Source organism: Kosakonia sp. YIM B13588, assembly GCF_042788165.1.
Taxonomy (GTDB): Bacteria; Pseudomonadota; Gammaproteobacteria; order Enterobacterales; family Enterobacteriaceae; genus Kosakonia; species Kosakonia sacchari.
Map to the genome: position 1 here is coordinate 1 of NZ_JBHZPO010000008.1, position 115,343 is coordinate 115,343.

A 115,343-nucleotide genomic window follows, 5' to 3' on the forward strand; every position below is an offset into this window, starting at 1 on the left:
TGCTTGTTCTCAACGCGACTGGCAAAGCCGTCAGCTTCATTGCCCCACCAGTCGATCTCAGCCTGGAATTCCTCAAACTTCATCGGCCTGGTTTTGCTGTAATTCTTCACGCCATCCGGATAGGGATGTTCATAGAACCAGATCTGTTTGGTCGGCTGGCCTTTGGTGAAGAACAGGATATTGGTTTTAATAGTGGTGTAGGGGTTAAACACACCGTTTGGCAGACGCACGATGGTGTGCAGGTTGCACTCTTCGGTAAGCAGCTTTTTGATTTTTGTTTTAACGCCTTCGCCAAACAGTGTGCCATCCGGCAGTACCACCGCTGCGCGGCCTTTATCAGCCAGCACTTCAATGATCAGTTGTAGAAAGAGATCTGCTGTTTCGCGGGTCTGCGTCTCCGACGGGAAGTTTTTCTCAATACCATCCTCTTCCATGCCACCAAACGGCGGGTTGGTGACAATCACATCCAGCTGTTGATCCCAGGAAGAGAGCGGCTTGTTCAGCGTGTTGTCGTGGCGGATCTGCACTGGCACTTCAATACCGTGCAGCAGCATATTGGTAGTCGCCAGCAGGTGCGGTAGCTGCTTCTTCTCAATGCCATAGATCTGTTTTTGCAGCGTCTGGTGATCGGCCACGCTTTTTACGTACTTACTCTTTACATGATCAACCGAGCAGGCGAGAAAACCGCCAGTACCGCAGGCCGGATCCATAATCGATTCGCCGAGCTTCGGATCAACGCGATCGACCATAAAACGGGTCACTGCACGCGGGGTATAGAATTCCCCCGCGTTGCCTGCTGATTGCAGGTCTTTAAGGATTTGCTCGTAGATATCGCCAAACAGATGGCGCTCTTTCGAACTGGTAAAGTCAATTTCATTGAGCTTGTTGATCACCTGGCGCAGTTGGGTGCCATTTTTCATGTAGTTATAGGCATCGCTGAAAGCCTGTTTCACAACAAAACCTCGCGGGTTTTTATCGATCGGCGCAATCAGGTTTTTCAGTTTCGGGAAAAGATCGTCATTCACGAATGCCAGCAGCTCGTCCCCTGTGATGCCTTCTTTATTGGCTGCCCAGGTGCGCCAGAGATAGCGTCTGGGAAGGGGTAACTGGTAGTTGTCTTGTTCCAGTTCGAGCTGTTCTTCCTGGGCGTCGAAAATTTTCAGAAACAGCAGCCAGGATAACTGGCCGAGACGCTGGGCGTCGCCATCGACACCAGCGTCTTTGCGCATGATGTCCTGCAAGATTTTGATAACTGAACTGATTGACATGATCTGTTCCATTAAAAATAACGCCGCCTGCGGTCAGGTTAACCGCAGGCGGAAAATGAGAGTGTTGTTACGCGGAGCGCGGCGGTAGCTGGTAGATTTCGCTTTCCAGTTCGCTCACGGCTTGCAGGTAGGTCTGCTTGTCGCCAAAGCCGTTTTGGATGATTTCTAACGGCATGCCCATGCTGTCGAAGGGCTTAAGTTTTAGCACCTGAATGTTCTCGATCTCCTGCACCCCCGCGTCGGCATATTTATCCAACAGCGTATCCAGCACCGTCTGCGCAGCGGCAGAGTATTTGGTGAAATAGTTGCGCTTGCGCACGTTGTCGGCACGCTCTTTTCGGGTTAACGGCGGCTGACCATACACCACATGACAGAGCATGTCGAATGGGTCGAGATCCTTACCGACTTCCTCAGCCAGCACCTCCCAGATAATGCCTTGTTGTTCAAGCTCATCGATGATTGCCTGCTTTCGTTCAGTCTGATTCCAGGTGCGGACAAACTCATCCAGCGAGGCATACTCTTTGAGCAGCGTTTTACGGGTGTAGTCTTTAAAGGACTCTGTCACCAGCTTACCGTCAGCGTCGTAATACTGCACCCGTTTTGCAACCACGCCCACGGTGACACCGTTGACATGAAACTTACGGACACGATGTTCATCGTCTTCCGGGAGAGGACCAAAATCGCCCGCTTCGCCTGCGCTATAAGGCGCCGGGTCTTCATGCATACCGGAAGGCTCATCGTCGGTAAATACATCGGGTGTAGCTTCTTCTTCCAGTTTCTCTTCGAAGTCTGACAGCGGGTCGGCAATCTCTTCGCGGGTGGTTTCAAGTACTTTTTCGGGGATTCCATCGAAGCGTTCATCAGCAAACAGTTCGGTGGCCTTTTTAAAGTCGAGGATCGTGAACCACAGTTTGCCGTAACGCTCTTCGATACGCGTGCCGCGACCGATAATTTGCTTGAACTTTGTCATCGACTGGATGTTCTGATCCAGCACCACCAGTTTGCAGGTTTTGGCATCCACACCGGTGGTCATCAGTTCAGAGGTGGTGGCAATCACCGGATAGGTTTTCTTCGGGTTGATAAAGTTATCCAACTGATTTTTGCCTTCCTCATCGTCGCCGGTAATCTTCATCACATATTTATCTTTCTTCTTCACCTGCTCCGGATTGAGGTTCACCAGCGCACGGCGCATACGCTCGGCATGATCGATGTCATTACAGAAGACAATAGTTTTATCCATCGGGTTGGTACGCTTCAGATAATCGGTGATGGTTTGCGCCACCAGTTCGGTGCGCTCATCAATCACCATCGTGCGATCGAAATCTTTCTGGTTATAGATCCTGTCTTCTATCAATTCCCCATTTTTGTCGGACTGACCACGTGTTGGCCGCCAGCCCTGTAGATCGATGTCGAGATCAACGCGAATGACTTTATAAGGCGCAAGGAAGCCGTCTTCGATGCCTTCTTTTAAGGAATAAACGTAAACCGGGTCGCCAAAGTAATCCGTACTGGAGATTTCATGTGTTTCTTTGGGCGTTGCGGTCAGGCCAATCTGGGTGGCGGAACTGAAGTATTCGAGGATTTCTCGCCAGGTACTGTCTTCTGAGGCGCTACCGCGATGACATTCGTCGATAACGATCAAGTCGAAAAAGTCTGGAGCGACCTGTTTATAGGCTTTTTGATGCTCTTCATTTCCCGTGATGGCCTGATACAAGGCCAGATGGATTTCGTAAGCCGGATCGACAGTGCGCCCGGTTATCTTAGTCATGGCATTACCAAAGGGCTGAAAGTCGTTGTTTTTAGTTTGATCGACGAGGATATTGCGGTCGGCCAGAAACAGGATGCGTTTCTTATTTTTTGCTTTCCATAAGCGCCAGATAATCTGAAAAGCGGTGTAGGTTTTACCCGTGCCGGTTGCCATTACTAACAGGATACGGTTTGAGCCAGCGGAAACTGCTTCTACGGTTTTGTTAATGGCCTGGAGCTGGTAATAACGCGGCGATTTGCCGCTACCGTCGTCGTAATAGTCCTGAGTAATAACCGGTAGCTGTTCCTCGGTGTAGCCTTTCCAGGCACAGAGTTTTTGCCACAGTTCGGCAGGAGAGGGGAAATCTTCAAGGTTAATTTCACGCTCGATCTGATCGCTGGCGGTTTTGTCGTGGAAGATAAAGCCGTCGCCATTTGAGGCAAATGCGAAGGGGACATCGAGAAGCTGAGCATAACCGAGAGCCTGCTGCATCCCTTTGCCGATTTCATGTTTGTTGGCTTTGGCCTCAATCACCGCCAGAGGAATTCCGGGTTTGTGGTAGAGCACGATATCAGCGGATTTGACAGTCTTACGCGCGGCGACCTTACCACGCACAATCACCTTTCCGTCGCGGAGTTTAACCTCCTGCCTGATTTGTACCATGTCATCCCAACCCGCTTTTAAAACCGCAGGCAGAATGCGTTTGGTAATGATATCTGCTTCCGTCAGGTTACTCAGGTTTATGCCAGCCATAGCGTGCTCTCACTTAAAACAGGACGGTTCTGATTTTACACAAAAACGTAACGCGTGAATGGATTTACACTGAACTTTCCCGACCCCTGTTTAATCCATCAATTTTTCTTCGTGGTTTGCTGACTAAACTCTACTCTTTAAGGCATTGAGTGAGGAATATGTTCTTATTTCTCGCGTTATCGAATTCAGGTTGTATGTTTTTTTGATAAACAATATTGCAAAGCGCTTTTTTACTTACTAGATAGTCTGATAAACCTGTCGGTATATACGCGATAGAAAGTAATGCTATAGCCATTCCCACGAATACGATTATTGTAGAAATGAACGTATTATATTTTTGACGAAGATGATTAAATACAGGTTTTACGATCAGTCGACCGAGGAGATAAAAAATTAATAAACCAATAAAACCACCAAACCATAAATCAAAGCTGTTAATCGCTATATTAGTAGTGCCATTTTCTAATAATCTATTCAAAGCCATCCAGCTTAATATTAACGCCAGCAAACTAATGATCGACCAAGTCTGTATAACCTGAAGGAAGTAAACTTTATAAATTTTCCCTTCGCTTAAAAATGTAAGGATTGAGATAGTCGAGCCAAATGCAATTGTAGCAGTCATTGCATGAATAAAAAGTATCACTTGAAGAGCTAAAGGGTTAATAACTGAGTTAAAATCTGCAATTAAAGAATTATCGAGCATTAACCCTTTTATTAACGTTATTAATAAAAGCAAAGACATCAGCGATTTAAAAAGATTTGCGAGAGCATTTTGTAACGGTGTGTACTCATGTTCTCCATCATAAATTTCAGGGTGCCTAATAAATGTTGCCATGTCGTGATAAAAATCTTTTGCTGGTATAATCTCAACTGCTTTTTGTAATATTTCATTTTTTATCTTCATAATTACTCCGCTGTAACAGAGGGTGGGGTTACGTTTCTATTTATATCAGAACCCTCTGTATATACCCAACTTTACTTTCAGACCCGGTCATTTTTACTACCCTTATTACCCTAAGCGCTAAATAAGGAGACAAATATGGCTTACCAGACAGTGAATCCTTTTAACAACCAGCTCATTAAAGATTATGCGAACCACAGCGACGCCGATATTGAGGTCGCGCTGCGCAAGGCGGACGCGCTATACCACTCTTCCTGGTCAAAGGGAGATATCGAACAGCGGCTGCCGATACTGTACAGACTTGCTGACTTGCTGGAAAACCAGCAGGAAGAACTGGCGAAAATCGCCAGCCGGGAGATGGGGAAGTTGATTGAGCAAAGCCGCAGCGAAGTGAAGATCTGCGCGCAGATCGCCCGCTACTACGCGGATAACGCAAAACAATTCCTTGCGCCCGTGAAATATGAAACGGAGCTGGGAGAGGCGTGGGTTGAGCATCATCCAATCGGCGTGATCATGGCGGTGGAACCGTGGAATTTCCCTTACTACCAGTTGATGCGTGTACTGGCACCGAATCTCGCAGCCGGTAACCCGGTTATCTGTAAACATGCCAGCATTGTGCCGCAGTGCGCCGAAACCTTTGCGCAGCTGGTGCGCGAAGCGGGCGCGCCGGAAGGTGCGTGGACGAATCTGTTTATCTCTTCCGATCAAGTTTCCTCGATCATTGCCGATCCGCGCGTACAGGGGGCAGCGTTGACCGGATCGGAAAAAGCCGGTAGCGCGGTGGCGGCGCAAGCGGCGAAGCATATCAAGAAATCGACGCTGGAACTTGGCGGTAATGACGTATTTATCGTGCTGGACGATGCGGATCTGGAAAAAGCGGTTGAGACTGGTGTGCAAGCGCGTCTGGCGAATGCCGGGCAGGTTTGTACTGCCGCGAAACGTTTTATTATCCATCAGGATATTGCCGATCAGTTCCTGCGTAAGTTCACCGACGCATTCAAGCAAGTGAAGCTGGCCGATCCGCTGGATGAAAGCACCACGCTTGGCCCGCTCTCCTCGAAAGAAGCGCTTGATACGCTGAGCCAGCAGGTGAGTGAAGCGGTACAAAACGGAGCAAAACTGCACTTTGGCGGCAAACCGGCGAACAGCGAAGGCAACTTCTTCGAACCCACCATTTTGACGCACATTACACGCGACAACCCGGCCTATTTTGAAGAGTTCTTTGGCCCGGTGGCGCAAATTTATGTGGTGAATAATGATGACGAAGCGGTACGCCTGGCCAACGATTCACACTACGGCCTTGGCGGGGCGATCTTCAGCCGCAATATTCAGCGTGCTAAACAGATGGCGTCACGCATTGAAACCGGCATGGTCTATATCAACTGGCTGACGGATACCGCCGCAGAGTTGCCATTCGGCGGGGTGAAACGCTCCGGGTTTGGCCGCGAGCTGTCTGATTTAGGCATCAAAGAGTTTGTGAATCAAAAGCTGGTGGTGGTGCGCCAGTAATGTTTCATCTTTCTTCCCCCTCGCCGGAGGGGGAAGCTGCAGGCGTTACTTCTTCAAACCCGCAAACGCGGCTCTGATCTCATCTTCTGGTAGCTGTACGCCAATAAACACCAGCGTGCTGTGTGGCGCTTCGTCGCCCCACGGACGATCCCAGTCTGCGCTGTAAAGGCGCTGCACGCCCTGAAACAGCAGGCGGTTTGGCTCACCGTCAATCCACAACATGCCTTTATAACGCAGCAGTTTGTCGGCAAAACTCAACAACAGGTTTTCCATCACGCGGGAGACGTCGCTGATATCTACCGGGTAATCCAGCTCGACCACAAGCGAATTAATGTCGTTCTGTTTGTCGGCGATAAAATGGAAGCGCGGTTTTACCGCCACCACGTTCTCTTCCAGCATAAAACCATTGGTATTAAACAACTGCGCCAGCTCGATATCGCCGTGCGTCACGGTGTAAATCGGCGCGCGGGCGTTGATGCGGCTTAGGCGTTCGCGCAGTTTTTCGCACTCGCCTGCGACATCCGTTTTGGTCAGCAGAATACGGTCGGCGTAGCCCACTTGCGACTGTGCCAGCGTGAACTGATTCATCTGCTCATCTGCATGTACCGCATCAACCAGCGCAATGACGCCATCCAGCAGATAGCGCTGGCAGAGGATCTCATGGGCGAAAAAGGTCTGAATGATCGGCCCAGGATCAGCCATGCCGGTGCATTCAATCACCAGCCGATCAAAGGCGATATCGCCGCGATCGAGGCTGTCGAGCAGATCCAGCAAAGCATCTTCCAGCTCATTGGATCGGCTACAGCAGATACAGCCATTGGTCAGGGTTTTGATTTGCGTGGCGCGATCGCTAATCAGTTGATCATCGACAGAAACTTCGCCGAACTCATTTTCGATAACGGCAATTTTGTAGCCGTGTTGCTCATTAAGGATATGGCGTAAAAGGGTGGTTTTGCCGGCGCCGAGAAAGCCGGTCAACAGGGTTACTGCAATCGGGGTCATAGATTCTCCTTTAGCAACAGCGGACTCCGCCCTTGCCATCTCCGCCGTAACGCGCTTGCTGGCGTTCGCGGAAGAACTCTTCGTAAGTCATGTACGGCTTATCCGGATGGTTGGTTTTCATATGATCAACGTAGTTGTCATAGTCCGGGATGCCAATCAGCATCTTTGCCGCCTGACCGAGGTACTTTTTTGCTTCGCCTAAGTTACCAAACATTATGTGTCCCAGATATAGGTGGTTCCGGCGTTGCAGGCGATTTTGAACCTGGACCTACTACGCGCTGTACGCGCTCAAACTGACGCCTGTGAAACGGATGTAAACCACCCTCAGAGTGGTTTACATCATGATGTGTTGTATGCCGGATTGCGTAGCACTATCCGGCATCAGGTTTAATGGTGAGATGACGTTTTCACGCCGCCTTCCGGCACCGGCACATACGGCGTTTCTTTGTCGGTACGCACGGTGTTGTTGCGCACCTGCAGCCAGGTTTTGATGCCGTAGAAGATGATGCTGTACACCACCACCAGGAACAGAATGCTCAGCCCGGCGTTGGTGTAGTTGTTCACCACGATATGGTTCATATTGGCAATCTGCTGCGCGGTCAGATCACCGCCACCAGCGGCAATCTTCTCTTTGTACTGGTTAGCCATATACAGGAAACCTTCCAACTGAGGATTGGTGCTGAACAGTTTCAGACCCAGCGCCCAGGTGGTGCACAGCAGCAGCCACAGGGCAGGAACCACGGTGACCCAGATGTATTTGGTACGCTGCATTTTCACCAGCACCACGGTGCCCAGCATCAGCGCGACGGCTGCGAGCATCTGGTTAGAGATACCGAACAACGGCCACAGGCTTTTCACGCCACCCAGCGGATCAACCACGCCCTGGTACAACAGGTAACCCCACAGACCCACGCAGCCCGCGGTACCAATGACGCCGGCAACCAGCGAGTCGGTTTTCTTCAGGAATGGCACGAAGTTACCCAGCAAGTCTTGCAGCATAAAGCGGCCCGCACGCGTACCGGCATCCAGCGCGGTAAGGATAAACAGCGCTTCAAACAGAATACCGAAGTGGTACCAGAAGCCCATGTCCGCCATCGGGATAATTTTGTGGAACACGTGAGCAATACCGACAGCCAGTGTCGGCGCGCCACCGGCGCGGTTCAGTACGGACGGTTCGCCGATATCTTTCGCGGTTTGCAGGATCTGCTCCGGCGAAATCACAAAGCCCCAGGAACTGACGGTCGCCGCTGCGTGCGCGGTGACATCTTTCAGCTGCGCCAGAATCATCGGCGCGTTATCACCGCCCAGCTCATGCAGGTTCGGCATGGTAATACCCAGCCCTGCTGGCGGCGTGTTCATGGCGAAGTAGAGCCCCGGTTCGATAATGGACGCGGCAACCAGCGCCATCACCGCCACAAAGGACTCCATCAGCATTGCGCCGTAACCGATAAAGCGCGCATCGGTTTCGTTAGCCAGCAGCTTCGGCGTGGTGCCGGACGCGATCAGGGCGTGGAAACCAGAGACCGCACCGCAGGCGATGGTGATAAACAGGAACGGGAACAGCGCACCTTTCCACAGCGGCCCGGTACCGTCAATGTACTGCGTGACCGCAGGCATTTTCAGTTCCGGGTTGAGGATCACGATGCCCAGCGCCAGACCGACGATCACGCCGATTTTCAGGAAGGTTGCCAGGTAGTCGCGCGGAGCGAGGATCAGCCACACCGGCAGCAGCGCGGAGACAAAGGCGTAACCCACCAGTGCAAAGGTAATGGTGGTGTCTTTAAAGGTCAGCGCCGGTCCCCAGTAAGGATCGTGGGCGATAACGCCGCCAAACCAGATGGACGCCACCAGCAGCACAATACCGATAACTGACACTTCGCCTACGCGACCCGGTCGCAGGAAGCGCATATAAATACCCATAAACAGGGCAATCGGCACGGTGGAGCAGACAGTGAACACACCCCACGGGCTTTCCGCCAGCGCTTTCACCACAATCAGCGCCAGCACCGCGAGGATGATGATCATAATCAGGAAGCAGCCAAACAGCGCGATGGTGCCCGGCACGCGGCCCATCTCTTCTTTCACCATCTCACCAAGAGACGCGCCGTTACGGCGTGAAGAGATAAACAGCACCATAAAGTCCTGCACCGCACCGGCCAGCACCACGCCCGCCAGCAGCCACAGCGTGCCCGGCAGGTAGCCCATCTGTGCGGCCAGTACCGGGCCAACCAGCGGGCCAGCGCCAGCGATAGCGGCAAAGTGGTGACCAAACAGCACGTAGCGGTTGGTCGGCACATAGTTGAGGCCGTCGTTATTGATCACCGCCGGTGTGGAACGGGTGGGATCGAGTTTCATCACCTTCTGGGCGATGTAAAGGCTGTAGTAGCGGTAGGCCACAAGGTAAACGGAAACGGACGCAACCACGATCCACAGCGCGCTGACATGCTCGCCCCGACGTAATGCGACAACGGATAAACAAAAAGCACCGATTATCCCGAGAATTGCCCAAGGTATGTGCTTGAGTAGTTTTTTAGTATCCATATCAGACCTGGTTTTAGCAGAAATAGTGAATGGGATTTGAAATGTTGAATTGGCTGAAATGCTGGCATTTATGATGGCAAATTACGCGCGCGAATCGGCAGCGATTTGACTGAGTGGTTGGAAAAAGGTGGTGAGCGGTAACGGATGCGTCATAAGCGGTTTTCAGTGGGCGAAAGGGGACGGAAATCTGTGATGTTCGTCACGCTGAACCCTTGTCTGGTAAGGGATAGCGCGATTTTTGCCGCACTGTAATCAATGTGTAACTGGTGAAAAAATAGCACGTTAAACCATAAAGTTTTCCTATGCCAGGCCGAAAACCTGGTATCTGTTTATAGGGAAAGAGAAAACATGTTGACTCGTATTAAACTTGTGACCAGTTTGTTGCTGGTATTGGCTTTATTTGGCTTGTTACAACTCACTTCTGGCGGCTTGTTCTTCAACGCGCTGAAACAGGACAAAGAAAACTTCACCGTTTTACAAACCATTCGCCAGCAGCAATCCACGCTGAACGGTAGCTGGGTTGCGTTGCTGCAAACCCGTAACACCCTTAACCGCGCGGGTATCCGCTACATGATGGATCAGAGCAATATCGGCAGCGGCGCGACCGTGTCGGATCTGATGCAGATTGCCAGCACCTCGCTGAAACAGGCGGAAGCGAACTGGAACGCTTACCAGGCGCTGCCGCGCGATCCGCGCCAGAGCGAAGAAGCCGCAGCAGAGATCAAACGTAACTACGATATCTACCACAACGCGCTGGCGGAGCTGATCCAGTTGCTGGGCGCTGGCAAAATCAATGACTTCTTCGACCAGCCGACCCAGAGCTATCAGGATGGTTTTGAGAAACAATACGTTAACTACTTGCAGCAGAACGATCGCCTGTATGAACAAGCGGTTCACGATAGCGAAAGCTCCTACGGTTCTGCGGTGTGGGTGATTATCACCGTACTGCTCGTAGTACTGGCGGTGATTGTCTGTGTCTGGGTTGGCATCAAAGGGGCGCTGATTAAGCCGCTCAACCATTTGATCGACAACATTCGCCATATTGCCGGTGGCGATCTGGTGCAGCGCATTGAAGTGCAGGGTTCCAATGAAATGGGCGTGCTGGCTGAGAGCCTGCGCCATATGCAAAGCGAACTGGTGCGTACTGTTAGCGATGTTCGTAACGGCGCCAACGCCATTTACAGTGGTGCCAGCGAAATCTCTGTGGGTAACAACGACCTTTCTTCCCGTACGGAACAGCAGGCCGCTTCTCTGGAAGAGACCGCAGCCAGCATGGAAGAGCTGACCGCCACGGTGAAACAGAACGCCGAAAACGCTCGTCAGGCAAGCCATCTGGCGCTGAGCGCGTCTGAAACCGCGCAGAAAGGCGGTAAAGTGGTGGATAATGTGGTGCAGACAATGCGCGATATTACCGCCAGTTCGCAGAAAATCGCTGACATTATCAGCGTGATCGACGGTATTGCTTTCCAGACTAACATCCTGGCGCTTAACGCTGCTGTTGAAGCAGCACGTGCGGGTGAACAGGGTCGCGGCTTTGCCGTGGTTGCCGGTGAGGTGCGTAACCTTGCCCAGCGCAGCGCCCAGGCAGCCCGCGAAATTAAGAGCCTGATTGAAGACTCTGTTGGCCGCGTTGAAGTGGGTTCCACACTGGTGGAAAGCGCCGGTGAAACTATGGATGAGATCGTCAACGCCGTTACCCGCGTTACCGACATCATGGGCGAAATTGCCTCTGCCTCTGATGAGCAGAGCCGCGGCATTGACCAGGTTGGCCTGGCGGTTTCTGAAATGGACCGCGTTACCCAGCAGAACGCCTCGCTGGTGGAAGAGTCAGCCGCCGCTGCAGCCGCGCTGGAAGAACAAGCCAGCCGCCTGACGCAGGCCGTTTCTGTGTTCCGCATCATGCAGGACCAGCGTAAAAATGCTGGCGCAACGCCAACCAGTTTCGTTAAAGCGGAACCTGCAACCGCGCTGCCGCGTAAAGCTGCGACCGACGCGGGCGAGAACTGGGAAACCTTCTAATCGATATTCGCGCCCTGCCCGTCGGGGCGCATTTTCACCTGCTTCTCCGTGCTATGCTCATTGCATCATGTCGCGGAGAAGCCTTATGAACCTCGTCGCTGTTCCTGCCATCCACTATAGTTGCGAAGCGCTGACCACTATCACCGGTGCCTGTTTTGAAGGCTATCGCGTACCGTTTTCCCTGCCGCCCGATGTTTTTGCACAACGCTTTCTTGCCGAAGGGGTAAGCCTTGTCGATTCCTGCGTCTGGCTGGCGGGCGACACGCCTGCCGCTGTGGCGTTGATCGCCCGACGTGGCGACTGCGCCCGGCTGGCAGCCTTTGCGATTTGCCCGCAATTTCGCGGCCAGGGCGTGGGCAGACAAATATTGCCGCCGTTGATGGCGGCACTGCGAACTAAAGGTGTTCGCCAGATGTGGCTGGAAGTGATGAGCGATAACCATGCTGGTATCGCCTTGTATCATGCCCTGGGGTTTGCCACCGTTCAGCCGCTGTTTGGCTACCAGGGACGCGCCGATGTGGCTGAAGAGAACTGCACCTTACAGGAGCGCGATCCGCTGGAAGTGGTGCGCAGCGCCATCAGTGAATGCCATGACCGGCTGCCGTGGCAGGTGGATCCGCTCACTGCGGTATCGTTACCCGCGCGGGCGTTTGAGTACCGCAAACATGCTTATGCACTGGTTTCCACCCTCGGCGACAAGCCCCTGCTGCGGTTTATGTATGTGGAGTCAGAATACCGGCGCAAAGGATTTGCCTGCGAGTTGCTGCAGGCGTTGAATCAGCATTTTCCGGCGCTTGGCACCACCGTGGCGGTGCCAGAGCGTTTTTCATCTCTATTCCAGCGCGCGGGCTACGCCACCATGGCTATCAGCCAGTACGAAATGAAAGCGGAACTGTAGCGGTCAGCCCTCCCGGCTCACTACTTTGATTTCCACCAGACCGATACCCAGTTTGCGTGGCGAATGACCAAGGATATTGCCTTCGTTGGTCGATTGCGGCTCCGGCGGCACGATGACCAGCCGGTTGCTGTGCGACGGATTGCTAAAGTGCAGTGTGGTGGTGGTGAGCTCATTACCCAGCGTCAGCGTTTGTTGCTGATCGCCAACGCGCACTGGAATCGGCCGGTTAGCATTCGGGCCAAAGGCTTTGGCGGTGATCACCAACTCGAACTGTTCCGGCAGCGGTTGGTTATATTCGATCGCCACTTCTTCACCCAGATTGGCATTCGACCAGCGCCCCCAGCTTTCCGGGCGGGAGAGGCCGCTGAACTGTTTTATCTCATCCGGCGCGCCCGCCACGTTAAAGACAAAACTGTCGGCTTTGTAACGAATGCTATCGTCGAGGATCTTCAGGGTATCGACATTTTTCTGGTAGCGATCGCTACTGATCACTGTTTGTTTAAACGCCGTTTTCCCTTTCCACTGCGCGTTGTCGACACGCTGGACTTGCTGTTCGCCACCCAGTTGCCCCTGCGAGACGCACCAGTCGATAGAAAGCGCCAGTTCCGGTGACCATAAGCGCGCCATTTTGTAGCATTGGTCGATCCAGACGAAGTTATCGCGCGGGGCGAAATCCGCCAGCTGGAAGCGCAGCGGTGCGGAATATTCGCTTTCTGGCAGCGGCTCGACTTTATCTGACACCCGCACCAGCAGCGGCAAACGGAACTGGCTGCCAGAGAACGCCACCATCTGTTTATTCGTGTCGATGGTGAACTCTTTCATCTCTTTCGGGAAATTCCACAGCCGGATAATGTCCGGTTTCCACGCCAGCATTTTCGCTTTCATATTGAGGAAAATACCCGACAGCGACTGCCCGGAGAGGCTGCTGCGGCCAAGGCCGAGGAAATTATCGCCACCGAGAATATCCAGCACGGTTGCGCCGTTATCGAGGGTGCTGCGCTTAATACCGGAGATATCCTGCTGCGGTTCATCGCCGCGCAGCACAAAGAACAGGTTGCTGCGATCGTGCTTGTTGAGGTATTTCCACGCGGTGTTATTCATCGCCAGGTGATCTGACGACACCACGATCACCGTGTCTTTAAACCACGGCGACGCTTTAATTTTGTTGATAAGCGCGGCGATATTTTGCTGGCTACACGTTACCGCGCTAAAGGACTGGTTCGGCTTGCCATCGTAGGAGTAGCTTTTACGTTCGCAGCCGCGAGAGATAAAACCGTCCGGGTGGTGGGTATCCACCGTCAGCGCAAACAGCGAAAAGCGTTTACCGGAACGGGAGAGTTCCTCGTACTGTTTCCATACGGCGTCCAGCACCGTATCGTCATAAAAACCCCAGTCGTTACGGTAATGCGGGTCCGCGACCTGACTTTTCAGCTCTTCTGCACCGGTCAGGTAATCAAAGCCGTGGGATTTCAAAAACACATCTTTCCCGGCGAAACGCAGGTTAGCGCCCTGTACGAAATGGTTTTCGTAGCCAGAGTTTTTCAGGATGTCGCCAAGGCAAAGATTCTGCGGAAAGAAGCTGGAAACGGAGGCCGACGCGTTGCCTTCGAACGGCGCAAACAGCGGAATGCCGCACTGCGAAGAGACCATGCCGGCGATGGTGTAATCGGTGCCGGGTAGCTGTTCGGTATGGCTAAAATCAATACCTTCTTCTTTAAGCGCGCCCAGTTCTGGCGTCAGACCAGGAAACGCCTCCTCGTTAAAATAGGTGCGCTCAAGGCTTTCACCGTAGATGTAGACGAGGTTCAGTTTGGGGTTGGGGATCTGCTTTGCTGGAACTTTATAAAAAGTGGCGAAATCAGGATCACCTTCGCGGGTCTGGGATTTTACCAGCTCGGTAATCTGGCGGAACGCCGGGCTGGCGTCTACCGAACCGAGCGCCAGTGCGAGTGCAAGTAAGCTATAGCCGAAATGGTGCGGCAAATGGCGGCGACGGCGCAGCACCCAGCCGAGCGCGCAAAACACCGCCACCAGCGCTAACACTAACCCCGCGCCGGGAAGCATATATTTGCCGACCCCCGCGCCTGTCAGGCTGTTGGTCAGGGTGTATAACACCGCGTCGTTGATGCCGTCGCCGGTAAAATAATTGCTGGCGTAAAGCGTGATATTCAGGATGACAAACAGACCCAGCACCAGCAGGGTGGCGCTAAACCACCAGGTATTACGGCCCGCTTTCGAGGCATAGATAGCCACAGAGGCAAGAAACAGCGCGATAGAGAGCAACTCGGACAACCGTTATTCCTCATCAACGCCAGACATATTGCTGGCCATGAATTTTTGTAACAGGGCGTATAATTTAATGTTCATGTCACATATCTGCAATTGTAGTGTCACTTTTTAGCGGGCTTATTCAGAATTGGTTTAGAAAGGCGTAATAGTGATAGCCGTCGCACTGGCGGCGTTTCGGTAAAGCGGGGAAGGATAAGGCCGCGTTCTGGCTGAACGCGGCGGGATATCAGGAGAGGAAGTTAACGCCCTGCTTGAGGACGATATCGCAGGCTTTGGATTTCACTTTTTCCGCCAGCGGCGTACTACCGATGTTGCTCAAATTCAGCTGTTCACCGTTTTTAGTGTTCAGCATGCCCTGAATACCTTCCAGATAATTGGTGTCCTGTTTCTGCTGAGCGGCACCCAGACCCAGTTTATCCAGTACCTGGTTTTTCACATTTTCGGTGTTGGTCAGGCTGGAGAGCTTGTTTTTCGCACACCAGCTCATCACGCCCGCCGCATTGTTCATGGTGTCAGCGCTGAGCGCCTGGTTACCACCATTAAGCAGACCCGTCAGGGAGGAGAGTGAAAGGCCTCCTTGCTGGGATTGTGACGTAGTCGATTTCTGGCTGAGTTCGCTGGCGGCGCTGGAAAGCGTGTCCTGCCAGGAGGCGGCTTGCGCGAAGCCGGTGAGCAGCGCGCTACCAAGTGCGGCGCTGCAAAGCAGGCGTTGGGTGAATTTCATGTCGTGCGGATCCTGATGTCAACGAAGGCGGCCAGTATACACCCGGGCGCGGGCGCGCCACGGATGGGAAAACTCTCAATACTCTTTACCGGTGACGCGGCTGCGGTAACTCTCCCAGTTGAAGATCACCCACAGGCTGTTGCCGAGGCGCATCCTGTCCATCACGCGTTCGCCCAACAGCTTATTCATCTCTTCCAGGTTGCTGTTGGTCAGCATGCCTGTCGGGCGTTTGGACGAAGAGCGGCGATCGACAATCTGGTTGATAATCACTTTTTCGTAGCGGGATTCCGTCTGCATGCCGATTTCATCAATCACCAGCAGGTCAACGCTGCTTAAGTCATTGAGCAACTGCTCTTCGCTGTTTTCCTTGTTGCCAAAAGTCTCTTTCATGGCGGACATAATGTCGGCAACGGTAATGATCAGCACCGATTTACCGCGCAACAGCAGTTCATTACAGATAGCCGCAGCCAGATGGTTTTTGCCGGTTCCGGGTTTGCCAGAGAAGATAAAACTGGCGATGTTACCGTCGAACTCTTCCAAATATTGCCGTGCCTGGCTCAGCGCCCGCATTTGGCCTTCGGTCTCAACACGATAATTATCGAAAGAGCAGTTCTGGTGCAGGGGACGAATGCCGGAACGGTTGAAGGTGCGCTGCATTTTCATGGCGCGATTTTCGCGCTCCAGCGCCGCCGAACGGATTTCGCCTTGTTGCTTCTGCCAGGCCATCAACTCTTCGCCGGTTTTAAAAGCAGGCTCGGTGTTGGCAGGCATCATTTTTTGCAGTCGCTTCATCAATTCGCCGACGTTTTTCATCGTTATCCTCTAAAACCTGGTGGGATTTGATCATCCGGTTCGGACAGGGCGTTAATGTCCCGCTTTGCCGCGCCGTTCTGGCTGCTACGGCCTATTTGCAGGCTGCGTGCCAGTTTTTGCTGCCACTGGACGTGATGGAAAACTTTGCCTTCTGCCTGCCAGTAAGCGACGAACGAGGCCAGCTCTTCCGGCGTGGCGGGATGTGTCAGTGCAATGCCCCACATCGCCGCCAGGCGCTGAAAGTCAGCATCCGGCTGCCAGCCCGCGTACATGGCGAATTTGCCCATTGGCACATTTACCGGCGTAGCGGCTGGTTCTTCATAAAATTGTGCATCGAGCGAAATATCGCTCATTGGGCGTGACAGCTGCGCTTCTAGTGCCAGAAGCTGTTCAAGGCGCTGCGGCGTAATAGCGTAAAACGCGGGGCTATTATTGGCAAAAACGGCGATAGCGCCGCCTTCCGTGCGTGCCAGCACGCAGGCAGGATCGCGCATAAATTCATCAATGCCAATGACATTCGGCGTCAGGATTTTGGAAGACATAACGCGTTCTCAAACAGGATTACTACGGATACGGTGCACTGCGGTTTTTTCACACAGGCATAATCACACATAGTAACACAGTGAGCACAAAGGGCAGTACAGCATGAAAAAGCCGGGTTTCCCCGGCTTGTTACTTTCCGAAAACGTTGGCTTTTGTGCGTTACGCAATGATATTCAGCGTAACGTCGATGTTGCCGCGAGTAGCGTTGGAGTAAGGGCAAACAATATGCGCGGCATCGACCAGTTTTTTGGCTTCAGCGGCGTCCATTCCCGGCAGATGAATATTCAGTTTGGCTTCGATACCAAAGCCGGTCGGCAAAGGGCCGATACCCACTTCGCCTTCGATAAACGCATCTTTCGGCATGCTGATTTTGTCGCGACCGGCGACAAATTTCATCGCGCCGAGGAAGCACGCGGAGTAGCCCGCAGCAAACAGCTGTTCCGGGTTAGTGACTTCGCCACCAGCGCCACCCATCTCTTTCGGCACGCCCAGTTTGACATCCAGTACGCCGTCGGAAGAGATTGCGCGGCCATCACGGCCTCCGGTTGCTTTGGCTTTGGCTCTATAAACAACTTTTTCTAAAGACATGGCAGGTTCCTTATTATCTAGAGTGTTTGCTATAAAGTAGTGTGCTATTTTGTTGCTGGAAATAAACTCCCTGCAAAGGGAGTTTATGCCCGTTGAAACTGTTGGCGAAGCCGTTCCAGTTGCTGCTTGATATCGGCAAGCGTTGCGCTATCACAAGCCATTGCACAGCCGATTGCTTCCGGAATCGATGTCGCTTGCTGCTGTAGTTCACGCCCGCTTTCGCTTAAGGTGATCACCACCTGGCGTTCATCCTGGCGCGAACGTTGACGACGAATCAGGCCTGCGCTTTCCAGACGCTTCAGCAGCGGCGTTAGTGTGGCGGAGTCGAGATACAGGCGCTCGCCAATTTCCGATACCGTAATGTCATCTTTCTCCCACAGCACCAGCATCACCAGATATTGCGGGTAGGTGAGATTCATCGGTGCCAGTAGCTGCCGGTAGAGCTTATGCAGCGCCAGATTTGTTGAGTAAAGTGCAAAACAAAACTGGTTATCTAACGCGAGCTGCGCATTCGCGGTTGGAGTCGATGTCTTCTTCATGGGATTGAATATAGATAGTGCGCGATTTTATTGCAAGTTATTTTTTACGAAAAAGCATGCGCGCGAGAATTTGCCGTCGTTTCAGCATGGTAGTGGCGCTTCGTAACCAGAACCGGGGTTTTTGCAAAAAAGGTGCGAGGTAGCCTGGAGCATCGATCACGTGAAAACGAACATTACTCGTTGTGTTTGGTAAATCGCTGTTTTGGTAAAGAATTCTAGTTGCATCATGGAATTACGCAGCACGTTACGCAATAGCAGTAAGCCTCTTCGTCAACATTGCCGCCACGGAATTCCAGCTTTATTAGAGGTGGAGTTCTGTGGCGGTAGAAAACAGATCATACGCGGGGGCGTTTTCGATAAATCCACAGCCCAGGAATCGACAGGCCAATAGAGAGTGCACCGACTATCGACGATGCTTTCAGGAAGTTCGTTAACAGCAAAATCATCAGTTCTTCGCTGTAGCCAAAATGGCCGATCTTGACTGCCGAAATCATCGCGGTATAGGCGGAAATGCCCGGAAACATCGGGATCACCGCCGCCACGGTAAAGACTTTCGGGTGCGCCAGATACCAGCGTGACCAGTGAATGCCAATTGAGCCGACCAGCATTGAGGCGGCAAAAGTTGACCATTCGATGTTGAATCCCCAGTGCACCATGGCGAAGCGCGAACCATGACCAATCGCGCCAAGCAGTGCGCACCAGGGTAGAGCGCGATGCGGCACGTTGAATACCATGGCAAAGCCAACGGCAGGGATGGCCGCCAGTAACATATCCTGCGCCAGTGCCAGGATGAACAAAATCACATCCATCCGCGTAACCCCCACAGTGTCATTGCCATTACCACCCCAATACAGGTGGCAAGCGTTAATAAGCTGGCGATAGCCCAGCGCGCAAGCCCCGTATTGATATGCCCTTTAAACATATCGGCAACCGAATTAATCAACGGAAATCCAGGCACTAAAAGCAAAACGCTGGCAGCCATGGCAACAGTGGATGATTGCAGGAACGCAGGTAGCGTCAGCATTAAACCGGAAACCGTAGTGGCGACAAAAGCAGTGATACAAAAGTTGATTTGCGGATGTAAGTGGCGACCCGCCAGAACCAGGCGGACATACATTGCGACACTACTGGCGCAAAAAGTGATAAAAGCACCATCCCAGCCGCCATTATTGAGCTTGCAAAAGCAGGCGCAGGAGAGACCCACCATCAGCGTGACCAGCCAGCGCGGGTAGCGTAAGGGTTTGACCTGAGCGAAGCGCTTCTCGACGTCTTTGCAATCCAATAACTTATGTTCGGTGAGGATGACAATATGCTGAACTTCCGTCACCACGTGCATATTGATGCCGCGATCGCTATTTTTGCGGGTCGATGTCAGGCACATTCCATCTTTAATCGTGGTAAGGACAATGGCATTGGAAGAAATCGAGCTCTCAACACTGTCCATGCCCAGCGCCAGTCCCAGACGCGTTGAAAGCTCCTCAACCAGCGCGCTCTCTGCGCCGTGCTGTAACAAAAAAAGGCCACACTGAATACACAGCCGCGTAATGGCCCGCTGTGATGACTGGTCTGTTTGCATGATTACCCTGGTATTGTTGCACTGGCGCTCACGAAGGGTGGAGCGGAAAGCCTATTTTTAGCACAGGACAAGGGCGGGATGGCGCTAAGAAAGATCAAGAATTGTGCATTAAATCACGCTTGTTCGTGTTCAAAAGGAGATCTTCTCGCGTGTTAAGAATGAAGTAATAACGGAAAAGAAACAGCAGATTTTTTTCTGCTTAGCTGAGAATAATGATGAAGTTAGCGTTAATAAGATCTTATATATTATTTAAGATAATTTTTTTTCCCTTATCTCTATATGTTCGGGCTATTTTAAATTTCTTATTTTATTATTAATAATGAATCGGATGTTTTAATACGCATTGTGTAATGTTGACACGCTACTTGTGGATATTATAATTCAGTACATTATATTTATCGCCATTCATAAATTGTGCCAATTTTATGGTGGCTGCATCAAAACGGTGTTGCTACTTTACGCAATATGAGTATTAACTGAGTAAATACTTATAAATAAGGTTGATAGAACGCGCAAATGGAAGCGGAGGGTTTATGCTATCGAAAGACGGCAATCAGGGGATTATCATCAGCAAAACGCCGGTACTTAGGGTCGGGATTGGCGGCATTCTTGAGCGGCATTTCCCAGAATATGCACTCAATTATTATTCATCAGTGGAAGAGGTTGCACCGCTTAAATTAAAATGTGCCAGATTGATAATCACTGATTTATCGGGGGAACAGCGTTATGCCAGAAAAAGCTGTCAGCAATATTATTCACTGTTCCCTCAATGCGATAACGCACGCTGGCTATTCTTCGTCTCGCGCAGCCTCTATCCTGTGGCAGCTGAGCTTCTTATGCAGCCCAAAACGACATTGCTTGCGGATGTGGAACCGATCGAGGGTGTAATTGACGCCATTCGTAATGGGCATAAGGATGTTGAAAATATTAGCCAAACCTTATTGACTTCAGGATGGCATAAACACAACGACAATTCTTTTTCGAACGCAATGTTAACGTTGTCTGAGCGAAAAGTGTTACGTCTCCTCGGAAAAGGGTGGGGGATTAATCAAATCGCCACACTGCTTAAAAAAAGTAATAAGACAGTCAGTGCGCAAAAGAATAGCGCAATGCGGCGGTTATCACTACGTAGTAACGCAGATTTGTATACATGGATTAATAGCAGCCAGGGAATGAAACAGCTGGATTTTGGTACAGCGGACGGAGAACATAATGAATGGAAAATACCAGGAAGAAGGGAAATATTGCCATCATAGAAAAATGCATAATGAGCGGGGAGGGCCTACGACATTTATTTGATGAATCTGCTATTAATCACTATCGATTTTATTTTTTTAAAGACCATTCGGCGTTTCGGCAGGCGCTGAAACAGACTTCGTTTTTTTCCGTCATCTATTCCCTTTTTGGTCAGCGGAAAGAGCGGCTGGAATGCCTGATGTGTCTGCATTTACTCTCCCTTTCTCATCCAGGAATGCAACGCATAGTATTAGCGGGAGATAACCGTGAAGCACGGCTGGTTGGGCATCTTTCACCCTCACGGTTGCACGGGATATTGAGTAAATCATCGCCACTTGCTGTGCTACTGGAGGAGTTGGTCACGTTGTTTGGTGAAACGCGGCGCATTAACGAAAACATGATTAATCATTGGTATGTGAGCCAGTGTCGTATGCTCAGCCCGACAGAAAGGGAAATTCTGAACTATATGACGCGGGGTTTTTCTGTTGCCGAGATTGCATCGCAGCTGGATCGTAATGTGAAAACGATTCGGGCGCATAAATTCAACGCGATGGCAAAGCTGGGGGTCACATCAGATGTCGGTTTGCTTGATGCGGCGGATATTCTGACATGGAAGCCGCCCTGCGCGCGCGCTGCGTCTGAATTAATGTAAAAGGGGTTTTGGGAACTGGCGCCAGGTTCTGCCTGGCGCTTTGTTACGCAATTACAGACACACATCAATCCATTTCGCGCGGGTTAACTCTGCCATTCTGTCGGGAGAAATACGAATCGCGCTGTGAATCGCTCCCGCCGCCGGTAACACTTCCTGATAGCGTTTTAACGACACGTCACAATACACCTGTAATGGGTTTTCCAGACCAAACGGGCAGACACCACCAACTGGATGACCGGTAATGGTGACAACTTCGTCACTGCTTAGCATCCGGGCTTTCGCGCCAAAGGTATTTTTTAGTTTTTTATTATCAAGGCGAGCATCACCTTTCGCGACGACCAATATCACTTCGTTTTTTACTTTTAACGACAGCGTCTTTGCGATTTGCCCTGGTTCGACATTATGCGCGGCGGCGGCCAGTGCCACAGTCGCTGTGCTTTGGTTAAGTTCAATAATATCGATGTCGGGGGCGTTATCGGCAAAGAACTGCCGCACGGACTGCAAACTCATGATGTTCTCCAGCAAATGACCGCCATTAATCTGTCACAAGCCTGTTATGCATGTAAATAACCGGACATAACAAACATCTTACTGCCAGATTCTCGATCCTCTTCACAATCGCGGAAACCGGTTACAGTAACCGGTTGCAGTGTTAACAAGCCGGGTTAATACTCATTTTGTCATTTCCCTCTGTTCATAAAATTAAAAAGAGCCGTCTATGAAACCTACTCAACGTTGCTGTAATGCTGGTTCGAAAACCTGCATGGTTTCACGTCAAAAACATGGATCGCTGCACGGCAGAACGGTTGCTGATGCGCTTACTTTGTTAGCCTGATAGGAGATCTACTATGTCTGCCAACCATGCTGCGTTTAATCTTATTTTCCGGTTTATAGAAAATTATGTCAGTCCGGTAGCCGGACGCATCTCTTCCCAGCGTCATGTTATGGCGATTCGCGACGGTTTTATCTCTGCGATGCCGTTTATGATTGTGGGCTCATTCTTGCTGGTGTTTGCTTACCCTCCATTTTCGCCAGACACGACCTGGGGTTTTGCCCGTACATGGCTGGACCTGGCGAAGCAGTATGAAGGGCGGATCCTTACGCCTTTTGATATGACGATGGGCATTATGTCTATCTATATCTGTGCGGCGATTGCTTACAACCTCGGTAAACATTATGTGAAGTCGCATCAGCTGGATCCATTTATGTGCGCGATGCTGTCACTGATGGCGTTTTTACTGGTCGCCGCGCCGAAAACCAACGGCACATTACCGGTGGATAGCCTGGGCGGTACCGGTATTTTTACCGCGATCCTGGTGGCTATTTACTGCGTGGAAATGATGCGTTTTCTGAAAGCGCACAATATAGGTATCCGCTTGCCTGACCAGGTGCCGCCAATGATCAAAAACTCTTTTGATTTGCTGATCCCGGTTCTGGTCGTGGTGCTTACCCTTTATCCGCTGAGTCTGCTCATTCAGACGCAGTTCAATATGCTGATCCCGCAAGCCATTATGGCGCTGTTTAAACCACTGGTTGCGGCGGCGGACTCGTTGCCCGCGATTTTACTGGCGGTGCTCATCGGCCATTTGTTGTGGTTTGCCGGTATCCATGGCGCGGCGATTGTTTCCGGGATGCTGCAGATGTTCTGGTTAACAAACCTCGGGCTTAACCAGAGCGCGCTGGCGCAAGGTGCGCCGTTACCGCATATCTTTATGGAAGCGTTCTGGACTTTCTTTATTGTTATTGGCGGATCCGGGGCGACCATGGGGCTGGTGTTCTGCTACTTGCGTAGCCGCTCGGTGCATTTGCGTTCGATCGGGCGTTTGAGCGTAGTGCCGAGTTTGTTCAACATCAACGAGCCAGTTATTTTCGGTACTCCCATTGTAATGAACCCTGTGTTCTTTATCCCATTCCTGCTGGCTCCGACTCTTAATGCGATTATTGCCTGGGCGGCAATGAAACTGGATCTGATTGGTCGGGTCATTTCGGTCGTGCCCTGGACAGCGCCAGCGCCGATTGGCGGGGCATGGGCGTTAGGTTGGGATTTCCGCGCGGCGATTCTTGTCGTTCTGCTGGCCTGTGTGTCAGCGGTGATTTATTACCCGTTCTTCAAAGTGTATGAGAAACAGTTGCTGGAACAGGAAGCAGAAGAGGCACAACGCGCAGAGGAAGATAAGCAGGTTGCGTGATAGTGTCGAATAAAAACGAAGAGGGCGATTTATCGCCCTCTCCTTATTTCAGCGTACAGTCACCGCACTGCTGAACATCCGGCAGGCGATAGCGCTGGCAACAAGTACGACGTACCAGCGCGCCGTCGCGCAGAACAACTGTGCGCCACAAAGGGTTATCACTGCCGTCAGCGAGCTGCTTTTCGAAAAAGCAAAGCTGGCGAAGCGCGGCGACACGCGTTTCACCTAGTTTTGCGATGAGTTCCCCCAGGCACCAGTTAATCAGATAACCGGTATTGCTCCAGATAAGTTTACCGTTGATATCGCCGGTGGTTTCCAGCGCCTGCACAACCGGGAGCATCGCCTGTGTCGTTAATGCACAAATCCGCTGTGCATCGTTATATGACGACAACTTAGTATCCCGTTGCACATCAATCCAGAAACACGCGGCGCGGCCGGTTTCATGGAACTCGACATGAAAATGTTCCGGGGAGAGGTCAATGGCGTTTTTTTGCGTCAGCAACGTCAATAATAGTGGCGGCACCAGCAACCCGAGATACCACTGCGCCCATAGCGACAGCAACGGTTTGTTTTCACGCGGCTGCGTTAATTGGTTACGGTAAATATGATCGGAGTAGGTAGCGATAAGTGACTGCAATGCCGCAGGGCGTGACCACTCAGCCAGCGTCATTGCCGTATACGGCGCGGGTTCATTCAGTCGAATAAAATCGAGCAAATATTCGCGAGTGCTGGCGATAGTTCCCCGCATGGCATTCGCCAGCGAATCGCGCTCATCAGTGAGTCGGCTTCGCCAGATAATGTTTTCGGTGATCGATGCGGTGCGATAAGTCATAGCGCCAGCCGATAGGAAATCTAAATGATAATGATTGCCAATCCTAGCTAGAGGTAAAATCGATAGCAACAATTTTATCGTAAAGTTAGCGTCAACCACGCCTCAAGCGACTTGCAGCTCGCCACTCACGAGAATGTTGTTACGACCTAAATGTTTGGCTTCATATAACGCTTTATCGGCGAGCGAAAGCGCCGCATCAATATCGTGGTCGACAAGTGGCGCAATCCCGATGCTGATCGTGACGTTCGTGGCGACGCTTTCGTTAAACATATGTGGGATTTTTAAATCGTACACTTTCTGACGAATGCGCTCTCCGGTAAGGCGCGCCTGTTCGACATCGACATTATTTAGCAGGATCATAAATTCTTCGCCGCCAAACCGCGCGACGATATCACGGGAGCGTACAGCGTCGCGTAAAGCGGCAGAAACGCGGATAAGCGCCTGATCGCCCATCATATGGCCGTAGTGGTCGTTATAGGCTTTGAAGTGATCAATATCGAGCAGCAGGACGAAACGCGAGCTCTCATCGACGGCCAGCAAATTATTGAGTTTGTGTTGCAAACCACGACGGTTATACAGGCCGGTTAGCGGGTCAAGCATGCTTAGATCGTTGAGCGTTTTGCGCTCCTGCATCAGGCGGTTCATCAGCGCAAGAGCAAAACTATCATTACGTTTTTGGATCGCATGCTGGATAGAGATGCCCAGCACCGGTAACGCAAAGGTGTAAATAAGCCTGATTGCGCTTTCTCCTTCGTTCAACCACAGACATGTCACGAATACGGGCAAAGAGTGCAGCAAAAAGGCGACAATGTTATTTGAAAAAGCGATCGAGCCGATAAAAAGCACACTTAGCAAGGCAATAAGCAGGTAGGTGGAGGCGTTGTCATTGAGTAACCTGACTTTGGTTATCACATGCCATGCCCACAAGCAGCCAAATATAAGGGAGATGAATGTGATATTGATTTTTATTTTTGGATAACACTTTTGCCAGACGGGCAGCACAATGCTCGCCGCGAAGATAGCGCATACGGGAAACGTGAACGCGCGCTGATTGTAGAGCGGCAGAGCAATAGAGAACAAAGCTGAGATTGCGTTGAGCAGTAAAAAGAGTCGTAGGGACAATCGATATCTCTTATTACATAGAGATTGCCAGGTTTGTAATGTCATACCTAAAAATCGTTATTTATCCGCAATATACTACTGCGCTATGAGTCAAAAGAAAAAAGAAGTAACGCAATGAAACTGTCATTGCGAAAAATTAGTGATTTGGATTTAGATTTAAGCAGCGCTTAATTTATCACCTTCCTGAATGACTGTCATTAGATGATGAGTAATCTTCATACGACCGTATGGCCGCTGGCTGACAATTGAGAAAAGATATCATATGATATTGGTTATCATTATCGATTTGAGAGATGAAACCATGTTGCAGCGAGCGCTGGGAAGTGGCTGGGGAATTGTCTTGCCTGGAGTGATTGTTGCTGTGCTGATGTTGGCGGATTTATCAGTCAATGCGTGGCGAATGGTGATTTTTCTGGGCTTATTACTGACACCCGTCATGCTTTACCATAAGCGTTTACGCCATTTTATTTTATTGCCTTCAGGCGTTGCACTGGTTGGCGCAATGATGCTGATGAATTTAAAGATGATGGTGTAGCAGGGAGTGATTCAGGGAGAGAATAAGATATCTGGTGCGAGGGGGGGGACTTGAACCCCCACGTCCGTAAGGACACTAACACCTGAAGCTAGCGCGTCTACCAATTCCGCCACCTTCGCACAGTCATCTTACTTTTTGATATCGCCTCGTTGGTGCGAGGGGGGGGACTTGAACCCCCACGTCCGTAAGAACACTAACACCTGAAGCTAGCGCGTCTACCAATTCCGCCACCTTCGCACAGTGCGAGCAATATCAACGTGGTTTATGGTGCGAGGGGGGGGACTTGAACCCCCACGTCCGTAAGGACACTAACACCTGAAGCTAGCGCGTCTACCAATTCCGCCACCTTCGCATACCATCGATACTCTTGAAGTATCGTTACCACGGAGGCGCATTCTAGATGTTTTCAACTTTTCGTCAATAGTTAATTGCACAGACTGAGGCTGATCGCTGTAAAAATGGACGCGGCGTGGCGAGGTAGTGAAATTTGCCCGATGAATGATTCCACCGGGCCTGCGGGTTACTTTAACGCCTGGCGCGTCATTACCGTACGGTACACTTTGAATCGACCTGTCTGCGCGATGACTTCATGGAAACCAAACGTTTGATCCAGCACGTCCGGGTAAGGCAGGAAGGCGTTCGCAACAATGCGCAGCTCGCCGCCGCTGTTCAGATGGCGTACCGCACCGCGAATCAGTGTTTGCGCGGCTTCCTGGCTGGTTTGCAAACCATCATGGAATGGCGGATTGGAGATGATCATATCAAAGCGGCCCGTGACTTCGGAGAAGACGTTGCTGGCGAAAACATCACCTTCAAAACCGTTCGCCGCAAGCGTTGCGCGGCTGGCTTCTACCGCCGGGGCGGAAACATCGCACAGCGTCAGGCGCACTTTCGGCGAGTGGCTGGCCAGTACCGTTGCGAGCACACCCGCGCCACAGCCCACATCCAACACTTTCCCCTTGGTATGCGGCGTAAGCGTCGACAGCAGAAGTTGGCTACCGACATCCAGACCGTCGCGGCTAAATACGCCCGGCAGGGTTTTAATCGTCAGATTATCCAGCGTGTATTCGCCCCAGAAACTGTTCGGATCGAACGTCGGTTGCTTCTCCAGACGACCGTGATACAGCCCACAGCGGCGGGCGCTATCGACTTTATTCAGCGGACAAAACTCAGCCAGCATCTGCTCGGCACTGCGCACACCGCTACGGTTTTCACCTACCACAAAAATATCGGTGCCTACCGGCAGCAGCGACAGCAGGTTCATCAACTGAAACAGGGCTTCCGGTTTATTTTTCGGCCAGTAATAAATAAGCGTGTCGCTGTCGCCGACGGTCTCGCTATCGGCCACCAGGCTATAACGGGCGTGTTCAGCCATCTGCTGGCTTAAGGTCTGCCACTGATGGAATTGTTGCGTCCAGGCACGGCTTTCTGCGGTGTCCAGGCGAGCGGGCAGGTCATCCTGCAAATCGCCGGCAAATAAAATACGGCCTGGTTCGAAATCGTCACTGTGGCGCAGCAAGACTTCACTTGCCGGGGTATAAGCAGACATGAATGGTTCCTCTTTAAATTCAGGCGGCGATTATACACGTTATCCTTCAAACTGCCTCTTTGTTGGCTGCGTCTTCGTCCCCCAGTCACTTACTTATGTAAGCTCCTGGGGAGCCTCATTCTTGCCGCCTCGACGCAGTGTGAATGATTTTGTGTATACACGTTATCCTTCAAACTGCCTCTTTGTTGGCTGCGTCTTCGTCCCCCAGTCACTTACTTATGTAAGCTCCTGGGGAGCCTCATTCTTGCCGCCTCGACGCAGTGTGAATGATTTTGTGTATACACGTTATCCTTCAAACTGCCTCTTTGTTGGCTGCGTCTTCGTCCCCCAGTCACTTACTTATGTAAGCTCCTGGGGAGCCTCATTCTTGCCGCCTCGACGCAGTGTGAATGATTTTGTGTATACACGTTATCCTTCAAACTGCCTCTTTGTTGGCTGCGTCTTCGTCCCCAGTCACTTACTTATGAAAGCTCCTGGGGAGCCTCATTCTTGCCGCCGCGATGCAGTGTGAATGATTTTGTGTATGCCCGTTATCTTTCGCGCGGCCTCTTTACTGGCTGCGTGTTGATGGCGCAATTTCGTCGAGTTTGTTATATTTGCGCGCCTGATACAGGAGTGTTTCACGATGACTTCCCGACGCGACTGGCAATTACAGCAACTGGGCATTACCCAGTGGACCTTGCGACGCCCGGCTGCGCTGCAGGGCGAAATTGCTATTTCGCTGCCTGCGCATATCCGGTTGGTGATGGTTTCACCAACATTGCCGACGCTGAGCGATCCATTGGTCAGCGACGTGCTGCGCGCGCTAACCGTGACGGAAGATCAAGTTCTCCAGTTGACGCCCGATCGCGTCGCCATGTTACCGCCCGAAAGCCAGTGCAACAGCTGGTGGTTGGGTATTGAAGCGCAGCAGGCGCTGGCGGGCGCTCAGATAGCGACGCCGATGGTCGATGAGCTACGCACAAACCCTGCGGCTCGCGCCGCGTTATGGCAACAAATCTGCGAACATGAACACGATTTCTTCCCTCAGCACGGCTGATTTAGCCCGCGCATATCAAATAGAAACACAGGCGCATGCCTTCCCCTGGAGCGAAAAAACGCTGGCCAGCAATCAGGGAGAACGCTATCTCAACTATCGGCTGATGGTCGGAAATGAAATGGCTGCATTTGCCATTACCCAGGTGGTGCTCGACGAAGCCACGCTGTTTAACATCGCCGTTGATCCGGCCTGGCAGCGTAAAGGGCTGGGGCGCCAGTTGCTGGAACATCTGATTCATGAACTGGAAGTGCGCGACGTGCTGACGCTGTGGCTGGAAGTTCGCGCCTCTAATGTTGGCGCTATTGCACTGTACGAAAGTTTAGGTTTTAACGAAGCGACCATTCGCCGTAACTATTACCCCACTGCCAATGGGCGTGAAGACGCGATAGTGATGGCTTTAGCAATTTAAAAAGGTGATGTAATGAAATGGGACTGGATACTCTTTGATGCTGACGAAACGCTGTTTACCTTTGATGCGTTTGGTGGCTTACAACGGATGTTTCTTGACTATAGCGTGACATTCACCGATCAGGATTTTGCAGAATATCAATCGGTTAACAAACCGCTGTGGGTGGATTACCAGAACGGTGCCATCAGCGCATTGCAGTTGCAGACCCAGCGCTTTCAGAGCTGGTCTGAACGCCTGAACGTTCCCGCCGGTTCGCTTAACGACGCATTTCTGAATGCGATGGCCGAAATCTGCGCGCCGCTGCCCGGCGCTGTATCATTACTGAACAGCCTCAAAGGCCAGGCGAAACTCGGCATCATCACTAACGGTTTCACTGCCTTGCAGCAAATTCGCCTGGAGCGCACCGGCCTTCGCGACTTTTTTGATTTATTAGTGATTTCCGAAGAAGTCGGCGTGGCGAAGCCCGATGCGAAGATTTTTGATTACGCGCTGCAAAAAGCGGGTAACCCGGATCGTGCGCGCGTGCTGATGGTTGGCGATACGGCTGAATCCGACATTCTGGGCGGCATTAACGCCGGGCTTTCGACCTGCTGGCTGAATGCGCACGATCGCGCGCTGCCTGAAGGCATCAACCCGACCTGGACCGTCACGTCCCTGAACGAACTGGAGCAACTCCTGTGTAAACATTGATTGTCTGCACTCCGCCGTTGAGTACAATAGCCGCATTTTTCGTATTTCATCGCGAGGCCTCAGGCCGCGCAATTACACAGAAGATTTCATTATGACGTTGTCTCCTTATTTACAAGAGGTAGCAAAGCGCCGCACGTTCGCTATCATCTCGCACCCCGATGCCGGTAAAACCACCATCACTGAAAAGGTGCTGCTGTTCGGACAGGCGATTCAAACCGCCGGTACGGTAAAAGGCCGCGGCTCCAGCCAGCATGCAAAATCCGACTGGATGGAGATGGAAAAGCAGCGTGGTATCTCTATTACCACCTCCGTGATGCAGTTCCCGTATAAAACCAGCCTGGTCAATCTGCTGGATACCCCGGGGCACGAAGACTTCTCCGAAGATACTTACCGCACTCTGACGGCGGTGGACTGCTGCCTGATGGTTATCGATGCGGCAAAAGGGGTTGAAGATCGGACCCGTAAGCTGATGGAAGTTACTCGTCTGCGCGATACGCCGATCCTGACCTTTATGAACAAACTTGACCGTGACATCCGCGATCCGATGGAGCTGCTGGATGAAGTGGAAAACGAGCTGAAGATCGCCTGCGCGCCGATTACCTGGCCGATTGGCTGCGGTAAGTTGTTCAAGGGCGTTTATCACCTCTATAAAGATGAAACCTACCTGTACCAAACAGGGCAGGGTCACACTATCCAGGAAGTGCGCATCGTTAAAGGTCTGAACAACCCGGATCTGGATAACGCCGTGGGCGAAGACCTGGCGAAACAGCTGCGCGATGAGCTGGAGCTGGTGCAGGGCGCATCGAACGAGTTCGATAAAGAGCTGTTCCTGAGCGGCGAAATCACACCGGTCTTCTTTGGTACCGCGCTGGGTAACTTTGGTGTTGATCATATGCTGGATGGTCTGGTGGAATGGGCGCCTGCGCCAATGCCGCGGAAAACAGACACCCGTGAAGTGAAAGCAGATGATGATAAATTCACCGGCTTTGTCTTTAAAATTCAGGCCAACATGGACCCGAAACACCGCGACCGCGTGGCGTTTATGCGCGTGGTTTCTGGTCGTTATGAAAAGGGCATGAAGTTGCGCCAGGTGCGCACCGGCAAAGATGTGGTTATCTCTGACGCGCTGACCTTTATGGCTGGCGACCGTTCGCATGTAGAAGAAGCCTACCCGGGTGACATTATTGGTCTGCATAACCACGGTACGATCCAGATTGGTGACACCTTCACTCAGGGCGAGATGATGAAGTTCACCGGTATTCCGAACTTCGCACCAGAGCTGTTCCGCCGGATCCGTCTGCGTGACCCGCTGAAGCAAAAACAGCTGCTCAAAGGCCTGGTTCAGCTTTCAGAAGAGGGCGCGGTGCAGGTGTTCCGCCCCATCGCTAACAACGATCTGATTGTCGGCGCGGTGGGTGTGCTGCAGTTTGACGTGGTGGTTTCCCGTCTGAAGAGTGAATACAACGTGGAAGCGGTGTATGAGTCTGTGAACGTGGCGACAGCACGCTGGGTTGAAAGTACTGACGTGAAGAAATTCGAGGAATTCAAACGTAAGAACGAAATGCAGCTGGCGCTCGATGGCGGTGATAACCTGACCTACATCGCCCCAACGATGGTAAACCTGAATCTGACGCAGGAACGCTATCCGGAAGTCACTTTCCACAAAACTCGCGAGCATTAATCCTTCTGCAGAGCACGGTTTACGCCGTGCTCTGTCACTTCTCCTGTCTAATTAGCCCCTTGCGGATTGTTCTTAAAACCCGTCATTTCGCCTCCATTTGTTCGTTTTTCACCCACCTGACCATGATTTTTGTCGATTGTGATCTATATTTAACAAAGTGATGACAAATCGGGTGGGTAAAAGTCCTGTTCAATGCGTGAAGTAGAGTCTTTTATCCATTCATTTCTTCACAAAGGAATATTAACAACTGCTTTAGCGCGATGTGCGACGGGATTGTAAACGCGCCATCAGTTGCTGAATTGGGTGGTTTTCACCACAGCAGTAGAGCGGCACGCGTTGCTGCTTGTGGCCCAAATAGTGGGCAAACCAACAGGAAGAACATCGATGACTATGAAAAAACTGACTATTTCCAAAACTCTGCTGGCCGTAATGCTGGGCTCTGTTCTGGCAAGTGGTTCCGCATTCGCTGCGGAGACTACCACCGACAAAGCGCAAAATGCTGCTTCCAGTGCAGGGGAATCAATCGATAGCTCAATGAATAAAGTCGGTGGTTTCATGGATGACAGCACCATCACCGCGAAAGTCAAAGCGGCGCTGGTGGATCATGAAGACATTAAAAGCACTGATATCTCCGTGAAAACGGACAAAAAAGTGGTCACGCTGAGCGGCTTTGTTGAAAGCCAGGCGCAGGCAGAAAAAGCCGTCTCCGTCGCGAAAGGCGTCGAGGGCGTGGCTTCTGTGAGCGATAAGCTGCATGTGCGTGACGGCAAAAACAAGACCATGAAAGGTTATGCGGGTGATACCGCAACAACCAGTGAAATCAAAGCAAAACTGCTGGCCGACGATGTTGTCCCTTCCCGTAAGGTGAAGGTTGAAACCACCGATGGCGTGGTGCAGTTGTCCGGTACCGTAGATTCACAAGCACAAAGTGAACGCGCTGAAAGTATCGCCAAAGCAATCGACGGCGTTAAAAGCGTGAAGAACGATCTCAAAGTGAAGTAACTAATCCTGAAAACGTCACTACCCGGTGCAAACCGGGTATGACAAGCACGTACCAGGAAAAACATCGCCGGTGGGCATCCTGAGCGCTCACCTTAAGCGGTTGAAATTAACTATGGTAAAGGAGAGTTTTATGTTTCGTTGGGGCATTATATTTCTGGTTATCGCGTTAATTGCCGCCGCACTGGGCTTTGGTGGTCTTGCGGGTACGGCAGCAGGGGCCGCGAAAATTGTCTTTATCGTCGGTATTATCCTGTTCCTCGTCAGCCTGTTTATGGGTCGTCGGCGTCCATAGCGTATTACACGCTTAAATTTCGGTTACATTAAAGCCAGTCCTTGTGACTGGCTTTGCTGTTTCGGCTGCGGGAAAAGTGCGCTACTTTGAGATATTCAGCGCATCAATAAGGAAAGCAGAGTGGGCCAGCATATTCCCGTTACGCTCGGCAACATCGCGCCGCTGGCGTTAAAACCCTTTCGTCCGGGTCGTCTTGCACTCGTATGCGAGGGCGGTGGACAGCGAGGCATTTTTACCGCCGGGGTTCTGGACGAATTTATGCGTGCAGAATTTAATCCTTTCGATCTCTATTTCGGCAGTTCTGCCGGTGCGCAAAACCTTTCCGCTTATGTCTGCAATCAACCAGGCTACGCACGTAAAGTGATAATGCGCTACACCACGTCGCGGGAATTTTTCAATCCGGTGCGCTTTGTGCGCGGTGGCAACCTTATCGATCTCGACTGGCTGGTAGAATCAACCTCAAGCCAGATGCCGCTGGCAATGGACTACGCCGCGCGGGCTTTTGATGCGGGCAAAGCGTTTTATATGTGCGCCTGTCGGCAGGATGATTACTCCGCAGCCTATTTTTCCCCTACTCACCAGACATGGCTCGATTTGATTCGTGCTTCCAGTGCGATCCCCGGTTTTTATCGTCCGGGCGTGATGCTTGATGGCATTAATTATCTCGACGGCGGTGTCAGTGATGCCATTCCGGTGCAGGAGGCGGCAAAACGCGGTGCGAACACGATTGTGGTGATCCGTACCGTACCGTCACAAATGTACTACACGCCCCAGTGGTTCAAACGAATGGAACGCTGGCTGGGAGAGAGCAGCCTTCAATCCTTAATCAATCTGGTGCAGCACCATGAGAAAAGTTACCTGGCGATCCAACGCTTTATTGAAACGCCGCCGGGCAAACTGCGTATCTTTGAAATTTATCCACCTAAGTTGCTGAACAGTATGGCGCTGGGCAGTCGTTTACCGGCCCTACGCGAGGATTATAAAATCGGGCGTTTGTGCGGGCGCTATTTCCTGGCGACGGTGGGAAAATTGCTGGCGGAAACCCCGCCGCTGGTGCGCCATTCGCCGATTATTACGCCTGCGACGCGTGTTGTTCCACCGGCCGCGGTGGCCAACGACGCGCTGGATACGCCGCTGGTCAGCGTCGTGCAGGCCAACGATTTACCCATCAATAAAGAGGATACGGCGTGAGTTTCCGCTTTATCGACACCCACTGTCATTTCGATTTCCCGCCTTTTACCGGCGATGAGGCTGCGAGTATCGCCCGTGCGGGCGACGCTGGCGTGGAGCGCATTATTGTTCCGGCGATCGCCGCTCGTTATTTCGAGCGTGTTTGCCACTTAGCACGCCAGCATACCGCACTCTACGCCGCGCTCGGGCTACATCCGATAGTGATTGAAGAACACAGTGAGGAAAGCCTGCGACAGCTCGAACAGATACTCGCGGCGAAACCCGAGAAAGTGGTGGCGATAGGGGAGATTGGCCTTGATCTTTACCGCGACGATCCGCAGTTTGAGCGTCAACAGCAGATGTTAGACGCGCAACTAAAATTGGCAAAACGCTTTGAACTGCCGGTGATCCTCCATTCACGCCGTACGCATGACAAGCTGGCGATGCATTTAAAAAAACATGATTTACCCCGCCGTGGCGTGGTGCATGGTTTTGCCGGTAGCCTGCAACAGGCGCAGCGCTTTGTTGAGCTGGGTTATTGCATCGGCGTGGGCGGCACCATTACCTACCCGCGCGCCAGTAAAACCCGTGACGTAATGGCGCAGTTGCCGCTTTCTGCATTGCTGCTGGAAACGGATGCGCCGGATATGCCGCTCAATGGTTTTCAGGGCCAGCCCAATCGGCCTGAGCGGGCTGCGCAAGTGTTCGACATATTATGCGAGTTACGCCGCGAAGCGCCGGATGTCATCGCGCACGCGCTGCTGGAAAATACGCAGCGGCTCTTTGCGCTACAGATATAGCGCCGGGCGCAGCACGGTTTTCACGCCCCGATCCTGTAGCGCCTGCGCCAGCGGTTCCACATCTTCTGGCGTGGCGTTGCGCCATGTCTGCGCCTCGCCATACACGCCATGGGCATGAAAAGCGTTTAGGCGCACCGGCACCTCGCCGAGTTGATGAATAAAGGCTGTCAGCGCATCGATATGCGCCAGATAATCGCTCTGTTCCGGGATCACCAGCAGGCGCAACTCCGCTAATTTCTTCTCTGCCGCCAGTAGCCGCAGGCTGGCTTTCACCTGCACGTTATCCCGTCCGGTGAGAAAACGGTGCCGCGCGTTATCCCAGGCCTTGAGATCGATCATTGCGCCGTCGCAGACCGGCAACAGCTTACGCCAGCCGGTTTCACTGAGCAGGCCGTTACTGTCCACCAGACAATTCAAATGGCGCAGTTGCGCGTCATGGCGCAATGCACAGAACAGCGCATGCAGAAACGGTAGTTGTAGCGTTGCTTCGCCGCCGCTGACAGTGATGCCTTCAATAAATAGCGCCACTTTGCGGATCTGCGCCACAACCTGTTCAACCGTCATACTCTGCGCCATCGGCGTGGCGTGCTGCGGGCACATGCGCAGGCAAGTGTCGCACTGTTCGCAACGCGTTGCGTTCCATTGCACTTGCCCTCCATTGAAGGAGAGCGCGTGTTGTGGGCAACCCGCTACACAGTCGCCGCAGTGGTTGCAGCGCCCGATAGTCCACGGGTTATGGCAATTTTTACAGCGCATATTGCAGCCCTGTAAAAACAGCGCCAGTCGGCTGCCTGGTCCGTCCACGCAGGAGAACGGGAGGATTTTACTGACGAAAGCGCATCTGCTGTTCATGGCTGACCACGCGGGGTTGTCGTTCCAGAATATGCGTGTTACGCGCCGCCTCTTCACCCAGCCAGGTGGTATTGGTGCGTGAGCCTTCGGTGCGGAATTTCTTGAGATCCGACAGGCGCACCATATAACCGGTGACGCGAACCAGATCGTTACCGGCTACGTTAGCGGTGAATTCGCGCATGCCAGCTTTAAACGCGCCAAGGCAGAGCTGGACAAGCGCTTGTGGGTTGCGTTTCACCGTTTCATCGAGGGTCAAAATATCGCTGATCCCGGCTTGATACCACGCGTGATGCGGTGCGACGGTGAGCAGATGGGTAATCGGATCCGGTTCATCGCCATAAGGTAGCCGCGCGCCTGGCGTGGTATCGGTGTCGGAGCTGATGCCCGATTGCGCATGGAGCATGGCGCGCTGTCGCCAGCCGTGTTTTACCGGCGTGTTTGCCACAAAGCTCGCCAGTTGTTCACTGATGCGGTAACCGAGCGCGTTGGCCTGCTCATCATTGCCGTAGCGCCCGGCAATACCGGCTTTTTCGCACAGCGTATTGACCGCTTCTGCCAGCCCATACATACCAAACATGGGCACAAAACGGTCAGCAGAAATCAGCCCTTCCTGCACCAGGAAGCTATGCTCAAAGAAACCGGATTGTTGATACAGAAAATCGCAGCGGGCATCGATAATTGCTATTTGCTGCTGGCAATAGTGCGGTAACTGATGGGTGAAAAAGTCCTCCAGCGACGCGCTGCGTTCAGCGATCACTTTCAGATTGAGGCGTACCAGCGTACTGCCGCCACCGCCCAGCGGCAGAGAGTTATAGCAACTCACAATGCCGTAGCCACCTTTTGTGAAAATATTATCATGCACCGGACCGTTGGCGATGTGCGGTTTGCTGCACTCGCAGATATTACTCGCCACCTCCAGTAGCAGGTTGTCTGGCGTAATATCCGGGTCATAGATAAAGGTTAAGTTTGGCGCAACCTGCTTGAGTTCTGCATCCGCACGCAAAATGGCACGCGTGATGGGGGTATCGAATGGGCCAATATTGGCATGCATAAAGGCGTCTGGCAGCGTTCTGTCGAGGTAGCGCCAGAAACGTTTTATGCGGATATCGATCTCCTGTTGTGTTAGAATTCTAACATATGGTTGTAGCAGGGCATCAAGCTGGCCGAGATAGACAGGCATTGATGTTACTGATGGAACATGGTGGTAGAGGATCGTCAGCAACGAGAGAGCATCATCGAGATCTTTTGCCCCTTCCAACTCCAGCCAGGAAGAACCGTTAGCGAGAAACTTGGCGTAATCCGGCAGTACATAACGCGGTTTGTAGGGGGCGTGGCCCTCAAACATATCGCAAATGGCGCCCTCATCAAGTGCTGCGCGTGCCGCTTGTGGCAACGCCGGATAGGGAAGGGCGTTTTCCGCTTCCAGCGCCAGGAAGTGGCGCTTTTGTTCCGGTGTGAGCGTTGGACTGGTAACAATTTGCTGGCAGTGTGACAGCAATGAAGGATCAACAGACGGGGACATCATCGTTCCTCTTCTTTCCTTAAGTGATGGCGTTGAGTGTACGGAGCCTGTTGTTTGTCACTTTTGATCCTGTCCCCTGTCAGCGCAATCATTACTGATGTGAATTTAAAAGTTTGATCAATGTCCCATTATGGTTTTGCAAACGTGCATTTGGTTTTCATTAACTGTGATGGGTGTCGAAGTGTGAATATGGGTTGATGTTAAAATACTAACAAACCCGAACAGAAAACCGGCATTATGCCGTCGGAGAGAATATGAGTGATTTAACGACAAGCAGCCTGCGTGCGTTGAAACTGATGGACCTGACCACCCTGAATGATGATGACACCAACGAGAAAGTCATCGCCCTGTGTCATCAGGCAAAAACCCCGGTGGGCAACACCGCCGCCATCTGTATCTATCCGCGTTTTATCCCGATTGCGCGCAAAACCCTGAACGCGCAAGGTACGCCGGATGTGCGTATCGCAACCGTGACCAACTTCCCGCATGGTAACGACGATATCGACATCGCGCTGGCCGAAACGCGCGCCGCCATTGCTTATGGCGCGGACGAAGTTGATGTGGTGTTCCCGTACCGCGCGCTGATCGCCGGTAACGAGCAGGTGGGTTTTGAACTGGTGAAAGCCTGTAAAGAGGCTTGCGCGGCGGCGAACGTGCTGCTGAAAGTGATCATCGAAACCGGTGAGCTGAAAACAGAAGCGCTGATCCGTAAAGCGTCTGAAATCGCCATTAAAGCCGGTGCAGATTTCATTAAAACGTCGACCGGTAAAGTGCCGGTAAACGCGACCCCGGAAAGCGCGCGCATCATGCTGGAAGTGATTCGCGATATGGGCGTTGAGAAAACCGTTGGTTTTAAACCGGCAGGTGGCGTACGTAGCGCGGAAGATGCGCAGCAGTATCTCGCTATTGCCGACGACCTGTTTGGTGCCGATTGGGCCGATGCCCGTCACTACCGTTTTGGCGCTTCCAGCCTGCTGGCAAGCCTACTGAAAGCGTTGGGTCACGGCGACGGTAAGAGCGCAAGCAGCTATTAATTTGTCATTGCCGGGTAGCGTATTGTTACCCGGCCTCAATGGATTTTCCGGCTTTATTCCTCAGGGGGTTACCTTGTTTCTCGCTCAAGAAATTATTCGAAAAAAACGCGATGGTCTCGCGCTGAGTGATGAAGAAATCCGTTTCTTTATCAACGGAATACGCGATAACGCCGTCTCTGAAGGGCAGATTGCTGCTCTGGCAATGACCATTTTCTTCCACGATATGACGATGCCGGAGCGCGTTTCGCTAACTATGGCGATGCGGGATTCAGGCACCGTTCTGGACTGGAAACCGCTCGATCTAAACGGCCCGGTGGTGGATAAACACTCGACCGGCGGCGTGGGCGATGTTACCTCATTGATGCTCGGCCCGATGGTGGCGGCCTGCGGCGGCTACATTCCGATGATTTCCGGGCGCGGCCTTGGTCATACTGGCGGCACGCTCGACAAACTGGAAGCGATCCCGGGCTTTGATATCTTCCCGGAAGATAACCGTTTTCGCGAGATTATTAAGGATGTCGGTGTGGCGATTATCGGCCAGACCAATTCGCTGGCACCGGCGGATAAACGTTTCTATGCCACCCGCGATATCACCGCGACGGTGGACTCTATTCCGTTAATCACCGCTTCTATCCTCGCCAAAAAACTGGCGGAAGGCCTCGATGCGCTGGTGATGGACGTCAAAGTGGGTAGCGGCGCTTTTATGCCGACTTACGCCCTCTCTGAACAACTGGCGGAAGCGATTGTTGGCGTTGCCAACGGCGCTGGCGTGCGGACTACCGCGCTGCTGACCGATATGAATCAGGTGCTGGCTTCCAGTGCGGGCAACGCGGTAGAAGTACGCGAAGCGGTGCAGTTCCTGACCGGCGAATACCGCAATCCGCGCTTGTTTGACGTCACCATGGCGCTGTGCGTGGAGATGCTGATCTCCGGCAAACTGGCGAAAGATGACGCCGACGCGCGGACGAAGCTGCAAGCGGTGCTGGATAACGGTAAAGCGGCTGAGGTGTTTGGTCGTATGGTTGCGGCGCAAAAAGGGCCGCACGATTTCGTGGAAAACTACGCCAAATACCTGCCTACCGCGACGCTCAGCAAAGCGGTATATGCCGACGATGAAGGGTTTATCACGGCGATGGATACGCGCGCGCTGGGCATGGCGGTGGTGTCGATGGGCGGTGGTCGTCGCCAGGCGTCGGACACTATTGATTACAGTGTCGGCTTTACCGATATGGTGCGTCTGGGCGAACGCGTTGATGGTCAACGCCCGCTGGCGGTTATCCATGCCAAAGACGAAGCCAGCTGGCAAGAGGCTGCGCAGGCGGTGAAAGCGGCTATTTCGATGGGCGACAGCGCACCAAAAGAGACACCGACGGTCTATCGCCGCATTACTGAATAGCGGTATACTGATCTGATCGCTTTTTTACAAAGCACAAGGTACGGAGAACATATGAAACGTGCATTTATAATGGTGCTGGACTCTTTCGGCATCGGCGCGACCGAAGACGCGGAGCGCTTTGGCGACGTGGGTTCCGATACCCTCGGTCACATCGCTGAAGTTTGCGCGAAAGGTGAAGCCGACACCGGGCGCAAAGGCCCGCTGAATTTACCCAATCTGACCCGTCTGGGTCTGGCGAAGGCGCACGAAGGCGCAACAGGTTTTATTCCTGCCGGGATGGACGCCAAGGCGGAAATCACCGGTGCTTACGCATGGGCGCATGAGCTCTCTTCCGGGAAAGATACGCCGTCAGGCCACTGGGAAATCGCCGGGGTGCCGGTGCTGTTCGACTGGGGTTACTTTAGCGACACCGAGAATAGCTTCCCGCAGGAACTGCTGGATAAGCTGGTGAAGCGCGCTAATCTGCCGGGTTATCTTGGCAACTGCCACTCGTCCGGTACGGTGATCCTTGACCAGCTCGGCGAAGAGCACATGAAAACCGGCAAGCCGATTTTCTACACCTCTGCCGACTCGGTGTTCCAGATTGCCTGCCACGAAGAGACCTTTGGTCTGGACAAGCTGTATGAGCTGTGCGAAATCGCGCGTGAAGAGCTGACCGAAGGCGGCTACAACATTGGCCGCGTGATTGCGCGCCCATTTGTTGGCGATAAAGCTGGTAACTTCCAGCGTACCGGTAATCGCCATGATCTGGCCGTGGAACCACCGTCAGCCACCGTGCTGCAAAAACTGGTCGAAGAGAAAGATGGCCACGTGGTTTCGGTCGGTAAAATCGCCGATATCTATGCCAACTGCGGCATCACCAAAAAAGTGAAAGCCACCGGTCTGGATGCGCTGTTTGACGCCACCATCAAAGAGATGAAAGAAGCCGGTGATAAGACAATCGTCTTTACCAACTTCGTCGATTTTGACTCATCATGGGGTCATCGTCGCGATGTGGCCGGTTATGCAGGTGGTCTGGAGCTGTTCGATCGCCGTTTGCCAGAGTTGATGGAATTGGTTGGCGAAGACGACATTCTGATCCTTACCGCCGATCACGGCTGCGATCCGACCTGGAAAGGCACTGACCACACCCGCGAGCACATTCCTGTGCTGGTTTACGGCCCGAAAGTGAAACCGGGTTCGCTGGGTCACCGTGACACCTTTGCGGATATTGGTCAGACGATCGCCAGGTACTTTGGCGTTTCTGATATGGAATATGGCAAGGCCATGTTCTGATGATTTTGGGCGGGAGCTTCCCGCCCTTTCTGTTTCAACGACAATGACATAAAGGAATTGACGATGGCTACCCCACATATTAATGCAGAAATGGGCGATTTCGCTGACGTAGTGTTGATGCCGGGCGATCCGCTGCGTGCAAAACATATTGCGGAAACTTTCCTCGAAGACTACCGCGAAGTGAACAACGTGCGCGGCATGCTGGGTTACACCGGTACTTATAAAGGCCGCAAAATTTCTGTTATGGGCCACGGCATGGGGATCCCGTCCTGCTCCATTTACACCAAAGAGCTGATCACCGATTTTGGCGTGAAAAAAATCATCCGTGTCGGCTCCTGCGGCGCGGTACGTATGGACGTGCAACTGCGTGACATCGTTATTGGTATGGGGGCCTGCACCGATTCCAAAGTGAACCGTATGCGTTTCAAAGACCACGATTTCGCGGCGATTGCAGATTTCGACATGGTGCGTAACGCGGTTGATGCGGCAAAAGCGCTGGGCGTAGACGCGCGCGTGGGTAACCTGTTCTCCGCCGATCTGTTCTACTCCCCGGACGGTGAAATGTTCGACGTGATGGAAAAATACGGCATCCTAGGCGTGGAAATGGAAGCGGCGGGCATTTACGGCGTAGCGGCGGAGTTCGGTGCGAAAGCGCTGACCATCTGCACCGTTTCCGACCATATTCGTACGCACGAGCAGACCACTTCCGCTGAGCGTCAGACCACGTTCAACGACATGATCAAAATTGCGCTGGAATCTGTCCTGCTGGGCGATAAAGCGTAAGTATCTTTTCTAAGGGCAGGTTCTCTGCCCTTTTTTATCTATTCACTTCTAAATACATCGTTTCTTTTTTCCTTTCGATTCATAGATATAAAGCTAATGATTTTCCCTGAGTATCTATTCATGATGCGTATATCACTGAAGGATTTCGTCATATAGCACCTGACATGCGCGGTAAAGGAAGCTCCGGTGAAACGGATATTTTGTCGACGGGCGAATGTATTCAGGCCTGATTAGTATGACGGTATCAGGCCACCGGGAGGCTAACGCACCGCGCTGGCAATCCATGCGGAAAGTTCGCGAAGCTCTTGTTCCTGTTCCGGAAAATCGACTAACAGCGCATCACACTCCTGCGCCAGCATATCTGCACGGTAGAGGCAGCCCTGCAAACGTGCGGCCAGCGCTTCTAACGGCGCGGGGTTCAGACTGTCGGTAAACACCTGCGTACGGGTGATGTGGCCTTTTTCCACGTCAAAATGCAGTTCCACACCGCCCCAGGTAAAGCGCTCATCAAGCAGATGACTGAATGCCGGTGCCTGGCCGAAGTTCCACTCCCAGCTACTCTGGCGGGCGAAGGTTTCGGCGAAATTGGGTAAGTCCGGGGTTTTATCTGGCGAGATAACTTCCGCCGTGACCCGCTCGCCATAGTGAGCGAAGAAGGCTTCGGTGATCGCTTCACAGATTTGCTGATGGGTAATGCCCGGTAGCAGATCCACCAGATTCGCCACGCGCCCGCGCACCGACGTAATGCCTTTGGCTTGCAGCTTTTTCTTGTCCGGATTGAGGTAATTGGCCAGACGGCTGAGGTCGGCATTCAGCAATAACGTGCCGTGGTGGAAGCCGCGATCTTTGGTTTCCCTGTAGGCTGAACCAGACACTTTACGATCGCCTTCCGCCGTTTTCACCACCAGGTCGTTGCGCCCGGAGGCTTCTGCGGTAACGCCTAGTGAATTCAGGGCATTAAGCACAATCGCCGTGGAGATGGTTTTGTCGTACTCCGGCTTTCCCGCCATAAAGGTGAAACAAGTATTGCCGAGGTCATGGAATACCGCGCCGCCGCCGCTACTGCGCCTTGCCAGCCGCACGTTATCTTCTTCCATGCGGCGGGTATTGCACTCTTTCCACGGGTTTTGCGCCCGCCCAATGACCACCGTATCCGCGTTGCGCCATAAGAACAGTACGCGTTGCGTGGCGGGCATCTGGCGGAAAATGCACTCTTCCACCGCCAGGTTGAACCAGGGATCGTACGAGTCAGAGATAAGCAGACGAAGCGTCGACATAGCAGATTTCCTTTCTGTAACCTGTAATTTTTACCGGTAGCGGTCAGAGCTACTCTTTCTTTTGCTGCTCTTCTTCTTCCGGTACGGATTTGTTGGCCGTCAGCAAAAACGGCGACTGCTGCCAGCGCGTGCGTTTGCCCTGCAACAGGGTGCGCGTCAGCACGACGCCAATAGCCAGCGACAGCAGCAACATCAGGCGCAGAATATTGGTGGTGTTATCCACCTGCCTGGCTTCTGTCGCCAGCGTGTGCGTATCCAGCGTCAGGCGCAGGTAGCCCAGCGGGCCGCTTTTTCCCTGAATCGGCTCAACAATTTGCTGGTTGAAATAGCCGCCGGCTTTTTTGCCGTCCAGCGCCAGCCGGTCGCGCACATCAATACTTTCGCCGGAGCGCGCAATCAGATCGCCTTGCGCATCGTACACCCCGGCATCCAGAATGCGGCTCTCTTCGGTAAGCTGGCGCAGCACGACGTTGATCCGTTTTTCGTCCGGGGTTTCGGTGCGCATCAGTGGCGTGAGATTCAGCGTCACCTGGCGCGCCAGCGTTCTCGCCAGCTCTTCAAACTGCGGATTGCGCTGGCGCTGATGGTTTTGGCTGAACCAGGACGCGCCCTGCATCAGCGCGACCAGCAGTGCCAGACAGATGAGGACGATTACGGCGCGATGCAGCCGAAATTTAAGTTTTGCGCGAGCCATATTCCACCTGTTGAAAATTTGAGGCTTAATGTTGCCAGAAGCGCTGGTTACAAGGTAGCCTCATGCGTTATTTTCCCCTCCGATGCTTTCTGGCGCGAACGTTTTTACAGGAGCTTTAATGCTTAACAGTTTGACCTGGTGCGATCTGCCCGATGATGTTTCTCAGTGGCCGGGATTGCCGCTCTCTTTAAGTGGTGATGAGGTAATGCCTCTGGACTATCACGCTGGTCGCAGTGGCTGGCTGCTGTACGCACGTAATCTGGATAAGCAACGTCTGACGACCTATCAGCGCAAATTGGGTGCAGCAATGGTGATTGTTGCCGCGTGGAGCGTTGACGATTATCAGGTTCTTCGTCTGGCGGGTTCGTTGACGCCGCGCGCGACGCGCCTGGCGCACGACGAAGGTATGGACGTCGCCCCGCTGGGGAAAATCCCGCATCTGCGCTCGCCAGGGCTGCTGGTGATGGACATGGACTCCACCGCCATTCAAATCGAGTGCATTGATGAAATCGCTAAACTTGCCGGCACCGGCGAAATGGTGGCGGAAGTGACCGAACGGGCGATGCGCGGCGAACTCGATTTTGCCGCCAGCCTGCGCAGCCGTGTGGCGACGCTGAAAGGCGCTGACGCCAATATTCTGCTGCAAGTGCGGGAAAAACTGCCGTTAATGCCGGGGCTGGTGCAACTGGTGTTGAAGCTGGAAACATTAGGCTGGAAAGTGGCTATCGCCTCGGGCGGCTTTACTTTCTTTGCCGATTACTTGCGCGACAAGCTGCATTTGACGGCGGCAGTCGCCAACGAACTTGAGATCATGGACGGTAAATTCACCGGCCATGTATTGGGCGATATCGTGGATGCGCAGTTCAAAGCCAATACGCTGAAACAACTGGCTGAAAAATATGAAATTATTCCTGAGCAAACTGTAGCGATTGGCGACGGCGCGAACGATTTACCGATGATCAAAGCCGCCGGGCTCGGCATCGCGTTTCATGCCAAACCCAAAGTGAATGAGAAGGCGGAAGTCACCATTCGCCACGCCGATCTGATGGGCGTATTTTGTATTCTTTCCGGCAGTATTAATAAGAAGTAGAGGTTATTGTGGCGAAAGCTCCCAAACGCGCGTTTGTCTGTAATGAATGCGGTGCGGATTACCCGCGCTGGCAGGGGCAGTGCAGCGCCTGTCACGCATGGAACACCATTACGGAAGTGCGCGTTGCCGCTTCGCCCACCGTGGCGCGTAATGAGCGTCTTTCCGGTTATGCGGGTAGCGCTGGCGTATCAAAAGTGCAGAAGCTGGCAGATATCAGTCTCGAAGAGCTGCCGCGTTTTTCCACCGGTTTTAAAGAGTTTGATCGCGTGCTCGGTGGCGGTGTTGTGCCCGGTAGCGCGATTCTGATTGGCGGCAACCCCGGTGCGGGGAAATCCACGTTGTTGTTGCAGACGTTGTGTAAGCTCGCCGAGCAGATGAAAACGTTGTATGTCACCGGCGAAGAGTCATTGCAGCAGGTGGCGATGCGCGCGCATCGTCTCGGGCTGCCGACTGGCAACCTCAATATGCTGTCGGAAACCAGTATCGAGCAAATCTGTATGATCGCCGAAGAGGAGCAGCCGAAGCTGATGGTGATCGACTCGATTCAGGTGATGCACATGGCTGATATTCAGTCGTCACCCGGCAGCGTGGCGCAGGTGCGTGAAACAGCGGCTTATCTGACACGTTTTGCGAAAACGCGCGGCGTGGCGATTGTGATGGTCGGCCACGTCACCAAAGACGGCTCGCTGGCCGGACCGAAGGTGCTCGAACATTGTATTGACTGCTCGGTGTTGCTTGATGGCGATGCGGATTCGCGTTTTCGCACCTTGCGCAGCCATAAAAACCGTTTCGGCGCGGTCAACGAACTCGGCGTGTTCGCCATGACCGAGCAGGGGCTGCGTGAAGTCAGTAATCCGTCGGCGATTTTCTTAAGCCGCGGCGATGAAGTGACCTCCGGCAGTTCGGTGATGGTGGTATGGGAAGGGACGCGTCCGCTGTTAGTCGAAATTCAGGCGCTGGTCGATCACTCAATGATGTCTAACCCGCGCCGTGTGGCGGTGGGACTGGAGCAAAACCGTCTGGCGATTTTACTGGCTGTGCTGCATCGCCACGGCGGCTTACAGATGGCGGATCAGGACGTGTTCGTCAACGTGGTTGGCGGGGTCAAAGTGACCGAAACCAGCGCCGATTTGGCACTATTGCTGGCGATGGTTTCCAGCCTGCGCGACCGGCCGTTACCGCAGGATTTAGTGGTGTTTGGCGAAGTCGGGTTGGCGGGAGAAATCCGCCCGGTGCCCAGCGGCCAGGAGCGCATTTCGGAGGCTGCGAAGCATGGTTTCCGCCGCGCTATCGTCCCGGCAGCGAATGTGCCGAAAAAAGTGCCTGAAGGGATGCAAATCTTTGGCGTGAAGAAGCTCACGGATGCGCTAAACGTCTTTGACGACTTATAATTGGCTAATGTTTTTTTGCAGGAGGCAACAATGTCGTCATTCGACTACTTAAAAACCGCGATTCGCCAGAAAGGCTGCACGTTACAGCAGGTAGCCGATGCCAGCGGTATGACCAAAGGCTATTTGAGCCAGCTGCTGAATGCCAAAATTAAGAGCCCCAGTGCGCAAAAACTGGAGGCGCTGCACCGCTTTCTCGATCTTGAGTTTCCCCGTCGGCAGAAAAGCATTGGCGTGGTTTTCGGCAAGTTTTACCCGCTGCACACCGGCCATATCTATTTGATCCAGCGCGCCTGTAGCCAGGTGGATGAGCTGCATATCATCCTTGGTTATGACGAAACGCGCGATCGTGAGCTGTTCGAAGACAGCGCGATGTCCCAACAGCCGACAGTGAGTGACCGTTTGCGTTGGCTGCTGCAGACTTTTAAGTACCAAAAAAATATTCGTATTCACGCCTTTAACGAAGAGGGCATGGAACCGTATCCGCACGGTTGGGATGTCTGGAGTAAAGGCATCAAAGCGTTTATGACCGAAAAAGGCATCACGCCAAACTGGATTTACACCTCCGAAGAGGCCGATGCGCCGCAGTATAGGCAACATCTGGGAATTGAAGCGGTGCTGGTCGATCCAAAGCGCACCTTTATGAATATCAGCGGTTCGCAAATCCGCGAGAACCCGTTCCGTTACTGGGATTATATTCCGACGGAGGTGAAACCTTTTTTTGTGCGCACGGTGGCGATTCTGGGGGGAGAATCCAGTGGTAAGTCGACGCTGGTTAATAAACTCGCCAATATTTTCAATACCACCAGCGCATGGGAATATGGCCGCGATTACGTCTTTTCGCATCTTGGCGGTGACGAAATCGCGCTGCAATATTCTGATTATGACAAAATCGCCCTCGGGCACGCGCAATACATCGATTTTGCCGTGAAGTACGCCAATAAAGTGGCATTTATCGATACGGATTTTGTTACCACGCAGGCGTTCTGCAAAAAATATGAAGGCCGCGAACATCCTTTCGTTCAGGCATTGATTGATGAATATCGTTTTGATCTGGTGATCCTGCTGGAAAATAATACCCCGTGGGTGAATGATGGACTGAGAAGTCTTGGCAGTTCTGTCGATCGTAAGGAATTTCAGGATTTGCTGGTATCAATGCTGCGGGAAAATAATATCGAATATGTGCGCGTTGAAGCCGCAGATTATGACTCGCGATTTTTACAGTGCGTCGATCTGGTTAAACAGTTAATGGGGCCGTAGGCCGGAATAACAGGCCGGTCTGGTATATTCCACGGCCTGTATATCGGTTAATTTGCCGGTTGATTACGAAAATTTTCCCAGCGGTTATGGACCTGCGTCAGCGCGGCGATTGACGGCTGATTCACCTTTCTCAACATATTATATTTGTGTGTACTGACCGTTTTTATATCCAGCCCGCTGTGGGTTAACATGCTTTTCTTTTTCCCCGCGCTAATGATATGACTAAGCAGCATTCTCTCTTTTCTCGTTAGCGCTATTCTGCACTCCTGGCTTTGTTTATTTCGCCATGATTTATATTTTAACGTGCGGAATATTTCGGTTAGCTTTGTGTCTTTCTTGATTTTTAAAAATGAATGCAATAAGTAACATTCAAACGCATTGTCGTTTTTTATTATTCTGTTTAGTGTCGATAATGTTGTGATGATAATAAAGTTATTATCAAAATCTAAAATAACGTCGTTATTATCCAGTGTTATTTCTTTTTGCTTAATAAATGTCTGTAATCCGTTTTTAAGAAAAACATCTTCCGTAATGATATGCATTAATTATAACCATACGTTCATTTATTAACCGAGGTAATGAGTATCATGTTAGCGTCTGGTCTTTGCGTTAAGCAATCCAGGGACAAAAAGGCGAATGCTAAAAGCATTGGTCTATGAAAATGAGATTGCTGGATGTTTATTCTGTGGTGTGAGTTTTATTCGGGATTTTAGTTTTAGATTATTTCTGCAATGAATGCATCTGTCTCTGGATCGCGGCGAAGATAGTATGAAAACAAAAAAACTTATTTATGTGCTTATTGCAGAGGAATTCACTGAGCATTTGGGCGTGAAGCGAATGGGTTTCCCCATTCGCTTTTGTGTCGGCTTATTTGGCGATACGTTTGTACTTAATACGCTTCGGCTCCAGCGCATCTGCGCCCAGCGTGCGTTTCTTATACTCTTCGTATTCGGTGAAGTTACCTTCGAAGAACTCCACTTTGCCCTCGTCCTGGTAATCCAGAATGTGGGTGGCGATACGGTCAAGGAACCAACGGTCATGCGAAATAACCATCGCGCAGCCCGGGAATTCAAGCAGGGCGTTTTCCAGCGCACGCAGGGTCTCGATATCCAGGTCGTTGGTCGGTTCATCAAGCAGCAACATGTTGCCGCCAACCTGTAACAGTTTTGCCAGGTGCAGACGACCGCGCTCACCGCCGGACAATTCGCCCACGCGTTTACCCTGATCGGTGCCTTTAAAGTTGAAGCGGCCAACGTACGCGCGGCTCGGCATTTCGGTGTTACCGATACGCATAATGTCCAGCCCACCGGAAACTTCTTCCCACACGGTTTTGCTGTTATCCATCGCGTCGCGGAACTGATCAACCGAGGCCAGTTTGACGGTTTCACCCAGCGTAATGGTGCCGCCATCTGGCTGCTCCTGGCCGGACATCATGCGGAACAGCGTGGATTTACCCGCGCCGTTCGGGCCGATAATGCCGACAATCGCGCCTTTCGGCACGGAGAACGACAGGCCATCAATCAGCTGGCGATCGCCGTAGGACTTGCTGAGATTGCTGACTTCAACCACTTTATCGCCCAGGCGAGGTCCCGGTGGAATAAACAGTTCGTTGGTTTCGTTACGTTTCTGGTATTCAGTGCTGTTGAGTTCTTCAAAGCGCGCCAGACGGGCTTTGCCCTTAGATTGACGGCCTTTCGCGCCCTGACGCACCCATTCCAGCTCTTTCTCAATGGATTTACGACGAGCCGCTTCCTGAGAGGCTTCCTGTGCCAGACGCTGATCTTTCTGCTCCAGCCAGGAAGAGTAGTTGCCTTCCCATGGAATACCTTCACCGCGGTCAAGTTCGAGGATCCAACCGGCGACGTTATCGAGGAAGTAACGGTCGTGGGTAATCGCCACCACAGTACCTTCGAAATCGTGCAGGAAGCGTTCCAGCCAGGCAACGGACTCGGCGTCCAGGTGGTTGGTGGGTTCGTCGAGCAGCAGCATGTCCGGCTTTTCCAGCAGCAGACGGCACAGCGCGACGCGGCGGCGTTCACCACCGGAAAGATTGGCAATCTTTGCATCCCAGTCCGGCAGACGCAGCGCGTCGGCAGCGCGTTCCAGTTGCACATTCAGGTTATGACCGTCATGCGCCTGGATAATCTCTTCAAATTTACCTTGCTGCGCAGCCAGTTTGTCGAAGTCAGCATCCGGTTCAGCGTATTTGGCATAGACTTCGTCCAGGCCTTTCAGGGCGCTAACCACTTCAGCGACCGCTTCTTCAACCGATTCACGTACGGTTTGTTCCGGGTTCAACTGCGGTTCCTGCGGCAGGTAACCGATCTTAATGCCAGGCTGCGGGCGGGCTTCACCTTCGATGTCTGTATCGATGCCGGCCATGATGCGCAGCAGGGTAGACTTACCGGCACCGTTAAGACCCAGTACGCCGATTTTTGCGCCCGGGAAGAAGCTTAGCGAGATATTTTTCAGAATATGACGTTTCGGCGGGACAACTTTGCCGACACGATGCATGGTATATACGAATTGAGCCACGTTGGACTTCGCCTCTTTGTAATGAGAGTGGTATTCAACAGCGGAGTGTAGCCGTTTTCGCGGCTTAATCCCAGCCAGCCGCGACGGGTGTGTTAAATCACGCCAGAAAGGTAAAAAAGTGTGCGCAACGTGGCGCGTTACGAGTTGCCCGGTTAGCATTAACGCATTACGCGGCATGACGCTGCAAAAACGTGACAGATAAGAGGAAAGAGCTGTGCAGAGAGCTAAACATGCCGCCTGGCGATTCGCGGCGGCCTGCGTTTGTTTGCTGTCCCTCAGCAATGTGGCGCGGGCAGATTCACTGGATGAACAACGTAACCGTTACGCGCAGATTAAAACCGCGTGGGACAACAAACAGATGGACGTGGTGCAGCAACTGCTACCCACGCTACAAACGTATCCGCTTTACCCATACCTGCAATACCGTCAGATTACCGACGATCTGATGAATCAACCCGCGATTACGGTGACCAACTTTGTGCAGGCCAACCCGACGCTACCGGCGGCACGCACGCTGAAATCTCGCTTTGTTAATGAACTGGCCCGGCGGCAAGACTGGCGCGGGTTGCTGGCATTCAGCCCGGAGAAACCCGCTGCTACTGAAGCGCAATGTAACTACTACTTCGCGAAGTGGAATACCGGCCAGGCAGACGAAGCCTGGGCAGGCGCGAAAGAGCTGTGGTTAAGCGGCAAAAGCCAGCCCAACGCCTGCGATCAGCTGTTTGGCGCATGGCGCGCTTCCGGGAAACAGGATCCGCTGGCTTTTCTGGAGCGTATTCGCCTGGCGATGAAAGCGGGAAATACCAGGCTGGTCACGCTGCTGGCCGGGCAGATGCCGCCTGATTATCAAACCATTTCGGCGGCTATCATCAATCTTGCCAATAATCCATTGAGCGTAATGTCCTTTGCCACTACCACCGGGGCAACGGATTTTACCCGTCAGATGGCGGCGGAAGCCTTTGAAAGCGTTGCGCGTCAGGATGTGGAAAACGCCCGCCTGATGATCCCTTCGCTGGTGCAGGCGCAGCAGTTGAATGAGGAACAAACCCAGACGCTGCGCGATATTGTCGCATGGCGATTGATGGGCAATGACGTCACCAGCGATCAGGCGCGCTGGCGTGATGATGCGATCATGCGCTCGCAATCAGTCTCTTTGCTGGAGCGCCGGGTGCGTATGGCGATTGGCAACGGCGATCGTCGTGGGTTGAATACCTGGCTTTCTCGTTTACCGATGGACGCAAAAGAGAAAGACGAGTGGCGCTACTGGCAAGCGGATTTGTTGCTGGAGCGCGGACGCGAGGATGAAGCCAAAGAGATCCTCCACGCCCTGATGAAGCAGCGTGGTTTTTACCCGATGGCCGCTGCGCAGCGGCTGGGTGAAGAGTACTCGATGCAGATAGACAAAGCGCAGGGAAATGTCTCCGCAACGCTAACGCAGGGCGCAGAAATGGCGCGCGTTCGTGAGCTGATGTACTGGGGGCTGGATAACACCGCGCGCAGTGAGTGGGCGAATCTGGTGACCAGCCGAACCCAGCAAGAGCAGGCGCAACTGGCGCGTTATGCTTTTAATCAACACTGGTGGGATCTGAGTGTGCAGGCCACGATTGCCGGCAAGTTGTGGGATCAACTGGAAGAGCGTTTCCCGCTGGCGTATAGCGATCTTTATGCCCGCTACACCAGTGGCAAAGGCATTTCACAAAGCTACGCCATGGCGATATCTCGCCAGGAGAGTGCCTGGAACCCGACGGCGCGCTCCCCGGTTGGCGCGGCAGGTTTAATGCAGATTATGCCGGGTACCGCCACGCACACGGTGAAGATGTTTAACATTCCCGGCTACAGCAACTCCGGCCAACTCTTTGATCCGGAAACGAATATCAACATCGGCACCAGTTATCTGCAGTATGTTTATCAGCAGTTTGGCAATAACCGCATTTTCTCGTCGGCGGCTTATAACGCCGGGCCGGGAAGGGTGCGCAGCTGGTTGAACAACAGCGGCGGCAAACTTGATGCGGTGGCCTTTATTGAGAGTATCCCGTTCTCGGAAACACGAAGCTATGTGAAAAACGTGCTGGCTTACGATGCTTATTACCGCTATTTCCTGAGCGGAGATAAGCCGGTTGTCTTTAATGATGCTGAATGGCAGCGCCGTTATTGATTTCTGTGGTTTATGCTATGATGTGTACTCGCTAAAGAGTACACATCAGTAAACCTTTAACATGGCGGCAAATTATGACTCAGCAATCACCCTATTCAGCGGCGATGGCCGAACAGCGCGATCAGGAGTGGCAACGCTTCGTGGATCTGGTCCGGCAATCTTACGAAAAGGATCTGCACATTCCATTGCTTAATCTGATGCTTACGCCAGATGAGCGCGAGTCGTTGGGCACAAGAGTGCGGATCATTGAAGAACTGCTGCGCGGCGAGATGAGTCAGCGTGAACTGAAAAGCGAGCTGGGGGCAGGTATCGCGACCATTACTCGTGGATCAAACAGCCTGAAAGCTGCGCCTGCTGATTTACGTTTATGGCTGGAGCAGACGCTGCTGAATACTCAGCGATAAATCGCGTTGTGAAAGGGGCTGAGCGCCAGGATCACCGCCTGGTGGTAAACGCTTTCGCGAGTAAGTTTTCCTGCGGTGAAAACGCCAATGGCACCCTCTTTGCGGCCGATCTCATCAATTCCGCTATAACGCGACATTACTGGCCCGAGCGCTTCACCGGCGCGCACTTTCTGCAAAATGATCTCCGGTAGCGGCAGCGTTGCCGAGCGGGCTTCACCTTTCTGATGATTGCTTTCTATCACCACCCAACTAAACGTACTGCCTTCGTCGATCCCAGCTTCGATAGCCACCCAAAAATCCGCTTCGGGGTGTGCATGGCGGGCATTGACCACGCGATTTCGTGCGCCAGTACGCGTTTCTTCACTGCCAAACGGCTGTTCCGGTACGCCGCTATCGACGGAAACGGCGTCTATATGGCAGGATCCTTCGCCGAAGATCTCGTTAAAAGCGTGCAGAATCGCCCGAATTTTCGCGGGATTTGTGGTAGCTGAGACAACATGGTGCATAATTAATAACGGTATGTTCGGAATGAGACGCGTTCTTTTACCCCGGACAGAGACCTTCCTCAGATAATAAATTCATCGCAGTATAATGGATAAAAAAGCATGTTACAGGTATACCTTGTTCGCCACGGTGAAACGCAGTGGAACGCCGAGCGTCGTATTCAAGGCCAGTCAGACAGTCCGTTAACCGAGAAAGGGGAGAAGCAGGCGTGGCAGGTGGCTGAGCGCGCAAAAGCGCTGGGCATTACCCACGTTATTGCCAGCGACCTGGGGCGTACCCGCCGGACGGCTGAGATCATCGCTGAAGTCTGCGGTTGCGATATCACCTTTGAGCCGCGTTTGCGCGAGCTGGACATGGGCGTGCTGGAACGCCGTCATATCGATTCCCTGACCGAAGAAGAAGAGAGCTGGCGTCGCCAACTGGTGAATGGCACGGCCGATGGCCGCATTCCTGATGGCGAATCGATGCAGGAGTTAAGCGATCGGATGCATGCGGCGCTGGCAACCTGCCTGGATCTTCCCGAAGGAAGCCGACCGTTGCTGGTCAGTCACGGCATGGCGCTGGGCTGCCTGGTCAGCACAATCCTTGGGTTGCCAGCTTATGCTGAACGCCGCCTGCGCCTGCGCAACTGCTCTATTTCCCGCATTGACTATCAACAGAGCCCGTGGCTGGCTTCTGGCTGGGTGGTGGAAACCGCAGGAGACGTCTCGCACCTGGACGCTCCAGCGCTGGATGAGTTGCAGCGTTAACGGCGAATAGGCACCAAATATTCGCAGCGGATATGCGATGGCGGCTCGCCGTCTTCGCGCGGCTCTTCATGCTGCGGGTAAAAGTGCTCAATATCCTGGCCTTTACGGCGCGTGAGGTTAAGCATCGGCATGCACGTTCCGTAAACGGTCAGGATGAAATCCTGAAAACCGTGCGGTGAACCTTCATAGGCGAAGGAGATGTAGTCGCCGCCTTCCAGCAACACCGGCTGCGCGTTGCTCAGATAGCCGTTCGCCATCTCCGGCGTTAGCGCTGTGGTGTAAAACACTTCCTGTTCGTCATCCTTTTCCAGGCTTGGGCGCGGCTCATGCAGGCCATACATTTCCGGTGGAATTTTCGGTGAATTGCTCAAAAATTCCCGCCAGAACTGAATGCGCATTTGATTACGGAAATCGGAGATCTCCTCCAGCGCACAGGTGTAGCTCTGGGTGGTGCCAATAAGTTGCATTGGCGGCAGGGTGACAAAGTCATGTTTTGGCATGGTAAATTCGCCAAGACGCATCGGCGGGCGAATGCCAAACGCGCTCCAGTCTGGTGAACGGCGATAGAGCGCAGGGGTGACAGCAAACTGTTTTTTGAAAGCGCGGGTGAAGGTTTGTTGCGAATCAAAGCGGTATTGCAGGGCAATATCCAGAATGGGCCGGGCAGTAAGGCGCAGAGCAACAGCGGATTTTGACAGACGACGCGCACGAATATAAGCGCCGATGGCATGACCGGTCACGTCTTTGAACATCCTTTGCAGGTGCCACTTGGAATAGCCCGCTTTTGCCGCCACATTATCCAAAGCGAGTGGCTGATCCAGATGGCTTTCCAGCCAGGAAAGTAAGTCGCGAATGATCCCAGCCTGATCCATACAATATCCTCTTCCTTAAAACAGCATTAACGCCTGATATCAGGCAACGGATAATAACGGGTTTTTAGGTGTTTAGCATTCGGTGTTTTTTTTGTGCACAAATACGCATTGTGACTGATTTTCATCATAAATTTTGTAAATTAGTGATCTGCAAACAGTTTCTCATTTGAAAGCTGAATAGTTGCTCAACGTAATATTCAAAAATGGTAACAATATGAAATATACAAAGTTAATCCTTCCTGCAGTAATGTTGGTCGCGCTGGGCTCTGCCTATGCAGAACAAATTGGTTCCGTCGATACCGTGTTCAAAATGTTTGGTCCGGATCACAAAATTGTGGTCGAAGCGTTTGATGATCCTGATGTGAAAAATGTCACCTGTTACATCAGTCGGGCGAAAACCGGCGGTATCAAAGGCGGGCTGGGGCTGGCAGAAGATACGTCTGATGCGGCTATCTCTTGCCAGCAGGTTGGGCCGGTTGAGTTGAGCGATAAGATCAAAAACGGTAAGGCGCAGGGCGATGTGGTTTTCCAGAAAAGGACGTCGTTAGTCTTTAAGAAATTGCAGGTGGTGCGTTTCTATGACGCGAAGCGTAACACACTGGCATATTTAGCTTATTCCGATAAAGTGGTTGAAGGATCGCCGAAAAATGCCTTAAGCGCGGTCCCCATTATTCCCTGGAGTAAATAAGCCCAATGTCTACGCCGCAACCGCTGATCTGGCTGGTAGAGGATGAAACCAGCATCGCTGAAACGTTGATTTACATGTTGCAACAGGACGGTTTTGCCGTCACCGCGTTTGAGCGAGGTTTACCGGTGCTGGATGCGGCGCAGCAGCGTCTGCCTGAGCTGGCGATTCTGGACGTCGGCCTGCCGGATATCAGCGGTTTTGAACTGTGTCGTCGGCTACTGGCGCGTGCGCCCGCGTTGCCGGTGCTGTTTCTTACCGCGCGCAGCGATGAAGTCGACAAGTTGCTGGGGCTGGAGATGGGTGCGGATGATTACATTGCCAAGCCCTTTTCTCCGCGCGAAGTATGCGCCCGTGTGCGCACTGTGCTGCGCAGGTTGCAAAAGGCATCTTTTCACAACGAAATGCGGCGAATTGGCCAGTTTGAGCTGGACGAGGACGCCGCGATTATTCGCTGGTGCGGCGAAACGCTGCTGCTGACCCGCTACGAATTTCTGTTGTTGAAGACGTTACTGTTGGCACCGGGACGTGTTTTTTCTCGCCAGCAATTGATGGATCAGGTCTGGAGCGATGCTCAGGAGAGTTTTGACCGCACCGTCGATACTCATATCAAGACCTTGCGCGCCAAGCTACGCGCCATCAATGCCGAACTCACTCCTATCAATACGCATCGTGGTATGGGCTACAGCCTGGGGATCCGCTGATGCGCATTGGCATGCGCTTGTTGCTGGGCTATTTCCTGATCGTGGCAGTTGCCGCATGGTTCGTGCTGTCGATCTTTGTTCAGGAGATCAAACCCGGCGTACGCCGCGCCACCGAAGGGACACTTATTGATACCGCGACACTGTTGGCGGAGCTGGCTCGCGAAGATTTGCGTTCTGGGCATGCGCAGGATGGACGCCTGGCTCAGGCTTTCTCGACGTTAAATCATCAGCCAATCAATGCGCATATCAGCGGGATCCATAAAGTGCGCAATGAATATCACGTCTACATGACCGACAGCACCGGGCGCGTGGTGTTTGATTCATCTGGAAAGGCGTTGGGTGAGGATTACTCGCGCTGGAATGATGTCTGGCTGACGCTGCGCGGGAATTACGGCGCGCGTAGCTCGCTGGCGGATGCCAGTAACCCGCAGAGTACGGTGATGTATGTTGCCGCCCCAGTGACCGATCAAGGCCGCATTATCGGCGTAATCAGCGTGGGTAAGCCAAACAGCGCGATGGATCCGGTGATTAAACGCAGCGAGCGGCGGATCTTATGGGCTGGCGGCGCGCTGCTGGGCATTGCGTTGCTCATTGGTGCGGTCATGGTCTGGTGGATAAATCGCTCGATTGGCAAACTGGCGCGCTACGCTGATTCCGTTACCGAAAACCGTCCGGTTCCTTTACCTGATTTAGGCAGCAGCGAGCTGCGTAAACTGGCGCAGGCGCTGGAAAGTATGCGTGTGAAACTGGAAGGTAAAAATTATATCGAACAGTATGTTTACGCCTTGACGCACGAACTGAAAAGCCCGCTGGCGGCCATTCGCGGCGCGGCGGAGATCCTGCGCGAAGGGCCGCCGCCAGACGTTGTGACACGTTTTACCGACAATATTCTTACGCAAAATAGCCGCATGCAGAACCTGGTGGAAAAGCTGTTACACCAGGCGAAACTGGAAAACCGGCTGGAAATTGCGTTTGCGGCAGTGGATATCGGTATGCTTTTTCACCAGTTGCAGGAGCAGCGCAGTGTGGTGTTATCGGCGAAAGGGTTAACTCTGCATATTGGCGCTGCTGATGCGGTGGCCGCAGGGGATAGCGAACTGCTGGCTCAGGCATTGGGTAATTTACTGGATAACGCCATTGACTTTACACCGCCTGGCGGTGAGGTGGCGTTACGCGCCAGCCGGGAAGCTGACGCGCTGGTGTTAACGGTCAGCGACAGCGGTTCTGGTATCCCGGATTATGCTCTGCAGCGCGTTTTTGAACGCTTTTACTCGCTACCGCGTGCCGACGGGCAAAAAAGCAGTGGGCTGGGGCTGGCGTTTGTCCAGGAAGTCGCGCGGTTGCATCATGGTAATATTCGCGTCCTGAACCGCCCGCAAGGGGGCTGCGAAGCCCGGCTGACACTTCACCCACACTTCACATAACTTCAAATCCTTCACACATAGCCTCGCTACTCTGCACGCATCACTAAGGAGAAGGCTATGTTGAAATCCCCCCTGTTCTGGAAAATGGTAACGCTGTCAGGTTGTCTTTGTGTTCTGCTTATCCCGCTGACGCTGCTGAGTGGCTTAATTGGCGAACGCGCGAATTATCGTAACGATGTGACGGATACGCTGCGCCAGAGCAGCGCTGGCAGCCAAAAATTGATCGGGCCGTTGATCGCCATCCCGGTGACCGAAACGGTGGTTTCTCTGGAAAAAGCCAACGACAACGAGGCTCCCAAAGAGGTGCGGCGTAAACAGAGTTACCTTCGTTTTTGGTTACCGGAATCGCTGATGGTCAATGGTAAACAGCAGGTCGAAACCCGCAAGATCGGTATTTATGATGGGCAAATTTGGCACAACGACATCGAGATCAACGCGGAATTCGACCCAAAGCGGCTGGACATCAAAGCCGATGAGAATGTCTCTCTCGGCGAGCCATTTCTTGTTTTAGCGTTGAGTGATTCGCGCGGTATTGGCCAGTTGCGTACCACCAGGTTGAATGGCGAGACACTCAACGTTGAACCAGGAACCGGGCTGGCAAGCGATCTGCAGGGCGTGCATATGCCGTTGTCGACGGTGAATTTGCAGCAATCGCTGAAGCTGTCTATGGCGTTTAGTTTGAGCGGAACTGGATATTTTTCCGTGGTGCCGTTGGGACGAAATAGTGAGATGACACTGAATGGCGACTGGCCGCATCCGGGGTTTATGGGCGATTTTCTGCCGGAAAAACGCACCGTGAGCGCCAGTGGTTTTCAGGCTCACTGGCAAAGTAGCTGGTTTGCCAACAATCTGGACAGCAAAATGCGTGCTGCCGGGGCGCTGTCTGTCAACAAAAGTTGGGAGTTGCCTGCTTTCAGCGTCAACATCGCTACGCCCGCTGATCAGTACCAGTTGACCGACAGAGCCGTTAAGTATGCAATTTTGCTGATCGTACTGACTTATCTGGCGTTTTTCGTCTTCGAAAGTCTAACCGCGCGGCAAATGCATCCGATGCAATATTTGCTGGTGGGGTTATCGCTGGTGATGTTCTATCTGGTGTTACTGGCGCTTTCTGAACATACCGGATTCACCATTGCCTGGGGGGTTGCCAGCCTGCTCGGTGCACTGCTGAACGGTGTCTATTTGCAGGGCGTATTGAAAAGCTGGCGCGCGGGGTTGTCGTTTAGTATCGCGCTGTTAGTGCTTGATGCGGTGATGTGGAGTCTGTTGAACTCCGAAGATAATGCGCTGTTGCTCGGCACCGGTGTTCTGTTTATCGCCTTGAGCGTAGTGATGGTGTTGACGCGCAAGCTCGACTGGTACGCGCTTTCTGGTTCGGTGAAGAAAATACCGCAACCCGTGAGTGACGAAGAATTGCGGATCTGGAAATAAAAAAAAGCGGCGCTGAGCGCCGCTTTTTCATCATTATTCTGGCTTATTCCTGCAAATCACCGCAGAAACGGTAACCTTCACCGTGAATGGTGGCGATGATTTCCGGGGTATCCGGCGTTGATTCGAAATGTTTACGAATACGGCGGATAGTCACGTCGACCGTACGATCGTGTGGCTTCAGTTCACGACCGGTCATTTTTTTCAGCAACTCAGCACGAGACTGGATTTTGCCCGGGTTTTCGCAGAAGTGCAGCATCGCGCGGAATTCGCTGCGCGGCAGCTTATACTGCTCGCCGTTCGGGCTAATCAGTGAGCGGCTATTGATATCCAGTTCCCAACCGTTGAATTTGTAGCTGTCAACGCTGCGGCGTTCTTCGCTGACCGTGCCCAGATTCATGGTACGGGACAGCAGGTTGCGCGCGCGGATAGTCAGCTCGCGTGGGTTAAACGGTTTGGTGATATAGTCGTCAGCACCAATTTCAAGGCCCAGAATCTTATCGACTTCGTTATCACGACCCGTCAGAAACATCAGCGCGACATTCGCCTGCTCGCGTAATTCACGCGCCAGCAAAAGACCGTTTTTACCCGGCAGATTGATATCCATGATCACCAGGTTGATATCATTTTCAGAAAGGATCTGATGCATTTCAGCGCCATCTGTCGCTTCAAAGACATCGTAGCCTTCTGCTTCGAAAATGCTTTTTAACGTGTTGCGTGTTACCAACTCGTCTTCAACAATAAGAATGTGCGGGGTCTGCATGTTTGCTACCTAAATTGCCAACTAAATCGAAACAGGAAGTACAAAAGTCCCTGACCAGCCTGGTGCATGTCGAAAATTAACATGACGGCGTAACATGACTAAAGTACGTAATTGCGTTCTTGATGCACTTTCCATCAACGTCAACAACATCATTAGCTTGGTCGTGGGCACTTTCCCTCTGAACCCGACAGTGTCAAAAACGGCTGTCATCCTAACCATTTTAACAGCAACATAACAGGCTAAGACGTAAATGACACCCAATAAAACTACGCTTCGTTGACATATATCAAGTTCAATTGTAGCACGTTAACAGTTTAGAGAAATCTTGATAGCCAAATGCTAGCGTTTCTTACAATTTTTCAATAAACCAACTAGTTGCGCATATTAATTGATAAACAGGGCGAATCCAATACAAGTAGGAAATTCTGTATTAAAATGCCATGAATAAACATAGGGATAAGTCCCTTCTGTTAACATCTTAGCAGGTAATATCACTGATAAATAGTTTAGCTTTTTTTAACCGTAGACAAGGGCTAAATCAGTGATTTGTGTTACATAATTGTAAATTCGCACCGCGTAGTATGATGACAAAGGTCACATTTCCCCGTGGTCTCAGTAAGAAGAGAAAGTAAAATGCAATTGGCTGTTGTTCTTGTCTCCCCCGCGAGAGCGGAAAATGTCGGCGCCGCTGCCCGCGCCATGAAAACCATGGGGTTTAGTGATTTGCGTATTGTCGACAGCGACGCGCATTTGCAAGAAGGCGCGCGCCGCGTGGCGCACGGCTCCGGCGATATCCTTGATAATATTAAAACTTATGCAACCCTTACCGACGCGCTGGCGGATATTCCTTTTACCATCGCCACGACGGCGCGCAGCCGGGCGAAATTCCATTACTACGCGACACCTGCGGAACTGGTTCCCTTGTTACAAGAGAAAAGTACGTGGTTGAGTAGTGCTGCGCTGGTGTTTGGTCGTGAGGATTCCGGGCTGACCAACGAAGAGTTGGCCCTGGCGGATATTTTAACGGGTGTTCCGATGGTCGCGGAGTATCCTTCACTTAATCTCGGCCAGGCGGTGATGGTGTTCTGCTATCAATTAGCATCTTTAATGCAACATACCCCGAAAGAGGCAGCCCCGGTTGATGGCAATCAGTTACAGGCGTTGCGTTTGCGAACTCGCGGATTACTGGAAAAATTAGGCGTGGCGGATGATATAAAAATGGCCGACTGGCTCGATCAGCGTCTTGGTCTGCTGGAACAGCGCGACACTGCAATGTTGCATCGTTTGCTGCACGATATCGAAAAAAAACTCGCCGAGTAAATTGCTGTCATAACGTTTTTTTATAGTTAAAGTCACTGCGATACATGGCAGGAATGATCCTAATAGGTTGAAAGTGACGCCTGTTCCAGCGCAGCCGGGAATAACGGCAAAAGGGCGAAAAATAAAAATAAATTGACTTGAGCAGGCAGATACTTTAACCAATATAGGCATACAGCACAGACAGATAATGATTACAGAGCACACAACATCCATGAAACGCATCAGCACCATTACCACAATTACAACCATCACCATTACCACAGGTAACGGTGCGGGCTGACGCGTACAGGAAACACAGAAAAAAGCCCGCACCTGAACAGTGCGGGCTTTTTTTTCGACCAGAGATTAAGGGGTAAAACCATGCGAGTGTTGAAGTTCGGCGGTACATCAGTGGCAAATGCAGAGCGTTTTCTGCGTGTTGCCGATATCCTGGAAAGTAATGCCAGGCAGGGGCAGGTTGCCACCGTGCTTTCTGCCCCGGCGAAAATTACTAACCATCTGGTGGCAATGATCGAAAAAACGATCGGCGGCCAGGATGCGATTCCGAACATTAGCGACGCCGAGCGTATTTTCGCCGACCTGCTACAAGGGCTGGCAGATGCGCAACCGGGCTTTCCCCTCGTGCAATTGAAAGCGTTTGTTGAACAAGAGTTCGCGCAGATCAAACACGTTTTGCATGGTATCAGCCTGCTCGGCCAGTGTCCGGACAGCATCAACGCCGCGTTAATTTGCCGTGGTGAGAAACTCTCTATTGCCATCATGGCTGGGTTACTGGAAGCGCGCGGTCACAAAGTCAGCGTTATCGATCCGGTCGAAAAATTGCTCGCTGTCGGTCATTACCTGGAATCAACGGTCGATATTGCTGAATCTACTCGCCGTATCGCCGCCAGCCGTATTCCTGCGGATCATATGGTGCTGATGGCCGGTTTCACCGCCGGAAACGAGAAGGGCGAACTGGTGGTGCTTGGACGTAACGGCTCCGACTACTCTGCTGCCGTGCTCGCGGCCTGTCTGCGCGCAGATTGTTGTGAGATCTGGACCGATGTCGACGGCGTATATACCTGCGACCCGCGCCAGGTGCCAGACGCCAGGCTGCTGAAGTCGATGTCGTACCAGGAAGCCATGGAGCTTTCCTACTTCGGCGCCAAAGTTCTTCACCCTCGTACCATTACCCCCATCGCACAGTTCCAAATTCCTTGCCTGATCAAAAACACCGGAAACCCGCAAGCACCGGGCACGCTGATTGGCGCGACCTCTGATGAAGATGGTCTGCCGGTAAAAGGCATTTCGAATCTGAATAACATGGCGATGTTCAGCGTCTCCGGCCCGGGGATGAAAGGCATGGTTGGCATGGCGGCACGTGTCTTCGCCGCGATGTCGCGCAACGGCATTTCCGTCGTGTTAATCACCCAGTCGTCCTCGGAGTACAGCATCAGCTTCTGTGTGCCGCAATCCGATTGCGCCCGGGCCCAGCGCGCCATGAGCGAAGAGTTCTATCTCGAATTGAAAGAGGGCCTGCTGGAGCCGCTGGCGGTGATGGAGCGTCTGGCGATCATTTCAGTCGTCGGCGACGGTATGCGCACGCTGCGCGGAATTTCAGCGAAGTTTTTTGCGGCGCTGGCGCGAGCGAATATTAATATTGTAGCGATTGCTCAGGGCTCCTCCGAACGCTCGATCTCCGTGGTCGTTAGCAACGATGATGCCACCACCGGCGTACGCGTCACGCACCAGATGTTATTTAACACCGACCAGGTGATCGAAGTGTTTGTGATTGGTGTTGGCGGTGTCGGCAGCGCGTTGCTGGAACAGCTTAAGCGCCAGCAAACATGGCTCAAAAACAAACATATTGACCTGCGTGTTTGCGGTGTGGCGAACTCGAAAGCGCTGCTGACCAATGTTCATGGCCTGAATCTGGATAACTGGCAAGCGGAAATGGCACAAGCCAAAGAGCCGTTCAACCTGGGCCGCCTGATTCGCCTGGTGAAAGAGTATCACCTGCTGAACCCGGTAATCGTTGATTGTACTTCCAGCCAGGCAGTGGCCGACCAGTATGCGGATTTCCTGCGGGAAGGTTTCCACGTTGTGACGCCGAACAAAAAAGCCAACACTTCATCGCTGGATTATTACCACCAGTTGCGTCGCGCGGCGGAAAAGTCGCGGCGTAAATTCCTGTACGACACTAACGTTGGCGCGGGTTTGCCGGTGATTGAAAACCTGCAAAACCTGCTGAACGCCGGGGACGAGTTGCAGCATTTCTCCGGTATTCTTTCCGGTTCCTTGTCGTTTATTTTCGGCAAGCTGGATGAAGGCGTGAGCCTGTCGGCGGCAACGAATCTTGCCCGCGAAATGGGCTACACCGAGCCGGATCCGCGAGATGATCTCTCCGGTATGGATGTAGCGCGTAAGCTGCTGATTCTGGCGCGTGAAACCGGTCGTGAACTGGAGTTGTCGGATATCGTCATCGAACCGGTGCTGCCGGCGAGTTTTGACGATTCAGGCGATGTTGAGAGTTTTATGGCGCGTCTGCCTGGGCTGGATGATGATTTTGCCGCGCGAGTCGCAAAAGCGCGCGATGAAGGTAAAGTGCTGCGTTATGTTGGCAACATTGAAGAAGATGGCACCTGTCGGGTGAAAATTGCGGAGGTTGATGGCAACGATCCGCTATTCAAAGTGAAAAACGGCGAGAACGCGCTGGCGTTCTACAGCCACTATTACCAGCCGTTACCGCTGGTGCTGCGCGGGTATGGCGCGGGTAACGATGTGACGGCAGCGGGCGTGTTCGCCGACCTGCTGCGCACCCTGTCCTGGAAGTTAGGAGTCTGAGATGGTGAAGGTGTATGCTCCGGCCTCCAGTGCCAATATGAGCGTGGGTTTTGATGTGCTTGGCGCGGCGGTTACGCCCGTGGATGGCACGTTGTTGGGCGATAATGTCAGTGTGGAAGCGGCCGATCATTTCAGCCTGAAGAATGTGGGCCGCTTCGCCAGTAAATTACCGACTGAGCCGAAAGAAAATATCGTTTATCAGTGCTGGGAACTGTTCTGCCAGGAGATCGGTAAGCAGGTTCCCGTCGCGATGACGCTGGAAAAAAACATGCCGATCGGCTCCGGGCTCGGCTCCAGCGCCTGTTCCGTGGTCGCCGCGCTGGTCGCGATGAATGAGTTCTGCGGTAAGCCGCTGAACGAAACGCGTATGCTGGCGCTGATGGGCGAGCTGGAAGGGCGTATTTCCGGTAGCGTGCATTACGATAACGTCGCGCCTTGCTACCTCGGCGGCATGCAATTGATGATCGAGGAAAGCGGCATTATCAGCCAGCAGGTGCCAGGCTTTGATGAGTGGCTGTGGGTTTTGGCGTATCCAGGCATTAAAGTCTCGACAGCGGAAGCGCGCGCTATTCTGCCAGCGCAATATCGCCGTCAGGATTGCATTGCGCATGGTCGCCATCTGGCGGGCTTTATCCATGCTTGCTACAGCCGTCAGCCTGCGCTGGCAGCAAAATTAATGAAAGATGTGATTGCCGAACCGTACCGCATGAAGTTGCTGCCGGGGTTTGGGGAAGCACGTAAAGCAGTGGCGGATATTGGCGCGCTGGCCTGCGGGATCTCGGGTTCCGGGCCAACGCTGTTTGCCTTGTGCGACAAGCCGGATACCGCTCAGCGTGTTGCCGACTGGCTCGGCAAGCACTATCTGCAAAATCAGGAAGGCTTCGTTCATATTTGCCGGCTGGACACGGCGGGCGCTCGCGTAGTGGGATAACCAATGAAACTTTACAACTTAAAAGATCATAACGAACAGGTCAGCTTTGCGCAGGCCGTCACTCAGGGGCTTGGCAAAAATCAGGGGCTGTTCTTCCCGCACGATCTGCCGGAATTTAACCTGACCGAAGTCGATGAAATGCTGGAACAGGATTTTGTCACCCGCAGCGCGAAAATCCTTGCGGCGTTTATTGGCGATGAAATTCCTGAGGATGCGCTGGAAGCCCGCGTGCGCGCTGCGTTTGCTTTTCCTGCGCCGGTGAAACCGGTGGAGAGCGATATCGGCTGCCTGGAGCTTTTCCATGGGCCTACGCTGGCGTTCAAAGATTTCGGCGGGCGTTTTATGGCGCAGATGCTGAGTGCCATCAGCGGCGACAAACCGGTGACCATTCTGACGGCGACATCAGGCGATACGGGCGCCGCTGTGGCGCACGCCTTCTACGGAATGAAGAACGTGCGTGTGGTGATCCTCTATCCGCAGGGCAAAATCAGCCCGCTGCAGGAAAAACTGTTCTGTACGCTGGGCGGCAATATCGAAACCGTTGCAATCGACGCCGATTTCGATGCCTGCCAGGCGCTGGTAAAACAGGCATTTGATGATGAAGAGCTGAAAACGGCACTGGGCTTGAACTCGGCGAACTCGATCAACATCAGCCGCCTGCTGGCGCAGATTTGTTATTACTTTGAAGCGGTTGCACAACTGCCGCAGGAAGCACGCAATCAATTGGTGGTTTCCGTGCCGAGCGGTAACTTCGGCGATCTGACCGCCGGTTTGTTGGCGAAATCACTGGGGCTGCCGATCAAGCGTTTTATCGCCGCCACCAATGCCAATGACACGGTGCCGCGCTTCCTTAAAGAGGGGCAATGGCAGCCTAAAGCGACGCAGGCGACATTGTCGAACGCGATGGATGTCAGCCAGCCGAATAACTGGCCGCGCGTTGAAGAGCTGTTCCGTCGTAAGATCTGGCGCTTAAACGAGCTGGGTTATGCAGCGGTGGATGACGAAACCACCAAATCCACTATCCGCGAACTGAAAAGCAAGGGCTACATTTCTGAACCGCATGCCGCCATTGCTTACCGCGCATTGCGTGATCAACTGCAACCGGGCGAGTACGGTCTGTTCCTCGGCACCGCGCATCCGGCGAAGTTTAAAGAGAGTGTTGAAGCGATCCTCGGCGAAACCTTGCCGCTGCCGAAAGAGTTGGCCGATCGCGCCGATTTACCTCTGCTTTCGCATCAGTTGCCTGCGGATTTCTCCGCCCTGCGTCAGTTGATGATGAGCAAAGCGTAATGTCTTTGTTTCCCCTGCCAGCTGGCGGGGGAAACATAACGCTTACTGCTCGTGACGCTTAAACACCATTTCGTCCTGCGCGGATGCTTCTTCATCAAAGAAATACCCTTCGCTATCAAACCCGGCTAACTGCTCCGGTTTCGTCAAACGCTGCTCAATGATGTAGCGGCTCATCAACCCGCGTGCTTTTTTGGCGTAGAAGCTGATGACCTTAAACTTGCCGTTTTTCTCATCAAGGAACACCGGCTTGATTACCCTGGCTTTCAGTTTCTGGGTTTTGACCGAGCGGAAATACTCATCAGAGGCCAGGTTGATAACAATATCGTCGCCCTGGGCGGCAATGGTGTCGTTGAGTTTGTGGGTAATGGTCTCGCCCCAGAATTGGTACAGATCCTTACCTTTGGCGTTCTCCAGCCGGATGCCCATCTCCAGACGATACGGCTGCATCAGATCCAGCGGGCGCAGCACGCCGTATAACCCGGAAAGCATGCGCAGATGCTGTTGGGCAAAGTCGAAATCCGCTTCGCTGAAGGTTTCTGCTTGCAGACCGGTGTAGACATCGCCTTTAAATGCCAGAATCGCCTGGCGCGCATTTTCCGGGGTGAAATCAGGCTGCCAGTCGTGAAAGCGGGTTGCGTTAAGATCGGCAAGTTTATCGCTGATGCCCATCAGCGCTTTGATTTGCGGCGCAGAGAGCTTGCGGGCGGTCTTAATTAATTGCTGGGCGTGATCCAGCAGTTCCGGCTGGGTAAAGCGCGTGGTCGCCAGCGGGCTTTGGTAATCGAGCGTTTTAGCAGGTGAAATCAAAATCAGCATACTCAGTCCTTGCTGTGCGAGAAATTTCCGCTGACTTTAGCAAAAAAAACAACAGACTTGATCGATAGTTGCGATTAGCGCTACGAACGGGGAATGTCATCCCAGCTTCCCGGCGCCAGCTGGCGTTTGATCTCCGGGTAGCGCTTCGGATCAAAGACCGGCATGACGCCAAGTTTACGCTGGCGCTGATAATCTCGCGCCAGCAGTCTCACCACTGGCGAAAGTAGCAGGATCGCGGTCAGGTTGGTAATGGCCATCAGCGCCATCATCACATCGGCGATATGCCAAATTATCGGCAGGCTGAAAAACGAGCCCATCAGCACCATCAGCAAAACAGCCGTGCGCAGTAACCAGATATTCCTTGCGCTATTACGGCGCAAAAAGATCAGGTTGTTTTCCGCGTAGGTGTAGTTCGCCACAATCGACGTAAACGCAAACAGCGCCACGATGGCGGCAACGAACCCGGCGCCCCAATTTCCTGTCAGCGATACCATCGCCTGCTGCATCAATTGCGTTCCGCCGATTGCACCCGTAGCTGGCGCCGTTCCTGCAAGCAGCAGAATAAACGCGCTGGCGGTACAGACCAGAAAGGTATCGGTCACGACGCCGATCATTTGCACAAAACCTTGTGCGACAGGATGTGGAGGCCATGAGGCGGCAGTGGCGGCGGCGTTGGGGGACGATCCCATCCCTGCTTCATTAGCGAGCATGCTACGTTGAAAACCGCTGGTGATGGCCTGGCTCAGGGTGTAAGCCATGGTTCCGGTTGCCGCTTCCTGCCAGCCAAAAGCGCTTTTAACAATGTTCACAAGAACCGCGGGCAGCAGATTGGCATGCCACAGGCTGACGCCAAAACTGACGACAATCCAGGCCAGCGCCATTACCGGCACCACCCACTGCATCAAGCGTGCAACGTTGTTAAGCCCTTTGAGCATGAACAGGAAAGCACAGGTAGCAAGCACGCTCCCGCTAATAAAACCGGGTACGTTCCATGCATAACGCACGGCCTGTGCCATCGCTGTTGATTGAATAGTGTTAAACACCAGTCCGTAGGTGAGCAGCAAAAAGATGGAGAACAGCACGCCCATCCAGCGCATACCCAGCCCGCGTTCCATATACCAGGCGGGGCCGCCGCGCAGCTGCTGATTGGCGTCACGCTCTTTGTACAATTGCGCCAGCGAACATTCGGCAAAGCTAATGACCATGCCGATAATGGCGGAAATCCACATCCAGAAAATCGCCCCTGGGCCGCCGGTGGTCAGTGCAAACGCCACGCCCGCCAGATTGCCGCTGCCGAGCCTTGTCGCAAGGCTCAGACATAACGCCTGATACGACGAGAGCGCGCCAGGCTGTGCAACTCGGCTGCTTTTCAGACTTTGGCCAAAATCGCGAATGAAACGGAAGGGGACAAACCGGCTGCGGAACGCAAACCAGATACCTGCCGCCGCCAGCAGGTAGACCATCAATGAGCCCCAAAGTATTTCACTGATGAATGAGAAAAATTCAGGCATTAACATTCCTCTTGTTGATGCCGGGGTTGGCCTGGGGCGTGGCTTCAGGAGTGTTCGCATCACTTCGCAGGCAATTAATTGAGTGAGTTTACCATACAATTTTCAGAGCATTGTCTGCGGTTGCGCTGGCAAGGCGTCGTGTTATCATCATGGGTAGACCGGTTACATCCCCCTAACAAGTATACTCGTCATACTTCTCGTTCAGGTGCGCTGGCTGCGTTAATGCGCCAGGCGCAGCAACGCGTCGTCGGTCTTAGCGTGGAGTATTAGGGTATCGTTTAAAGAGAAATATTATCATGACGGATAAATTGACCTCCCTGCGTCAGTACACCACAGTCGTGGCTGATACCGGAGATATCGCGGCAATGAAGCTTTACCAGCCGCAGGATGCAACAACCAACCCTTCTCTGATTCTTGGGGCTGCCCAAATCCCGGAATACCGCAAACTGATTGACGACGCCGTAACCTGGGCGCGCAGCCAGAGCAGCGATCGTGCGCAGCAGGTTGTGGATGCAACAGACCGACTGGCCGTGAACATTGGTCTGGAAATCCTCAAACTGATCCCTGGCCGTATCTCCACCGAAGTGGATGCGCGTCTCTCTTATGACACCGACGCGTCCATCGCGAAAGCAAAACGCCTGATCAAAATGTACAACGATGCGGGTATCAGCAACGATCGTATCCTGATCAAACTGGCTTCTACCTGGCAGGGCATTCGTGCTGCGGAACAGCTGGAAAAAGAGGGCATCAACTGTAACCTGACACTGCTGTTTTCCTTTGCACAGGCGCGTGCATGTGCTGAAGCGGGCGTGTTCCTGATTTCTCCGTTCGTTGGCCGTATTCTCGACTGGTACAAAGCCAATACCGACAAGAAAGAGTACGCACCGGCAGAAGATCCGGGTGTGGTTTCCGTCACGGAAATCTATCAGTACTACAAACAGCACGGCTATGAAACCGTGGTGATGGGCGCAAGCTTCCGTAACACCGGCGAAATCATTGAGCTGGCGGGCTGCGACCGTTTGACCATCGCGCCGGCACTGCTGAAAGAGCTATCTGAAAGCGCGGGCGCTATTGAACGTAAACTCGCTTACACCGGCGAAGTGAAAGCGCGTCCTGAGCGCATCACAGAAGCGGAATTCCTGTGGCAGCACAACCAGGATCCGATGGCAGTAGATAAACTGGCGGACGGTATCCGTAAGTTTGCCGTTGACCAGGAAAAACTGGAAAAAATGATCGGCGATCTGCTGTAATCATCAGGCGTGGCCGGGTTCCCGGTCACGCTTCTTCTCTCTGCTCTGTTTGCCTTTCTCCTCAGCGTGTATCATTTCGTTAAATTGTTTTTTTGCACGGAATGAATATGGACACACTACGCATTGGTTTAGTTTCGGTTTCCGATCGCGCCTCCAGTGGCGTTTATCAGGACAAAGGTCTGCCCGCACTTGAAGCGTGGCTGGCGAGCGCCCTGACAACCCCTTTTCAGATTGAAACTCGCCTGATCCCGGATGAGCAAAGCATTATCGAACAAACCCTGTGCGAGCTGGTGGATGAAATGAGTTGCCATCTGGTGCTGACCACTGGCGGAACCGGGCCTGCGCGCCGAGATGTAACACCGGATGCGACGCTGGCGGTAGCCGATCGCGAAATGCCCGGGTTTGGCGAGCAGATGCGGCAAATCAGCCTCAATTTTGTGCCGACCGCGATCCTTTCCCGCCAGGTCGGCGTGATCCGCAAACAGGCGCTGATCTTGAATTTGCCCGGTCAGCCGAAATCGATAAAAGAGACGCTGGAAGGGCTTAAAGACCAGGATGGCACAGTGAAAGTGCCGGGTATTTTTGCCAGTGTACCGTATTGTGTACAGTTACTGGATGGGCCATACGTCGAGACGGATCCGCAGGTCGTAGCATCTTTCAGGCCTAAAAGCGCAAGGCGCGAAACATTATCCTAAAAAAGTTTCTTTTCTGAGATAAGCAGTGCCGTGTATGGAGTGTTGATTTATTTACGGTATAGTAATTTTTAATTTACATAATCCGTAATAATTAAATTAACACTTCCTCTTTACAAACGGTTTGCTATGTCAACTTATACACGCCCTCTGAACAGACAAGACTATAAAACGCTGACGCTGGCTGCGCTGGGTGGCGCGCTGGAGTTCTACGATTTCATCATTTTCGTCTTCTTTGCTGCCGTTGTCGGTGAACTCTTTTTCCCTGCTGATATCCCGGAATGGCTGCGCCAGGTGCAGACCTTTGGCATTTTTGCTGCGGGTTATTTGGCTCGCCCGCTCGGCGGCATTGTGATGGCGCACTTCGGCGATTTGGTCGGGCGCAAGAAGATGTTTACGCTCAGTATTCTGCTAATGGCGTTGCCTACGCTGGCGATTGGTTTACTGCCAACCTATGCCTCAATGGGCATTGTTGCGCCGTTGCTGTTGCTGTTAATGCGCGTGCTGCAAGGCGCGGCAATTGGTGGCGAAGTGCCTGGCGCCTGGGTTTTTGTCGCTGAACATGTTCCTGCTCGCCGCATTGGTATTGCCTGCGGGACGTTGACTGCGGGGCTGACGGTAGGCATTTTGCTCGGTTCTGTGGTCGCCACGCTGGTGAATACCAGCATGACGCAGCAGGCTATCCACGATGGCGGCTGGCGTATTCCGTTCCTGTTGGGCGGGGCGTTTGGTCTGGTGGCTATGTACTTGCGTCGTTGGTTGCAGGAAACGCCGATTTTTCTTGAGATGCAGCAGCGAAAGGCGCTGGCGCAGGAGTTGCCAGTTAAGTCCGTGGTACTGAAACATAAAAAAGCGGTGGTGGTTTCGATGCTGCTGACCTGGCTGTTGTCCGCCGGGATTGTGGTAGTGATCCTGATGTCGCCGGTTTGGCTACAAAAACAGTATGGCTTCGCGCCAGCGCTGACGCTGCAGGCGAACAGTATCGCCACCGTGATGCTCTGTTTTGGTTGTCTTGCGGCCGGGCTGCTGGTGGACAAATTTGGTGCCAGTCGTACCTTCATCGTTGGCAGCATTCTGCTGGCCTGTTCCAGTTGGTTTTTCTATCACCTGGTCGGCAGCCATCCTGAGCTACTGTTTATTTTGTATGGCGTGGTGGGCTTGTGCGTTGGCGTGGTGGGCGCGGTACCCTACGTAATGGTACGAGCTTTCCCGGCAGAAGTGCGTTTCACCGGTATTTCATTCTCTTATAATGTCTCGTACGCCATTTTCGGCGGGCTGACGCCGATTGCCGTTACCATGCTGATGGGCGTTTCGCCGATGGCTCCCGCATGGTACGTGCTGGCGCTATCGCTGCTTGGCCTGGGATTGGGGATTCTGCTGCGCCAGGATCTTCATCACCAGGATAACGTGGCTGAAAGCGCGGTACAGCAATCATAAAAAAACGGAGCCATTTGGCTCCGTTTCGTTTTAGCCGTGTACGGTGGAATTAGTGCTTCTCGCCAATTGGCAGCACGGTGCGTTCGAACTGTTCATTCAGCACTTCGCCCATCGCCAGATAGATTGCGCTGGCACCACATACCAGACCGATCCAGCCTGCAATGTGAACAATGCCTTCGTTATCGGCCAGGTGGCCAATTGCCAGCAGTGCGAACAGCACCGTCAGGCTCAGGAAGACGAATTGCAGCGCGCGTGCGCCTTTCAGAGTGCCAAAAAACATAAACAGTGTGAATACGCCCCAGATACCTAAATAAACGCCCAGGAAGTGTCCGTTTGTTGCTTCTGCCAGCCCCATTTTCGGGAACAGCAGAATCGCCACCAGCGTCAACCAGAAAGAGCCGTAGGAGGTGAACGCGGTCAAACCGAAGGTGTTGCCTTTTTTATACTCAAGCAGGCCGGCAAAAATTTGTGCGATACCACCATAGAAAATGCCCATCGCCAGGATAATGACATCCATCGGGAACAAACCAATATTGTGCAGGTTAAGCAGAATAGTGGTCATGCCGAAGCCCATTAAGCCCAGCGGAGCCGGATTAGCCAACTTAGTGTTGCCCATAATTCCTCAAAATAAATCAATATGAAAAGGGAAAATGAAAGCCCCGCGTCAGTATTGAGGAGGCGGGGCGCGGCATCATAAATAGCGCCATTGAACCTGTCTATGATCTGAACAGGTGTAAATTAAAAAATTTTTTACCGCTCCCCCTTGATGCGCGAGCTTGCGACCCCATCTTGTAGTCAACCGCAGTGTGTGAGCCTGAAAAAAAACAATACAGGGTAGTTGAAACCGCACGTTTCGCCCTTATTACAGGTTCACAACCACATGATGACGAATTTTTAGTGGAGACGTTTAGATGGGTAAAATTATTGGTATCGACCTTGGGACAACCAACTCTTGTGTAGCCATTATGGATGGCGCTCAGGCTCGTGTGCTGGAGAACGCCGAAGGCGATCGCACCACGCCTTCTATTATCGCTTATACACAGGATGGCGAAACTCTGGTAGGTCAGCCGGCTAAACGTCAGGCAGTGACGAACCCGCAAAACACCTTGTTTGCGATCAAACGCCTGATTGGCCGTCGCTTCCAGGACGAGGAAGTCCAGCGTGACGAATCTATCATGCCGTACAAAATCATCGCAGCCGACAACGGCGATGCGTGGATTGATGTAAAAGGCACCAAAATGGCGCCGCCGCAGATCTCTGCGGAAGTGCTGAAAAAAATGAAGAAAACCGCTGAAGATTACCTGGGTGAACCGGTAACTGAAGCTGTTATCACCGTTCCGGCTTACTTTAACGATGCGCAGCGTCAGGCAACCAAAGATGCCGGCCGTATCGCAGGCCTGGAAGTTAAACGTATTATCAACGAACCAACAGCGGCAGCGCTGGCTTACGGTCTGGATAAAGAAACCGGCAACCGTACTATCGCGGTATATGACCTGGGTGGCGGTACTTTCGATATCTCTATCATCGAAATCGATGAAGTTGATGGCGAAAAAACCTTCGAAGTTCTGGCAACCAACGGTGATACCCACCTGGGTGGTGAAGACTTCGACAGCCGTCTGATCAACTACCTGGTAGAAGAGTTCAAGAAAGATCAGGGTATCGATCTGCGTAACGATCCGCTGGCGATGCAGCGTCTGAAAGAAGCGGCAGAAAAAGCGAAAATTGAGCTTTCTTCCGCTCAGCAGACCGACGTGAACCTGCCGTACATCACTGCAGATGCGACCGGTCCGAAACACATGAACATCAAAGTGACTCGTGCGAAACTGGAAAGCCTGGTTGAAGACCTGGTTAACCGTTCCATCGAGCCGCTGAAAGTTGCGTTGCAGGATGCTGGCCTGTCCGTATCTGACATCAACGACGTGATCCTGGTCGGTGGCCAGACGCGTATGCCGATGGTGCAGAAAAAAGTGGCAGAGTTCTTCGGTAAAGAGCCGCGTAAAGACGTTAACCCGGACGAAGCCGTTGCTATCGGTGCTGCGGTGCAGGGTGGTGTGCTGACTGGTGAAGTGAAAGACGTTCTGCTGCTGGACGTTACCCCGCTGTCGCTGGGTATCGAAACCATGGGCGGCGTGATGACTGCGCTGATCAACAAAAACACCACTATCCCGACTAAGCACAGCCAGGTGTTCTCTACTGCGGAAGACAACCAGTCTGCGGTAACCATCCATGTGCTACAGGGTGAGCGTAAACGCGCGTCTGATAACAAATCGCTGGGCCAGTTCAATCTCGATGGCATCAACCCGTCTCCGCGCGGTATGCCGCAGATTGAAGTTACCTTCGATATCGACGCCGATGGTATTTTGCATGTGTCTGCAAAAGACAAAAATACCAACCGCGAGCAGAAGATCACCATTAAGGCTTCTTCTGGTCTGAACGAAGACGAAATCCAGAAAATGGTACGCGATGCTGAAGCAAACGCTGAAGCTGACCGTAAATTCGAAGAACTGGTGCAGACCCGTAACCAGGGCGATCATCTGCTGCACAGCACCCGTAAGCAGGTTGAAGAAGCCGGTGACAAACTGCCAGCTGAAGACAAAACTGCTATCGACGCTGCGTTGAGCGAGCTGGAAACTGCGCTGAAAGGCGAAGACAAGGCTGACATCGAAGCGAAAATGCAGGCGCTGGCGCAGGCTTCCCAGAAACTGCTGGAAATCGCACAGCAACAGCACGCGCAGCAGCAGGCGGGCGCTGATGCTTCTGCGAACAACGCGAAAGACGACGATGTTGTTGACGCCGAGTTTGAAGAAGTAAAAGACAAAAAATAATCGCCCTGATGCAGGGTAGATAACCAGCACGGGCGTCGGGGTTTTCTCCACGCCCGTGCTCGTATGTTAAGGGGCAGATAAACCGATGGCGAAGCAAGACTATTACGAGATTTTAGGCGTTCCGAAAACAGCGGAAGAGCGTGAAATCAAAAAGGCGTATAAACGCCTGGCCATGAAATATCACCCGGATCGCAATCAGGGCGATAAAGAGGCCGAAGCCAAATTCAAAGAAATTAAAGAAGCCTACGAAGTCCTGACCGATGCCCAAAAACGTGCGGCTTACGATCAGTACGGTCATGCGGCGTTTGAACAAGGCGGCATGGGCGGTGGTGGGTTCGGCGGCGGCGGTTTTGGCGGCGGCGCGGACTTCAGCGATATTTTCGGCGACGTGTTTGGCGATATCTTCGGCGGCGGTCGTGGTCGTCAGCGCGCGGCGCGCGGCGCGGATTTGCGCTACAACATGGATTTGACACTGGAAGAAGCGGTTCGTGGCGTCACGAAAGAGATCCGTATTCCTACGCTTGAAGAGTGCGACGTGTGCCACGGCAGTGGCGCGAAAGCGGGCACGCAGCCGCAGACCTGTCCGACCTGTCACGGTTCCGGCCAGGTGCAAATGCGCCAGGGCTTTTTTGCTGTGCAGCAGACCTGTCCGCACTGTCAGGGCCGGGGTACGCTGATTAAAGATCCGTGCAATAAATGTCACGGTCATGGCCGCGTTGAAAAATCCAAAACCCTGTCCGTTAAAATCCCGGCAGGCGTGGATACCGGCGATCGCATCCGTTTGAGCGGTGAAGGCGAAGCGGGCGAGCACGGTGCTCCGGCTGGCGACCTGTACGTTCAGGTACAGGTAAAACAGCACCCGATCTTTGAACGTGAAGGTAATAACCTGTACTGCGAAGTGCCGATCAACTTTGCCATGGCGGCGCTGGGCGGTGAAATCGAAGTGCCGACGCTGGATGGTCGCGTGAAGCTGAAAGTGCCGACCGAAACCCAGACGGGCAAACTGTTCCGTATGCGCGGCAAAGGGGTGAAATCCGTTCGCGGCGGCGCACAGGGCGATTTGCTGTGTCGCGTGGTAGTCGAAACGCCGGTCGGTCTGAACGACAAGCAGAAACAGCTCCTGAAAGATTTACAGGATAGCTTTGGCGGCCCGACAGGCGAAAATAACAGTCCGCGTTCCAAAAGCTTCTTCGACGGCGTGAAGAAATTTTTTGACGATTTAACCCGTTAATCCTTCTTCATGACGCGTTATCAGGCCCGGCTTCTGCCGGGCTTTTTTATCCGCTTTTCCATTGCTCGGAAAAAGAGAGTTTATCAGCAATAATAATCTGATTTTGTCGAGGATTAGAGCGGAGTAAGATAGCCGCCACGACGTTACAGGGATCGGAGAACAAGATGAAATTATTGCAACGCTTCTTTAGCAGCGATGCCTCGGGTGGCATAGTGCTGATCATTGCGGCGGCGCTGGCGATGCTGTGCGCCAACCTCAGTGCTACGCAGGATTTATACAGCTCATTTCTGCAAACACCCGTTGAACTGAAAGTCGGCTCGCTGGAAATCAAAAAAGATATGCTGCTGTGGATCAACGATGCGTTGATGGCCATCTTTTTCCTGATGGTCGGACTGGAAGTGAAATATGAGCTGGTTCAGGGCACGCTTGCCAGCCGCCAGCAGGCCGTATTTCCGGTTATCGCTGCGCTTGGCGGCATGGTGGCTCCGGCGCTGATCTTTTTGCTGTTTAATCACGATAATCCGCTGGCAAGCCACGGTTGGGCCATTCCCACCGCTACCGATATCGCCTTCGCTCTCGGGGTGCTGGCCTTGTTGGGCAACCGGGTTCCGCCCGTGTTGAAAGTGTTTTTGATGGCGCTGGCGATCATTGATGATCTGGGCGCGATTATTATTATCGCATTGTTCTATACCAGCGACCTCTCAACACTGGCGCTGGGCGTAGCCGCCGGCGCGATTGTTGTCCTTGCTATCATGAATGCGTTGAACATTCGACGCATTGGTCTTTACATGTTGGTCGGCGTTGTCTTGTGGACAGCGGTGCTGAAATCCGGTGTGCATGCGACGCTCGCGGGTGTGGTTGTCGGTTTCTTTGTCCCACTACGAGAAGAAAAGGGTGTCTCACCGTTACATCAATTGGTGGACGCGATTAACCCGTGGGTTGGCTGGCTGATCCTGCCGTTGTTCGCATTCGCGAACGCGGGTGTCTCATTACATGGAATGTCGTTGTCCGGGCTGGGAGATATTTTGCCATTGGGTATTATCGCCGGTTTGGTTATCGGCAAGCCGCTTGGGATCTCGCTGTTTTGCTGGCTGGCGCTGCGTTTGAAACTGGCGAGGTTGCCGCAGGGCGCGGTGTTCAAACAAATTATGGCGGTCGGCGTGCTGTGCGGTATCGGCTTTACCATGTCGATATTTATCTCCTCGCTGGCCTTTGGCGACGCGCATGCGGAGATGGTTGCCTGGAGCAAGCTTGGGATCCTGACGGGTTCAATCCTCTCTGCGGTAACGGGTTATTGTCTGCTGCGTACGCGCATTATCCGTACCTGACGCTGAGTAGGGTAAAGGGCGATGTCGTACATAAATTACAATCATCTCTATTACTTCTGGCATGTTTATCGGGAAGGCTCCGTCGTCGGTGCGGCGGAGGCGCTCTTCCTGACGCCACAAACTATCACCGGGCAGATCAAAGCGCTCGAAGATCGCTTACAGGGAAAACTTTTCAAGCGTAAAGGAAGAGGGCTGGAACCCACCGAGCTGGGTGCGCTGGTTTTCCGTTACGCCGACAAAATGTTCACCCTGAGTCAGGAGATGCTCGACATCATTAACTACCGCAAAGAGTCGAACCTGCTGTTTGATGTCGGCGTCGCCGATGCGCTCTCGAAAAGGCTGGTAAGCGGTATACTCGATGCGGTTGTGCAGGAAGGGGAGCAGATTCACTTGCGCTGCTTTGAATCCACCCATGAACTGCTGCTGGAACAGTTGAGCCAGCACCAGCTTGATATGATTATCTCCGACTGCCCTATCGATTCCACGCAGCAGGAAGGGCTGTTTTCGGTAAAAATTGGCGAGTGCAGCGTCAGTTTCTGGTGCAGCGATTCATCGCTCAAAAAATCGTTTCCAGCTTGCCTGGAAGAAAGACGCCTGTTAATACCCGGCCGCCGTTCAATGCTTGGTCGTAAGCTGCTGAACTGGTTTAACGCGCAGGGATTGCAGGTGGAAATATTGGGTGAGTTTGACGATGCGGCGCTGATGAAAGCCTTTGGCGCGGCGCATAATGCCATTTTTGTTGCACCGACGTCATATGCAGATGACTTCTATGCTGACGATCGCATGGTAGAAATTGGTCGGGTGGAAAACGTGATGGAGGAGTACCACGCCATTTTCGCAGAACGGATGATCCAGCATCCGGCGGTACAGCGCATCTGCAATCGGGATTACGCCGCGCTTTTTACGCCAGTGCAGAAATAAAAAAACCCGCCGAAGCGGGTTTTTTCACAAAGCCAACAACGTAGCGATTAAGCCAGTTTGTTGATCTGCGCGGTCAGGTTAGCCTTATGGCGCGCTGCTTTGTTTTTGTGGATCAGACCTTTAGCGGCCTGGCGATCCACGATCGGTTGCATTTCGTTAAATGCATTCTGCGCAGCGGCTTTGTCGCCAGCTTCAATTGCTGCGTATACTTTCTTGATGAAAGTACGCATCATTGAGCGGCGGCTAGCGTTGTGCTTGCGAGCCTTTTCAGACTGAACGGCGCGCTTCTTAGCTGATTTGATATTAGCCAAGGTCCAACTCCCAAATATGATCTATATGGACAATTCAAAGGCCGGGGAATATGCCCTTTTCGCCTTCTTTTGTCAATGGATTTGTGCAAATAAGCGCCGTTAAAGTACAACGCTCGTTACGTATTGATGGCGCAGGATTCTAACAGCTTGCGTGTCGCGAATACAGCTTTTCCGCCAGAAAAATCGTTATCTAAGGCAGATTTTCATGGCGCAGGTAGACAGCCTGATGAAATCCTTCCCCTTTCTGCGTTGTTAAGGCAATCGTCGGTTAACGTCGCCCGCTGTACAAGGTATAATCCGACGATTTTCACTGTTTTGAGCCAGACATGAAGCTGATACGCGGCATACATAATCTCAGCCAGGCACCGCATGGGTGTGTGCTGACTATTGGTAATTTCGATGGTGTGCATCGTGGCCATCAGGCGCTATTACAAGGGCTTGGCGCTGAAGGGCGTGCCCGTGGCCTGCCGGTGGTCGTGATGATTTTTGAGCCGCAGCCGCTGGAATTGTTCGCCGGGGAAAAAGCCCCTGCGCGGCTGACCCGCCTGCGTGAAAAGCTGCGCTTGTTGGCAGATTGCGGCGTGGACTACGTGCTCTGCGTACGCTTCGATCGCCGTTTTGCGGCGCTCACCGCACAAACATTTGTCAGCGATTTGCTGGTTGAACGCCTTGGTGTGAAATTCCTCGCAGTCGGCGACGATTTCCGTTTTGGCGCTGGTCGCCAGGGGGATTTCTTGTTATTACAGAAGGCCGGTGAAAAGTACGGTTTCAGCGTCACCAGCACGCAAACATTCTGCCAGGGCGGCGTGCGCGTTAGCAGCACGGCAGTGCGGCAAGCGCTGGCGGAAGATAACCTGGAACTGGCTGCAAATTTACTGGGCCACCCCTTTACCATTTCCGGGCGCGTTGTGCACGGCGATGAACTGGGGCGCACCATTGGTTTCCCGACGGCGAATTTACCGCTGCGCCGTCAGGTCTCCCCGGTCAAAGGGGTGTACGCGGTCGAAGTGGCTGGACTGGGCGATACTGTCCTTCCCGGCGTTGCCAATATTGGCACTCGCCCAACAGTCGCGGGTGTGCGCCAGCAACTGGAAGTGCATTTGCTTGACGTTGTAATGGACCTCTACGGGCGCCATATAGATGTAGTACTGCGTAAAAAATTACGCAACGAACAGCGATTTGCCTCGCTTGACGAGCTGAAAGCGCAAATCGCCCGAGATGAGGTAGCGGCCCGCGACTTTTTTGGGCTATCTAAACCGGCTTCTTAAGGCCTGGTGGTATTAATCAAACCGAAATACGGAACCGAGAATCTGATGAGTGACTATAAATCTACCCTGAATTTGCCGGAAACAGGGTTCCCGATGCGCGGCGATCTCGCCAAGCGCGAACCGGGAATGCTGGCGCGTTGGACTGATGATGACCTGTACGGCATCATCCGTGCGGCGAAAAAAGGCAAAAAAACCTTCATTCTGCATGATGGCCCTCCATATGCGAATGGCAGCATTCATATTGGTCACTCGGTTAACAAAATTCTCAAAGACATTATTGTGAAGTCCAAAGGACTCGCAGGTTTTGACTCGCCTTATGTTCCGGGGTGGGATTGCCACGGTCTGCCGATCGAGCTGAAAGTAGAGCAGGAATATGGCAAACCGGGTGAGAAGTTTACCGCCGCCGAATTCCGCGCTAAATGCCGCGAATACGCCGCCACGCAGGTTGATGGCCAGCGTAAAGACTTTATCCGTCTTGGCGTATTGGGCGACTGGTCTCATCCTTACCTGACCATGGATTTCAAAACCGAAGCCAATATCATTCGCGCGCTCGGTAAAATCATTGGCAACGGTCATCTGCTGAAAGGTGCCAAACCGGTGCACTGGTGCGTCGACTGCCGTTCCGCACTCGCGGAAGCGGAAGTGGAGTATTACGACAAAACCTCTCCGTCCATTGATGTCGCGTTCCACGCTGGTGATCAGGACGCAGTGAAAGCCAAATTTGGCGCTTCTACCGTTAATGGCCCAATCTCGCTGGTTATCTGGACCACCACGCCATGGACGCTGCCTGCGAACCGCGCCATTTCTCTCTCTCCGGAGTTTGACTATGCGCTGGTGCAGATTGACGGCCAGGCACTGATCCTGGCGAAAGATCTGGTCGATAGCGTGATGAAACGCATCGGCGTTGCTGATTATTCGGTGCTGGGTACGGTAAAAGGTTCCGAACTGGAACTGATGCGCTTTAAGCATCCGTTCCTCGACTTCGACGTTCCGGCGATCCTCGGCGATCACGTTACGCTGGAAGCCGGTACCGGCGCGGTGCATACCGCGGGTGGTCACGGCCCGGATGACTACACTATTAGCTTGAAATACGGTCTGGAGATCGCCAACCCGGTTGGCCCGGACGGCACATATCTGCCGGGAACTTATCCGACGCTGGATGGCGTTAACGTCTTTAAAGCGAACGATCTCATCGTGGCGCTGCTGACAGAAAAAGGCGCGCTGCTGCATGTCGAAAAAATGCAGCATAGCTACCCGTGCTGCTGGCGTCACAAGTCGCCGATCATCTTCCGCGCGACGCCACAGTGGTTCGTCAGCATGGATCAGAAAGGGCTGCGTGCGCAGTCACTGAGTGAAATCAAAGGTGTGCAGTGGATCCCGGACTGGGGACAGGCGCGTATCGAATCGATGGTTGCTAACCGCCCGGACTGGTGTATTTCCCGTCAGCGCACCTGGGGTGTGCCGATGTCGCTGTTCGTGCATAAAGACACCGAAGAGCTGCACCCGCGCACGCTGGAACTGATTGAAGCCGTAGCCAAACGCGTTGAAGTTGACGGTATTCAGGCATGGTGGGATCTCGACCCGCGCGACATCATGGGCGACGATGCCGACAACTATGTCAAAGTGCCGGATACGCTGGACGTCTGGTTTGACTCTGGTTCAACCCACGCTTCTGTTGTCGATGTGCGCCCGGAATTCGCCGGCCATGCAGCAGATATGTATCTGGAAGGTTCGGATCAGCATCGCGGCTGGTTTATGTCCTCGCTGATGATCTCTACGGCGATGAAAGGCAAAGCGCCGTACCGCCAGGTACTAACTCACGGCTTCACCGTTGATGGCCAAGGACGCAAAATGTCCAAATCCATCGGCAACACCGTTTCACCACAGGAAGTGATGAACAAACTCGGCGCGGATATTCTGCGTTTGTGGGTGGCCTCTACCGACTACACCGGTGAGATGGCGGTCTCCGACGAGATCCTCAAACGTGCTGCCGACAGCTATCGCCGTATCCGTAACACCGCGCGCTTCCTGCTGGCCAACCTGAACGGTTTCGATCCGGCAAAAGATATGGTGAAACCGGAAGAGATGGTAGTGCTGGATCGCTGGGCCGTCGGCTGCGCAAAAGCAGCACAGGAAGACATCGTTAAAGCTTACGAATCCTACGACTTCCACGAAGTGGTACAGCGTCTGATGCGCTTCTGCTCAATCGAAATGGGGTCGTTCTATCTCGACATCATTAAAGACCGCCAGTACACCGCAAAAGCGGACAGCGTGGCGCGCCGTAGCTGCCAGACCGCGCTATATCACATCTGTGAAGCGCTGGTGCGCTGGATGGCGCCGATCATGTCTTTCACCGCCGATGAAATCTGGGGCTATCTGCCAGGTTCCCGCGAGAAATATGTGTTCACTGGTGAATGGTATGAAGGTCTGTTTGGCCTGGCTGAGAGCGAAGCGATGAACGATGCGTTCTGGGACGAGCTGCTGAAAGTGCGTGGCGAAGTGAACAAGGTTATCGAGCAGGCGCGCGCCGACAAGAAAGTCGGTGGTTCGCTGGAAGCTGCGGTGACGCTGTTTGCCGAGCCGGAACTGGCAGCGAAGCTGACGGCGCTGGGCACGGAATTGCGATTTGTCCTGTTGACCTCCGGCGCGAAAGTTGCGGATTATGCCAGCGCTTCTGCGGATGCACAGCAGAGCGAGCTGCTCAAAGGGCTGAAAGTCGCATTGAGCAAAGCCGAAGGTGAGAAATGCCCGCGCTGCTGGCATTACACCACCGATGTCGGCCAGGTGGCGGAACACGCAGATATTTGCGGACGCTGTGTAAGCAACGTCGCCGGTGACGGCGAAAAACGTAAGTTTGCCTGATGAGTAAATCGATCTCTTCAACAGGGCTGCGCTGGCTGTGGCTGGTGGTGGTCGTGCTGATTATCGATCTGGGCAGCAAATACCTGATCCTCCAGAACTTTGCTCTGGGGGATACGGTGTCGCTGTTCCCGTCGCTTAATTTGCACTACGCGCGCAACTATGGCGCGGCATTCAGTTTTCTGGCGGACAGCGGCGGCTGGCAGCGCTGGTTCTTCGCGGGTATCGCTATCGGTATCTGCGTAGTGCTGGCGGTGCTGATGTATCGCGCTAAGGCCACGCAAAAACTGAACAATATCGCCTATGCGCTGATCATTGGCGGCGCGCTGGGTAATCTATTTGATCGTCTGTGGCATGGCTTTGTCGTCGATATGATCGATTTTTATATGGGCGACTGGCATTTTGCTACCTTTAACCTTGCCGATACTGCAATTTGTATTGGCGCGGCACTGATTGTGCTGGAAGGTTTCCTTCCCTCAACGGCCGCGAAGAAACAAGCATAAGCCAACCGCTTTGTAGGCCCGGTAAGCTAAGGCTGCCGGGCAATACAACACGAAAACATAAAGAGCAACCTGCATGTCTAAATCCGTACAGAGCGATAGCGCGGTGCTGGTGCACTTCACGCTTAAGCTCGAAGATGGCTCTCTTGCCGAGTCAACCCGCAACAATGGCAAACCGGCGCTGTTTCGCCTTGGCGACGGTTCACTCTCCGAAGGACTGGAACAACATCTGCTTGGCCTGAAAGCCGGGGAGAAAAAAGTCTTTTCTCTGGAGCCAGACGCCGCATTTGGCACGCCGAGCCCGGATCTGATTCAGTACTTCTCGCGCCGCGAATTTATGGATGCCGGGGAGCCGGAAGTCGGTGCGATTATGCTCTTTACTGCAATGGACGGCAGCGAAATGCCGGGCGTGATCCGTGAAGTCAACGGTGATTCGATTACCGTCGATTTTAACCATCCGCTGGCGGGCAGAACCGTTCATTTTGATATCGACGTGCTGGAAGTTGATCCGGCACTGGAGGAAACAAATGCAGATCCTGTTGGCTAACCCGCGCGGTTTTTGCGCCGGCGTTGACCGCGCTATCAGCATTGTTGAAAACGCGCTGGCTCTCTACGGCGCGCCGATTTACGTGCGCCATGAAGTGGTGCACAACCGCTATGTTGTCGATAGCCTGCGTGAACGTGGCGCAATCTTTATTGAGCAAATCAGCGAAGTGCCGGATGGCGCGATCCTGATTTTCTCCGCTCACGGCGTCTCTCAGGCGGTGCGTAACGAAGCGAAAAGCCGCGATTTGACCGTCTTTGACGCCACCTGCCCGCTGGTCACCAAAGTGCATATGGAAGTGGCGCGCGCAAGCCGTCGTGGCGAAGAAGCGATTCTGATTGGTCACGCCGGTCACCCGGAGGTAGAAGGCACCATGGGCCAGTACAGCAACCCGAAAGGGGGTATGTACCTGGTGGAATCGCCGGAAGATGTTGACACGCTGGATATCAAAGACGCGGGCAAACTGTCGTTTATGACGCAAACCACGCTCTCTGTGGACGATACGTCAGATGTGATCGATGCGCTGCGGGCGCGTTTCCCGCAGATTGTCGGTCCGCGCAAAGATGATATTTGCTACGCCACCACCAATCGACAGGAAGCCGTGCGCGCGCTGGCAGAGCAGGCGGAAGTGGTGCTGGTGGTCGGTTCGAAAAACTCCTCTAACTCTAACCGCCTGGCCGAGCTGGCACAGCGGATGGGAAAAGCGGCGTATCTCATCGATGATGCTTCTGATATTCAGGAAGCATGGGTAAACGGCATTAACTGCGTGGGCGTTACCGCCGGAGCTTCCGCGCCGGATATCCTGGTGCAAAATGTTATTGTCCGCTTGCAGGAATTGGGCGGCGGCGAAGCAATCCCGCTGGAAGGGCGCGAAGAGAATATTGTCTTCGAAGTGCCAAAAGAGCTGCGGGTGGATGTTCGCGAAGTCGAATAACGTTTTACGCGAAGCTTTATGCGAAGATGCCAGACTGAGTCTGGCATTTTTTATGGATAATTTTTGTGGAGGCATTATGCGTTTACCCATGATTCTCGACACCGATCCCGGTATCGATGATGCCGTTGCCCTTGCCGCCGCGCTGTTCGCGCCGCAGTGCGATCTCAAACTTATCACCACCGTTGCCGGTAATGTTTCGCTGGAAAAAACCACCCGTAATGCGCTGCAACTGCTGAATTTCTGGCAGGCGGATATCCCGCTGGCGCAGGGTGCGGCAACCCCGCTGCTGCGACCGTTGTACAGCGCCGCCGACGTGCACGGCGAATCCGGCATGGATGGTTACGCTTTTATTGAGCATCAGCGCCAGCCGCTGGCTATCCCTGCTTTTCAGGCAATCCGTGACGTACTGCTGGCCTCGCCGGAGCCGGTAACGCTGGTCACTATCGGCCCGTTAACTAACATTGCGCTGCTGCTAACGCATTATCCGGAGTGTCAGTTCAATATTCGCCGTCTGGTGATGATGGGCGGATCTGCCGGGCGCGGCAATTTTACGCCCAATGCCGAATTTAATATCGCCATCGATCCCGAGGCCGCCGCGCGCGTGTTCAACAGCGGGCTGGAGATCGTGATGTGCGGTCTGGATGTGACCAACCGTGCAACGTTGACACCAGAATATCTGGCGGCACTGCCGGCGCTCAACAACACCGGCAAAATGTTACATGCGCTTTTTAGTCACTATCGCAGCGGCAGTATGGCGACCGGGCTGCGGATGCACGATCTCTGCGCTATCGCCTGGCTGGCGCGTCCGGAACTGTTTACGCTGAAATCCTGTTTTGTCGCTGTGGAGACGCAGGGGCAATACACTGCAGGAGCGACGGTGGTAGACATTGAAGGCAAACTGGGGCAGCAGCCCAATGCGCAGGTGGCGCTGGAAATCGATGTAGAGGGTTTTCGTCATTGGGTAGCTGAGGTACTGGCGCTGGCACCTTAACATCATGCCTTTTACTGATATTTCCGGCTGTATATCATTAATTTCTTATTATCGGCGTTTTCGGCTGGTGGCCCCGATACGGGCTGGTTAATCTGGAAACGATTCTTACGCATTTTTTTAACAAAAGAGCACAACTATGCATGATGCACCAATCCGCGTAGCCATCGCGGGCGCTGGCGGGCGTATGGGCCGTCAGTTGATTCAGGCGACACAGGCAATGGACGGCGTCGAACTTGGCGCGGCGCTGGAGCGCGAAGGTTCTTCTCTGCTGGGAAGCGATGCGGGTGAACTGGCTGGCGTGGCGAAAACGGGTGTGACTGTGCAGAGCAGCCTTGAGGCGGTGAAAGATGATTTTGATGTCTTTATCGATTTCACCCGCCCGGAAGGTACGCTGACACACCTGGCTTTCTGTCGCCAGCACCGTAAAGGAATGGTAATTGGCACCACCGGTTTTGATGACGCGGGCAAGCAGGCCATTACCGAGGCGGCGCAAAATATCGCCATTGTTTTTGCTGCTAACTTTAGCGTTGGCGTCAATGTCATGCTGAAGCTGCTGGAGAAAGCGGCGAAAGTTATGGGTGATTATACCGATATCGAAATTATCGAAGCGCACCATCGCTACAAAGTCGATGCTCCGTCGGGAACCGCGCTGGCGATGGGCGAGGCGATTGCCGGTGCACTGAATAAAGATTTAAAAACGTGTGCGGTTTATGCGCGCGAAGGGCATACCGGCGAGCGTGTTCCCGGCACGATTGGCTTTGCCACGGTGCGTGCAGGCGACATCGTCGGTGAACATACCGCGATGTTCGCCGATATTGGTGAACGTATTGAAATCACACATAAAGCCTCCAGTCGCATGACTTTTGCCAATGGTGCGGCTCGCTCCGCTTTGTGGCTAAAAGGAAAGAATAATGGCCTTTTTGATATGCGGGACGTGCTTGATCTCAACAATTTATAAAGTTTATTACCCATCGTGATGTGGTTGTTGCAGTCATAATCAATTGATTGCAAAGGGCAATATTTTATTGCCCTTTTATTTTTCCTTTTTCACTCTTTATTTCCACTAAGCCTGTCATAATCTCTTTTTATCTCTCTATTTTGTGTTTCTCAATTGTAAATTTTGACCATCTGGTCTACTTTTTTGCTATCCACCATTAGAAAATGCAATTTTCTCAGCGCGCAAGCGTTTTCCCTGTGAGTTTGTCTGATCTTTTTATCGATTAAATCCAGTAAAAAGGGGCAGTGGCGTAAAACAATAAGAAAAATACCGGAGAAAAGTTGACTTTTAACCGACATCTCTCCAGAATGCCGCCGTTTGCCAAAAATCCACGGCAAGCAAATTTGCATTGATTCAGGCTTTCAATATGAATTAATATGCAAATAAAGTGAGTGAATATTCTCTGGAGGGTGTTTTGATTAAGTCAGCGCTATTGGTTCTGGAAGACGGAACCCAGTTTCACGGTCGGGCCATAGGGGCAACGGGCACGGCGGTTGGGGAAGTCGTTTTCAATACTTCAATGAGCGGTTATCAAGAAATCCTCACTGATCCTTCCTATTCCCGCCAAATCGTTACTCTTACTTATCCTCATATCGGCAATGTCGGCACTAACTCCGCCGACGAAGAATCCTCTCAGGTACATGCGCAAGGTCTGGTCATTCGCGACCTGCCGCTGATTGCCAGCAACTTCCGCAGTACCGAAGACCTCTCTTCTTATCTGAAGCGCCATAACATTGTGGCGATTGCTGATATCGATACCCGTAAGTTGACCCGTCTGCTGCGTGAAAAGGGCGCGCAGAACGGCTGCATTATCGCCGGCGATAATGTTGATGCCACGCTGGCGCTGGAAAAAGCGAAAGCCTTCCCGGGTCTGAACGGCATGGATCTGGCAAAAGAAGTCACAACGGCGGAAACCTACAGCTGGACGCAGGGCAGTTGGACACTGGCGGACGACCTGCCGCCAGCGAAGAGCGAGAGCGAGTTGCCGTATCACGTTGTGGCATACGATTACGGCGCAAAACGCAACATCCTGCGCATGCTGGTAGACAGAGGTTGCCGCCTGACCGTCGTTCCGGCGAAAACCCCGGCGGCGGATGTGCTGAAACTCAATCCGGACGGCATTTTCCTGTCCAACGGCCCAGGCGACCCGGCACCGTGCGATTATGCCATCGAGGCGATTAAAACCTTCCTTGAAACGGATATTCCGGTTTTCGGTATCTGCCTGGGTCATCAACTGCTGGCGCTGGCGAGCGGTGCGAAGACGGTGAAAATGAAGTTTGGCCACCACGGCGGTAACCATCCGGTAAAAGATATCGATAACAATACCGTGATGATCACTGCGCAGAACCACGGTTTTGCGGTTGATGAAGCGTCAATGCCTGCAAACCTGCGCGTAACGCACAAATCCCTGTTCGATGGTACATTGCAAGGCATTCACCGCACCGATAAACCGGCGTTTAGTTTCCAGGGGCACCCGGAAGCGAGCCCAGGCCCGCACGACGCCGCGCCGCTGTTTGACCACTTTATTGAGTTAATCGAGCAGTATCGTAATACCGCCAAATAATCAGGAGAAAAGAGCAATGCCAAAACGTACCGACCTAAAAAGCATCCTGATCCTTGGCGCTGGCCCGATTGTTATCGGCCAGGCATGTGAATTTGACTACTCTGGCGCGCAGGCGTGTAAAGCGCTGCGTGAAGAGGGTTACCGCGTCATTCTGGTGAACTCCAACCCGGCAACCATTATGACCGACCCGGAGATGGCCGATGCGACCTATATCGAGCCGATCCACTGGGAAGTGGTACGCAAAATTATCGAAAAAGAGCGCCCGGATGCGGTTCTGCCGACCATGGGCGGCCAGACCGCGCTGAACTGCGCGCTGGAACTGGAACGCCAGGGCGTGCTGGAAGAGTTTGGCGTCACCATGATTGGCGCGACTGCCGATGCGATTGATAAAGCGGAAGACCGCCGTCGCTTCGACATTGCGATGAAAAAAATCGGCCTCGACACGGCGCGTTCTGGTATCGCGCATACCATGGATGAAGCGCTGGCGGTGGCGGCGGATGTCGGCTATCCGTGCATTATTCGCCCCTCCTTTACCATGGGCGGCACCGGTGGCGGTATCGCGTATAACCGCGAAGAGTTTGAAGAGATTTGCGCCCGCGGGCTGGATCTCTCACCGACTAATGAGCTGCTGATTGATGAGTCGCTGATTGGCTGGAAAGAGTACGAGATGGAAGTGGTGCGTGATAAGAATGACAACTGCATTATTGTCTGCTCGATTGAAAACTTCGACGCCATGGGCATCCACACCGGTGACTCCATCACCGTAGCTCCCGCGCAAACGCTGACCGACAAAGAGTATCAAATCATGCGTAACGCCTCGATGGCGGTACTGCGTGAAATCGGCGTTGAAACTGGCGGCTCTAACGTACAGTTCGCGGTAAACCCGAAAAACGGTCGTCTGATTGTTATCGAAATGAACCCGCGTGTATCGCGTTCTTCGGCGCTGGCGTCGAAAGCGACCGGTTTCCCGATTGCGAAAGTGGCGGCGAAACTGGCGGTGGGTTACACGCTTGATGAGCTGATGAATGATATCACCGGCGGGCGTACCCCGGCCTCGTTCGAACCGTCTATCGACTATGTTGTGACCAAAATTCCGCGCTTCAACTTCGAGAAATTTGTGGGCGCGAATGACCGTCTGACCACGCAGATGAAATCTGTTGGTGAAGTGATGGCGATTGGCCGTACCCAACAAGAATCAATGCAGAAAGCGCTGCGCGGTCTGGAAGTGGGCGCGACCGGTTTCGACCCGAAAGTGAGCCTTGAAGACCCGGAAGCCCTGACGAAAATCCGCCGCGAGCTGAAAGACGCGGGCGCTGAGCGTATCTGGTACATCGCCGATGCGTTCCGTGCGGGCTTGTCTGTTGATGGCGTGTTCAACCTGACCAACATCGACCGCTGGTTCCTGGTGCAAATCGAAGAGCTGGTGCGTCTGGAAGAGCAGGTTGCAAGTGTCGGCATCAACGGTCTCGACGCTGACTTCCTGCGCACTCTGAAGCGTAAAGGTTTTGCTGATGCGCGGCTTGCAACCCTGGTCGGCGTGCGCGAAGCGGAAATCCGCAAACTGCGCGACCAGTACAACCTGCATCCGGTTTATAAGCGTGTGGATACCTGTGCGGCGGAGTTCGCGACCGATACCGCTTACATGTACTCCACTTATGAAGAAGAGTGCGAAGCCAACCCGAACCCGGATCGTGAAAAAATCATGGTGCTCGGCGGCGGGCCAAACCGTATCGGCCAGGGCATTGAGTTCGACTACTGCTGCGTACACGCGTCGCTGGCGCTGCGCGAAGATGGTTACGAGACCATCATGGTCAACTGCAACCCGGAAACCGTGTCGACCGATTACGACACCTCTGACCGTCTCTACTTCGAACCGGTTACTTTCGAAGATGTGCTGGAAATTGTGCGTATCGAAAAACCGAAAGGCGTTATCGTGCAGTACGGCGGGCAAACGCCGCTGAAACTGGCGCGCGCGCTGGAAGCCGCCGGTGTCCCGGTGATTGGCACCAGCCCGGACGCTATCGACCGTGCGGAAGACCGCGAGCGCTTCCAGCATGCGGTTGAACGCCTGAAACTGAAACAGCCTGCTAACGCCACGGTGACGGCGCTGGAGCAGGCGGTTGAAAAAGCGAAAGAGATCACTTACCCGCTGGTGGTGCGCCCTTCTTACGTCCTCGGTGGTCGCGCCATGGAAATCGTCTACGACGAAATCGACCTGCGCCGCTACTTTATGACCGCAGTCAGCGTTTCCAACGATGCACCAGTACTGCTGGACAAGTTCCTCGACGACGCGGTGGAAGTGGATGTCGATGCGATTTGCGACGGCGAAAGCGTGCTGATTGGCGGCATCATGGAGCATATCGAACAGGCGGGCGTGCACTCCGGCGACTCCGCATGTTCGCTGCCTGCTTACACGCTGAGCCAGGAAATCCAGGATGTGATGCGCCAGCAAGTGCAGAAACTGGCGTTTGAATTGCAGGTTCGCGGCCTGATGAACGTGCAGTTTGCAGTGAAAGATAACGAAGTTTATCTGATTGAGGTTAACCCACGTGCCGCGCGTACCGTGCCGTTCGTCTCCAAAGCTACTGGCTTGCCGCTGGCAAAAGTGGCGGCGCGCGTGATGACCGGCAAAACGCTGGCTCAGCAAGGTCACACCAAAGAGATTATTCCGCCGTATTACTCGGTGAAAGAAGTGGTACTGCCGTTTAACAAATTCCCGGGCGTTGACCCGCTGCTGGGGCCGGAAATGCGCTCTACCGGTGAGGTGATGGGCGTGGGACGTACCTTTGCCGAAGCCTTCGCCAAAGCGCAACTGGGCAGTAACTCGACCATGAAGAAACAGGGTCGCGCGCTGCTGTCAGTACGTGAAGGGGATAAAGAGCGCGTGGTGGATCTCGCTGCGAAGCTGCTGAAACAGGGCTTTGAGCTGGATGCGACCCACGGCACGGCGATTGTGCTGGGGGAAGCGGGCATTAACCCACGTCTGGTGAATAAGGTGCATGAAGGTCGTCCGCACATTCAGGATCGTATCAAGAATGGCGAATATACCTACATCATCAACACCACGGCGGGGCGTCAGGCGATTGAGGATTCCAAGCTGATTCGCCGCAGCGCGCTGCAGTATAAAGTGCACTACGACACCACGCTGAACGGCGGCTTTGCTACCGCGATGGCGCTGAATGCAGATGCCACAGAAAAAGTGATTTCCGTGCAGGAAATGCACGCGCAGATTAGCAAATAATCTGCTCCCCTCTCTCCCTTGCGGAGAGAGGGTTCTTTACTCCCCCTTCAGAGTGTTCTGCATTTTCCCCACCGTTCAGTGAGTTAGCCTAAAATGGCTAAACAGACGAATGAAATTCACTGGAAAGCAGGGAGATAACCATGCGAACTAAACTTCTGATGACCTCGATTTTTACGGCTGCAGCACTGTTTACCGTTGCCGGATGTTCCTCCAATCAGGCGGTACGTACCACTGATGGCCGCACCATTGTGACCGACGGCAAACCGCAGGTGGATAAAGACACCGGGCTGGTTTCTTATAAAAATGCAGAAACCGGAAAAACTGAGCAGATTAACCGCGATCAGGTGAAAAACATGAGCGAACTGGATAATTAGTCCCTTCCTCATTTGCGGTAGCTTCGGCTGCCGCATACCTTTCCCTCATTCCCACACAGATTGCCGCTTTTAGCCAGACGATTAACTGACTACACTTTCAAGAAAAAGCGTGTAGTGAAAACAGGTTAATCAATGATCCTCATAATTTATGCCCATCCTTATCCGCAGCATTCGCATGCGAATAAGCGCATGATTGAGCAGGCAGGGACGCTGGAAGACGTTGAAATACGTTCTCTTTACGAACTCTATCCTGACTTCAATATTGACGTCGCCGCCGAGCAGGAGGCGATTTCCCGTGCCGATTTGGTTATCTGGCAACATCCGATGCAGTGGTACAGCGTGCCGCCATTACTCAAACTTTGGCTGGATAAAGTGCTGTCGCATGGCTGGGCGTATGGCCATGGTGGAACGGCGCTACGCGGCAAAAGTGTACTGTGGGCGGTGACGACCGGCGGTGGTGACAACCATTTTGATATTGGATCGCACCCCGGTTTTGATGTGCTTTCCCAGCCGCTACAGGCGACAGCGCTCTACTGCGGGATGAACTGGTTGCCTCCTTTTGCCGTGCACTGCACGTTTATCTGCGACGATGAAACGTTGCAGGCGCAGGCGCGCCATTACAAACAACGTTTACTGGAGTGGCAGGAGGTGCAGCATGGATAGCCATACGTTAATTCAGGCGCTGATCTATCTGGGATCGGCGGCGCTGATCGTGCCGATTGCCATGCGCCTGGGGCTCGGGTCGGTGCTTGGCTATCTTATTGCCGGAGGCATTATTGGTCCGTGGGGATTGCGGCTGGTAACGGACGCGGAATCTATCCTCCATTTTGCGGAAATCGGCGTCGTACTGATGCTGTTTGTGATTGGCCTTGAGTTGGATCCGCAGCGTTTATGGAAACTGCGTGCGTCGGTATTTGGTGGCGGTGCGCTGCAAATGGCCAGCTGCGGATTGTTGCTTGGCGGGTTTTGCGCGCTGCTCGGGTTACCGTGGCCGGTCGCGGTATTAATTGGTCTGACGCTGGCGTTGTCATCCACGGCAATTGCTATGCAGGCAATGAATGAGCGTAACCTGACGGTATCGCAAATGGGGCGCAGCGCTTTTTCCGTGCTGTTGTTCCAGGATATCGCTGCCATCCCGCTGGTGGCGATGATCCCCCTGCTGGCTGCCAGCGGCGGGGCGATGACGCTCAGTGCTTTCGCGCTTTCGGCGCTCAAAGTTGTTGCCGCGCTGACACTGGTGGTGCTGATCGGGCGCTATGTTGCCCGCCCGGCGCTGCGCTTCGTTGCGCGATCCGGTTTACGGGAAGTGTTCTGCGCCGTGGCGCTGTTCCTGGTCTTCGGTTTCGGTTTATTGCTGGAAGAGGCGGGTTTGTCGATGGCGATGGGCGCGTTTCTTGCCGGTGTGTTGCTTGCCAGCTCTGAATATCGCCATGCGCTGGAAAGCGATATTGAGCCCTTTAAAGGTTTGCTGCTCGGGCTGTTTTTTATCGGCGTGGGAATGTCGATCGACTTTGGCACGCTGGTGACGCACCCACTGCGCATCTTATTGCTGCTGGTCGGTTTTTTGGTGATCAAAAGCGTGGTGCTGTGGCTGATTGCTCGCCCGTTACGCGTGCCCGGCAAGCAGCGATTGTGGTTTGCCGCCCTGCTGGGGCAAGGGAGTGAGTTCGCTTTTGTGGTATTTGGCACCGCGCAAACCGCGCAGGTGCTGGATAGCGAATGGGCGAAAGCGTTAACCCTGACGGTCGCGCTGTCGATGGCCGCAACGCCGCTGTTACTGGTGCTGTTGGCCCGTCTTGAAGCATCCGGTAGCCAGCAGGAGCGCGCAGCGGACGAAATCGACGAGGAAGAAGCGCGGGTCATTATTGCCGGGTTCGGACGTTTTGGGCAGATTGCCGGGCGTTTGTTGCTCTCCAGCGGCGTGAAGATGGTGGTTCTGGATCACGATCCCGATCATATTGAAACGCTGCGTAAATTCGGTATGAAGGTGTTTTATGGCGATGCGACACGCGTTGATTTGCTGGAATCTGCTGGTGCCGGGCGTGCAGAAGTATTAATTAATGCCATCGACGATCCGCAGGCCAGCCTACAATTAACGGAGCTGGCGAAAGAGCACTTCCCGGATCTGCGCATTATTGCCCGTGCCCGCGATGTCGATCATTACATTCGCTTGCGCCAGGCGGGTGTTGAGAAACCGGAGCGTGAAACCTTCGAGGCGGCGTTGAAAACGGGAAGGCTGGCGCTGGAAGGTTTGGGGCTTGGTTCATATGAAGCGCGTGAACGCGCCGATCATTTCCGTCGTTTTAACACCTCGATGGTGGAGGAGATGGCGCAGGTGGAAAACGATGCGCAGGCGCGCGCGGCGGTGTTTAAACGCACCAGCGCGATGCTGACGGAAATCATTTCGGAAGACAGAGCGCATCTGTCATTAACCCAGCGCCACGGCTGGCAAGGTACGGAAGAGGGGCGTCATACTGGCGATCCCGCAGACGAACCGGCGGTTAAACCGCAGGCGTAAATCGCCGCTTACGGATAACTCGCTGATTCAACAAGGCTGGAAAGCTGGCGGTGCAGATTCGGGGTGCGGTGCCGCCAGCAGAATAGAAAATTTTCTTATTCTTTACCTCGCGCCCCGTCGACGAAAGATTGCGCTTTCCGTATAGTGGCGACAATTTTTTGGCTTCCAGGAATGAATAAATGATCAGTTTGATTGCGGCGTTGGCAGTGGATCGCGTCATCGGCATGGAGAATGCAATGCCGTGGAACTTACCTGCCGATCTCGCCTGGTTTAAACGCAATACGTTAAACAAGCCGGTAGTAATGGGGCGCCTGACGTGGGAATCCATCGGTCGTCCGCTGCCGGGTCGTAAGAATATCGTGATCAGTAGCCAGCCGGGTACTGACGATCGCGTGCAGTGGGTGAAATCCGTTGATGAAGCGATAGCGCAATGCGGTGACGCTGAAGAGATCATGGTGATTGGCGGTGGTCGTGTTTACGAGCAGTTTCTGCCGAAAGCGCAGCGTTTGTACCTGACGCACATTGATGCGGAAGTGGAAGGTGATACTCATTTCCCGGATTACGATCCGGACGACTGGGATTCCGTGTTCAGTGAGTTCCACGACGCGGACGCGCAGAATTCCCACAGTTACTGTTTTGAGATCCTTGAGCGCCGTTAATTCACTGCGCTACTGCCGTGGTTGCACGGCAACGTTATGTTTCTTCTCTTTCCCCGGCCGAGGCCGGGGAAATTATTTCAGGAGGCGATTGCCTCGCCATCACCCAAATCCATCTGGCGGTTCGACGCTTGCGTGAAGTACTGTTTATCTTCCCAACGCAGGCAGGTCAGCACGCCACCCCAGCAGCAGCCCGTATCCAGCGCGTAGATACCTTCCGGTGTACCTGCGCCTTCGAGTGATGCCCAATGACCAAAGGCGATACTGTATTCTTGCGCCACCGGCCCCGGAATCGAAAACCACGGTTTTAGCGGCGCGGGTGCATGCTCGGGAATATCTTTGCAGTACATATCGAGCTGCCCGTTCGGGAAGCAGTAACGCATGCGCGTAAACGCATTGGTGATAAAGCGCAGGCGGGCAAGGCCGCTGAGCTCAGGAGTCCAGTGGTTCGGCAGATCGCCGTACATGGCGTCGAGAAAGAGCGGATAAGAGTCGCTCGACAGCACCGCCTCAATATCGCGCGCGCAGTGGCGGGTAGTTTCCATATCCCACTGTGGGGTGATCCCGGCGTGCGCCATCACCAGTTTTTTCTCTTCATCGATTTGCAGCAGCGGCTGGCGGCGCAGCCAGTTAATCAACTCGTCGGCATCGTGCGCTTCCAGCAGTGGATTAAGCCTGTCTTTGGGCTTGTTACGGCTGATACCGGCAAAAACGGCAAGCAGGTGCAAATCGTGGTTACCCAGCACGATGCGTACGCTGTCACCGAGTGATTTGACGAAGCGCAATACCTCAAGCGAGCCAGGGCCGCGCGCGACCAGATCGCCCGTGAGCCATAAGGTGTCCTGCTCAGGTGAAAATTCAACCTGTTTTAACAGCGCGACGAGTTCATCGTAGCAACCATGAACGTCACCAATAAGGTATGTAGACATTGTATTAATGGATCAGTGTTGGAACGGCGAGTCGGAAGACCGGGATAGCGAGGCGGAAGGTTTCTCCCTGCGCATCGATCATTTCGTAGTGGCCTTGCATGGTGCCCAGCGGTGTTTCAATCACCGCACCGCTGGTATATTGATATTCGCCGCCTGGCTCAATGTGCGGCTGTACGCCAACCACACCTTCGCCCTGAACTTCCGTTGCGCGGCCATTTCCATTGGTGATAAGCCAGTAGCGCTTGAGCAACTGGACAGGGGTTCGCCCCAGGTTCCGGATGGTAATGGTGTAAGCGAAAACATAGCGTTCATCGTCGGGAGCGGACTGAGACTCGATGTAGATGCTTTGTACCTGAACACAAACTCGGGGCGAATTGATCATATGTTAACTCTCCTTCGGCGGCGCATTCTCAGTCAGATAGTTCGCTAACTGGCAATATTGCGCTACAGAAATATTTTCCGCGCGCATCGCCGGATCGATACCTAACGACGCCAGCACTTCAACGGTAAAGACGTTGCCGAGGCTGTTGCGAATGGTTTTACGACGCTGGTTAAACGCTTCGGTGGTAATGCGGCTCAGCGTGCGGATCTCTTTCACCGGATGCGGTAATTGAGCGTGCGGCACCAGACGAACCACGGCAGAATCCACCTTTGGCGGTGGCGCAAACGCGGTGGGCGGCACTTCCAGCACCGGAATAATCTGGCAGTAGTACTGCGCCATCACGCTTAATCGACCATACGCCTTACTGTTTGGCCCTGCAACCAGGCGATTCACCACCTCTTTTTGCAGCATAAAGTGCATGTCGGCAATGGCATCAGTATAGCTAAACAGATGGAACATCAACGGCGTGGAGATGTTATACGGTAGGTTGCCGAAAACACGCAGCGGCTGACCAATCGTTTTTGAGAGTTCGCCAAAATCCATAGTCATTGCATCTTGCTGATAAATTGTCAGTTTTGGTGCAAGGAACGGATGGGTTTGCAGGCGGGCAGCCAGATCGCGGTCAAGCTCGATGACCGTTAATTTATCCAGACGTTCGCCCACCGGTTCGGTGAGCGCGCCAAGGCCTGGGCCGATTTCGACCATAGCCTGACCCTTTTGCGGGTTGATGGCCGAGACAATGCTGTCGATCACGAACTGGTCGTGGAGAAAGTTTTGCCCGAAGCGTTTGCGGGCTAAGTGGCCCTGATGGACGCGAGTATTCATTGAGTATTAACAATCATTTTGATGGCGAGATTAAGCGCCGTAATAAAACTGCCGACATCCGCTGTTCCTTTGCCCGCGAGTTCAAGCGCGGTACCGTGGTCGACGGATGTACGAATAAAGGGTAAACCGAGGGTGATGTTCACACCGCGGCCAAAGCCCTGGTATTTTAGCACGGGCAGACCCTGATCGTGGTACATCGCCAGTACGGCGTCGGCATTATCAAGGTATTTGGGCTGGAAAAGCGTGTCGGCAGGCAGCGGACCGCTTAAATTCATACCCTGCGCGCGCATTTCATTGAGCACCGGAATGATGGTATCAATCTCTTCCGTCCCCATATGACCACCTTCACCGGCATGCGGATTCAGGCCGCAGACCAGAATATGCGGTTGGGGGATACCGAACTTCTGTTGCAGATCCGTGTGCAGAATGCCGATCACTTCCCGCAGCAAATCAGGCGTAATAGCGTCGGCCACGGCTTTGATGGGCAAGTGTGTGGTCGCCAGCGCCACGCGTAGCTCTTCGGTTGCCAGCATCATCACCACTTTGGCGGCGTGAGAGCGCTCTTCGAAAAACTCCGTGTGCCCGGTAAACGGTGTTCCTGAATCGTTGATCACCCCTTTATGTACCGGGCCGGTAATCAGCGCGGTAAATTCGCCACTCAGGCAGCCATCGCAGGCGCGGGCAAGCGTTTCAACAACATAAGAACCGTTAAGCGTATTGAGTACGCCAGCGGTGACGGGCGTATGCAGAGGAACAGGCAACAGCGTTAATGTGCCTGCCTGTTGCGGTACTGCGGCGGCCGTTGGATCGTAACCGCGCAGTTGAAGTGGCAGACCGAGCCGCGAGGCCCGGTCGGTCAGCAGCGTTGCGTCTGCACAGATAACCAGTTCAACCGGCCAGTCGCGTTGGGCGAGTTGCACTACCAGATCCGGGCCAATCCCGGCGGGTTCGCCGGGAGTGATAACGACACGCTGTGTTTTCATTAGTTACTCAGAATTTTGACATAGGCGCTGGCGCGCTGTTCCTGCATCCAGGTTGCCGCTTCTTCAGAGAACTTACGGTTCATCAGCATGCGATAGGCTCTGTCTTTTTGCGCCGCGTCGGTTTTATCGACGTTACGGCTATCCAGCATTTCGATCAGGTGCCAGCCAAAGGAGGAGTGAACCGGGCCACTCATCTGGCCGCGTTTCAGCTTCATCAGCGCATCGCGGAAGGCCGGATCGTAAATATCCGCAGACGCCCAGCCGAGATCGCCGCCCTGGTTTGCAGAGCCCGGATCCTGTGAGAACTCTTTAGCCGCGTTAGCAAAAGTGGTTTTGCCACTCTTAATATCGGCTGCGATCTGTTCCAGTTTCACGCGTGCTTGATCGTCGCTCATGATCGGCGAAGGCTTCAGCAGGATATGGCGGGCATGAACTTCCGTCACGGAGATGCTCTGCGTCTGACCGCGAAGATCGTTCACTTTCAGGATATGGAAGCCAACACCCGAGCGGATTGGGCCAATCACATCGCCTTTTTTCGCCGTGCTCAGTGCCTGAGCAAAGATGCTCGGAAGCTCCTGGATTCGGCCCCAGCCCATCTGGCCGCCTTTCAGCGCTTGCTGATCGGCAGAGTAAGTGATGGCCAGTTTGCCAAAATCGCCGCCATTGCGAGCTTGTTCCACAATTGAACGCGCCTGGCTTTCCGCTTCGTTAACTTGATCGGAAGTTGGGTTTTCCGGCAGTGGAACCAGAATGTGGCTCAGATTCAGCTCGGTGCTGGCATCATTCTGGTTGCCCACCTGCTGCGCCAGGGCTTCGACTTCCTGTGGCAGCACCGTCACGCGACGGCGCACTTCGCTGTTACGTACTTCGGAGATAATCATCTCTTTGCGGATCTGATTACGGTAGGTGCTGAAATTCACTCCGTCGTAGGCCAGACGGCTACGCATCTGATCCATCGTCATATTGTTTTGTTTGGCAATGTCGGCGATGGCGGCGTCGAGTTGTTCGTCAGTCACTTTGACGCCCATTTTCGTGCCCATCTGCAAAATGATTTGATCCATGATCAGACGTTCAAGGATCTGATGGCGCAGAGTTGCGTCGTCCGGTAACTGCTGCCCCGCCTGGCCTGCATTGGCCTTCACGGATTGCATCAAACCATCAACGTCACTTTCCAGCACCACGCCGTTATTGACCACGGCGGCGACTTTATCTACAACCTGAGGCGCGGCGAAACTGGTATTCGCAACCATAGCGATACCGAGAAGCAGCGTTTTCCAGTTCTTCATACCTTTTCCATTTCAATTAACCGCAATGCGGATTACGTTGCAAATCAAACAGATCACAGTGAGCTACGGTACGGCAGAATGTTTGAACGCAGCATTTGTTGCGTCCCCAGACCGTAGTTGGAGCTCAGGCCACGCAGCTCAATGTTGAAACCGATGACTTTGTCATATTTGCTTTGTTCATTTTCCCAGCCGTTGATTTTGCGCTCATAGCCAACGCGAATCGCATAACAGCAGGAGTTATATTGCAGCCCCACCATCTGATCGGCAGGTTTACTGGTATTGGTATCGAAATAATACGCACCAACGATGGACCAGCGGTCCGCAATCGGCCAGCTTCCTGCCGCACCTACCTGCGAAATACCATCTTTATACTGTGCTGCGGTTGCATAGTTTGGCAGCGTAGCCTGAATGTATTCCGGGCTGGCATAACGGTAGCTCAATTGCAGCATACGGTCTTCATCGCGGCGATACTCCAGCGACGAGCTGCTGTTAGCGATATTATTCAGACGGGTGTCATACTGCACTCCGCCACGCAGACCCCAACGATCGGAGATACGCCAGTACGTATCGCCTGCCCACACCAGCGAACCTGTTTTGTTGTCTTTCTCCCAGTTAATGTTGTCATCACCGGTACGGGACTCGGTGAAATAGTAGATTTGACCAACAGAAACGTTAAAACGTTCAACCGCCGCTTCATCATAAATGCGGGTTGTGACGCCGGTAGTCACCTGGTTTGCTGACGCGATACGGTCCAGACCGCCATAAGTGCGATCGCGGAACAGCCCGCTGTAGTCGGATTGCAGCAGCGAGGAGTCGTAGTTGTTGATGTGGCTCTGATCGCGATACGGCACATACAGATACTGAGCGCGTGGCTCCAGCGTCTGGGTGTAGCCCTCCGCCCAGTTCATATCGCGCTCAAACACCAGTTTCCCGTCCGTTTTAAATTGCGGCATAACGCGGCTAACGGACTCTTTGTAGTTGGTGCTGTTACTGGTGTTGTAAGCATCGAGGTTACTTTGCTGGTAGTGGGTCGCCAGCATTTTCACTTCGGTGTTCAGGCTGCTCCAGGCGTTAGAAACGGGCAGACTGAGCGTGGGTTCCAGATGCACACGGGTCGCTTCCGGACGGCTGGCGTTGGTATTGGTAAATTTCACCGCCTGGCCGTACATACGGAAATCAAACGGACCCAGATCGTTGTGATACCAGTTAACATCCACCTGCGGCAAGGCAGAATAGGAGTTGCTGTTCAGACGGTTAAACACCTGGAACTGCTTCGTTGAAACGGTGGCGTTAAAGTTTTCTACACCATAGCCTACCCGGAATATCTGTGTAGCATAACCATCTGTACTAGAACCATATTTTGACGAGAAGTCGTTAAAATAATGTGGGTCACTCACTTTCGTATAGTTAGCGCTGAAACGCCAAACTTGATCCATTACCCCGGCATGTTGCCAGTAAAACAGCCAGCGATGACGCTCCCCTTCGCTAGGGTACTCATCCTGGAACACTTTGTCTGAAGGCAGGTAATCGAGTTCAACAATACCTGCACCAGCCTGCGTCAGATAACGGAATTCATTTTCCCATTGCACGTTGCCACGCTTATGGATGTAGTGCGGCGTGATCGTCGCATCCATATTCGGGGCAATGTTCCAGTAGTACGGCAGATAGAACTCGAAATAGTTCGTCGTGCTGTACTTGGCATTGGGGATCAGGAAACCTGAACGGCGCTTGTCACCGATGGGCAACTGCAAATACGGACTATAGAACACCGGCACCGGGCCGAGCTTAAAGCGCGCATTCCAGATTTCTGCAACCTGCTCCTGGCGATCCTGAATAACTTCGCTGCCGACTACGCTCCAGGTGTTTGACCCAGGCAGGCAGGAGGTAAACATCCCATTGTCCAGAATGGTGTAGCGGTTTTGTCCACGCTGTTTCATCAGATCGGCGGTACCGCGACCCTGACGACCCACCATCTGGTAATCACCTTGCCAGACGTTGGTATCTTTGGTGTTCAGGTTTGACCAACCTTTAGGACCTTTCAGGATGACCTGGTTATCGTCATAGTGCACATTACCGAGTGCATCCACTGTGCGAACCGGGTCCGTCTGACCTTCCGGCTGCTGCTGATGAAGCTGCACCTCATCGGCCTGCAAACGGCTATTTCCCTGATTAATATCGACATTGCCGGTAAAAACGGCATCGTCAGGGTAGTTGCCTTTTGCGTGATCGGCATTGATTGTCACCGGCAAATTATTGGTGTCGCCCTGTACCAGGGGGCGGTTGTAGCTGGGAACGCCAAGCATACACTGCGAGGCAAGATCGGCTGCCATCCCCTGCTGGCTGTAAAGGGCGGAGCCAATCATGGTGGCCAGGAGGGTGGGGATACGTTTTTTCATACGTTGTATTTGTTGTTCCGTCATCTGTGGCTTTACGCTGGCAAACGGTCTGAGACTAACTTACTCGCCTTTGCAACGCTAGTTTTAATCCTGCCCGCGTTCGAGCCAGGGGGAGAAGACTGCGCCTGTGCATGGCATAGAATGACGGGTATGATAAAGCAAATTTTAGCCGACGGCATGACGATTTGGGGAGTATATGCAGTATTGGGGGAAAGTGGTTGGGGTTGTCATCGCTCTTTTCATGGGCGGCGGCTTTTGGGGCGCGGTTCTTGGGTTGTTAATCGGGCACTTTTTTGACAAGGCGCGCAGCCGGAAAATGGCGTGGTTTGCCAACCAGCGCGAACGTCAGACGCTCTTTTTCGCCACCACCTTCGAGGTGATGGGGCATCTAACCAAATCGAAAGGCCGGGTGACCGAAGCGGATATCCAGGTCGCCAGCCTGTTTATGGATCGCATGAACCTGCACGGCGAGTCGCGCAGCGCAGCGCAGCAGGCGTTTCGCGTCGGCAAAACGGATAATTACCCGTTACGCGACAAGATGCGTCAGTTTCGCAGCGTCTGCTTCGGACGTTTCGACTTGATTAGGATGTTTCTGGAAATTCAAATCCAGGCGGCTTTCGCCGATGGCTCTTTGCACCCCAGCGAACGCGAAGTGCTGTACGTAATCGCTGAGGAGCTTGGGATTTCGCGTCTGCAGTTCGATCAGTTTCTGCGCATGATGCAGGGCGGGGCGCAATTTGGCGGGGGTTACCAGCATCAGCAGCAAGCGGGCGGTGGCGGCTGGCAGCAGGCGCAACGCGGCCCGACGCTGGAAGATGCCTGTAATGTGCTGGGTGTGAAGCCGTCAGACGATGCGACCACCATCAAGCGTGCCTACCGTAAGCTGATGGGCGAGCATCATCCGGACAAACTGGTAGCGAAAGGTCTGCCGCCAGAAATGATGGAAATGGCGAAACAAAAAGCGCAGGAAATTCAGAAAGCTTACGAGTTGATTCGCGAGCAGAAGGGTTTTCGTTAACACCAAAAAACTTTCCCGGTCGTAAGACCGGGTGAGTGATTTAAAAATCCACCGGTGCTTTAAAGGTCATGCTGTTGCCAAACGCCGGGTGGGTGATGGTCAGCGTCTCTGCATGCAGCTGCAAACGCGGAGCCATTGCGAGAGCTTCTGGCGTGGCGTAAAAACGGTCACCGAGAATGGGGTGACCTAACGCTAACATATGCACGCGAAGCTGATGCGAGCGCCCGGTAATCGGCTTCAGACGTACGCGAGCGGTGCCATCCTCATCAAACGCCAGCACTTCATACTCGGTCTGCGCCGCTTTGCCGGTTTCAAAACACACTTTCTGCTTTGGTCTGTTCGGCCAGTCGCAAATCAGTGGTAAATCCACCAGCCCTTCGGCTTTTTCCGGGTGACCCCAAACGCGCGCCAGATACTGCTTTTTAGGCTCACGTTCGCGGAACTGGCGTTTTAACTCACGCTCGGCATCTTTGGTTAGCGCCACCACAATCACACCGCTGGTCGCCATATCCAGGCGATGTACGGATTCAGCCTGCGGGAAGTCGCGCTGAATGCGCGTCATCACGCTGTCTTTGTGCTCATCCAGACGCCCTGGCACCGACAACAAGCCGCTTGGCTTGTTGACGACCATAATGTGTTGATCCTGATACAGAATAACCAGCCAGGGATCCTGCGGCGGATTGTAGGGTTCCATCACCATTGGGGCTCCGTTATTGGTGCGTCACAACAATCAAACGCAGCGCATCAAGCCGCCAGCTTGCCTGCGCCAGGCTTTCCAGCACTTGCTGGCGGTTGCTCTCAATGGCGGCCAGTTCATCGTCGCGAATGTTCGGGTTAACCGCTTTTAACGCTTCCAGGCGCGCCAGTTCCGCCGACAGCTTTTCATCCGCTTCGCTTCGCGCAGCGTCAATCAGCTCGCGCGCGGCGGCTTCCACCTGCGTTTCACCTTTTTGCAAAATGGCGTGAACCTCCTGCTGCACCGCATTCACCAGCTTGCTGCCGGTATGGCGGTTCACCGCGCTAAGCTGGCGGTTGAAGCTTTCGAACTCCACCTGGCTGGCGAGGTTGGTACCGTTTTTATCCACCAACAGGCGGATCGGCGTCGACGGCAGGAAACGATTAAGTTGCAGCTGTTTCGGTGCCTGCGCTTCCACCACGTAGATCAGCTCCAGCAGCAGCGTACCAACCGGCAGCGCTTTGTTTTTCAGCAGCGAAATCGTGCTGCTGCCGGTATCGCCAGAAAGGATCAGATCCAGACCGTTACGGATGATCGGATGTTCCCAGGTAACAAACTGTGCGTCTTCGCGCGAAAGCGCGACATCACGATCGAAAGTGATAGTGCAGCCATCTTCCGGCAGGCCCGGGAAGTCCGGCACCAGCATATGATCCGATGGCGTCAGCACGATCATATTTTCACCGCGATCGTCCTGGTTAATGCCAATGATATCGAACAGGTTCATGGCGAAGGCAATAAGCGCCGTGTCGTCGTCCTGCTCGGCAATGCTTTCCGCCAGCGCCTGCGCTTTTTCACCGCCGTTAGAGTGGATCTCCAGCAAGCGGTCGCGGCCTTGTTCCAGCTGTGCTTTCAGCGCGTCGTGCTGTTCACGGCAGGTTTTGATCAGCTGATCAAAACCGTCGGTATCTTCCGGTGCCGCCAGGTAGTTAATCAGTTCATTGTGAACGCTATCGTAAATAGTGCGCCCGGTCGGGCAGGTGTGCTCGAAGGCGTCCAGCCCTTCGTGATACCAGCGCACCAGCACGGACTGCGCAGTTTTCTCCAGATAAGGCACGTGGATCTGAATATCGTGCGCCTGACCAATACGGTCCAGACGGCCGATGCGCTGTTCCAGAAGATCCGGGTTGAACGGCAGATCGAACATCACCAGATGGCTGGCGAACTGGAAGTTACGCCCTTCAGAACCAATTTCCGAGCACAGCAGAACCTGCGCGCCACTGTCCTCTTCACCGAACCACGCCGCTGCGCGATCGCGTTCAATGATCGACATACCTTCATGGAACACCGCCGCGCGGATGCCTTCGCGTTCGCGTAGCACCTGCTCAAGTTGCAGCGCGGTGGCGGCTTTGGCGCAGATCACCAGCACTTTTTGCGAACGGTGGCTGGTGAGGTAGCCCATCAGCCACTCAACGCGCGGGTCGAAGTTCCACCATGTTCCGGTATCGCCTTCGAATTCCTGATAAATTTGCTCCGGGTAAAGCATATCGCGAGCGCGCTCTTCCTGGCTTTTACGCGCGCCCATAATGCCGGAGACCTTTATCGCCGTCTGATACTGCGTCGGCAGCGGCAGCTTCACGGTATGCAGCTCGCGTTTCGGGAAACCTTTTACACCGTTACGGGTGTTGCGGAACAGCACACGGCTGGTGCCGTGTCGGTCCATCAGCATGGAAATCAGTTCCTGGCGTGCGGCGGTCGCGCCTTCACGATCGCTGTTGGCGGTTTGCAGCAGCGGTTCGATATCCTGCTCGCCTACCAGATCGCTCAACATATTAAGGTCATTGTTACTCAGACGTTCACCCGCCAGCAGCAGGGCCACGGCGTCGGCGACCGGACGGTAATTTTGCTGCTCTTCAACGAACTGGGCGAAATCATGGAAACGGTTCGGATCCAGCAGGCGCAGGCGCGCAAAGTGGCTCTCCATCCCCAGTTGTTCCGGGGTGGCGGTCAGCAGCAGAATGCCCGGTACGCGCTCGGCCAGTTGCTCAATTGCCTGATATTCACGGCTGGCTTCGTTTTCGCTCCACACCAGATGGTGCGCTTCGTCGACCACCAGCAGATCCCATTCGGCATCGCACAGGTGCTCCAGGCGCTGCTTGTTGCGGCGCACGAAGTCGAGCGAGCAAATCACCAGTTGCTCGGTCTCAAACGGGTTGTCGGCATCGTGCTGCGCTTCGGCGTAACGTTCATCGTCAAACAGGGCGAAACGCAGGTTGAAGCGGCGCAGCATTTCAACCAGCCACTGGTGTTGCAGGGTTTCCGGCACCACGATCAGGACGCGCTCAGCCGCGCCAGCAAGCAGTTGTTGATGCAGGATCATCCCGGCTTCAATGGTTTTCCCAAGGCCCACTTCATCCGCCAGCAGCACGCGCGGCGCATGGCGACGGCCCACATCGTGAGCGATGTGCAGCTGGTGCGGGATCAGGTTGGTGCGCTGGCCACGCAAGCCGCTCCACGGCATACGGTACTGCTCACTTTGGTATTTACGCGCGCGAAAACGCAGCGCAAAGCGATCCATACGGTCGATCTGCCCGGCGAATAAGCGGTCTTGCGGTTTGCTGAACACCAGTTTGCTGTCGAGCAACACTTCGCGCAGGGTGACATTGCTTTCCTGCGTATCCAGGCGTGTGCCGGTGTAAGCGAGCAGCCCGTTTTCCTCTTTTACGTCTTCAATTGTGAGCTGCCAGCCATCATGGCTGGTCACCGTATCACCGGGGTTGAACATCACGCGGGTAACCGGAGAGTCGCTGCGAGCGTACAGACGGTTTTCACCCGTGGCCGGAAAAAGGAGGGTGACCGTGCGCGCATCCATTGCGACGACTGTGCCAAGTCCGAGTTCGCTTTCCGTGTCGCTAATCCAGCGTTGACCAAGTGTAAAGGGCATAAATGAACTCTATATCTCAAATTGCAGGCAATAGTTCGTCACCGCCTGAAGGCAGGCGGGCGTATAAAATTTGGGGCCAGAAAAAGGAAGGGCGCTATGGTAAAGGAAGCAATCCCTTTCGTCACTACCTATACCTGCCGTCTTTCACGCCGCATCGCGGCACAAACCTGAAATAGCCAGGGTATAGCGGTAATGTTGCAAGCCGGGAAACGCGATAAGTAAATCTCAAAAGAGTCCCAGCTGCCCTGTAAGTAGTGTAGCAAAGTCGTCGTCAATGAAAGGCAGAATTCCCTCGGCAACCGGCTGCAACTGCTTACTCAGGTAGTGATCGTAATCGAGCGGCGAGTGTTGGTAATCGACCGGCTCTGGCCCGCCGGTGGTCCAGACATACTTGATGGTGCCGCGGTTCTGATACTGCGCCGGGCGGCCCCGTTTGCGGTTCTCTTCATCCGCCAGCCGCGCAGCGCGCACGTGCGGCGGCACGTTACGTTCATATTCTGAAAGCGCTCTGCGCAGGCGCTTGCGATAAATCAGCTGATCATCGAGTTCGCCCGCCATCAGGCTGGCAATGGTTTCCCGGACATAGTCCTGATAAGGCTCATTGCGAAACACGCGTAAGTAGAGCGTTTGCTGGAACTGCTGCGCCAGCGGTGTCCAGTCGGTACGCACGGTTTCCAGCCCCTTAAACACCATGCGCTGGTTCTCGCCTTCCTGAATCATCCCGGCGTAACGCTTTTTGCTGCCCTGCTCGGTGCCGCGAATGGTTGGCATCAGAAACCGGCAGAAATGGGTTTCAAACTCCAGCTCCAGCGCGCTTTCCAGTTGCTGGCTTTTAAGATGCGCCGACCACCAGCCATTGACGTGCTCGACCAGCGCGCGGCCAATACGCGCGGCATCCTCTTCGCTGTGGGCTTGCTTTAGCCAGACGAAGGTGGAGTCCGTGTCGCCATAGATAACGTCGTAACCCTGCGTTTCAATCAGCGCTTTGGTCTGGCGCATGATCTCGTGACCACGCATGGTGATCGATGATGCCAGCCGCGGATCAAAAAAGCGGCAGGCGCTGGTGCCGAGCACGCCGTAAAACGCATTCATAATGATCTTCAGCGCTTGCGACAGCGGCTTGTTGCCATGACGTTTGGCCTCATCGCGCCCGTGCCAGATCTGCCCGACGATCCCCGGCAGGCAATGTTTTTCACGCGAAAACCACGCACCCAGAAACCCCTCGGTGCTGTGCGCGTTATCCGGCTGCGCCATACCTTCAACCAGGCCGACGGGGTCAATCAGAAAGGTGCGGATAATAGATGGGTAGAGGCTTTTGTAATCCAGTACCAGCACCGAGTCATACAGGCCGGGGCGCGAATCCATCACATAACCGCCGGGGCTGGCCTGCGGCGGCACGCCACCGAGATTTGGCGCGACATAGCCAGCGCGGTGCATGCGCGGAAAATAGAGGTGGCTGAAGGCCGCCACCGAACCGCCGTGGCGATCGACGGGCAAACCGTTCACCGTGGCGCGTTCCAGCAGAAACGGCATGATCTCCGTCTTGTGGAAGATGCGCGTCACCAGTTCGCAATCTTTCAGGTTATAGGTGGCGAGCGCGGGTTTATCTTCGGCGAAGCGCCGGTCGATCTCATCCATGCGATCCCACGGGTTATCAATCGCTTTGCCTTCGCCAAGCAGCTCTCTGGAGACGGCTTCCAGCGAGAACGAGGAGAAGTTCCAGAACGCGGATTTCAGCGCTTCAATCCCGTCAATAATCAGCCTGCCGGTGGCCTGTGCGAAGAAGACGCCATTCTTAAAACCGTGTTCGCGCCACTCCAGCTCGCTGCCGTTACGCCCGAGCGTCAGGGGGACGCGGTAGCGTTCGGCGCTTTTTTGCAGCACGCGCAGATCGAATTGCACGACGTTCCAGCCAATGATCACATCCGGATCATGCGCGGCAAACCAGGCGTTGAGTTTTTCCAGCAGTTGCGGGCGGCTGGCAACGTACTCCAGCTCAAAATCCAGCCCCTGCGCGCTGCCGTTTTCTGGGCCGAGCATGTAGACCGTGCGCTGTCCGCAGCCCTCAAGGCCGATGCAGTAAAGCTCGCCGTGGCGGCTGGTTTCGATATCCAGCGACACCCATTTCAGCGGCGGGCGATAGTGCGGGCTGGGTTTCAGACGCGCCTCAATCAGCGCGGTACCTTGTGGCGTACCGTCAACCCACACCGGCGCGGTGATAAAGCGCTCCATCAAAAAGCGTTCCGGCGGGCGGATATCGGCTTCATAAACGGTGATGCCGTCATCACGCAGCAGTTTTTCAATGCGCATCAGTTGGCGATGAGCACGGCAGTAAAGGCCATACACCGGCTGGCGGTGAAAGTCGCTCAGGTTCAGCGGCGTGACGCGCCACTGCTTTTCTGAGCGCAGCAGTAGTTTTGCTTTTTCCACCTGCGCGGCGGGAATAAAGGCGACCGACTCCTGCGGTGGCAGCACGACGCGCAGCGGGCCATTATCCGTCGCCAGCCAGAACTCTACCTCGGTTCCGCCGGGGGTATCCCGCCAGTGTCGGGTTAAAATAAAACCTTCTTGCGCCTGCGCCACAGCCGTCTCTCATAAAACAAAACCAGGCGAGATTATAGCCTGGTTTGTTGTTGAGTGCTGTGGTTTTATACAGCTATTGACCGTAGTAAGCCTTCGCGCCGTGCTTACGTAAATAGTGTTTATCCAGCAGCGTTTGTTGCATGGCGGGTAACTCAGGCGCGAGCTGACGGCAGAAAATACCCATATAGGCCACTTCTTCGAGCACGATGGCGTTATGGACCGCGTCATCTGCGCTTTTGCCCCATGCGAACGGGCCATGAGAATGCACCAGCACGCCGGGCATTTGCGCCGGATCGATACCTTTTTTCTCAAAGGTTTCGACGATCACATTACCGGTTTCCCACTCGTATTCACCGTTGATCTCCTCATCGGTCATCTTACGGGTACAGGGGATCTCGCCATAGAAATAGTCGGCATGCGTGGTACCCGTTGCCGGGATCGGCTGACCGGCCTGCGACCAGATGGTGGCATGGCGTGAGTGGGTGTGCACGATGCCGCCGATGGTCGGAAACGCCTGGTACAGCAGACGGTGAGTCGGCGTATCGGAAGAGGGTTTTTTCGTGCCTTCGACCACGTCGCCGGTGGTGATGTTGACAACCACCATATCGTTAGCGGTCATGATGCTGTAATCGACGCCAGAAGGTTTAATCACCATCAGACCGCTTGCGCGATCAACGGCACTGACGTTGCCCCATGTCAGCGTGACCAGGTTGTGTTTTGGCAGCGCCAGGTTGGCTTCCAGCACCTGCTGTTTCATTGCTTCTAACATGCGTTCCTCCAGGAAAGTGGCCTGCCGCAGCAGGCCGGGTGTTCCCTGTTAACGTTTTGAACCGTAATACACTTCGTTCCAGCGCAGCGCATCTTTAAACGCAGGCAGGCGGGTGTCGTTGTCGATAACCGTCAGCTCAAGATCGTGCAGCTCGCTGAACTGGCGCATATCGTCAAGCGTCAGCGCCTGGCTGAAGACGGTGTGGTGCGCGCCACCGGCGAGGATCCACGCTTCAGAGGCGGTCGGCAGATCCGGCTGCGCTTTCCACAAGGCGTTGGCGACCGGCAGTTTCGGTAGATCGTGCGGGGTTTTCACCGCCTCAACGCAGTTCACCAACAGGCGGAAACGATCGCCTAAGTCGATCAGGCTGGCGTTAATTGCCGGGCCGGTTTTGGTGGAGAAGATCAGGCGTGCCGGATCGGCTTTGCCGCCAATACCGAGGTACTGCACATCCAGCGTCGGTTTTTCGTCAATGGCGATAGAAGGGCACACTTCCAGCATGTGCGAGCCGAGCACCAGATCGTTGCCGTGTTCAAAGTGATAGGTGTAATCCTCCATAAAGGAGGTGCCGCCGTTCAGCCCGCCGGACATCACTTTCATGATGCGCAGCAGCGCGGCGGTCTTCCAGTCACCTTCACCGGCAAAACCGTAGCCTTGCTGCATCAAACGCTGTACCGCCAGGCCCGGTAGCTGTTTCAGGCCGTGCAGATCTTCAAAAGTAGTAGTGAAGGCATGGAAACCGCCCTCTTCGAGGAAGCGTTTCAGACCCAGTTCGATGCGCGCGGCGTCAAGCACGTTCTGGCGTTTATCGCCATGAACCTGCGCGGCAGTTGTCAGGCGATAGCTGCTTTCATACTCATCCACCAGCGCGTTGACATCGCCGTCGCTCACGGCGTTCACCACTTGCACCAGATCGCCCACGCCCCAGGTATTGACCGAGAAACCGAACTTGATCTGTGCCGCCACTTTATCGCCGTCAGTCACTGCCACTTCGCGCATGTTGTCGCCGAAACGCACCACTTTCAGCTGGCGGGTATCCTGTTTAGATACCGCCTGGCGCATCCACGCGCCGATGCGTTGATGCGCGTGTTGATCCTGCCAGTGGCCGGTGACCACACTGTGCTGCTGGCGCATACGCGCGCCGATAAAGCCGAACTCGCGGCCGCCGTGCGCGGTCTGGTTGAGGTTCATAAAGTCCATGTCGATGCTGTCCCACGGCAGGGACGCATTGAACTGGGTGTGGAACTGCAGCAGCGGCTTGTTGAGGATAGCGAGGCCGTTAATCCACATTTTCGCCGGTGAGAAGGTGTGCAGCCACACCACCATCCCGGCACATTTATCGTCGTAGTTGGCATCGCGGCAGATGTGGGTAATCTCATCCGGCGTGGTACCCAGCGGTTTCAGCACCAGTTTGCAGGGGAGTTTCGCTTCCGCATTGAGGGCGTTGACCACCTGTTCGGCGTGCTTCGTCACCTGTTTCAGGGCTTCCGGCCCGTACAGGTGCTGGCTGCCAATGACGAACCACACTTCATAATTGTCGAAAATAGTCATGATCTTGTCCTTAATGAGTTAACGCGGCCTGCGAGACTGTCGCGGCTGAAGGGAGATAGTGTTGCTCGGCGCTCTTCGCCCACTGCTGATAGCGGCGATAGAGGCGTTCAAACTGTTGCGCCTGCGCGGTTGGTTGCAGGGTTTTTTCGATGGCGCTGGCCATTTTCAGCTGCGCCGCCCGGATATCGGCATGCACTTGCGCTGCGACGGCGGCAAAAATCGCCGCACCCAGCGCGCAGCACTGTTCAGATTCAACCACCTGTAATGGGCGGTTCAGCACATCGCAGCAGGCCTGCATTACGCCAAGGTTTTTACGTGCGATACCGCCGAGCGCCATTACGTTGTCGACGGCAATACCTTGTTCGGTGAAGCACTCCATAATGGCGCGCGCGCCGAACGCGGTGGCTGCAATCAACCCGCCGAACAGCGCCGGAGCGTCGGTGGCGAGATTCAAATCAGTAATGACCCCTTTCAAACGCTGGTTGGCGTTTGGCGTACGGCGACCGTTAAACCAGTCGAGGATCACTGGCAGATGTTCGAGGGACGGATTTTTTACCCACGCATCGGTCAGGGCAGGTAAGAGTTGTTTCTGGCTGGCTTTGATCTGCGCTTTCAGTTCCGGATGCTGCTGCGCCAGCTGTTCCAGCGGCCAGCCAAGCACGCGGCCAAACCAGGCGTAGATATCACCAAAAGCGGATTGCCCGGCTTCGAGGCCGATAAAGTCCGGCACTACGCTGCCATCGACCTGGCCACAAATGCCTTTTACCGCGCGTTCACCAACGCTCTGTTTGTCGGCAATCAGAATGTCGCAGGTAGACGTACCGATGACTTTCACCAGCGTATTCGGTTGTGCGCCCGCGCCGACTGCGCCCATATGGCAGTCGAAGGCACCGCCGGAAATCACTACGGATTCAGGCAAACCAAGGCGCTGCGCCCATTCGGCAGTCAATGTGCCGACGGGTAAATCTGCGGTATAGGTGTCGGTAAACAGCGGCCAGTTGAGGTGTTTATTGATGATGGGATCGAGTTCATCAAAGAACGCGGCGGGCGGCAGGCCACCCCAGCTTTCATGCCACAGGGATTTATGCCCGGCGCTGCAACGACCGCGACGAATGGCTTCCGGGCGTGTGGTGCCGGAGAGCAGGGCGGGGATCCAGTCACACAATTCGATCCAGGAGGCGGCAGCCTGCGCGACGGCGCTATCCGCGCGGGTAACGTGCAGGATTTTTGCCCAGAACCATTCGCTGGAGTAAATGCCGCCGATGTAGCGTGAGTAGTCAGTTTTGCCGGGGGTGTGGCACAAGCGGGTAATGGCTTCCGCCTCTTCGACGGCGGTGTGGTCTTTCCACAACACAAACATCGCGTTCGGGTTGTCGGCAAACTCCGGGCGCAGCGCCAGCACGCGGCCTTCGGCATCAATCGGCGCGGGTGTTGAACCGGTACTATCGACGCCAATGCCTTTGATCTCGGCGCGTTGTGCGTCGCTCAGTTCTGCCAGCACATTTTTCAGCGCCGCTTCCATCGACTCGATGTAATCGCGCGGGTGGTGGCGAAATTGGTTATGCGGCGCATCGCAATAACGTCCCTCCTGCCAGCGTGGATACCACTCGACGCTGGTGGCGATCTCCGCCCCGGATGTGCAGTCTACCGCCAGCGCACGTACTGAATCGCTGCCGAAATCGAGGCCAATTGTGATTGCCATGTATCTTGCTCCATGAAGAATAACCGTTAGAAAAACGATAGTGAGCGGCGGCAAAAACCGTCAGGCAGGATCCGCTAATCTTATGGATTAAAATGCTATGGGATCGCAAAGTGTGACGCCGTGCAAAAATTCGATGTGGACATTTCTGCCGCCTTTATAGACACTTCCGTTATCCCTTTTTGCCCTGTTCAACGGCGTTAAAAAGGCGTAATCGCTTTTGTCTGGCGGGATTAGACAATTGGCGTGTTTATGCCCCTTGCCTGCGGGCGGCTGAGGAATGACGGGATTCTCAATATGGACAATTGGTTTCTTTACCAGGTACGGGAGTATTGTGTTTATGGCTGAATCACAGAACGATCCACTGCTGCCAGGGTACTCGTTTAATGCGCACCTGGTGGCGGGGCTGACCCCCATTGAAGCCGACGGTTATCTCGATTTTTTTATCGACAGACCGCTGGGCATGAAGGGCTATATCCTGAATCTCACCGTGCGCGGCGAGGGTGTAGTGATGAACCACGGTAAGCAGTTTGTTTGCCGGCCTGGCGATATCCTGCTTTTTCCGCCGGGAGAAATTCACCACTACGGACGTCATCCTGACGCCACCGAGTGGTATCACCAGTGGGTTTACTTCCGTCCACGCGCCTACTGGCACGAGTGGTTGAACTGGCCGACCCTGTTCGCGCAAACCGGTTTTTACCGCCCTGATGATGCCCATATGGAGCGTTTTCGCGAGCTTTTCGCGCAAATTATCGATGCCGGGCAAAGCGTTGGGCGCTATGCGGAACATCTGGCGATAAATCTGCTGGAGCAGTTGCTACTGCGGCGCATGGAAGCAATTAACGAATCGCTGCACCCGCCGCTGGATAACCGCGTGCGCGACGCTTGCCAGTACATTAGCGATCATCTGGCGGATAACCATTTTGATATCGCAAGCGTTGCCCAGCACGTCTGCTTGTCGCCTTCGCGCCTGTCCCACCTTTTTCGTCAGCAACTGGGCGTGAGTGTGCTGAGCTGGCGCGAAGATCAGCGCATCAGCCAGGCAAAATTACTGCTTAGCACCACGCGAATGCCGATTGCCAGCGTAGGGCGCAATGTTGGTTTTGACGATCAGCTCTATTTCTCGCGGGTTTTTAAAAAATGTACCGGTGCCAGCCCCAGTGAATTCCGCGCGGGATGTGAATAAAAAGTAAAGAATGGCAATGAAAGGTTCTGCAATGTGACATAACCGGTAAAATTTTCAGATAATTGAAAGCTTGACGCTCGCGGATGACCTCCGGAGAATCCAGCGTTCATTCTGAACAGGACACCTTATGGAAGCGTTGCTGGAACACTTTGTTACCCAATCCGCCATGTATTCGCTGGCGGCGATTATGCTGGTGGCGTTTTTTGAGTCGCTGGCGTTAGTCGGGCTGATTTTACCCGGCACGGTAATGATGGCGGCGCTTGGCGCGCTGATCGGCAGCGGTGAAGTGAACTTCTGGCATGCGTGGCTGGCGGGGATTGTTGGCTGCCTGCTCGGCGACTGGATCTCCTTCTGGCTGGGCTGGCGTTTTAAAGGGCCGCTGCACCGCTGGTCGTTTATGAAAAAGAACAAAGCGCTGCTCGATAAAACCGAACACGCGCTGCATCAGCACAGCGTATTTACCATTCTGGTTGGCCGTTTTGTCGGGCCGACGCGCCCACTGATCCCAATGGTTGCCGGCATGTTGGATCTGCCCATCCGCAAGTTTTTGCCGCCGAATATTGTTGGCTGCCTGCTGTGGCCGCCGTTCTACTTCCTGCCCGGTATTCTGGCCGGTGCGGCAATTGATATCCCTGCCGATATGCAAAGCGGCAACTTTAAATGGCTGTTGTTGCTGACAGCGCTGCTACTGTGGCTGGCCTGCTGGCTATGCTGGCGGCTGTGGCGTGCGGGCAAAGCTGGCGTTGATCGTTTGACAAACTACCTGCCACGTCGCCGCCTGCTTTGGCTGGCACCGGGCACGCTGGCTGTTGCTGTCGCTGCGGCGGTCGCGCTGGCGCAACATCCGCTGATGCCGATTTACCTCAATATTTTAGGCAACGTTGTTCGCGGTCACTGACCGCGAATTCCCAGCAAACCAGACGCGGACGATTTGCCGCTGAGCAACGCGTCCGTGTTGCCATCCCAGGCAATGCGCCCGTCGGCAATCACCAGCGAACGTTCGGCAATCCGCGCCGCATCCTCCACACTGTGCGACACCATCAGCAGCGTTAACTGCTGGCGTCGGCACACATCCTGCACCAGCGCGAGCATCTCCTGGCGCAGCGCCGGGTCGAGTGCGGAAAAGGGTTCATCAAGCAATAACACCGGCTGTTCACGCACCAGGCAGCGCGCCAGTGCCACGCGTTGACGCTGACCGCCGGAAAGCTGCTCCGGCAGGCGCGCCAGCAGTGATTCCAGCCCCATCGTTTCGGCGATCTGCTCCAGTTTATGCTGCTGGTCGCTA

The 115,343-nt window shown here is 53.7% G+C and carries 102 protein-coding genes, 3 tRNA genes and 1 other annotated feature (1 of these 106 running past the window's edge); of the genes, 58 read left to right on the forward strand and 47 right to left on the reverse strand.

Features of this window, described 5'->3' with window-relative positions; genetic code table 11:
• From ACFX4U_RS14500 to ACFX4U_RS14510, 3 genes are all read right to left on the reverse strand, one after another.
• The coding region (locus ACFX4U_RS14500; protein ID WP_380220986.1) for an N-6 DNA methylase at positions 1 to 1,268 on the reverse strand (1,268 nt) is incomplete at its 3' end.
• A gap of 67 nt (positions 1,269 to 1,335) precedes the next feature.
• Complete coding sequence (hsdR, locus tag ACFX4U_RS14505; RefSeq protein ID WP_313507803.1) at positions 1,336 to 3,768, reverse strand: EcoAI/FtnUII family type I restriction enzme subunit R; 2,433 nt, start codon at positions 3,766 to 3,768, stop codon at positions 1,336 to 1,338.
• Between the two features lie 130 nt (positions 3,769 to 3,898).
• Positions 3,899 to 4,672: a hypothetical protein gene (locus ACFX4U_RS14510; RefSeq protein WP_313507802.1), complete on the reverse strand. Its 774-nt coding sequence runs from the start codon at positions 4,670 to 4,672 to the stop codon at positions 3,899 to 3,901.
• A gap of 135 nt (positions 4,673 to 4,807) precedes the next feature.
• Between ACFX4U_RS14510 and ACFX4U_RS14515 the strand changes: the two genes are divergently transcribed.
• On the forward strand, positions 4,808 to 6,178 hold the full coding sequence (locus tag ACFX4U_RS14515; protein WP_313507801.1) for an NAD-dependent succinate-semialdehyde dehydrogenase: 1,371 nt from the start codon (positions 4,808 to 4,810) through the stop codon (positions 6,176 to 6,178).
• 45 nt (positions 6,179 to 6,223) lie between these two features.
• On the opposite strand, the gene yjiA is transcribed toward ACFX4U_RS14515, so the two are convergent.
• From yjiA to ACFX4U_RS14530, 3 genes are all read right to left on the reverse strand, one after another.
• Positions 6,224 to 7,180 carry a GTPase gene (gene yjiA, locus ACFX4U_RS14520; protein ID WP_313507800.1) on the reverse strand — a complete coding sequence of 319 codons (957 nt, stop codon included), beginning with the start codon at positions 7,178 to 7,180 and terminating at the stop codon, positions 6,224 to 6,226.
• 10 nt (positions 7,181 to 7,190) lie between these two features.
• Entirely contained in the window at positions 7,191 to 7,394 is a 204-nt protein-coding gene (locus tag ACFX4U_RS14525; RefSeq protein ID WP_007373011.1) for a YbdD/YjiX family protein, read from the reverse strand.
• Positions 7,395 to 7,567: 173 nt separating this feature from the next.
• Positions 7,568 to 9,721: a carbon starvation CstA family protein gene (locus ACFX4U_RS14530; RefSeq protein WP_200553230.1), complete on the reverse strand. Its 2,154-nt coding sequence runs from the start codon at positions 9,719 to 9,721 to the stop codon at positions 7,568 to 7,570.
• 348 nt (positions 9,722 to 10,069) lie between these two features.
• On the opposite strand from ACFX4U_RS14530, the gene tsr reads away from it, so the two are divergent.
• Positions 10,070 to 11,740 (forward strand): methyl-accepting chemotaxis protein, encoded by a 1,671-nt coding sequence (gene tsr / locus ACFX4U_RS14535; protein WP_200553229.1) that lies wholly within the window; start codon positions 10,070 to 10,072, stop codon positions 11,738 to 11,740.
• Positions 11,741 to 11,825: 85 nt separating this feature from the next.
• Positions 11,826 to 12,638 (forward strand): GNAT family N-acetyltransferase, encoded by an 813-nt coding sequence (locus tag ACFX4U_RS14540; RefSeq protein ID WP_313507798.1) that lies wholly within the window; start codon positions 11,826 to 11,828, stop codon positions 12,636 to 12,638.
• Between the two features lie 3 nt (positions 12,639 to 12,641).
• On the opposite strand, the gene opgB is transcribed toward ACFX4U_RS14540, so the two are convergent.
• From opgB to ACFX4U_RS14580, 8 genes are all read right to left on the reverse strand, one after another.
• Positions 12,642 to 14,930, reverse strand: coding sequence for a phosphatidylglycerol--membrane-oligosaccharide glycerophosphotransferase (gene opgB / locus ACFX4U_RS14545; RefSeq protein WP_313507797.1), 2,289 nt, complete (start codon positions 14,928 to 14,930; stop codon positions 12,642 to 12,644).
• A gap of 223 nt (positions 14,931 to 15,153) precedes the next feature.
• On the reverse strand, positions 15,154 to 15,651 hold the full coding sequence (locus tag ACFX4U_RS14550; RefSeq protein ID WP_175273506.1) for a DUF2501 domain-containing protein: 498 nt from the start codon (positions 15,649 to 15,651) through the stop codon (positions 15,154 to 15,156).
• Between the two features lie 75 nt (positions 15,652 to 15,726).
• On the reverse strand, positions 15,727 to 16,464 hold the full coding sequence (gene dnaC / locus ACFX4U_RS14555; protein ID WP_380218695.1) for a DNA replication protein DnaC: 738 nt from the start codon (positions 16,462 to 16,464) through the stop codon (positions 15,727 to 15,729).
• Between the two features lie 2 nt (positions 16,465 to 16,466).
• The gene (gene dnaT, locus ACFX4U_RS14560) at positions 16,467 to 17,006 is read right to left on the reverse strand and encodes a primosomal protein DnaT (RefSeq protein WP_313507796.1); all 540 of its coding nucleotides are present in this window, start codon (positions 17,004 to 17,006) and stop codon (positions 16,467 to 16,469) included.
• Positions 17,007 to 17,166: 160 nt separating this feature from the next.
• Positions 17,167 to 17,595, reverse strand: a complete 429-nt coding sequence (locus ACFX4U_RS14565; RefSeq protein WP_313507795.1) for an organic hydroperoxide resistance protein — start codon at positions 17,593 to 17,595, stop codon at positions 17,167 to 17,169.
• A gap of 83 nt (positions 17,596 to 17,678) precedes the next feature.
• On the reverse strand, positions 17,679 to 18,134 hold the full coding sequence (locus ACFX4U_RS14570; RefSeq protein WP_305737168.1) for a MarR family winged helix-turn-helix transcriptional regulator: 456 nt from the start codon (positions 18,132 to 18,134) through the stop codon (positions 17,679 to 17,681).
• Between the two features lie 335 nt (positions 18,135 to 18,469).
• The gene (locus ACFX4U_RS14575) at positions 18,470 to 18,943 is read right to left on the reverse strand and encodes a threonine/serine exporter (RefSeq protein ID WP_017457822.1); all 474 of its coding nucleotides are present in this window, start codon (positions 18,941 to 18,943) and stop codon (positions 18,470 to 18,472) included.
• Complete coding sequence (locus ACFX4U_RS14580) at positions 18,934 to 19,710, reverse strand: threonine/serine exporter ThrE family protein (protein ID WP_200552733.1); 777 nt, start codon at positions 19,708 to 19,710, stop codon at positions 18,934 to 18,936. The genes ACFX4U_RS14575 and ACFX4U_RS14580 overlap by 10 nt, the downstream gene beginning before the upstream one ends.
• A gap of 533 nt (positions 19,711 to 20,243) precedes the next feature.
• Between ACFX4U_RS14580 and ACFX4U_RS14585 the strand changes: the two genes are divergently transcribed.
• Positions 20,244 to 20,966 carry a response regulator transcription factor gene (locus ACFX4U_RS14585; protein WP_200552732.1) on the forward strand — a complete coding sequence of 241 codons (723 nt, stop codon included), beginning with the start codon at positions 20,244 to 20,246 and terminating at the stop codon, positions 20,964 to 20,966.
• An 11-nt stretch (positions 20,967 to 20,977) separates the two neighbouring features.
• Positions 20,978 to 21,598, forward strand: a complete 621-nt coding sequence (bglJ, locus tag ACFX4U_RS14590; RefSeq protein WP_017457825.1) for a DNA-binding transcriptional activator BglJ — start codon at positions 20,978 to 20,980, stop codon at positions 21,596 to 21,598.
• Between the two features lie 51 nt (positions 21,599 to 21,649).
• Here the strand turns inward: bglJ and ACFX4U_RS14595 are convergent, their stop codons facing one another.
• On the reverse strand, positions 21,650 to 22,108 hold the full coding sequence (locus tag ACFX4U_RS14595) for a YbaK/EbsC family protein (RefSeq protein WP_017457826.1): 459 nt from the start codon (positions 22,106 to 22,108) through the stop codon (positions 21,650 to 21,652).
• A 338-nt stretch (positions 22,109 to 22,446) separates the two neighbouring features.
• Here ACFX4U_RS14595 and ACFX4U_RS14600 point away from each other — a divergent pair, with 338 nt between their 5' ends.
• Positions 22,447 to 23,787: a PTS sugar transporter subunit IIC gene (locus ACFX4U_RS14600; protein WP_289892317.1), complete on the forward strand. Its 1,341-nt coding sequence runs from the start codon at positions 22,447 to 22,449 to the stop codon at positions 23,785 to 23,787.
• 43 nt (positions 23,788 to 23,830) lie between these two features.
• Here the strand turns inward: ACFX4U_RS14600 and fhuF are convergent, their stop codons facing one another.
• Positions 23,831 to 24,619, reverse strand: coding sequence for a siderophore-iron reductase FhuF (gene fhuF / locus ACFX4U_RS14605; RefSeq protein ID WP_313507794.1), 789 nt, complete (start codon positions 24,617 to 24,619; stop codon positions 23,831 to 23,833).
• A gap of 102 nt (positions 24,620 to 24,721) precedes the next feature.
• A complete protein-coding gene (locus ACFX4U_RS14610; protein ID WP_017457829.1) occupies positions 24,722 to 25,786 on the reverse strand; it encodes a GGDEF domain-containing protein in 1,065 nt (354 codons plus the stop codon).
• A gap of 217 nt (positions 25,787 to 26,003) precedes the next feature.
• On the opposite strand from ACFX4U_RS14610, the gene ACFX4U_RS14615 reads away from it, so the two are divergent.
• Positions 26,004 to 26,276, forward strand: coding sequence for a DUF1435 domain-containing protein (locus ACFX4U_RS14615; RefSeq protein ID WP_313507793.1), 273 nt, complete (start codon positions 26,004 to 26,006; stop codon positions 26,274 to 26,276).
• Between the two features lie 32 nt (positions 26,277 to 26,308).
• Here the strand turns inward: ACFX4U_RS14615 and ACFX4U_RS14620 are convergent.
• From ACFX4U_RS14620 to rsmC, 4 genes are all read right to left on the reverse strand, one after another.
• Positions 26,309 to 26,395, reverse strand: a tRNA-Leu gene (locus ACFX4U_RS14620).
• Between the two features lie 31 nt (positions 26,396 to 26,426).
• Positions 26,427 to 26,513, reverse strand: a tRNA-Leu gene (locus tag ACFX4U_RS14625).
• A 28-nt stretch (positions 26,514 to 26,541) separates the two neighbouring features.
• Positions 26,542 to 26,628: transfer RNA gene (locus ACFX4U_RS14630), tRNA-Leu, on the reverse strand.
• Positions 26,629 to 26,796: 168 nt separating this feature from the next.
• Complete coding sequence (gene rsmC / locus ACFX4U_RS14635) at positions 26,797 to 27,825, reverse strand: 16S rRNA (guanine(1207)-N(2))-methyltransferase RsmC (protein WP_305737163.1); 1,029 nt, start codon at positions 27,823 to 27,825, stop codon at positions 26,797 to 26,799.
• A 625-nt stretch (positions 27,826 to 28,450) separates the two neighbouring features.
• Here rsmC and ACFX4U_RS14640 point away from each other — a divergent pair.
• The 8 genes from ACFX4U_RS14640 to ACFX4U_RS14675 all read left to right on the forward strand — a co-directional run bounded on the left by ACFX4U_RS14640 (position 28,451) and on the right by ACFX4U_RS14675 (position 34,908).
• The gene (locus ACFX4U_RS14640; RefSeq protein WP_313509077.1) at positions 28,451 to 28,864 is read left to right on the forward strand and encodes a DNA polymerase III subunit psi; all 414 of its coding nucleotides are present in this window, start codon (positions 28,451 to 28,453) and stop codon (positions 28,862 to 28,864) included.
• Entirely contained in the window at positions 28,833 to 29,273 is a 441-nt protein-coding gene (rimI, locus tag ACFX4U_RS14645; protein WP_200552726.1) for a ribosomal protein S18-alanine N-acetyltransferase, read from the forward strand. Before ACFX4U_RS14640 ends, rimI begins: the two co-directional genes overlap by 32 nt.
• Positions 29,274 to 29,285: 12 nt before the next feature.
• Positions 29,286 to 29,963 (forward strand): pyrimidine 5'-nucleotidase, encoded by a 678-nt coding sequence (yjjG, locus tag ACFX4U_RS14650; protein ID WP_313509071.1) that lies wholly within the window; start codon positions 29,286 to 29,288, stop codon positions 29,961 to 29,963.
• Positions 29,964 to 30,054: 91 nt separating this feature from the next.
• A complete protein-coding gene (prfC, locus tag ACFX4U_RS14655) occupies positions 30,055 to 31,644 on the forward strand; it encodes a peptide chain release factor 3 (protein ID WP_313509069.1) in 1,590 nt (529 codons plus the stop codon).
• 384 nt (positions 31,645 to 32,028) lie between these two features.
• Entirely contained in the window at positions 32,029 to 32,646 is a 618-nt protein-coding gene (gene osmY / locus ACFX4U_RS14660) for a molecular chaperone OsmY (protein ID WP_020456462.1), read from the forward strand.
• A 130-nt stretch (positions 32,647 to 32,776) separates the two neighbouring features.
• On the forward strand, positions 32,777 to 32,938 hold the full coding sequence (locus ACFX4U_RS14665) for a DUF1328 domain-containing protein (RefSeq protein ID WP_007373037.1): 162 nt from the start codon (positions 32,777 to 32,779) through the stop codon (positions 32,936 to 32,938).
• Positions 32,939 to 33,058: 120 nt separating this feature from the next.
• On the forward strand, positions 33,059 to 34,129 hold the full coding sequence (locus tag ACFX4U_RS14670; protein WP_313509063.1) for a patatin family protein: 1,071 nt from the start codon (positions 33,059 to 33,061) through the stop codon (positions 34,127 to 34,129).
• A complete protein-coding gene (locus tag ACFX4U_RS14675) occupies positions 34,126 to 34,908 on the forward strand; it encodes a TatD family hydrolase (protein ID WP_305737159.1) in 783 nt (260 codons plus the stop codon). Before ACFX4U_RS14670 ends, ACFX4U_RS14675 begins: the two co-directional genes overlap by 4 nt.
• Here the strand turns inward: ACFX4U_RS14675 and ACFX4U_RS14680 are convergent.
• Together ACFX4U_RS14680 and ACFX4U_RS14685 are read right to left on the reverse strand one after the other, a co-directional pair.
• On the reverse strand, positions 34,897 to 35,760 hold the full coding sequence (locus ACFX4U_RS14680) for a YjjW family glycine radical enzyme activase (protein WP_313509059.1): 864 nt from the start codon (positions 35,758 to 35,760) through the stop codon (positions 34,897 to 34,899). The two genes, ACFX4U_RS14675 and ACFX4U_RS14680, sit on opposite strands and share 12 nt — an antisense overlap.
• Positions 35,732 to 37,282: a YjjI family glycine radical enzyme gene (locus ACFX4U_RS14685; RefSeq protein ID WP_380218402.1), complete on the reverse strand. Its 1,551-nt coding sequence runs from the start codon at positions 37,280 to 37,282 to the stop codon at positions 35,732 to 35,734. The genes ACFX4U_RS14680 and ACFX4U_RS14685 overlap by 29 nt, the downstream gene beginning before the upstream one ends.
• 254 nt (positions 37,283 to 37,536) lie before the next feature.
• On the opposite strand from ACFX4U_RS14685, the gene deoC reads away from it, so the two are divergent.
• The 4 genes from deoC (at position 37,537) to deoD (ending at position 41,770) form a co-directional block, all read left to right on the forward strand.
• A complete protein-coding gene (gene deoC, locus ACFX4U_RS14690; protein ID WP_313509057.1) occupies positions 37,537 to 38,316 on the forward strand; it encodes a deoxyribose-phosphate aldolase in 780 nt (259 codons plus the stop codon).
• Between the two features lie 73 nt (positions 38,317 to 38,389).
• Positions 38,390 to 39,712 carry a thymidine phosphorylase gene (gene deoA / locus ACFX4U_RS14695; RefSeq protein ID WP_313509055.1) on the forward strand — a complete coding sequence of 441 codons (1,323 nt, stop codon included), beginning with the start codon at positions 38,390 to 38,392 and terminating at the stop codon, positions 39,710 to 39,712.
• Between the two features lie 51 nt (positions 39,713 to 39,763).
• On the forward strand, positions 39,764 to 40,987 hold the full coding sequence (gene deoB, locus ACFX4U_RS14700; protein ID WP_305737156.1) for a phosphopentomutase: 1,224 nt from the start codon (positions 39,764 to 39,766) through the stop codon (positions 40,985 to 40,987).
• Positions 40,988 to 41,050: 63 nt separating this feature from the next.
• On the forward strand, positions 41,051 to 41,770 hold the full coding sequence (gene deoD, locus ACFX4U_RS14705; RefSeq protein WP_017457844.1) for a purine-nucleoside phosphorylase: 720 nt from the start codon (positions 41,051 to 41,053) through the stop codon (positions 41,768 to 41,770).
• A gap of 260 nt (positions 41,771 to 42,030) precedes the next feature.
• On the opposite strand, the gene lplA is transcribed toward deoD, so the two are convergent.
• The gene (gene lplA / locus ACFX4U_RS14710) at positions 42,031 to 43,047 is read right to left on the reverse strand and encodes a lipoate--protein ligase LplA (RefSeq protein WP_086870396.1); all 1,017 of its coding nucleotides are present in this window, start codon (positions 43,045 to 43,047) and stop codon (positions 42,031 to 42,033) included.
• Between the two features lie 49 nt (positions 43,048 to 43,096).
• Positions 43,097 to 43,741, reverse strand: a complete 645-nt coding sequence (locus tag ACFX4U_RS14715) for a YtjB family periplasmic protein (protein WP_017457846.1) — start codon at positions 43,739 to 43,741, stop codon at positions 43,097 to 43,099.
• A gap of 118 nt (positions 43,742 to 43,859) precedes the next feature.
• Between ACFX4U_RS14715 and serB the strand changes: the two genes are divergently transcribed.
• Genes serB through nadR form a run of 3 tightly spaced genes read left to right on the forward strand, consistent with a single transcriptional unit; the run spans position 43,860 to position 47,479 of the window.
• Entirely contained in the window at positions 43,860 to 44,831 is a 972-nt protein-coding gene (serB, locus tag ACFX4U_RS14720) for a phosphoserine phosphatase (protein ID WP_305737155.1), read from the forward strand.
• A gap of 8 nt (positions 44,832 to 44,839) precedes the next feature.
• Positions 44,840 to 46,222, forward strand: coding sequence for a DNA repair protein RadA (gene radA, locus ACFX4U_RS14725; RefSeq protein WP_305737154.1), 1,383 nt, complete (start codon positions 44,840 to 44,842; stop codon positions 46,220 to 46,222).
• A gap of 30 nt (positions 46,223 to 46,252) precedes the next feature.
• The gene (gene nadR / locus ACFX4U_RS14730; RefSeq protein ID WP_017457849.1) at positions 46,253 to 47,479 is read left to right on the forward strand and encodes a multifunctional transcriptional regulator/nicotinamide-nucleotide adenylyltransferase/ribosylnicotinamide kinase NadR; all 1,227 of its coding nucleotides are present in this window, start codon (positions 46,253 to 46,255) and stop codon (positions 47,477 to 47,479) included.
• Positions 47,480 to 47,526: 47 nt separating this feature from the next.
• Here the strand turns inward: nadR and ACFX4U_RS14735 are convergent, their stop codons facing one another.
• Positions 47,527 to 48,021: a hypothetical protein gene (locus ACFX4U_RS14735; RefSeq protein WP_305737153.1), complete on the reverse strand. Its 495-nt coding sequence runs from the start codon at positions 48,019 to 48,021 to the stop codon at positions 47,527 to 47,529.
• A 325-nt stretch (positions 48,022 to 48,346) separates the two neighbouring features.
• Positions 48,347 to 50,014, reverse strand: a complete 1,668-nt coding sequence (gene ettA / locus ACFX4U_RS14740; protein WP_017457851.1) for an energy-dependent translational throttle protein EttA — start codon at positions 50,012 to 50,014, stop codon at positions 48,347 to 48,349.
• Between the two features lie 214 nt (positions 50,015 to 50,228).
• On the opposite strand from ettA, the gene sltY reads away from it, so the two are divergent.
• A complete protein-coding gene (gene sltY / locus ACFX4U_RS14745) occupies positions 50,229 to 52,169 on the forward strand; it encodes a murein transglycosylase (RefSeq protein WP_305737152.1) in 1,941 nt (646 codons plus the stop codon).
• Positions 52,170 to 52,243: 74 nt separating this feature from the next.
• Positions 52,244 to 52,573 (forward strand): trp operon repressor, encoded by a 330-nt coding sequence (trpR, locus tag ACFX4U_RS14750; protein WP_017457853.1) that lies wholly within the window; start codon positions 52,244 to 52,246, stop codon positions 52,571 to 52,573.
• On the opposite strand, the gene yjjX is transcribed toward trpR, so the two are convergent.
• Positions 52,564 to 53,079, reverse strand: a complete 516-nt coding sequence (yjjX, locus tag ACFX4U_RS14755; protein ID WP_313509046.1) for an inosine/xanthosine triphosphatase — start codon at positions 53,077 to 53,079, stop codon at positions 52,564 to 52,566. The genes trpR and yjjX overlap by 10 nt on opposite strands.
• Before the next feature lie 99 nt (positions 53,080 to 53,178).
• On the opposite strand from yjjX, the gene gpmB reads away from it, so the two are divergent.
• The gene (gene gpmB, locus ACFX4U_RS14760) at positions 53,179 to 53,826 is read left to right on the forward strand and encodes a 2,3-diphosphoglycerate-dependent phosphoglycerate mutase GpmB (RefSeq protein WP_017457855.1); all 648 of its coding nucleotides are present in this window, start codon (positions 53,179 to 53,181) and stop codon (positions 53,824 to 53,826) included.
• Here gpmB and robA read toward each other — a convergent pair.
• Positions 53,823 to 54,698, reverse strand: a complete 876-nt coding sequence (gene robA, locus ACFX4U_RS14765; RefSeq protein ID WP_305737150.1) for an MDR efflux pump AcrAB transcriptional activator RobA — start codon at positions 54,696 to 54,698, stop codon at positions 53,823 to 53,825. The two genes, gpmB and robA, sit on opposite strands and share 4 nt — an antisense overlap.
• Positions 54,699 to 54,912: 214 nt before the next feature.
• Between robA and creA the strand changes: the two genes are divergently transcribed.
• From creA to creD, 4 genes are read left to right on the forward strand one after another with little or no spacing between them, the layout of a single operon-like run.
• Positions 54,913 to 55,386, forward strand: coding sequence for a protein CreA (gene creA / locus ACFX4U_RS14770; RefSeq protein ID WP_313509041.1), 474 nt, complete (start codon positions 54,913 to 54,915; stop codon positions 55,384 to 55,386).
• Between the two features lie 5 nt (positions 55,387 to 55,391).
• On the forward strand, positions 55,392 to 56,087 hold the full coding sequence (gene creB / locus ACFX4U_RS14775; protein WP_313509039.1) for a two-component system response regulator CreB: 696 nt from the start codon (positions 55,392 to 55,394) through the stop codon (positions 56,085 to 56,087).
• Positions 56,087 to 57,511: a two-component system sensor histidine kinase CreC gene (gene creC, locus ACFX4U_RS14780; RefSeq protein ID WP_313509038.1), complete on the forward strand. Its 1,425-nt coding sequence runs from the start codon at positions 56,087 to 56,089 to the stop codon at positions 57,509 to 57,511. Before creB ends, creC begins: the two co-directional genes overlap by 1 nt.
• 57 nt (positions 57,512 to 57,568) lie before the next feature.
• Entirely contained in the window at positions 57,569 to 58,942 is a 1,374-nt protein-coding gene (gene creD, locus ACFX4U_RS14785; RefSeq protein ID WP_313509036.1) for a cell envelope integrity protein CreD, read from the forward strand.
• A 43-nt stretch (positions 58,943 to 58,985) separates the two neighbouring features.
• On the opposite strand, the gene arcA is transcribed toward creD, so the two are convergent.
• On the reverse strand, positions 58,986 to 59,702 hold the full coding sequence (gene arcA / locus ACFX4U_RS14790) for a two-component system response regulator ArcA (RefSeq protein WP_003856501.1): 717 nt from the start codon (positions 59,700 to 59,702) through the stop codon (positions 58,986 to 58,988).
• A 94-nt stretch (positions 59,703 to 59,796) separates the two neighbouring features.
• On the opposite strand from arcA, the gene yjjY reads away from it, so the two are divergent.
• The 6 genes from yjjY to thrC all read left to right on the forward strand — a co-directional run bounded on the left by yjjY (position 59,797) and on the right by thrC (position 66,066).
• The gene (gene yjjY / locus ACFX4U_RS14795; RefSeq protein ID WP_086870418.1) at positions 59,797 to 59,937 is read left to right on the forward strand and encodes a protein YjjY; all 141 of its coding nucleotides are present in this window, start codon (positions 59,797 to 59,799) and stop codon (positions 59,935 to 59,937) included.
• Positions 59,938 to 60,335: 398 nt separating this feature from the next.
• Positions 60,336 to 61,022 carry a tRNA/rRNA methyltransferase gene (locus ACFX4U_RS14800; protein WP_313509033.1) on the forward strand — a complete coding sequence of 229 codons (687 nt, stop codon included), beginning with the start codon at positions 60,336 to 60,338 and terminating at the stop codon, positions 61,020 to 61,022.
• Between the two features lie 211 nt (positions 61,023 to 61,233).
• On the forward strand, positions 61,234 to 61,302 hold the full coding sequence (gene thrL / locus ACFX4U_RS14805; RefSeq protein ID WP_110093700.1) for a thr operon leader peptide: 69 nt from the start codon (positions 61,234 to 61,236) through the stop codon (positions 61,300 to 61,302).
• Positions 61,241 to 61,358 (forward strand) — a sequence feature (Thr leader region). (Overlaps the previous gene by 62 nt.)
• A 24-nt stretch (positions 61,359 to 61,382) precedes the next feature.
• A complete protein-coding gene (thrA, locus tag ACFX4U_RS14810) occupies positions 61,383 to 63,845 on the forward strand; it encodes a bifunctional aspartate kinase/homoserine dehydrogenase I (protein WP_313509031.1) in 2,463 nt (820 codons plus the stop codon).
• Position 63,846: 1 nt separating this feature from the next.
• On the forward strand, positions 63,847 to 64,776 hold the full coding sequence (gene thrB / locus ACFX4U_RS14815; protein ID WP_045510020.1) for a homoserine kinase: 930 nt from the start codon (positions 63,847 to 63,849) through the stop codon (positions 64,774 to 64,776).
• Positions 64,777 to 64,779: 3 nt separating this feature from the next.
• Positions 64,780 to 66,066, forward strand: a complete 1,287-nt coding sequence (thrC, locus tag ACFX4U_RS14820) for a threonine synthase (protein WP_313509030.1) — start codon at positions 64,780 to 64,782, stop codon at positions 66,064 to 66,066.
• 42 nt (positions 66,067 to 66,108) lie between these two features.
• Here the strand turns inward: thrC and yaaA are convergent, their stop codons facing one another.
• Both yaaA and ACFX4U_RS14830 read right to left on the reverse strand, forming a co-directional pair.
• A complete protein-coding gene (gene yaaA, locus ACFX4U_RS14825; RefSeq protein ID WP_313509029.1) occupies positions 66,109 to 66,882 on the reverse strand; it encodes a peroxide stress protein YaaA in 774 nt (257 codons plus the stop codon).
• 80 nt (positions 66,883 to 66,962) lie between these two features.
• Entirely contained in the window at positions 66,963 to 68,393 is a 1,431-nt protein-coding gene (locus tag ACFX4U_RS14830) for a sodium:alanine symporter family protein (protein ID WP_313509026.1), read from the reverse strand.
• Between the two features lie 296 nt (positions 68,394 to 68,689).
• Here ACFX4U_RS14830 and tal point away from each other — a divergent pair, with 296 nt between their 5' ends.
• The 3 genes from tal (at position 68,690) to ACFX4U_RS14845 (ending at position 71,772) form a co-directional block, all read left to right on the forward strand.
• A complete protein-coding gene (gene tal, locus ACFX4U_RS14835; RefSeq protein ID WP_200552701.1) occupies positions 68,690 to 69,643 on the forward strand; it encodes a transaldolase in 954 nt (317 codons plus the stop codon).
• Between the two features lie 107 nt (positions 69,644 to 69,750).
• Positions 69,751 to 70,338 (forward strand): molybdopterin adenylyltransferase, encoded by a 588-nt coding sequence (mog, locus tag ACFX4U_RS14840; RefSeq protein ID WP_200552700.1) that lies wholly within the window; start codon positions 69,751 to 69,753, stop codon positions 70,336 to 70,338.
• Between the two features lie 126 nt (positions 70,339 to 70,464).
• On the forward strand, positions 70,465 to 71,772 hold the full coding sequence (locus tag ACFX4U_RS14845) for an MFS transporter (RefSeq protein WP_313509023.1): 1,308 nt from the start codon (positions 70,465 to 70,467) through the stop codon (positions 71,770 to 71,772).
• 49 nt (positions 71,773 to 71,821) lie between these two features.
• Here ACFX4U_RS14845 and satP read toward each other — a convergent pair whose 3' ends face one another.
• Complete coding sequence (gene satP / locus ACFX4U_RS14850) at positions 71,822 to 72,388, reverse strand: acetate uptake transporter (RefSeq protein WP_305737141.1); 567 nt, start codon at positions 72,386 to 72,388, stop codon at positions 71,822 to 71,824.
• A gap of 295 nt (positions 72,389 to 72,683) precedes the next feature.
• On the opposite strand from satP, the gene dnaK reads away from it, so the two are divergent.
• The 4 genes from dnaK (at position 72,684) to nhaR (ending at position 78,077) form a co-directional block, all read left to right on the forward strand.
• The gene (dnaK, locus tag ACFX4U_RS14855; protein ID WP_131408176.1) at positions 72,684 to 74,597 is read left to right on the forward strand and encodes a molecular chaperone DnaK; all 1,914 of its coding nucleotides are present in this window, start codon (positions 72,684 to 72,686) and stop codon (positions 74,595 to 74,597) included.
• Between the two features lie 85 nt (positions 74,598 to 74,682).
• Positions 74,683 to 75,828, forward strand: coding sequence for a molecular chaperone DnaJ (gene dnaJ / locus ACFX4U_RS14860; protein ID WP_017457872.1), 1,146 nt, complete (start codon positions 74,683 to 74,685; stop codon positions 75,826 to 75,828).
• Between the two features lie 164 nt (positions 75,829 to 75,992).
• Positions 75,993 to 77,156, forward strand: a complete 1,164-nt coding sequence (nhaA, locus tag ACFX4U_RS14865) for a Na+/H+ antiporter NhaA (protein WP_305737140.1) — start codon at positions 75,993 to 75,995, stop codon at positions 77,154 to 77,156.
• 21 nt (positions 77,157 to 77,177) lie between these two features.
• Positions 77,178 to 78,077 carry a transcriptional activator NhaR gene (nhaR, locus tag ACFX4U_RS14870; protein ID WP_305737139.1) on the forward strand — a complete coding sequence of 300 codons (900 nt, stop codon included), beginning with the start codon at positions 77,178 to 77,180 and terminating at the stop codon, positions 78,075 to 78,077.
• A 47-nt stretch (positions 78,078 to 78,124) separates the two neighbouring features.
• Here nhaR and rpsT read toward each other — a convergent pair whose 3' ends face one another.
• Positions 78,125 to 78,388 (reverse strand): 30S ribosomal protein S20, encoded by a 264-nt coding sequence (gene rpsT, locus ACFX4U_RS14875; RefSeq protein ID WP_003856458.1) that lies wholly within the window; start codon positions 78,386 to 78,388, stop codon positions 78,125 to 78,127.
• Positions 78,389 to 78,714: 326 nt separating this feature from the next.
• Here rpsT and ribF point away from each other — a divergent pair, with 326 nt between their 5' ends.
• The 13 genes from ribF (at position 78,715) to folA (ending at position 94,837) form a co-directional block, all read left to right on the forward strand.
• Positions 78,715 to 79,656: a bifunctional riboflavin kinase/FAD synthetase gene (ribF, locus tag ACFX4U_RS14880; protein ID WP_193821768.1), complete on the forward strand. Its 942-nt coding sequence runs from the start codon at positions 78,715 to 78,717 to the stop codon at positions 79,654 to 79,656.
• 45 nt (positions 79,657 to 79,701) lie between these two features.
• Positions 79,702 to 82,518 carry an isoleucine--tRNA ligase gene (gene ileS / locus ACFX4U_RS14885; protein WP_313510744.1) on the forward strand — a complete coding sequence of 939 codons (2,817 nt, stop codon included), beginning with the start codon at positions 79,702 to 79,704 and terminating at the stop codon, positions 82,516 to 82,518.
• Positions 82,518 to 83,018, forward strand: a complete 501-nt coding sequence (lspA, locus tag ACFX4U_RS14890; protein ID WP_313510741.1) for a signal peptidase II — start codon at positions 82,518 to 82,520, stop codon at positions 83,016 to 83,018. The genes ileS and lspA overlap by 1 nt, the downstream gene beginning before the upstream one ends.
• A gap of 73 nt (positions 83,019 to 83,091) precedes the next feature.
• Positions 83,092 to 83,562, forward strand: a complete 471-nt coding sequence (fkpB, locus tag ACFX4U_RS14895) for an FKBP-type peptidyl-prolyl cis-trans isomerase (RefSeq protein WP_020456500.1) — start codon at positions 83,092 to 83,094, stop codon at positions 83,560 to 83,562.
• Positions 83,543 to 84,493 (forward strand): 4-hydroxy-3-methylbut-2-enyl diphosphate reductase, encoded by a 951-nt coding sequence (gene ispH / locus ACFX4U_RS14900; RefSeq protein ID WP_313510738.1) that lies wholly within the window; start codon positions 83,543 to 83,545, stop codon positions 84,491 to 84,493. The genes fkpB and ispH overlap by 20 nt, the downstream gene beginning before the upstream one ends.
• 76 nt (positions 84,494 to 84,569) lie before the next feature.
• Positions 84,570 to 85,484, forward strand: coding sequence for a ribonucleoside hydrolase RihC (gene rihC, locus ACFX4U_RS14905; RefSeq protein ID WP_305737137.1), 915 nt, complete (start codon positions 84,570 to 84,572; stop codon positions 85,482 to 85,484).
• A gap of 136 nt (positions 85,485 to 85,620) precedes the next feature.
• On the forward strand, positions 85,621 to 86,442 hold the full coding sequence (gene dapB, locus ACFX4U_RS14910) for a 4-hydroxy-tetrahydrodipicolinate reductase (protein WP_313510736.1): 822 nt from the start codon (positions 85,621 to 85,623) through the stop codon (positions 86,440 to 86,442).
• A gap of 454 nt (positions 86,443 to 86,896) precedes the next feature.
• Positions 86,897 to 88,045, forward strand: a complete 1,149-nt coding sequence (gene carA / locus ACFX4U_RS14915) for a glutamine-hydrolyzing carbamoyl-phosphate synthase small subunit (RefSeq protein ID WP_380218362.1) — start codon at positions 86,897 to 86,899, stop codon at positions 88,043 to 88,045.
• A gap of 16 nt (positions 88,046 to 88,061) precedes the next feature.
• Positions 88,062 to 91,286 carry a carbamoyl-phosphate synthase large subunit gene (carB, locus tag ACFX4U_RS14920; RefSeq protein ID WP_017457886.1) on the forward strand — a complete coding sequence of 1,075 codons (3,225 nt, stop codon included), beginning with the start codon at positions 88,062 to 88,064 and terminating at the stop codon, positions 91,284 to 91,286.
• A 140-nt stretch (positions 91,287 to 91,426) separates the two neighbouring features.
• A complete protein-coding gene (locus ACFX4U_RS14925) occupies positions 91,427 to 91,660 on the forward strand; it encodes a YgdI/YgdR family lipoprotein (RefSeq protein ID WP_020456507.1) in 234 nt (77 codons plus the stop codon).
• A 132-nt stretch (positions 91,661 to 91,792) separates the two neighbouring features.
• Positions 91,793 to 92,323, forward strand: a complete 531-nt coding sequence (kefF, locus tag ACFX4U_RS14930; protein WP_313510607.1) for a glutathione-regulated potassium-efflux system oxidoreductase KefF — start codon at positions 91,793 to 91,795, stop codon at positions 92,321 to 92,323.
• The gene (gene kefC / locus ACFX4U_RS14935) at positions 92,316 to 94,178 is read left to right on the forward strand and encodes a glutathione-regulated potassium-efflux system protein KefC (protein WP_305737132.1); all 1,863 of its coding nucleotides are present in this window, start codon (positions 92,316 to 92,318) and stop codon (positions 94,176 to 94,178) included. The genes kefF and kefC overlap by 8 nt, the downstream gene beginning before the upstream one ends.
• Positions 94,179 to 94,357: 179 nt before the next feature.
• Positions 94,358 to 94,837, forward strand: coding sequence for a type 3 dihydrofolate reductase (gene folA / locus ACFX4U_RS14940; RefSeq protein WP_086870466.1), 480 nt, complete (start codon positions 94,358 to 94,360; stop codon positions 94,835 to 94,837).
• A 77-nt stretch (positions 94,838 to 94,914) separates the two neighbouring features.
• On the opposite strand, the gene apaH is transcribed toward folA, so the two are convergent.
• Genes apaH through lptD form a run of 6 tightly spaced genes read right to left on the reverse strand, consistent with a single transcriptional unit; the run spans position 94,915 to position 101,635 of the window.
• Positions 94,915 to 95,763, reverse strand: coding sequence for a bis(5'-nucleosyl)-tetraphosphatase (symmetrical) ApaH (gene apaH / locus ACFX4U_RS14945; protein ID WP_305737130.1), 849 nt, complete (start codon positions 95,761 to 95,763; stop codon positions 94,915 to 94,917).
• Between the two features lie 4 nt (positions 95,764 to 95,767).
• Positions 95,768 to 96,145: a Co2+/Mg2+ efflux protein ApaG gene (apaG, locus tag ACFX4U_RS14950; protein WP_313510613.1), complete on the reverse strand. Its 378-nt coding sequence runs from the start codon at positions 96,143 to 96,145 to the stop codon at positions 95,768 to 95,770.
• Positions 96,146 to 96,148: 3 nt separating this feature from the next.
• Positions 96,149 to 96,970 (reverse strand): 16S rRNA (adenine(1518)-N(6)/adenine(1519)-N(6))-dimethyltransferase RsmA, encoded by an 822-nt coding sequence (rsmA, locus tag ACFX4U_RS14955; protein ID WP_017457893.1) that lies wholly within the window; start codon positions 96,968 to 96,970, stop codon positions 96,149 to 96,151.
• On the reverse strand, positions 96,967 to 97,953 hold the full coding sequence (pdxA, locus tag ACFX4U_RS14960) for a 4-hydroxythreonine-4-phosphate dehydrogenase PdxA (RefSeq protein WP_305737129.1): 987 nt from the start codon (positions 97,951 to 97,953) through the stop codon (positions 96,967 to 96,969). Before pdxA ends, rsmA begins: the two co-directional genes overlap by 4 nt.
• Positions 97,953 to 99,239: a peptidylprolyl isomerase SurA gene (surA, locus tag ACFX4U_RS14965; RefSeq protein WP_065369319.1), complete on the reverse strand. Its 1,287-nt coding sequence runs from the start codon at positions 99,237 to 99,239 to the stop codon at positions 97,953 to 97,955. Before surA ends, pdxA begins: the two co-directional genes overlap by 1 nt.
• 53 nt (positions 99,240 to 99,292) lie before the next feature.
• A complete protein-coding gene (lptD, locus tag ACFX4U_RS14970; RefSeq protein WP_313510616.1) occupies positions 99,293 to 101,635 on the reverse strand; it encodes an LPS assembly protein LptD in 2,343 nt (780 codons plus the stop codon).
• Positions 101,636 to 101,831: 196 nt separating this feature from the next.
• Between lptD and djlA the strand changes: the two genes are divergently transcribed.
• Positions 101,832 to 102,653: a co-chaperone DjlA gene (gene djlA, locus ACFX4U_RS14975; RefSeq protein ID WP_020456517.1), complete on the forward strand. Its 822-nt coding sequence runs from the start codon at positions 101,832 to 101,834 to the stop codon at positions 102,651 to 102,653.
• A gap of 40 nt (positions 102,654 to 102,693) precedes the next feature.
• Here the strand turns inward: djlA and rluA are convergent, their stop codons facing one another.
• From rluA to araB, 6 genes are all read right to left on the reverse strand, one after another.
• Entirely contained in the window at positions 102,694 to 103,353 is a 660-nt protein-coding gene (gene rluA, locus ACFX4U_RS14980; protein ID WP_200552680.1) for a bifunctional tRNA pseudouridine(32) synthase/23S rRNA pseudouridine(746) synthase RluA, read from the reverse strand.
• A gap of 10 nt (positions 103,354 to 103,363) precedes the next feature.
• A complete protein-coding gene (gene rapA / locus ACFX4U_RS14985) occupies positions 103,364 to 106,270 on the reverse strand; it encodes an RNA polymerase-associated protein RapA (RefSeq protein ID WP_313509755.1) in 2,907 nt (968 codons plus the stop codon).
• Between the two features lie 225 nt (positions 106,271 to 106,495).
• On the reverse strand, positions 106,496 to 108,853 hold the full coding sequence (gene polB / locus ACFX4U_RS14990; protein ID WP_313509757.1) for a DNA polymerase II: 2,358 nt from the start codon (positions 108,851 to 108,853) through the stop codon (positions 106,496 to 106,498).
• Between the two features lie 73 nt (positions 108,854 to 108,926).
• Positions 108,927 to 109,622, reverse strand: coding sequence for an L-ribulose-5-phosphate 4-epimerase (araD, locus tag ACFX4U_RS14995; RefSeq protein WP_313509759.1), 696 nt, complete (start codon positions 109,620 to 109,622; stop codon positions 108,927 to 108,929).
• A 48-nt stretch (positions 109,623 to 109,670) separates the two neighbouring features.
• Complete coding sequence (gene araA / locus ACFX4U_RS15000; protein WP_313509762.1) at positions 109,671 to 111,173, reverse strand: L-arabinose isomerase; 1,503 nt, start codon at positions 111,171 to 111,173, stop codon at positions 109,671 to 109,673.
• 10 nt (positions 111,174 to 111,183) lie between these two features.
• A complete protein-coding gene (araB, locus tag ACFX4U_RS15005) occupies positions 111,184 to 112,875 on the reverse strand; it encodes a ribulokinase (RefSeq protein WP_313509763.1) in 1,692 nt (563 codons plus the stop codon).
• A 337-nt stretch (positions 112,876 to 113,212) separates the two neighbouring features.
• On the opposite strand from araB, the gene araC reads away from it, so the two are divergent.
• The gene (araC, locus tag ACFX4U_RS15010) at positions 113,213 to 114,058 is read left to right on the forward strand and encodes an arabinose operon transcriptional regulator AraC (protein ID WP_017457904.1); all 846 of its coding nucleotides are present in this window, start codon (positions 113,213 to 113,215) and stop codon (positions 114,056 to 114,058) included.
• Positions 114,059 to 114,185: 127 nt separating this feature from the next.
• On the forward strand, positions 114,186 to 114,956 hold the full coding sequence (locus ACFX4U_RS15015) for a DedA family protein (protein ID WP_305737120.1): 771 nt from the start codon (positions 114,186 to 114,188) through the stop codon (positions 114,954 to 114,956).
• Here the strand turns inward: ACFX4U_RS15015 and thiQ are convergent.
• Positions 114,950 to 115,343: the 3' portion of a thiamine ABC transporter ATP-binding protein ThiQ gene (gene thiQ / locus ACFX4U_RS15020; protein ID WP_313509767.1), read on the reverse strand. It continues 308 nt past the right edge of the window; only the last 394 of its 702 coding nucleotides appear in the window; its start codon lies beyond the right edge, outside the window — the gene reads right to left on this strand; the stop codon is at positions 114,950 to 114,952. The genes ACFX4U_RS15015 and thiQ overlap by 7 nt on opposite strands.

What these genes read in the sequence shown, in the direction of transcription:
- hsdR (WP_313507803.1), bottom strand. Translation starts at nt 3,768, where the DNA reads ATGGCTGGCATAAACCTGAGTAACCTGACGGAAGCAGATATCATTACC.
- ACFX4U_RS14510 (WP_313507802.1), bottom strand. Translation starts at nt 4,672, where the DNA reads ATGAAGATAAAAAATGAAATATTACAAAAAGCAGTTGAGATTATACCA.
- ACFX4U_RS14515 (WP_313507801.1), top strand. Translation starts at nt 4,808, where the DNA reads ATGGCTTACCAGACAGTGAATCCTTTTAACAACCAGCTCATTAAAGAT.
- yjiA (WP_313507800.1), bottom strand. Translation starts at nt 7,180, where the DNA reads ATGACCCCGATTGCAGTAACCCTGTTGACCGGCTTTCTCGGCGCCGGC.
- ACFX4U_RS14525 (WP_007373011.1), bottom strand. Translation starts at nt 7,394, where the DNA reads ATGTTTGGTAACTTAGGCGAAGCAAAAAAGTACCTCGGTCAGGCGGCA.
- ACFX4U_RS14530 (WP_200553230.1), bottom strand. Translation starts at nt 9,721, where the DNA reads ATGGATACTAAAAAACTACTCAAGCACATACCTTGGGCAATTCTCGGG.
- tsr (WP_200553229.1), top strand. Translation starts at nt 10,070, where the DNA reads ATGTTGACTCGTATTAAACTTGTGACCAGTTTGTTGCTGGTATTGGCT.
- ACFX4U_RS14540 (WP_313507798.1), top strand. Translation starts at nt 11,826, where the DNA reads ATGAACCTCGTCGCTGTTCCTGCCATCCACTATAGTTGCGAAGCGCTG.
- ACFX4U_RS14550 (WP_175273506.1), bottom strand. Translation starts at nt 15,651, where the DNA reads ATGAAATTCACCCAACGCCTGCTTTGCAGCGCCGCACTTGGTAGCGCG.
- dnaC (WP_380218695.1), bottom strand. Translation starts at nt 16,464, where the DNA reads ATGAAAAACGTCGGCGAATTGATGAAGCGACTGCAAAAAATGATGCCT.
- dnaT (WP_313507796.1), bottom strand. Translation starts at nt 17,006, where the DNA reads ATGTCTTCCAAAATCCTGACGCCGAATGTCATTGGCATTGATGAATTT.
- ACFX4U_RS14565 (WP_313507795.1), bottom strand. Translation starts at nt 17,595, where the DNA reads ATGTCTTTAGAAAAAGTTGTTTATAGAGCCAAAGCCAAAGCAACCGGA.
- ACFX4U_RS14570 (WP_305737168.1), bottom strand. Translation starts at nt 18,134, where the DNA reads ATGAAGAAGACATCGACTCCAACCGCGAATGCGCAGCTCGCGTTAGAT.
- ACFX4U_RS14575 (WP_017457822.1), bottom strand. Translation starts at nt 18,943, where the DNA reads ATGGATGTGATTTTGTTCATCCTGGCACTGGCGCAGGATATGTTACTG.
- ACFX4U_RS14580 (WP_200552733.1), bottom strand. Translation starts at nt 19,710, where the DNA reads ATGCAAACAGACCAGTCATCACAGCGGGCCATTACGCGGCTGTGTATT.
- ACFX4U_RS14585 (WP_200552732.1), top strand. Translation starts at nt 20,244, where the DNA reads ATGCTATCGAAAGACGGCAATCAGGGGATTATCATCAGCAAAACGCCG.
- bglJ (WP_017457825.1), top strand. Translation starts at nt 20,978, where the DNA reads ATGAGCGGGGAGGGCCTACGACATTTATTTGATGAATCTGCTATTAAT.
- ACFX4U_RS14595 (WP_017457826.1), bottom strand. Translation starts at nt 22,108, where the DNA reads ATGAGTTTGCAGTCCGTGCGGCAGTTCTTTGCCGATAACGCCCCCGAC.
- ACFX4U_RS14600 (WP_289892317.1), top strand. Translation starts at nt 22,447, where the DNA reads ATGTCTGCCAACCATGCTGCGTTTAATCTTATTTTCCGGTTTATAGAA.
- fhuF (WP_313507794.1), bottom strand. Translation starts at nt 24,619, where the DNA reads ATGACTTATCGCACCGCATCGATCACCGAAAACATTATCTGGCGAAGC.
- ACFX4U_RS14610 (WP_017457829.1), bottom strand. Translation starts at nt 25,786, where the DNA reads ATGACATTACAAACCTGGCAATCTCTATGTAATAAGAGATATCGATTG.
- ACFX4U_RS14615 (WP_313507793.1), top strand. Translation starts at nt 26,004, where the DNA reads ATGATATTGGTTATCATTATCGATTTGAGAGATGAAACCATGTTGCAG.
- rsmC (WP_305737163.1), bottom strand. Translation starts at nt 27,825, where the DNA reads ATGTCTGCTTATACCCCGGCAAGTGAAGTCTTGCTGCGCCACAGTGAC.
- ACFX4U_RS14640 (WP_313509077.1), top strand. Translation starts at nt 28,451, where the DNA reads ATGACTTCCCGACGCGACTGGCAATTACAGCAACTGGGCATTACCCAG.
- rimI (WP_200552726.1), top strand. Translation starts at nt 28,833, where the DNA reads ATGAACACGATTTCTTCCCTCAGCACGGCTGATTTAGCCCGCGCATAT.
- yjjG (WP_313509071.1), top strand. Translation starts at nt 29,286, where the DNA reads ATGAAATGGGACTGGATACTCTTTGATGCTGACGAAACGCTGTTTACC.
- prfC (WP_313509069.1), top strand. Translation starts at nt 30,055, where the DNA reads ATGACGTTGTCTCCTTATTTACAAGAGGTAGCAAAGCGCCGCACGTTC.
- osmY (WP_020456462.1), top strand. Translation starts at nt 32,029, where the DNA reads ATGACTATGAAAAAACTGACTATTTCCAAAACTCTGCTGGCCGTAATG.
- ACFX4U_RS14665 (WP_007373037.1), top strand. Translation starts at nt 32,777, where the DNA reads ATGTTTCGTTGGGGCATTATATTTCTGGTTATCGCGTTAATTGCCGCC.
- ACFX4U_RS14680 (WP_313509059.1), bottom strand. Translation starts at nt 35,760, where the DNA reads ATGAACAGCAGATGCGCTTTCGTCAGTAAAATCCTCCCGTTCTCCTGC.
- ACFX4U_RS14685 (WP_380218402.1), bottom strand. Translation starts at nt 37,282, where the DNA reads ATGTCCCCGTCTGTTGATCCTTCATTGCTGTCACACTGCCAGCAAATT.
- deoC (WP_313509057.1), top strand. Translation starts at nt 37,537, where the DNA reads ATGAGTGATTTAACGACAAGCAGCCTGCGTGCGTTGAAACTGATGGAC.
- deoB (WP_305737156.1), top strand. Translation starts at nt 39,764, where the DNA reads ATGAAACGTGCATTTATAATGGTGCTGGACTCTTTCGGCATCGGCGCG.
- deoD (WP_017457844.1), top strand. Translation starts at nt 41,051, where the DNA reads ATGGCTACCCCACATATTAATGCAGAAATGGGCGATTTCGCTGACGTA.
- lplA (WP_086870396.1), bottom strand. Translation starts at nt 43,047, where the DNA reads ATGTCGACGCTTCGTCTGCTTATCTCTGACTCGTACGATCCCTGGTTC.
- ACFX4U_RS14715 (WP_017457846.1), bottom strand. Translation starts at nt 43,741, where the DNA reads ATGGCTCGCGCAAAACTTAAATTTCGGCTGCATCGCGCCGTAATCGTC.
- serB (WP_305737155.1), top strand. Translation starts at nt 43,860, where the DNA reads ATGCTTAACAGTTTGACCTGGTGCGATCTGCCCGATGATGTTTCTCAG.
- nadR (WP_017457849.1), top strand. Translation starts at nt 46,253, where the DNA reads ATGTCGTCATTCGACTACTTAAAAACCGCGATTCGCCAGAAAGGCTGC.
- ACFX4U_RS14735 (WP_305737153.1), bottom strand. Translation starts at nt 48,021, where the DNA reads ATGCATATCATTACGGAAGATGTTTTTCTTAAAAACGGATTACAGACA.
- trpR (WP_017457853.1), top strand. Translation starts at nt 52,244, where the DNA reads ATGACTCAGCAATCACCCTATTCAGCGGCGATGGCCGAACAGCGCGAT.
- yjjX (WP_313509046.1), bottom strand. Translation starts at nt 53,079, where the DNA reads ATGCACCATGTTGTCTCAGCTACCACAAATCCCGCGAAAATTCGGGCG.
- gpmB (WP_017457855.1), top strand. Translation starts at nt 53,179, where the DNA reads ATGTTACAGGTATACCTTGTTCGCCACGGTGAAACGCAGTGGAACGCC.
- robA (WP_305737150.1), bottom strand. Translation starts at nt 54,698, where the DNA reads ATGGATCAGGCTGGGATCATTCGCGACTTACTTTCCTGGCTGGAAAGC.
- creA (WP_313509041.1), top strand. Translation starts at nt 54,913, where the DNA reads ATGAAATATACAAAGTTAATCCTTCCTGCAGTAATGTTGGTCGCGCTG.
- creB (WP_313509039.1), top strand. Translation starts at nt 55,392, where the DNA reads ATGTCTACGCCGCAACCGCTGATCTGGCTGGTAGAGGATGAAACCAGC.
- creC (WP_313509038.1), top strand. Translation starts at nt 56,087, where the DNA reads ATGCGCATTGGCATGCGCTTGTTGCTGGGCTATTTCCTGATCGTGGCA.
- creD (WP_313509036.1), top strand. Translation starts at nt 57,569, where the DNA reads ATGTTGAAATCCCCCCTGTTCTGGAAAATGGTAACGCTGTCAGGTTGT.
- arcA (WP_003856501.1), bottom strand. Translation starts at nt 59,702, where the DNA reads ATGCAGACCCCGCACATTCTTATTGTTGAAGACGAGTTGGTAACACGC.
- yjjY (WP_086870418.1), top strand. Translation starts at nt 59,797, where the DNA reads ATGACTAAAGTACGTAATTGCGTTCTTGATGCACTTTCCATCAACGTC.
- ACFX4U_RS14800 (WP_313509033.1), top strand. Translation starts at nt 60,336, where the DNA reads ATGCAATTGGCTGTTGTTCTTGTCTCCCCCGCGAGAGCGGAAAATGTC.
- thrA (WP_313509031.1), top strand. Translation starts at nt 61,383, where the DNA reads ATGCGAGTGTTGAAGTTCGGCGGTACATCAGTGGCAAATGCAGAGCGT.
- thrB (WP_045510020.1), top strand. Translation starts at nt 63,847, where the DNA reads ATGGTGAAGGTGTATGCTCCGGCCTCCAGTGCCAATATGAGCGTGGGT.
- thrC (WP_313509030.1), top strand. Translation starts at nt 64,780, where the DNA reads ATGAAACTTTACAACTTAAAAGATCATAACGAACAGGTCAGCTTTGCG.
- yaaA (WP_313509029.1), bottom strand. Translation starts at nt 66,882, where the DNA reads ATGCTGATTTTGATTTCACCTGCTAAAACGCTCGATTACCAAAGCCCG.
- ACFX4U_RS14830 (WP_313509026.1), bottom strand. Translation starts at nt 68,393, where the DNA reads ATGCCTGAATTTTTCTCATTCATCAGTGAAATACTTTGGGGCTCATTG.
- tal (WP_200552701.1), top strand. Translation starts at nt 68,690, where the DNA reads ATGACGGATAAATTGACCTCCCTGCGTCAGTACACCACAGTCGTGGCT.
- mog (WP_200552700.1), top strand. Translation starts at nt 69,751, where the DNA reads ATGGACACACTACGCATTGGTTTAGTTTCGGTTTCCGATCGCGCCTCC.
- ACFX4U_RS14845 (WP_313509023.1), top strand. Translation starts at nt 70,465, where the DNA reads ATGTCAACTTATACACGCCCTCTGAACAGACAAGACTATAAAACGCTG.
- satP (WP_305737141.1), bottom strand. Translation starts at nt 72,388, where the DNA reads ATGGGCAACACTAAGTTGGCTAATCCGGCTCCGCTGGGCTTAATGGGC.
- dnaK (WP_131408176.1), top strand. Translation starts at nt 72,684, where the DNA reads ATGGGTAAAATTATTGGTATCGACCTTGGGACAACCAACTCTTGTGTA.
- dnaJ (WP_017457872.1), top strand. Translation starts at nt 74,683, where the DNA reads ATGGCGAAGCAAGACTATTACGAGATTTTAGGCGTTCCGAAAACAGCG.
- nhaA (WP_305737140.1), top strand. Translation starts at nt 75,993, where the DNA reads ATGAAATTATTGCAACGCTTCTTTAGCAGCGATGCCTCGGGTGGCATA.
- nhaR (WP_305737139.1), top strand. Translation starts at nt 77,178, where the DNA reads ATGTCGTACATAAATTACAATCATCTCTATTACTTCTGGCATGTTTAT.
- ribF (WP_193821768.1), top strand. Translation starts at nt 78,715, where the DNA reads ATGAAGCTGATACGCGGCATACATAATCTCAGCCAGGCACCGCATGGG.
- ileS (WP_313510744.1), top strand. Translation starts at nt 79,702, where the DNA reads ATGAGTGACTATAAATCTACCCTGAATTTGCCGGAAACAGGGTTCCCG.
- lspA (WP_313510741.1), top strand. Translation starts at nt 82,518, where the DNA reads ATGAGTAAATCGATCTCTTCAACAGGGCTGCGCTGGCTGTGGCTGGTG.
- fkpB (WP_020456500.1), top strand. Translation starts at nt 83,092, where the DNA reads ATGTCTAAATCCGTACAGAGCGATAGCGCGGTGCTGGTGCACTTCACG.
- ispH (WP_313510738.1), top strand. Translation starts at nt 83,543, where the DNA reads ATGCAGATCCTGTTGGCTAACCCGCGCGGTTTTTGCGCCGGCGTTGAC.
- rihC (WP_305737137.1), top strand. Translation starts at nt 84,570, where the DNA reads ATGCGTTTACCCATGATTCTCGACACCGATCCCGGTATCGATGATGCC.
- dapB (WP_313510736.1), top strand. Translation starts at nt 85,621, where the DNA reads ATGCATGATGCACCAATCCGCGTAGCCATCGCGGGCGCTGGCGGGCGT.
- carB (WP_017457886.1), top strand. Translation starts at nt 88,062, where the DNA reads ATGCCAAAACGTACCGACCTAAAAAGCATCCTGATCCTTGGCGCTGGC.
- ACFX4U_RS14925 (WP_020456507.1), top strand. Translation starts at nt 91,427, where the DNA reads ATGCGAACTAAACTTCTGATGACCTCGATTTTTACGGCTGCAGCACTG.
- kefF (WP_313510607.1), top strand. Translation starts at nt 91,793, where the DNA reads ATGATCCTCATAATTTATGCCCATCCTTATCCGCAGCATTCGCATGCG.
- kefC (WP_305737132.1), top strand. Translation starts at nt 92,316, where the DNA reads ATGGATAGCCATACGTTAATTCAGGCGCTGATCTATCTGGGATCGGCG.
- folA (WP_086870466.1), top strand. Translation starts at nt 94,358, where the DNA reads ATGATCAGTTTGATTGCGGCGTTGGCAGTGGATCGCGTCATCGGCATG.
- apaH (WP_305737130.1), bottom strand. Translation starts at nt 95,763, where the DNA reads ATGTCTACATACCTTATTGGTGACGTTCATGGTTGCTACGATGAACTC.
- apaG (WP_313510613.1), bottom strand. Translation starts at nt 96,145, where the DNA reads ATGATCAATTCGCCCCGAGTTTGTGTTCAGGTACAAAGCATCTACATC.
- rsmA (WP_017457893.1), bottom strand. Translation starts at nt 96,970, where the DNA reads ATGAATACTCGCGTCCATCAGGGCCACTTAGCCCGCAAACGCTTCGGG.
- pdxA (WP_305737129.1), bottom strand. Translation starts at nt 97,953, where the DNA reads ATGAAAACACAGCGTGTCGTTATCACTCCCGGCGAACCCGCCGGGATT.
- surA (WP_065369319.1), bottom strand. Translation starts at nt 99,239, where the DNA reads ATGAAGAACTGGAAAACGCTGCTTCTCGGTATCGCTATGGTTGCGAAT.
- lptD (WP_313510616.1), bottom strand. Translation starts at nt 101,635, where the DNA reads ATGAAAAAACGTATCCCCACCCTCCTGGCCACCATGATTGGCTCCGCC.
- djlA (WP_020456517.1), top strand. Translation starts at nt 101,832, where the DNA reads ATGCAGTATTGGGGGAAAGTGGTTGGGGTTGTCATCGCTCTTTTCATG.
- rluA (WP_200552680.1), bottom strand. Translation starts at nt 103,353, where the DNA reads ATGGTGATGGAACCCTACAATCCGCCGCAGGATCCCTGGCTGGTTATT.
- rapA (WP_313509755.1), bottom strand. Translation starts at nt 106,270, where the DNA reads ATGCCCTTTACACTTGGTCAACGCTGGATTAGCGACACGGAAAGCGAA.
- araD (WP_313509759.1), bottom strand. Translation starts at nt 109,622, where the DNA reads ATGTTAGAAGCAATGAAACAGCAGGTGCTGGAAGCCAACCTGGCGCTG.
- araA (WP_313509762.1), bottom strand. Translation starts at nt 111,173, where the DNA reads ATGACTATTTTCGACAATTATGAAGTGTGGTTCGTCATTGGCAGCCAG.
- araB (WP_313509763.1), bottom strand. Translation starts at nt 112,875, where the DNA reads ATGGCAATCACAATTGGCCTCGATTTCGGCAGCGATTCAGTACGTGCG.
- araC (WP_017457904.1), top strand. Translation starts at nt 113,213, where the DNA reads ATGGCTGAATCACAGAACGATCCACTGCTGCCAGGGTACTCGTTTAAT.
- ACFX4U_RS15015 (WP_305737120.1), top strand. Translation starts at nt 114,186, where the DNA reads ATGGAAGCGTTGCTGGAACACTTTGTTACCCAATCCGCCATGTATTCG.